Annotated in this window: 92 protein-coding genes, 2 riboswitches and 2 other annotated features (1 of these 96 cut by a window edge); of the genes, 18 read left to right on the top strand and 74 right to left on the bottom strand. The window is 30.0% G+C overall.

Annotated elements, in window-relative coordinates:
• The 21 genes from gap to BD821_RS03095 form a co-directional block, all read right to left on the bottom strand.
• Nucleotides 1–827, bottom strand: the 5' portion of a protein-coding gene (gene gap, locus BD821_RS03195) for a type I glyceraldehyde-3-phosphate dehydrogenase (RefSeq protein WP_104409272.1). 184 nt of this gene lie to the left of the window's left edge; only the first 827 of its 1,011 coding nucleotides appear in the window; it begins with the start codon at nucleotides 825–827; its stop codon lies beyond the left edge, outside the window.
• A 151-nt stretch (nucleotides 828–978) separates the two neighbouring features.
• Nucleotides 979–2,010, bottom strand: coding sequence for a sugar-binding transcriptional regulator (locus BD821_RS03190; protein ID WP_104409271.1), 1,032 nt, complete (start codon nucleotides 2,008–2,010; stop codon nucleotides 979–981).
• A 147-nt stretch (nucleotides 2,011–2,157) separates the two neighbouring features.
• Entirely contained in the window at nucleotides 2,158–3,525 is a 1,368-nt protein-coding gene (rpoN, locus tag BD821_RS03185) for an RNA polymerase factor sigma-54 (protein WP_185158377.1), read from the bottom strand.
• 173 nt (nucleotides 3,526–3,698) lie between these two features.
• Nucleotides 3,699–4,634, bottom strand: a complete 936-nt coding sequence (locus BD821_RS03180) for an ABC transporter permease (RefSeq protein WP_169993936.1) — start codon at nucleotides 4,632–4,634, stop codon at nucleotides 3,699–3,701.
• Nucleotides 4,627–5,712, bottom strand: a complete 1,086-nt coding sequence (locus tag BD821_RS03175; RefSeq protein WP_104409269.1) for an ABC transporter permease — start codon at nucleotides 5,710–5,712, stop codon at nucleotides 4,627–4,629. The genes BD821_RS03180 and BD821_RS03175 overlap by 8 nt, the downstream gene beginning before the upstream one ends.
• Complete coding sequence (locus tag BD821_RS03170; RefSeq protein WP_104409268.1) at nucleotides 5,705–7,246, bottom strand: ABC transporter ATP-binding protein; 1,542 nt, start codon at nucleotides 7,244–7,246, stop codon at nucleotides 5,705–5,707. Before BD821_RS03170 ends, BD821_RS03175 begins: the two co-directional genes overlap by 8 nt.
• 71 nt (nucleotides 7,247–7,317) lie before the next feature.
• A complete protein-coding gene (locus BD821_RS03165) occupies nucleotides 7,318–8,412 on the bottom strand; it encodes a BMP family lipoprotein (protein ID WP_104409267.1) in 1,095 nt (364 codons plus the stop codon).
• Nucleotides 8,413–8,737: 325 nt separating this feature from the next.
• Nucleotides 8,738–9,898: a glycine/sarcosine/betaine reductase complex component C subunit alpha gene (gene grdD, locus BD821_RS03160; RefSeq protein ID WP_104409266.1), complete on the bottom strand. Its 1,161-nt coding sequence runs from the start codon at nucleotides 9,896–9,898 to the stop codon at nucleotides 8,738–8,740.
• Between the two features lie 14 nt (nucleotides 9,899–9,912).
• On the bottom strand, nucleotides 9,913–11,448 hold the full coding sequence (grdC, locus tag BD821_RS03155; RefSeq protein WP_104409265.1) for a glycine/sarcosine/betaine reductase complex component C subunit beta: 1,536 nt from the start codon (nucleotides 11,446–11,448) through the stop codon (nucleotides 9,913–9,915).
• 160 nt (nucleotides 11,449–11,608) lie between these two features.
• Entirely contained in the window at nucleotides 11,609–12,913 is a 1,305-nt protein-coding gene (gene grdB / locus BD821_RS03150; RefSeq protein ID WP_104409264.1) for a glycine reductase complex selenoprotein B, read from the bottom strand.
• A 51-nt stretch (nucleotides 12,914–12,964) separates the two neighbouring features.
• Nucleotides 12,965–13,435, bottom strand: coding sequence for a glycine/sarcosine/betaine reductase complex selenoprotein A (gene grdA, locus BD821_RS03145; protein ID WP_104409263.1), 471 nt, complete (start codon nucleotides 13,433–13,435; stop codon nucleotides 12,965–12,967).
• 35 nt (nucleotides 13,436–13,470) lie between these two features.
• Complete coding sequence (locus BD821_RS03140) at nucleotides 13,471–14,757, bottom strand: glycine/sarcosine/betaine reductase component B subunit (protein WP_104409262.1); 1,287 nt, start codon at nucleotides 14,755–14,757, stop codon at nucleotides 13,471–13,473.
• Nucleotides 14,758–14,960: 203 nt separating this feature from the next.
• Nucleotides 14,961–15,293 (bottom strand): thioredoxin family protein, encoded by a 333-nt coding sequence (locus tag BD821_RS03135; protein WP_104409261.1) that lies wholly within the window; start codon nucleotides 15,291–15,293, stop codon nucleotides 14,961–14,963.
• Nucleotides 15,294–15,339: 46 nt separating this feature from the next.
• Entirely contained in the window at nucleotides 15,340–16,269 is a 930-nt protein-coding gene (trxB, locus tag BD821_RS03130; RefSeq protein ID WP_104409260.1) for a thioredoxin-disulfide reductase, read from the bottom strand.
• Between the two features lie 83 nt (nucleotides 16,270–16,352).
• On the bottom strand, nucleotides 16,353–16,733 hold the full coding sequence (locus tag BD821_RS03125) for a GrdX family protein (protein WP_207719869.1): 381 nt from the start codon (nucleotides 16,731–16,733) through the stop codon (nucleotides 16,353–16,355).
• A 190-nt stretch (nucleotides 16,734–16,923) separates the two neighbouring features.
• Nucleotides 16,924–17,026: riboswitch (glycine riboswitch) on the bottom strand.
• 234 nt (nucleotides 17,027–17,260) lie between these two features.
• The gene (locus BD821_RS03120) at nucleotides 17,261–17,728 is read right to left on the bottom strand and encodes a tRNA (cytidine(34)-2'-O)-methyltransferase (RefSeq protein ID WP_029452519.1); all 468 of its coding nucleotides are present in this window, start codon (nucleotides 17,726–17,728) and stop codon (nucleotides 17,261–17,263) included.
• A 128-nt stretch (nucleotides 17,729–17,856) separates the two neighbouring features.
• Nucleotides 17,857–18,690: a Cof-type HAD-IIB family hydrolase gene (locus BD821_RS03115; RefSeq protein ID WP_104409259.1), complete on the bottom strand. Its 834-nt coding sequence runs from the start codon at nucleotides 18,688–18,690 to the stop codon at nucleotides 17,857–17,859.
• A gap of 103 nt (nucleotides 18,691–18,793) precedes the next feature.
• Nucleotides 18,794–20,986: a transglutaminase-like domain-containing protein gene (locus BD821_RS03110; protein WP_104409258.1), complete on the bottom strand. Its 2,193-nt coding sequence runs from the start codon at nucleotides 20,984–20,986 to the stop codon at nucleotides 18,794–18,796.
• Between the two features lie 41 nt (nucleotides 20,987–21,027).
• Entirely contained in the window at nucleotides 21,028–22,095 is a 1,068-nt protein-coding gene (locus BD821_RS03105) for a DUF58 domain-containing protein (protein WP_169993933.1), read from the bottom strand.
• Nucleotides 22,096–22,214: 119 nt separating this feature from the next.
• Nucleotides 22,215–23,156: an AAA family ATPase gene (locus BD821_RS03100; protein ID WP_104409256.1), complete on the bottom strand. Its 942-nt coding sequence runs from the start codon at nucleotides 23,154–23,156 to the stop codon at nucleotides 22,215–22,217.
• A 264-nt stretch (nucleotides 23,157–23,420) separates the two neighbouring features.
• A complete protein-coding gene (locus tag BD821_RS03095) occupies nucleotides 23,421–24,806 on the bottom strand; it encodes a VanW family protein (protein WP_104409255.1) in 1,386 nt (461 codons plus the stop codon).
• Nucleotides 24,807–25,062: 256 nt separating this feature from the next.
• Here BD821_RS03095 and BD821_RS03090 point away from each other — a divergent pair, with 256 nt between their 5' ends.
• Nucleotides 25,063–26,103 carry a M42 family metallopeptidase gene (locus BD821_RS03090; RefSeq protein ID WP_104409307.1) on the top strand — a complete coding sequence of 347 codons (1,041 nt, stop codon included), beginning with the start codon at nucleotides 25,063–25,065 and terminating at the stop codon, nucleotides 26,101–26,103.
• A 96-nt stretch (nucleotides 26,104–26,199) separates the two neighbouring features.
• Here the strand turns inward: BD821_RS03090 and BD821_RS03085 are convergent, their stop codons facing one another.
• The 9 genes from BD821_RS03085 to sleB form a co-directional block, all read right to left on the bottom strand.
• Nucleotides 26,200–27,111 carry a D-alanine--D-alanine ligase gene (locus BD821_RS03085; protein ID WP_104409254.1) on the bottom strand — a complete coding sequence of 304 codons (912 nt, stop codon included), beginning with the start codon at nucleotides 27,109–27,111 and terminating at the stop codon, nucleotides 26,200–26,202.
• A gap of 347 nt (nucleotides 27,112–27,458) precedes the next feature.
• Entirely contained in the window at nucleotides 27,459–28,289 is an 831-nt protein-coding gene (locus tag BD821_RS03080; RefSeq protein ID WP_104409253.1) for a TPM domain-containing protein, read from the bottom strand.
• A gap of 20 nt (nucleotides 28,290–28,309) precedes the next feature.
• Entirely contained in the window at nucleotides 28,310–28,885 is a 576-nt protein-coding gene (locus BD821_RS03075; RefSeq protein WP_104409252.1) for a LemA family protein, read from the bottom strand.
• A gap of 49 nt (nucleotides 28,886–28,934) precedes the next feature.
• Nucleotides 28,935–29,573, bottom strand: a complete 639-nt coding sequence (nth, locus tag BD821_RS03070; RefSeq protein WP_029452490.1) for an endonuclease III — start codon at nucleotides 29,571–29,573, stop codon at nucleotides 28,935–28,937.
• Entirely contained in the window at nucleotides 29,566–30,273 is a 708-nt protein-coding gene (locus tag BD821_RS03065; RefSeq protein WP_104409251.1) for a lysophospholipid acyltransferase family protein, read from the bottom strand. The genes nth and BD821_RS03065 overlap by 8 nt, the downstream gene beginning before the upstream one ends.
• Nucleotides 30,274–30,479: 206 nt before the next feature.
• Complete coding sequence (gene queG, locus BD821_RS03060; RefSeq protein WP_104409250.1) at nucleotides 30,480–31,484, bottom strand: tRNA epoxyqueuosine(34) reductase QueG; 1,005 nt, start codon at nucleotides 31,482–31,484, stop codon at nucleotides 30,480–30,482.
• Nucleotides 31,485–31,495: 11 nt separating this feature from the next.
• Entirely contained in the window at nucleotides 31,496–32,083 is a 588-nt protein-coding gene (gene epsC / locus BD821_RS03055) for a serine O-acetyltransferase EpsC (RefSeq protein ID WP_104409249.1), read from the bottom strand.
• A 19-nt stretch (nucleotides 32,084–32,102) separates the two neighbouring features.
• Nucleotides 32,103–33,014: a cysteine synthase A gene (cysK, locus tag BD821_RS03050; protein ID WP_104409248.1), complete on the bottom strand. Its 912-nt coding sequence runs from the start codon at nucleotides 33,012–33,014 to the stop codon at nucleotides 32,103–32,105.
• Nucleotides 33,015–33,114: 100 nt separating this feature from the next.
• Nucleotides 33,115–33,341, bottom strand: a binding site (T-box leader).
• Between the two features lie 202 nt (nucleotides 33,342–33,543).
• Nucleotides 33,544–34,224: a spore cortex-lytic enzyme gene (sleB, locus tag BD821_RS03045; RefSeq protein ID WP_104409306.1), complete on the bottom strand. Its 681-nt coding sequence runs from the start codon at nucleotides 34,222–34,224 to the stop codon at nucleotides 33,544–33,546.
• A gap of 319 nt (nucleotides 34,225–34,543) precedes the next feature.
• On the opposite strand from sleB, the gene BD821_RS03040 reads away from it, so the two are divergent.
• The gene (locus BD821_RS03040) at nucleotides 34,544–36,373 is read left to right on the top strand and encodes a YgiQ family radical SAM protein (protein ID WP_104409247.1); all 1,830 of its coding nucleotides are present in this window, start codon (nucleotides 34,544–34,546) and stop codon (nucleotides 36,371–36,373) included.
• A 63-nt stretch (nucleotides 36,374–36,436) separates the two neighbouring features.
• Here the strand turns inward: BD821_RS03040 and BD821_RS03035 are convergent, their stop codons facing one another.
• Entirely contained in the window at nucleotides 36,437–37,318 is an 882-nt protein-coding gene (locus BD821_RS03035; protein ID WP_104409246.1) for a YegS/Rv2252/BmrU family lipid kinase, read from the bottom strand.
• A 246-nt stretch (nucleotides 37,319–37,564) separates the two neighbouring features.
• On the opposite strand from BD821_RS03035, the gene pssA reads away from it, so the two are divergent.
• Entirely contained in the window at nucleotides 37,565–38,077 is a 513-nt protein-coding gene (pssA, locus tag BD821_RS03030; RefSeq protein ID WP_029452479.1) for a CDP-diacylglycerol--serine O-phosphatidyltransferase, read from the top strand.
• A gap of 16 nt (nucleotides 38,078–38,093) precedes the next feature.
• Here pssA and BD821_RS03025 read toward each other — a convergent pair whose 3' ends face one another.
• From BD821_RS03025 to BD821_RS03010, 4 genes are all read right to left on the bottom strand, one after another.
• On the bottom strand, nucleotides 38,094–38,570 hold the full coding sequence (locus tag BD821_RS03025) for a hypothetical protein (RefSeq protein ID WP_185158320.1): 477 nt from the start codon (nucleotides 38,568–38,570) through the stop codon (nucleotides 38,094–38,096).
• 241 nt (nucleotides 38,571–38,811) lie between these two features.
• Nucleotides 38,812–39,687 carry an L-serine ammonia-lyase, iron-sulfur-dependent, subunit alpha gene (gene sdaAA / locus BD821_RS03020; protein ID WP_029452477.1) on the bottom strand — a complete coding sequence of 292 codons (876 nt, stop codon included), beginning with the start codon at nucleotides 39,685–39,687 and terminating at the stop codon, nucleotides 38,812–38,814.
• Between the two features lies 1 nt (nucleotide 39,688).
• Complete coding sequence (sdaAB, locus tag BD821_RS03015; RefSeq protein WP_104409245.1) at nucleotides 39,689–40,369, bottom strand: L-serine ammonia-lyase, iron-sulfur-dependent subunit beta; 681 nt, start codon at nucleotides 40,367–40,369, stop codon at nucleotides 39,689–39,691.
• Nucleotides 40,370–40,417: 48 nt separating this feature from the next.
• Entirely contained in the window at nucleotides 40,418–42,076 is a 1,659-nt protein-coding gene (locus BD821_RS03010) for a nucleoside kinase (RefSeq protein WP_104409244.1), read from the bottom strand.
• Between the two features lie 130 nt (nucleotides 42,077–42,206).
• On the opposite strand from BD821_RS03010, the gene BD821_RS03005 reads away from it, so the two are divergent.
• From BD821_RS03005 to fba, 3 genes are all read left to right on the top strand, one after another.
• Nucleotides 42,207–42,884, top strand: coding sequence for a DUF421 domain-containing protein (locus tag BD821_RS03005; protein WP_104409243.1), 678 nt, complete (start codon nucleotides 42,207–42,209; stop codon nucleotides 42,882–42,884).
• An 8-nt stretch (nucleotides 42,885–42,892) separates the two neighbouring features.
• Complete coding sequence (locus BD821_RS03000; protein ID WP_104409242.1) at nucleotides 42,893–43,273, top strand: DUF4363 family protein; 381 nt, start codon at nucleotides 42,893–42,895, stop codon at nucleotides 43,271–43,273.
• 171 nt (nucleotides 43,274–43,444) lie between these two features.
• The gene (fba, locus tag BD821_RS02995; protein ID WP_104409241.1) at nucleotides 43,445–44,374 is read left to right on the top strand and encodes a class II fructose-1,6-bisphosphate aldolase; all 930 of its coding nucleotides are present in this window, start codon (nucleotides 43,445–43,447) and stop codon (nucleotides 44,372–44,374) included.
• A 68-nt stretch (nucleotides 44,375–44,442) separates the two neighbouring features.
• On the opposite strand, the gene BD821_RS02990 is transcribed toward fba, so the two are convergent.
• Nucleotides 44,443–45,480: a nucleoid-associated protein gene (locus tag BD821_RS02990; RefSeq protein WP_104409240.1), complete on the bottom strand. Its 1,038-nt coding sequence runs from the start codon at nucleotides 45,478–45,480 to the stop codon at nucleotides 44,443–44,445.
• A gap of 94 nt (nucleotides 45,481–45,574) precedes the next feature.
• Complete coding sequence (locus BD821_RS02985) at nucleotides 45,575–46,072, bottom strand: DUF6106 family protein (protein ID WP_104409239.1); 498 nt, start codon at nucleotides 46,070–46,072, stop codon at nucleotides 45,575–45,577.
• Between the two features lie 129 nt (nucleotides 46,073–46,201).
• On the opposite strand from BD821_RS02985, the gene BD821_RS02980 reads away from it, so the two are divergent.
• The 5 genes from BD821_RS02980 to BD821_RS13900 all read left to right on the top strand — a co-directional run bounded on the left by BD821_RS02980 (nucleotide 46,202) and on the right by BD821_RS13900 (nucleotide 53,099).
• A complete protein-coding gene (locus BD821_RS02980) occupies nucleotides 46,202–46,762 on the top strand; it encodes a class IV adenylate cyclase (protein WP_029452469.1) in 561 nt (186 codons plus the stop codon).
• A gap of 146 nt (nucleotides 46,763–46,908) precedes the next feature.
• Nucleotides 46,909–48,279, top strand: coding sequence for an MATE family efflux transporter (locus tag BD821_RS02975; protein WP_207655261.1), 1,371 nt, complete (start codon nucleotides 46,909–46,911; stop codon nucleotides 48,277–48,279).
• A 103-nt stretch (nucleotides 48,280–48,382) separates the two neighbouring features.
• Nucleotides 48,383–49,933, top strand: a complete 1,551-nt coding sequence (locus tag BD821_RS02970) for a S41 family peptidase (RefSeq protein ID WP_104409238.1) — start codon at nucleotides 48,383–48,385, stop codon at nucleotides 49,931–49,933.
• 58 nt (nucleotides 49,934–49,991) lie between these two features.
• Nucleotides 49,992–50,196, top strand: a binding site (T-box leader).
• Nucleotides 50,197–50,266: 70 nt separating this feature from the next.
• On the top strand, nucleotides 50,267–52,723 hold the full coding sequence (gene leuS, locus BD821_RS02965; protein WP_104409237.1) for a leucine--tRNA ligase: 2,457 nt from the start codon (nucleotides 50,267–50,269) through the stop codon (nucleotides 52,721–52,723).
• A gap of 265 nt (nucleotides 52,724–52,988) precedes the next feature.
• The gene (locus BD821_RS13900; RefSeq protein WP_479723174.1) at nucleotides 52,989–53,099 is read left to right on the top strand and encodes an iron-sulfur cluster assembly accessory protein; all 111 of its coding nucleotides are present in this window, start codon (nucleotides 52,989–52,991) and stop codon (nucleotides 53,097–53,099) included.
• A 284-nt stretch (nucleotides 53,100–53,383) separates the two neighbouring features.
• Here BD821_RS13900 and BD821_RS02955 read toward each other — a convergent pair whose 3' ends face one another.
• The 4 genes from BD821_RS02955 to yjbM form a co-directional block, all read right to left on the bottom strand.
• Nucleotides 53,384–54,760: a vWA domain-containing protein gene (locus tag BD821_RS02955; protein ID WP_242971449.1), complete on the bottom strand. Its 1,377-nt coding sequence runs from the start codon at nucleotides 54,758–54,760 to the stop codon at nucleotides 53,384–53,386.
• Between the two features lie 5 nt (nucleotides 54,761–54,765).
• Entirely contained in the window at nucleotides 54,766–55,896 is a 1,131-nt protein-coding gene (locus BD821_RS02950) for an AAA family ATPase (protein ID WP_104409236.1), read from the bottom strand.
• Between the two features lie 25 nt (nucleotides 55,897–55,921).
• Nucleotides 55,922–56,704, bottom strand: coding sequence for a hypothetical protein (locus BD821_RS02945; RefSeq protein ID WP_104409235.1), 783 nt, complete (start codon nucleotides 56,702–56,704; stop codon nucleotides 55,922–55,924).
• Between the two features lie 141 nt (nucleotides 56,705–56,845).
• Nucleotides 56,846–57,637 carry a GTP diphosphokinase gene (gene yjbM / locus BD821_RS02940; RefSeq protein WP_029452462.1) on the bottom strand — a complete coding sequence of 264 codons (792 nt, stop codon included), beginning with the start codon at nucleotides 57,635–57,637 and terminating at the stop codon, nucleotides 56,846–56,848.
• Between the two features lie 152 nt (nucleotides 57,638–57,789).
• On the opposite strand from yjbM, the gene BD821_RS02935 reads away from it, so the two are divergent.
• Complete coding sequence (locus BD821_RS02935; RefSeq protein WP_104409234.1) at nucleotides 57,790–58,776, top strand: methyl-accepting chemotaxis protein; 987 nt, start codon at nucleotides 57,790–57,792, stop codon at nucleotides 58,774–58,776.
• Nucleotides 58,777–58,842: 66 nt separating this feature from the next.
• Here BD821_RS02935 and BD821_RS02930 read toward each other — a convergent pair whose 3' ends face one another.
• The 9 genes from BD821_RS02930 to BD821_RS02890 all read right to left on the bottom strand — a co-directional run bounded on the left by BD821_RS02930 (nucleotide 58,843) and on the right by BD821_RS02890 (nucleotide 68,462).
• The gene (locus tag BD821_RS02930; protein WP_104409233.1) at nucleotides 58,843–61,296 is read right to left on the bottom strand and encodes a CoA-disulfide reductase; all 2,454 of its coding nucleotides are present in this window, start codon (nucleotides 61,294–61,296) and stop codon (nucleotides 58,843–58,845) included.
• A 39-nt stretch (nucleotides 61,297–61,335) separates the two neighbouring features.
• Nucleotides 61,336–61,617, bottom strand: a complete 282-nt coding sequence (locus BD821_RS02925; protein ID WP_104409232.1) for an ArsR/SmtB family transcription factor — start codon at nucleotides 61,615–61,617, stop codon at nucleotides 61,336–61,338.
• A gap of 188 nt (nucleotides 61,618–61,805) precedes the next feature.
• Nucleotides 61,806–62,396 (bottom strand): GNAT family N-acetyltransferase, encoded by a 591-nt coding sequence (locus BD821_RS02920; RefSeq protein WP_104409231.1) that lies wholly within the window; start codon nucleotides 62,394–62,396, stop codon nucleotides 61,806–61,808.
• 415 nt (nucleotides 62,397–62,811) lie between these two features.
• Nucleotides 62,812–63,504, bottom strand: coding sequence for a metallophosphoesterase (locus BD821_RS02915; protein WP_104409230.1), 693 nt, complete (start codon nucleotides 63,502–63,504; stop codon nucleotides 62,812–62,814).
• A 7-nt stretch (nucleotides 63,505–63,511) separates the two neighbouring features.
• Complete coding sequence (locus BD821_RS02910) at nucleotides 63,512–63,778, bottom strand: EscU/YscU/HrcU family type III secretion system export apparatus switch protein (RefSeq protein ID WP_104409229.1); 267 nt, start codon at nucleotides 63,776–63,778, stop codon at nucleotides 63,512–63,514.
• Between the two features lie 111 nt (nucleotides 63,779–63,889).
• Entirely contained in the window at nucleotides 63,890–65,974 is a 2,085-nt protein-coding gene (locus BD821_RS02905) for a hypothetical protein (RefSeq protein ID WP_104409228.1), read from the bottom strand.
• 274 nt (nucleotides 65,975–66,248) lie between these two features.
• Nucleotides 66,249–66,659, bottom strand: a complete 411-nt coding sequence (locus BD821_RS02900) for a hypothetical protein (protein WP_104409227.1) — start codon at nucleotides 66,657–66,659, stop codon at nucleotides 66,249–66,251.
• Between the two features lie 175 nt (nucleotides 66,660–66,834).
• Nucleotides 66,835–67,905, bottom strand: a complete 1,071-nt coding sequence (locus BD821_RS02895) for a sensor domain-containing diguanylate cyclase (protein ID WP_104409226.1) — start codon at nucleotides 67,903–67,905, stop codon at nucleotides 66,835–66,837.
• A gap of 65 nt (nucleotides 67,906–67,970) precedes the next feature.
• On the bottom strand, nucleotides 67,971–68,462 hold the full coding sequence (locus BD821_RS02890; protein WP_029452452.1) for a YajQ family cyclic di-GMP-binding protein: 492 nt from the start codon (nucleotides 68,460–68,462) through the stop codon (nucleotides 67,971–67,973).
• A 327-nt stretch (nucleotides 68,463–68,789) separates the two neighbouring features.
• Here BD821_RS02890 and BD821_RS02885 point away from each other — a divergent pair, with 327 nt between their 5' ends.
• Nucleotides 68,790–68,945: a zinc-ribbon domain-containing protein gene (locus BD821_RS02885; protein ID WP_029452451.1), complete on the top strand. Its 156-nt coding sequence runs from the start codon at nucleotides 68,790–68,792 to the stop codon at nucleotides 68,943–68,945.
• Nucleotides 68,946–69,037: 92 nt separating this feature from the next.
• Here the strand turns inward: BD821_RS02885 and BD821_RS02880 are convergent, their stop codons facing one another.
• Nucleotides 69,038–69,595: an ECF transporter S component gene (locus BD821_RS02880; RefSeq protein WP_029452450.1), complete on the bottom strand. Its 558-nt coding sequence runs from the start codon at nucleotides 69,593–69,595 to the stop codon at nucleotides 69,038–69,040.
• Between the two features lie 573 nt (nucleotides 69,596–70,168).
• Here BD821_RS02880 and trpS point away from each other — a divergent pair.
• The gene (gene trpS, locus BD821_RS02875) at nucleotides 70,169–71,167 is read left to right on the top strand and encodes a tryptophan--tRNA ligase (RefSeq protein ID WP_104409225.1); all 999 of its coding nucleotides are present in this window, start codon (nucleotides 70,169–70,171) and stop codon (nucleotides 71,165–71,167) included.
• Nucleotides 71,168–71,341: 174 nt separating this feature from the next.
• On the opposite strand, the gene BD821_RS02870 is transcribed toward trpS, so the two are convergent.
• Nucleotides 71,342–72,493 carry a double-cubane-cluster-containing anaerobic reductase gene (locus tag BD821_RS02870; RefSeq protein ID WP_029452448.1) on the bottom strand — a complete coding sequence of 384 codons (1,152 nt, stop codon included), beginning with the start codon at nucleotides 72,491–72,493 and terminating at the stop codon, nucleotides 71,342–71,344.
• A gap of 280 nt (nucleotides 72,494–72,773) precedes the next feature.
• Here BD821_RS02870 and BD821_RS02865 point away from each other — a divergent pair, with 280 nt between their 5' ends.
• On the top strand, nucleotides 72,774–74,372 hold the full coding sequence (locus BD821_RS02865) for a peptide chain release factor 3 (protein ID WP_104409224.1): 1,599 nt from the start codon (nucleotides 72,774–72,776) through the stop codon (nucleotides 74,370–74,372).
• Nucleotides 74,373–74,440: 68 nt separating this feature from the next.
• Here the strand turns inward: BD821_RS02865 and BD821_RS02860 are convergent, their stop codons facing one another.
• Nucleotides 74,441–74,815 (bottom strand): desulfoferrodoxin, encoded by a 375-nt coding sequence (locus tag BD821_RS02860; protein WP_104409223.1) that lies wholly within the window; start codon nucleotides 74,813–74,815, stop codon nucleotides 74,441–74,443.
• Between the two features lie 202 nt (nucleotides 74,816–75,017).
• On the opposite strand from BD821_RS02860, the gene BD821_RS02855 reads away from it, so the two are divergent.
• Nucleotides 75,018–75,212 carry a hypothetical protein gene (locus tag BD821_RS02855; protein ID WP_029452445.1) on the top strand — a complete coding sequence of 65 codons (195 nt, stop codon included), beginning with the start codon at nucleotides 75,018–75,020 and terminating at the stop codon, nucleotides 75,210–75,212.
• A 125-nt stretch (nucleotides 75,213–75,337) separates the two neighbouring features.
• Here the strand turns inward: BD821_RS02855 and BD821_RS02850 are convergent, their stop codons facing one another.
• Together BD821_RS02850 and BD821_RS02845 are read right to left on the bottom strand one after the other, a co-directional pair.
• On the bottom strand, nucleotides 75,338–84,151 hold the full coding sequence (locus BD821_RS02850) for a glycoside hydrolase family 94 protein (protein ID WP_169993930.1): 8,814 nt from the start codon (nucleotides 84,149–84,151) through the stop codon (nucleotides 75,338–75,340).
• Between the two features lie 167 nt (nucleotides 84,152–84,318).
• Nucleotides 84,319–85,620, bottom strand: coding sequence for a M18 family aminopeptidase (locus BD821_RS02845; protein WP_104409221.1), 1,302 nt, complete (start codon nucleotides 85,618–85,620; stop codon nucleotides 84,319–84,321).
• A gap of 239 nt (nucleotides 85,621–85,859) precedes the next feature.
• Between BD821_RS02845 and BD821_RS02840 the strand changes: the two genes are divergently transcribed.
• Nucleotides 85,860–87,044: a cation diffusion facilitator family transporter gene (locus BD821_RS02840; RefSeq protein ID WP_104409220.1), complete on the top strand. Its 1,185-nt coding sequence runs from the start codon at nucleotides 85,860–85,862 to the stop codon at nucleotides 87,042–87,044.
• Nucleotides 87,045–87,139: 95 nt separating this feature from the next.
• Here the strand turns inward: BD821_RS02840 and BD821_RS02835 are convergent, their stop codons facing one another.
• Complete coding sequence (locus BD821_RS02835; protein WP_169993927.1) at nucleotides 87,140–88,975, bottom strand: LTA synthase family protein; 1,836 nt, start codon at nucleotides 88,973–88,975, stop codon at nucleotides 87,140–87,142.
• 351 nt (nucleotides 88,976–89,326) lie between these two features.
• Between BD821_RS02835 and BD821_RS02830 the strand changes: the two genes are divergently transcribed.
• Nucleotides 89,327–90,427, top strand: a complete 1,101-nt coding sequence (locus BD821_RS02830) for a P-loop domain-containing protein (protein ID WP_104409218.1) — start codon at nucleotides 89,327–89,329, stop codon at nucleotides 90,425–90,427.
• Between the two features lie 80 nt (nucleotides 90,428–90,507).
• On the opposite strand, the gene BD821_RS02825 is transcribed toward BD821_RS02830, so the two are convergent.
• From BD821_RS02825 to BD821_RS02740, 18 genes are all read right to left on the bottom strand, one after another.
• Nucleotides 90,508–90,882 carry a PqqD family peptide modification chaperone gene (locus tag BD821_RS02825; protein ID WP_104409217.1) on the bottom strand — a complete coding sequence of 125 codons (375 nt, stop codon included), beginning with the start codon at nucleotides 90,880–90,882 and terminating at the stop codon, nucleotides 90,508–90,510.
• Nucleotides 90,883–90,884: 2 nt separating this feature from the next.
• The gene (locus BD821_RS02820; protein WP_104409216.1) at nucleotides 90,885–92,822 is read right to left on the bottom strand and encodes an OPT family oligopeptide transporter; all 1,938 of its coding nucleotides are present in this window, start codon (nucleotides 92,820–92,822) and stop codon (nucleotides 90,885–90,887) included.
• A 217-nt stretch (nucleotides 92,823–93,039) separates the two neighbouring features.
• On the bottom strand, nucleotides 93,040–94,485 hold the full coding sequence (locus tag BD821_RS02815) for an aminoacyl-histidine dipeptidase (protein WP_104409215.1): 1,446 nt from the start codon (nucleotides 94,483–94,485) through the stop codon (nucleotides 93,040–93,042).
• Nucleotides 94,486–94,976: 491 nt separating this feature from the next.
• Nucleotides 94,977–97,118: a HelD family protein gene (locus tag BD821_RS02810; RefSeq protein ID WP_242971448.1), complete on the bottom strand. Its 2,142-nt coding sequence runs from the start codon at nucleotides 97,116–97,118 to the stop codon at nucleotides 94,977–94,979.
• 184 nt (nucleotides 97,119–97,302) lie between these two features.
• Entirely contained in the window at nucleotides 97,303–99,165 is a 1,863-nt protein-coding gene (gene ftsH / locus BD821_RS02805; RefSeq protein ID WP_104409302.1) for an ATP-dependent zinc metalloprotease FtsH, read from the bottom strand.
• 65 nt (nucleotides 99,166–99,230) lie between these two features.
• Nucleotides 99,231–100,622 carry a dipeptidase PepV gene (gene pepV, locus BD821_RS02800; protein ID WP_104409301.1) on the bottom strand — a complete coding sequence of 464 codons (1,392 nt, stop codon included), beginning with the start codon at nucleotides 100,620–100,622 and terminating at the stop codon, nucleotides 99,231–99,233.
• Between the two features lie 42 nt (nucleotides 100,623–100,664).
• Nucleotides 100,665–101,234 (bottom strand): signal peptidase I, encoded by a 570-nt coding sequence (gene lepB, locus BD821_RS02795; protein ID WP_104409214.1) that lies wholly within the window; start codon nucleotides 101,232–101,234, stop codon nucleotides 100,665–100,667.
• On the bottom strand, nucleotides 101,227–101,466 hold the full coding sequence (locus BD821_RS02790; protein ID WP_029452432.1) for a DUF3006 domain-containing protein: 240 nt from the start codon (nucleotides 101,464–101,466) through the stop codon (nucleotides 101,227–101,229). Before BD821_RS02790 ends, lepB begins: the two co-directional genes overlap by 8 nt.
• Before the next feature lie 114 nt (nucleotides 101,467–101,580).
• Nucleotides 101,581–102,537, bottom strand: a complete 957-nt coding sequence (locus BD821_RS02785) for a glycoside hydrolase family 73 protein (protein ID WP_104409213.1) — start codon at nucleotides 102,535–102,537, stop codon at nucleotides 101,581–101,583.
• 246 nt (nucleotides 102,538–102,783) lie between these two features.
• Nucleotides 102,784–104,232: an NAD(P)/FAD-dependent oxidoreductase gene (locus tag BD821_RS02780; protein WP_104409212.1), complete on the bottom strand. Its 1,449-nt coding sequence runs from the start codon at nucleotides 104,230–104,232 to the stop codon at nucleotides 102,784–102,786.
• Between the two features lie 125 nt (nucleotides 104,233–104,357).
• Complete coding sequence (namA, locus tag BD821_RS02775; RefSeq protein WP_104409211.1) at nucleotides 104,358–105,374, bottom strand: NADPH dehydrogenase NamA; 1,017 nt, start codon at nucleotides 105,372–105,374, stop codon at nucleotides 104,358–104,360.
• A gap of 200 nt (nucleotides 105,375–105,574) precedes the next feature.
• Nucleotides 105,575–106,069, bottom strand: a complete 495-nt coding sequence (gene thiW / locus BD821_RS02770) for an energy coupling factor transporter S component ThiW (protein ID WP_104409210.1) — start codon at nucleotides 106,067–106,069, stop codon at nucleotides 105,575–105,577.
• 73 nt (nucleotides 106,070–106,142) lie between these two features.
• Nucleotides 106,143–106,253, bottom strand: a riboswitch (TPP riboswitch).
• Nucleotides 106,254–106,284: 31 nt separating this feature from the next.
• Nucleotides 106,285–107,382: an iron-containing alcohol dehydrogenase family protein gene (locus BD821_RS02765; RefSeq protein ID WP_104409209.1), complete on the bottom strand. Its 1,098-nt coding sequence runs from the start codon at nucleotides 107,380–107,382 to the stop codon at nucleotides 106,285–106,287.
• 30 nt (nucleotides 107,383–107,412) lie between these two features.
• Nucleotides 107,413–108,747 (bottom strand): magnesium transporter, encoded by a 1,335-nt coding sequence (mgtE, locus tag BD821_RS02760; RefSeq protein ID WP_104409208.1) that lies wholly within the window; start codon nucleotides 108,745–108,747, stop codon nucleotides 107,413–107,415.
• A 514-nt stretch (nucleotides 108,748–109,261) separates the two neighbouring features.
• The gene (locus BD821_RS02755) at nucleotides 109,262–110,671 is read right to left on the bottom strand and encodes an amino acid permease (RefSeq protein WP_207719879.1); all 1,410 of its coding nucleotides are present in this window, start codon (nucleotides 110,669–110,671) and stop codon (nucleotides 109,262–109,264) included.
• Nucleotides 110,672–110,976: 305 nt separating this feature from the next.
• Nucleotides 110,977–112,344, bottom strand: a complete 1,368-nt coding sequence (locus BD821_RS02750; RefSeq protein WP_104409206.1) for a sodium-dependent transporter — start codon at nucleotides 112,342–112,344, stop codon at nucleotides 110,977–110,979.
• Between the two features lie 342 nt (nucleotides 112,345–112,686).
• A complete protein-coding gene (locus BD821_RS02745; protein WP_104409205.1) occupies nucleotides 112,687–113,400 on the bottom strand; it encodes a M48 family metallopeptidase in 714 nt (237 codons plus the stop codon).
• 94 nt (nucleotides 113,401–113,494) lie between these two features.
• Nucleotides 113,495–115,300: a thioredoxin domain-containing protein gene (locus BD821_RS02740; RefSeq protein WP_104409204.1), complete on the bottom strand. Its 1,806-nt coding sequence runs from the start codon at nucleotides 115,298–115,300 to the stop codon at nucleotides 113,495–113,497.
• Nucleotides 115,301–115,343 lie beyond the last annotated feature (43 nt).

Raw genomic sequence — 115,343 nt, 5'->3', positions numbered from 1 at the left:
CCAAGTATACCCTTCATGTAAGTTTCTGATGCTTCTTTAAATGCTGCATTTATTTCTTCAACTGTAGTATCTCTTTCTAATTCTACAACTAGGTCTGTGCAAGAAACAGTTGGTGTTGGAACTCTAAGTGAGAATCCATTTAATTTTCCTTTTAATTCTGGTAATACAAGTGCAACTGCCTTAGCAGCTCCTGTTGTAGTTGGTATCATTGATTCTGCTGCTGCTCTTGCTCTTCTTAAATCACTATGAGGAGCATCTAATATTTTTTGATCATTTGTATATGAGTGAATAGTTGTCATAAGACCCTTCTTTATGCCAAACTTTTCTTGTAAAACCTTAGCAAAAGGTGCTAAGCAGTTTGTTGTACAAGATGCATTTGATATAATGTTGTGCTTAGATGGATCGTATTTTTCATCATTAACACCCATAACTATTGTTATATCTTCATTTTTAGCTGGTGCAGATATAACAACTTTTTTAACTGATCCTTGTGCCATATGATCTTTAGCTTTTTGTCCATCTGTAAAGAATCCTGTAGATTCTATAACTATATCTACCCCCATTGAAGCCCAGCCTATGTTCTTAGGTTCTCTTTCAGCAAATATCTTTATTTCCCTTCCGTCTACCACTATTGAATTTTCTTTTGCTTCTACGGATTTATCGTATCTACCAAATAATGAGTCATATTTTAAAAGATGAGCTAATGTTTTAGCATCAGTTAAATCATTTATTGCAACCACTTCTAGCTCGTTACCGTAATTTGCTACTAATGCCTTAAAAACATTTCTTCCTATTCTTCCGAATCCATTTATTCCAATTTTAACCATTTGTAATCTCCTCCTAATTTATACTTAGATTATTTATTATAAATATTTATACACTTTAATTAGATATTTTAAGTTGTTTTAGTCACACTTTTAATTGATTTTTTAATTTCAAATTTATATTTAAAATTATTAATCAAGTGTATAAATAAGTTTATAGCTCTTTTATTATTGCCATAAGCCCTCTAGCAGCACCCTCATCTGTAATAAGTGTACTATTAGAATTTCCAAACTCTGTGGAAATGATAGCATCTGCTTTACTTGAACCTCCAGCTACAGCTATAACAATAGGTATTCTTTTTGTATCATTTAAGGTTACACCAACAGCTGATGTTGAACATACAAGTTTACCTTTTTTATCAAAATAACATCCAAAGGCTTCTCCTTCTGCACCACTATCTACTATAGATTTTACCTTACTAAGTTCCATACCTCTTTTTAATGCCATTTCTTCTGCTTTTCCAATGCCGTATATTAAAACATCTGAGGACTTTATACTATCTAAAACATTTTTCACATCTTTTTCTTTTAATATACTTTCTAATATTTTGTCACTTATGTTATCTGGCACGTGAAGCATTTTATAATGTCCATTTACCTTTTTAGATAAATTAGCCGCTAGTGTATTTGCTTGAGTTTCTACATTTATACCCATGCCACCTCTAGCCGGAACAACTAATACATCTTCTATATTATTTATCTTAGATAAACTATCTACTACTTCTTTTATTGTACTTCCTCCGGTTAAGGCTATTGTGTATCCTGATTTTAGAGTGGACTTTAAAAAGTTTGCTCCTGCTCTACCAATTTCCTTAATCACCGTCTTGTCTTCATCCATATCTCCTGGAACAATAATTACATCTTTAAGGCCTAGTGTTTCTTTTATTTTAATTTCGATTTCAGATAACCCTTTTATTTCATGAATAAAATTTTTGAGCTTATCTATTATTTCTTCTCCTTCTTTTGTAACCGTCATTCCTGGGGTATTTATCTCTATAAGGTTTTGAGATTTTAAAAAGTTTATTTCTGTTCTTACTATTCTCTCCCCTATTTCTAAATTATTGGCAAGTATTCTTCTTCCAATAGGTTGATTATAATATATAGTCCTTAAAATATTATATCGTTTTTCTAAAAGGTCAATTAATTCAGGAACTATCTTTTGTTGTAACTTTAGAATTTCTTCCAAAGAAAACACCCCCTTGGTCACCAAATGTCCCGGTTTATTTTTTACTGTCCCATACCTATTATTATATGTCATTTTTTTAAGATTTTAAAGCATGTTTCGAAAAAAGTTGTTAACAAATTGTTAACTCGCATAGATTTAAGATTTATGTTAAAACCTTTTTCTTTTACTTGAAGATTTTATTTGTAGCTCATCTCTATATTTTGCCACAGTACGACGTGAAATATTCATACCATTTTCACTCAATTTTTCACAAATAACTTGATCTGAAAGTGGTTTATTTTTATCTTCTTTTTCAATTAATCTTTTCATTTCTTTTTTAATATTGAAAACTGAAATATCTTCTCCTTCTTTTAAGCTATAAACTCCAGTAGTAAAAAGACTTTTAAGTTTAATAGTTCCTTTATTTGTATATATGTATTTATCCTTTATAGCTCTACTTATAGTTGATTCATGCATGTTTAAACTTTCAGCTATTTGTTTTAATGTCATAGGTTTTAAATACTCTTTGCCAAACTCAAAAAAATCATATTGAAGCTCTATGATTTTTTCTATTACTTTATATATAGTGCTCTTTCTTTGTTCAATACTCTTAATTAAAAACATAGCACTATTTATTTTTTCCTTTACAAATTCAGTAGCCACATCATCTTTTTCTTGATTTAATATATCTTTATATAATGAATTTATAGAAAGTCTTGGCATCAAACTTTCATTCATCTCAATATAATATTTATCATCAACTTTTCTAATATAGGCATCTGGAGATACATATTTAACTTCTTCTCCCGTGAAAAATCCTCTTGAAGGTTTAGGCTCTAATGTTTTTATCTTATCACCATAAGTTTGAGCCTCTTTTACAGTAATATTTAATGCTTTTGCAATGTTTTGATATTTATTTTCCGATAAGTCTTGTAAATGTTCATCCACAATCTTACATATGTTGTCATCCAAGAAATGTTTTTTTCTCATTTGAATTTTAAGACATTCTTTTAAGTTTCTAGCTCCTATACCATCCGGCTCAAAGTTTTGAACTATTTTTAAGGCATCATTAAAAGTATCTATGCTTATCTTAAGTTCTTTTGCTATATCTTCAATAGATAAACTTAAATAGCCTTTGCTATCTAAACTTTCAATTATATACTCACAAATAGCCTTTGTGTAATCATCTTCATTTAATTCAGATACTTGCTCATATAAATACTCCTTCAATGACTTTTCACTGGATATAAAATTAAAAGGTGAAATTTCATCATGTTCATTATAATTTTTGTAATTTTGAGAGCTATAATTATCGAACTCTAAATATTTCACTAGTTCTTTATATTCAATTATATCTTTTTGTTCTTCTTGTTTTTTGTTCTCATACTCTACCTCTAAAATAGGATTTTCTTGAAACTCATTTTCTATATATTCTTGAAGATCATAACTAGACATCTGCAAAAGCTTTACAGAAAGTTGCATTTGTTGAGTCATTATTAATTTTTGTTCTTGAGCTAAATTTAAACTAAAATCCATCTTCATATTCTTCAATCACCCTATTTATTATTTTAATTAATACAATTATACCATGCCAAACTGTTTTGTAAATTATAGCACTTCATTATAATTTAAATTTAGGCATTTCCAAAAACGCCACCCTACTGGTTAGTGTTTTTGAAAATGCCTTAAATCAGTATCTGTATAACTTTTTATCTCTCACCTTTTTTGTATGGAACTCCGTCTGCTAGTGGTGCTTGAGTTTTTCCAACAAATCCCGCAAGCATTATCATTGTTAATAAATATGGGAAGGCTGCATAAAATTCTCCTGGAATGCTCCAGCCAAAACTCTTTGCATATAATTGTAAGGTTTCAGCAAACCCAAATAGCATACATGCAAGCATAGCATTTTTAGGTTTCCAATTACCAAATATCATAGCTGCAAGAGCTATAAATCCTCTACCACTTACCATGTTCTCTCTATAAAGGTTCATGATTCCTATAGATAATGTAGCTCCACCAAGTCCACCTAATACACCTGATAGTAATACAGATAAATAACGTACCTTGTATACACTTATCCCTAATGTATCTGCTGCCTTTGGATGTTCTCCAACAGCTCTTATCCTTAAACCTAGTGGTGTTTTATATATTACATATTGTGATACAAAAACTAATATTAACGCAATCCAAACAAACCAGTTTAACTCTGCTAAAAGAGGTCCTATTAATGGCACTTTAGCAAAAGCTGCAGATGGATATGGAAGTGCTGTTACTGTACTTGTTTGTGAAGGTGTCCCAAAGAACTTATATACAAGGTATCCTACCAATGCTGGTGCGAATACGTTAATTCCAACACCTGATATAACTTGATCTGCCATAAGGTGAATACTTAAATAAGCATGTATTGCTGCAAAAAACATTCCACCTACTATGGCACATATTACTCCAATCCAAGGATTCCCTGTAAGATAAGATCCAAGTACTGCAAAGAAGGCTCCCGCTGTCATTATACCCTCTAATGCTATATTTACAACTCCAGATTTTTCAGAGAAAATTCCACCTAAACTTGCAAATATAAGAGGTGTTGCTAATCTTAATGTAGCAGATATTATACCAATAATCGTTAAAAACAACATATTACTCATTTACAATGGCCTCCTTTTTTCTCTTTTCAGAAATCCATTTAAAGATGTATTCAGCCGCTATAAATAATATTACTATTCCTTGAACTAATGCAGATATAGTTTTAGGTATTCCATAAAGCATTAATGTACCAGAACTTAAATTCAAAGCACCAAATAATAAGGCTGAAAAAATAACTCCTATTGGATTACTCTTAGCAACTAAAGCTACAGCTATACCATCCATTCCAAAGTTTGGAAAGGCAAATAATTGAACTGATTGATGTTGCACTCCTGCTATGTGAATTGCCCCACCAAGTCCTGCAACTGCTCCTGAAATTGCCATAGCAAGTATTATATTTTTCTTTATGCTTATTCCACCATACTCTGCTGCAAATGGATTAAGACCTACAGCACGTATTTCATATCCTATAGTTGTCTTCCAAAATAGAATATATATTAATACTGCTAGTAATATTGCTATAAATATCCCTGTATTTAATCTATAATTATCTCCCAAAAATCTTGTAAGATAAGCACTTTCCTTAATTGGAAAAGTAGATGCACTATCTGGTTTATGAAATACACCCATAGTAAAATAATTTGCTAAGTTCATAGCAATAAAGTTCATCATTATAGTGTTTACAACTTCATTAGTTCCAATCTTAGCTTTTAAATATCCAGGTATTGCTGCCCAGAATCCTCCTGAAACAATACCAACTATAAGTATTAATAAGATATGTATACCTTTTGGTATTCCAGGTATAAGGCCTACCATAGTAGCTGTCATCATTCCAATTATAAATTGACCTTCAACACCTATATTAAATAATCCTGTCTTAAATGCTATAGCGTGAGCAAGACCTGTAAATATAAGTGGTGTAGTAAATACTAAAGTTTCTATTAACTGTGACCTTGATCCAAAGCTTCCTGCCCAAATAGATGAAAAAAGTGTTTTAGTTGATTCAGCAAATCCTGTATTTAATGCTAGCATTACAAAGAAAATAGAAATAAATAAAGCAACAATAATTGAAAAAGCTGAAATGGAAAATTCTCTTACAAATCCTGGTAATTCTTTTTTCTCTTTTTTAGGATTATTCATGACTTTCTCCTCCCTTCACTTCTTTCTTTAATGTGCCACCAGCCATTAATATGCCTAGCTTTTGTTCCGTAGCATCTTTTACATCTAAGATATCAACTATTTGGCCATCATAGATAACAGCTATTCTATCTGCAAGAGAAAGTACTTCATCTAGCTCTAAGGATACTAAAAGTACTGCTCTATTATTATCCCTTTCTTCAACTAATCTTTTATGAATATACTCTATAGCTCCTACATCTAATCCTCTTGTAGGTTGAGCTGCTATAAGTAGTTCTGGGTTTTTTTCAATTTCCCTTGCTATAACTATTTTTTGTTGATTTCCACCCGATAGTGATGATGCAGTTACATCTTCATTAGGGGTTCTAATATCATAGTTTTTAATTAGTCTTTTTGTATAATCTTTAATTTCTTTATAATTCATCATAATGCCTTTTGCAAAAGGTGCTTTATAATGAACACCAAGTATAGAATTTTCATATAGAGAGTAATTTAATATAAGTCCTCTTTTATGCCTATCTTCTGCTATATGTCCTAATCCTGCTTCTATGGCATCTTTTGAAGTCTTACCTGTTATATCTTTACCGTTTAACACAATCTTGCCACTAAGTGGCTTTCTAAGCCCTGCTATAGCTTCTATAAGCTCAGTCTGTCCATTACCATCTACTCCCGCTATAGCTAGTATTTCTCCTCGTCTAACCTCTAAATTAACACCTTTAACTGCTGGTATTTTTCTATGATCCAAAACCTTAAGATCTTCTATCTTTAAAACTGATTCTCCAAATTTTATATCATTTTTTTCTACTTTTAAGTTTACTTTTCTACCTACCATCATTTCAGCAAGTTCATCTATGTTAGTTTGTTTTGTTTCTATAACGCCAATAAGCTTACCTCTTCGAATAATAGTTACTCTATCACTCATAATCATAACTTCTTTTAATTTATGAGTAATAAGTATTATGGATTTGCCCTCTTTTACAAGGTTTTTTAGGATTACTCCTAATTCTATGATTTCCTGTGGAGTAAGAACTGCTGTAGGTTCATCTAGTATAAGAATTTCTGCTCCTCTGTAAAGAGCCTTCAATATTTCCACCTTTTGCTGTTGTCCCACTGTCATGTCTTCTATTATAGCTTCAGGGTCTATATTAAAGCCATATTTTTGTGAAAGCGCTTTAGTATCGGATACAGCTTTATTTATGTCTAAATTTAATCCTTTTTTAGGTTCGTTACCTAATATCATGTTTTGAGCTACTGTAAAGTTATGAACTAGCATAAAATGTTGATGAACCATTCCTATACCTAAATCTATGGCTTCTTTTGGATTCTTTATGCTTACTTTATTTCCTTTTATAAATATATCTCCTGCTTCTTGCGCATACAGTCCATAAAGAACATTCATCAAAGTTGTCTTTCCAGCTCCATTTTCTCCTAGTAAAACGTGGATTTCTCCTTTGTTTAAGTCAAAATCAACATCTTCATTAGCAATTACACCTGGAAATACTTTAGTTATACCCTTCATTTCAACAACTTTTTCCACGAAATCCTCTCCTTCCTATTTTATTTGAAAAAGACTAGATGCGGGGCATCTAGTCTTATTATGTTTTAAAACTACTTAATTTCTACTGCTTTGAAATTTAAAAGTTCAGCACGTGTGCCTGGAACTACTATTTTACCATCTTTTATTTCTTGTTCAGCCTTTTTGGATAAATCCATAGCATCCTTTGAAACATCAGGATGTACAGTTGGAGCTATTCCAACAGCGCCTTCTTTAATTCCTAATACTTTAAGTTTTCCGCCTGCAAATTTATCAGCTTGAATATCTTTTATTGTATCTATAACAGCAACGTCAACTTTTTTCTCCATAGAGAATAAGATAACATCTTTGTAGTCTTTTGCTGTAACTGCTTGGTCTGAGTCAACACCTATTGCAAATTTATCCATGTCTTTTGCTGCTTTAAATACTCCAAGTCCTGCTCCACCAGCTGCATGGTAAACTATATCAACTCCACTACCATATAAAAGTTTTGCTGCTTCAAATCCTTTACCTTGGTCATCAAATGAATCAATGTATTTAACGTTTTGTCCTGGTGTTTTTTCGTCTTTAGACATTAGTAACTTACCTGCTTCTTCGTTAACGCTCATAACTCCAGCTACGAATCCAGCTTCAAATCTACCAATAACGTCTCCTTCTTTACCACCGACAAATCCAATTTTATTTGTTTTTGTCATTTTTCCAGCTATTACTCCTGCTAAGAATGAACCCTCATGTTCTTTAAATGTTATTGATGAAACATTAGGATTTTCAACTACAGCATCAACTAGCAAGAATTTTTTGTCTGTAACTTGTGATGATACGTTTTTCATTGCATCTTCCATCATAAATCCACAGCCTACTATTAAGTCAGCTTGGTTTGACATAGTCTTTAAGTTTGGCTCATAAGCATCTTGTTGTTTTGATTCTATTGGATTCAATTTTTGAATTCCTAAATCTTTAGCTGCTTGTTCTATACCTCTTACTGCAGACTCATTAAAGGAACCATCATTAACTCCTCCTTGGTCTGTAACTAATCCAACTTTGATCTTTTTAGTATCCCCCGCTGCTGGCGCTTTATCCCCTTCAGTAGTTTTGCTAGCACACCCTGCAAATAATGTAGCTACAACTGCAACTGATGCTAATGCAGCAACTAATTTTTTCTTATTCATACTAATTCCCTCCTATTTTTTATACTTCCCTTACAACATAAAATTCCATAAACTTTTTAAAAACTATCTTAATCTTTATATCAAGCAAATATTCTTTTAAATTTATCATATTTTATATGCAATTATACGTTTACACTAGGTAAAAGTACTAAACCGCTTACATACTCATTATAAAAATTAAGCTTTCTTTAAAAATATTTTATAGAAAGTTATCTATGTTGCTTTTATATTATATCATAATATATTTGTAAATGGAATATAGAATTTTAAAAAACATATTCTTTTAGCTGTAGTTTATTTTCAAACTACAGCTAAAAGTTTTATTTTATGACTTAAACCCTGTCTTAACTAATATTTCTTCTGCTTTAGTTCCTTCATCTTCACTTACTAGAACTATAGGTCCTGTACATCCCATACCACTTTCGGAGTATACATTTTCCTTCCAAAGAGCTCTGCACGCATCTTCAAGTTCTAATATGTCTATTCCAGCTATAGAATAAGTTACAACCTTTTTAGGTGGCACTTTAACTTCTTCCTCAGCAGGTTTAACCTTTTCTTTTGTATTCTTTGCTATTATATCTTTTAGACCAGCCTTATTAGCCTTACTAAATTCGTCTTTTGCTACGCCTATTAAGTTATTTGTTGCACAAGTAGCTGAATATCTTAAAGCTTCACAAATAAGTGGTGCTCCTGATGCTCTAGAAACTATATTAACTAATTTAGTATAGCCTTCTCCAACACCTGGTCCATAACCTGCGCCTACTGTTTCGTAGTTTCCACCTGTAGTAAAGGATGAAAATAGTTTTACTAATATATTACCTGTAAGAGAATCACAAATCATAACATCTGGTGTTGCAGTTAAAAGATCATTACCTCTCATTACTGATCCACCATCTGCTCTTAAAGATTCTGAAAATTGTAATTCATATCCATTATCTTTTAACTCTTTTAATATACGTTCAACTTGTCTTGCACCATCAATATTTAATATTCCTAGTGTAGGATTCTTAATTCCTAAGGATTTAGCTACAGCTATTCCTGAAATGGCATTTAACACCATTCCCTCTACTCTATTAGTTGATGTAGTACCTGTTGTAGTTGCTAATATAAGATCTCTTCCAGTAGCAGGTGTAGATACCTTACCTACTGTGGAAACTCCTATTGGAAAATCAAAGTGTTGAGTTACGCAGCCTTGTATTTCCCCTGATTCTAATAATTCAACCATTTTCTTATGGCCTTCTTCGGCATTTTCAACTTCAACTATATTAAAGTCTCCATCTACCTTAGGTCCAATAAGCACTATTTCAAAATCATTATATTTATTTTTTGCGAGTTCTGCAGCTTTTACCATTTCTTCTACGCCATGTTCACTACCAAAGGTAGTAAGGCCTATTTTAACTTTTTCTTTAAAATTTCCACTTTTTATTCCTTCTGCTATGTCATTAAACACATCAGCTATCATACCTTTTACTTTTAATTCTTCCATTACACTCACGCCCCTTAATTATTCATTAAGTAAGCTGCAAAATCTTTCATTGCATCAGCTACCATAGATTTAACTTCTTCTTTTGAAACTCCCTCTACTTCTGCCTTTGCTCCAGTATTTTTCTCAACTACTATAGATACTCCGTCAAATAGGTTAGTCATTCTTCCTAAGAATAAGCTTCCTTTTCCTATTACCATAAATTTATTCATTTCATTGTTAAGCATGTGTTCTCTAGCATGACCAATTATAGGTACTCCAGATGGTATATGTCCTTGTGTTGGAGCATATCCTGGATATCCACGATCAAGCACAAAGTTTCCAATTTCTTTTCTATCTAATTGACCCTTTTTAACAGCTAAAGCTCCTATCATTTTATAGTTTTGTGTAGGAACATCTCCAGCTCCTGCTGTTTCTGTTAAATCTGGTGTTTGCATTTCTGGTGCAAATTTATCTATATCTGTTATTTTTAGACCTGCTCTTTCAAGAGGTTCTGAAACAAGTGCTTCAAGAACTGCTTGTGGTGAAGATCCGTGTCCTATTGTATGTCTTCCAACTATATCAGTTCTTAGAACTGGGTTTATTCCATCATTTTCACCTATTAATAATGCAAATCCACCAATACAGTCTTCTAAAATATTAAGTCCTTTTTTTATGTGGTCTTTTCCATTCATTCCAAGTTTGGCTGAAGATCCGCCACCTACTACTGCTACTGTTTTATATATTCCTGCTTTAACTAAAGCTGATGCTGTTATTAAAGCATGGCTAGGGCCTGCGCAAAAACCTCTAAGGTCAATTCCAGTAGCTCCTGTAAATCCAGCTATTTCTCCTAGACCCTTAGCAATGTTTCCGCCACCTCTTTGATTCATGTCTCCAATAGCTTCTTCTGAACATTCAATTATATATTCAACTTCAGTATTTTTTATATCTGAATCCTTCATAAGGTGCATCAATGCTAAAACTCCTGAAGCTTTCACTACTAAGTTTTCTATAATTATGTGTGCAGTTAAGTTTTTATCGAATTCATGAGCTCTTTTTACACAACCAACAAGAGTTTCGCCTTCATATAATCCTTCTGCTATTCCATTATCTACAAGTTTATTTATATCTTCTATATCAGAACCTTCTTTTAATTCACTAGCTTTACTATTTAATACAGGACTATTTACAAACTTTTCTCTTATCTTTTCAGTAAAAGCTTTTTCTAATAGTACAAGATCAAATGAATCTGAAAGTTTTATCATTCCATAAAACTCATCTTGTGGCATTATTTCACCAAATTTACCATACCTTCTAGCATTCTCTATTGTCTCATTATACCATGGTCTTGGACGTTCTTTTAATTCTTCTGGTGTCATATTTCCTATATAAGTTTGGTTTGGAGCATACCCCACTACCTCTTCGTAACTTCTTAAATTATCTTTAATTTTTGTTAGGTATTCAGAATCTGGATGTGTTTCTCTTTCTAGTGATTGAGTTGTACCATTATGTATTACCATATCTGGTGCATTAACTAAGATATATGATGCTTTTTTTATTACCGGAAAATCCATATAGAAAACCCTCCCTATTATTTTAAATTATCAAAATGTTAAAATGTTAAAATTAACAATTAAGAATTAGGAAACATTATTATAATCCTAAATTCTTAACTCTTAATTATTAATTTTATAGGGGCAAGTCATATGACTTGCTCCTATAATTTTAAGTATTTTAAACTTCAAATACCTTTTGACCTTCTACTGGTGTTTCAAGAGCTTCTAAAGCTTTTTCCACCAATTTATATCTAAGCTCATACTCATCTTTAGGAGTTAATGCTGGGTTTCCTAATGGATGTGGTATAGCTATAGTAGGAACTATTCTGTTAGCTCCAACTGTTAGAGATATTGGAACTACCGTACACATATGAACTACTGGTAATCCAGCTCTTTCAATTTCTTTAACTAACGTTGCACCGCAACGTGTACAAGTTCCTCAAGTAGAAGTTAATATAACTGCATCTACTCCGTCAGCGATTAATTTCTTAGCTATTTCTTCTCCAAATTTCTTTGAAGATGCAACTGCTGTTCCATTACCAACTGTAGAATAGAATAAATTATGAAGTGATCCGATTTTTCCTTCCTTTTCCATGTTTCTTAAAACATCTACAGGAATTACTCTATCTGAGTCATCATTAGCATAAGTTGGATCATATCCACCATGAGCTGTCTCATAAGTGTCTTTTGTTAAATCCATTACTCCTTCTATGTTATACTCACCATATTTAGAAGCACTAGATGATTCTATATGATCTGGGTTTCCTTTTGGAACTGTTCCTCCAGATGTTACTATAGCAATTTTAGCTTTAGTTATATCAGCTACTGGTGGTAATGCTTCTACTCTATCGAATACTGGCATTTTGAATTCACTTTCGAATTCTTCACCTTTAAGCTTTTTAACTAATAGATCAACTGCTCTTTCAGAACCTCTTTTTGCATTGAAATAGTTCTTTCTTATACCTCTTTCAATGTAACCGTCTTCTGATGGTAATAATATTTCTTCACCTTTTGCAAGTTTTAAAGCTAATTTAGCTACTGCTGGAAGAGCTTGCCTCATACCAACTGCACTATTTCTTGTTTCAACAATATATACATGTTTTTTGTACATGTCTGCTCCAGGATTTTCTGGATACATTGCTGTAAGAACTGGTATATTTAATTTTTCTTCAACAGCCTTTGCTACAGCACCACAAGCAACACCGTATCTTCCTGCATTAAATGCTGGTCCTGCTATAAATAGATCTGGCTTGAATTCCTTCACCATCTCTATTATTTTTGCTTCAGCCTCTTCCATATTTTCATTAAAGTATGAGTCTCCACAGATTATAGTTCCAACTATGGTAGCCTCACCCTTAAGTAAGCCATTAAGACCCATACCAGGTCCTATGAATCCTTCTCTAGATTCTGGTGTTATATCGGCTTTTTCTTCTCCACCTATTCCAGCGTAAAATTGATTAATATAATGTACTACACGTATCAAAATTATTTCCCCCCTTCATGGAGTTTATTATTAGTATTTTATTTTTTAATCTTATTTATTGAATTTAGAAAATTCGTCTCTTACACCTTTAACTTCTGATATTATAGTGTCTACATCTAAAACCATTTCCATCATTCCGCATTGCTCATCATAAATTTCTGCATTGCACTCATCTTTGATTTCAGGTTCTACCATGTGGTAAACTCCAAGTCCTAGCTCAACTCCCGCTAAAGGACCTGCAAATGTTGGGTCTCCAGCAGCAACTGTTTCTGCTGAAAGTCCTGAAGCTTCTGCTTCTGCTCCACCTATTATAACTACTAAATTTTCTGGACCATGCTTTTCAGAAAGGTCTTTTACTCTTTGTTGGATCTCCAGATCCATAGCTCCTGCAGCTGTTCAAACAAAGCATTCTGTTGAAACAAAAACTACTTCTGCTCCTGCGGATTTTACACAAGCTTCTATAGCAGGGCCTGGTATACCGTCTCTATCTCCTATTGCAATAACTTTTTTTCCTTCTAACATATTATTCCATCCTTTCAAAACAAATAATTTTAATTTTAGTAACCCTTAGCAGTTAAGTAATTAAACCCAACTTCTGAAGTAGCTCCTGTAATAACTTGAATTTCTGCATTTATAGATCCATCTTCTCTTAAACTTCCTAAATATCCTCCAGCAATTACATTTGCAACTTCTGGATGACCTATTACTCTCTTCATTGGAGGCAATGTTATAACTTCATTAGCGTTTCCGCCTGTAACTATAGCATCTCCCTTTGGAGTTGAGTCTGCAAGTGATTGTGAACTTCCATCTTGGCCTGCATATTCATCAGTAACAAGTACTGTTTTTATGCCTTTTTCTGTTATCTTGTTACAATTCATAACTAAGTCAGCATCTGGATTACCAAATCCTTCTTCTGATATTATAACCGCTTCTGCTCCTAAGAATTCAACTAATTTTGAAGTCATATTAGATGATCTTTCTTTATCTGCAAGATATACGTTTTCATTAGTTATAACACAACCTAAGAAGTTATAGTCTTTACCATGTCTTGAATATAAATCTTCAATTATAGGTTGGTTTAAATGAACATAAGTTGGATTCTTGTCGCAAGCTGAAACACAGTTTCCACTTACTATAGCTCCATCAAATACTTCTGTTGGGTAAATAAATGTAGGTATTATCTTCTTAGCATCTACCCCATAAACATAGGTATCGTGAAGTAATCCTTGAGTTTGAAGCATGTAAACATATATAACCTTTGGTAGGTCTGGATATTGTTTAACTTGCTCTAACAATGGTAATGTTTCAAAAGTTTTTACTTCATCAGGCTCTACATTTTTTCCTGCTTTACCTAAGTATGTAGCTGCCTTAAATCCTACCATTCTTACTGCTTGCTCATGATCATGTTGAAGTACGCCTTCTTTTGGTTCAACTATTATAACTAGGTTATTAGTTTTTGAGAATGGAGTATATTTAGCTCCCTCTCCTGCCATGTCAATAATTCCTTCTTGGAACCCTACAATTTTACCTGTAGTAACTACAGCAGCGCCTTTTAATACATGTGTTCTTCCTGATCCTACAGTATCAACTTTACTCATGAAGCCTGGGAATATTCCACCCTTACCTTCAACTTTTACTCTAGGCTCAATTACGTCTTTTACAGGGATAATTCTTACTTCTTCACCTGGTCTTGCGATATCAAAGTCTATGCTTTGAATTCTCTCATCTCCAGACACTTCTTGTAACAATTCCTCTTTATTTACATAGAGTACACCATTTTGAACTTTAGTCTCTGGTCCAAATTGAACATCTTTTATGAATATATTTCCAATTTCTAGACGCAAAGCGTTCACCTCCTAAATATTCTTATATTATCCAAGCTGCTATGAAATATGCACAGTAACTCAGTTTGGAACTTAATAAATATTACTTTTATTTCAGATGAAGTTTTAAACTTCATCTGAAACTTAAAAATTGTTATTTAATGTCTTCAATCATTAATTTAATCCTAAATAATTAAGTTTTTGACTTGTAGACAAAAAATAAATTATAGTGTGTCGTATACTGATTTTATGAAATTTTCTACATCATCAATGGTGCTTATTTTATCTGGAGTTATAACTTCTGATCTTTCACCATTTTTGTATATTATCATTGTTGGTAATCCCAAAACTTTTTGTGATATAGCAAGTCTTCTAGAACCACCAATGTTTAAGCTAGCAAATTTTATTTTATCGCTATATTTTGATTCTAATGCATGTACTCCTGGCATAAGCTCTAAACATATTTCACACTTATCTCCCCAAAAGTCAACGAATACAGGCTTTTCTGTATAGTTAGTTACCTCTGCTTCAAAATTTTCTTTGTTTAATTCTAACATTGTAAATCCCTCCACTTTCTTTATTTTGGATCTATTTAAATTTTAATTAATCCGCAAAATTAGCTTCAACATATTTTTCTGCTGTAGTTGCTGCAATAGCTCCATCAGCAGTAGCTGTTACCACTTGTCTTAAAGTCTTTTCTCTTATGTCTCCAGCTGCAAATACGCCTTCAATGTCACATCTCATGTCTTCATCTGTTATTATATCGCCTCTATCATTTAGCTTGATTTTTCCTTTAAACAATTCTGATATTGGAAGATATCCTACAAATACAAAACATCCATCTACAGTAAGGTCAGTTACTTCATTTGTTTTTACATTTCTAAGAACTAATCCTTCAAGAATTTCATCGCCCTTAGCTTCTTCAACTACTGTATCTAATATGAATTTGATTTTTGGATTCTTTTGTGCTTTTTCTAAAGAAGTTTTAGCTGCTCTAAAACCTTCTCTTCTATGAATTATAGTTACACTATCTGCAAACTTAGTTAGGTATATAGCTTCATCTATAGCAGAATCTCCACCACCTATAACAGCTACATCTAATTCTGTAAAGAAATCAGCATCACAAGTTGCACAATAAGAAACTCCCTTACCTCTAAGTTCAGTTTCATTTTTAAATCCTGAAAGTCTTGGGTAAGCTCCTGTAGCTATTATTATAGTTTTAGCTTCATAAGTTCCTTTTTTACAAATTATCTTTTTTATCTTTCCTTCTAATTCAACTTCTAAAACCTCATCCTTTAAAAATTCAGTTCCAAATTCTTCTGCTTGCTTTCTCATTCTTTCTACTAATTGTGGTCCTGTAGAATTTGGAGCTGATCCAGGATAGTTTTCTAATTCATCTGTAGTAGCTGTTTGACCACCAAACTTACCTCTTTCTATTAAAAGAGTTTTCATCTTTGATCTTGAAGCATATAATCCTGCAGATAAACCTGCTGGGCCACCACCTATTATTATAGTATCATAAATTTGAGCCATTAAAATTCCTCCTTACATAATTTAAGTTAATATTTCTAACTATTTATACAATTTTTTTAATATAAATTTTATCCTAATTGGATTTAATCTATAGCATGATGTACTAAATCATAGTCTATTAATTGAAAGTCCTGTAAAATTTCTTCTGTCCAGTTTGGTGTATCAAAGTCATTAAGAAATCTTTTTGTAGTATTTATAGAATTTTCAATAATATTTAGGGAGTCCATATCTAACTGCTTTTCCTTGTCCTTTGATATTAATACTGTTCTAAATGGCGTTTCATTAGGCTTTATACTACTCATAAGGGGATGCGTTAATAATCTATGTCCAAGATGTATATAATCCCTAACCTCATACAATAAGTCTAAAGGTGTAATGTTTAAAAATTTTACGTTGTAATCATCTTCTAGTTTCTTTTTACTTAAAGTATTATTTGTAATTACAATAAACTTTTCAATAATCATATTAATTCCTTCCTAGGTTATGAATTTTAAAATTCTTTTTATATTTCCTTAGATTTGTTTAAGCCCTTTATTTTGAATTGTGTGGACTATCATTTTATAAAAAAAGACAAAGAAAAAAGGCTTACTCCCTTTTCCCCTGTCTTTTTACCTGAGAGAATTACTCCTTCGGTGCTATCGCTTTCCAGAGATGTGTCAGCATTCGGTCCTTTTGCCTGAGAGATTCATAATATATGGGCTATATTACTTACTCCTTCGGCTACCCTTTTTATAAGGTTATCTTCCGAAAACTTCATTCACTTATATATTAATTTTCATTTAGCTTGTTATTTTTTTCACCCTTATTGTAACCCATAAAAGATAAAAATTCTACTGTTATTTCAAATATCTTCTATAGCTTTTTTTTATAGCACCTATTATGAAACCGTATAGATTGATAATTTTCTATTTATTTCGACAAAGTTCTATTTTAAATAACATAGCTATACTTAAGATACGATTCTAATTAATCTACTATATTTAAGTCTTTCTTATTTCATAACAGGGAAATCCATCTGCCTTAAGGCTTCATAGGCTACTATAGATACTGTGTTTGAAAGATTTAAGGATCTCGTTGTAGTATTAATCATAGGAATCCTTATACATTTATTTGGGTCACTATCTCTTATGTAATCTGGAAGTCCCATAGATTCTCTACCAAATACTATGAAGTCCCCTTCTTTAAATTCTACTTCATGATAAAAGTTTTTTCCTTTCGTTGTAGAAAAATAAAATCTACCATGGCTGTATTTTTCTCTAAGTGCCTCATAACTTTCATGAATTTCAATATCTAAGAGAGGCCAATAATCAAGTCCTGCTCTTTTAAGGTGTTTTTCATCTAAACTAAAACCTAAAGGTTTTATAAGATGTAACTTAGAGTTTGTTAATACACAAGTTCTAGCTATATTGCCTGTGTTTTGAGGTATTTCTGGTTGATATAGTACTATATTTAAATTCAATTTTATTGCCTCCGCTATTTTAGGATTTTAAATAATACAAAGCTTTTCATTATTTATATAAAACAATGTTTCTATGTTATTTTATTCATTTAGAACACTATATATATTATAGTATAGTTCTATTACATTTATAGTGAATTTAGTATGAACTTTTCTATAACTTTTGCAACTCCATCATTATCATTAGTATCAGTTACATAATCTGCCTCTTCTTTTATATTACTAGGTGCATTTCCCATAGCAACGCCAAGTCCTGCAAATTTTATCATAGATAAATCATTTTCATTATCTCCAATGCAAATTATTTCTTCAGGTTTAATATTATAGTATGCTGCTAAAATCTCTACTCCTCTTCCTTTAGATACTCCTTTTGTCATTATTTCAAAGTTATTTTCATAAGAGCTTACAACTTCTATTCCTTTAACCTTTAGCATATCTATTTTAGCTCTTTTAACCTTTTCTACGTCCTCATCTATTCCTATACATTTTACTATAGATTCTTCATTTTTCTCAAAGACCTCATCCCAATTATCTTTTATTATATTAATTTCTATTTTATTATCCTCTGGTAAATCTTTATTCATATCATCATATATCTTTGCAGAAAAAACTAGTTTATCTGAAAATAATGCACTTGGTGTATGAAAGTGGCCATGAATCTTATGTCTTTTTAATATTTCAAGTAAAATCTTACAATTTTCTTTACCTAAAACATTTTTATATATAACATCTTCCTTGCTTCTATCTCTTATAAATGCTCCATTAGCTGAAATTATGGGTGTCTTTATATCTATCATTGATGCATAATAATTTGCGGAATTAAACATTCTTCCTGTACTTAAAACTACATGTACCCCCATTTCATCAGCTCTTTTTATAGCTTCTTTTGTTTTATCACTAATTTCTTTATTAGTGTTTAATAAAGTACCATCCATATCGGTACATATCATTTTATATTTCATATTAAATTCTCCTTCTAGTTATCCACCTTTATTTCTAAGGTTAGATATTCCTACTCACACACCATTATATCAAATTTTAAAAAAATTAAAACCACCTCTTAATCTAAGAAGTAGTTTTAACTCTAAAAAATATAATATATTTATATATATAATAAGATATTCCTTGTATTTCTTTTAAGTACTTTTCTAAATTAAAATAAAATTCTTTCCCTTTAAACTCCTTTGATTTGTATCTTCCATAATAGTCTTTGTATAAGCATTCTATTAACTCTAGACACGTATTTCTAAGCTTAACATTACTAATTTTATTTATATAATCCTTTTCCGTTTCATTGCTTTCTCTTTTTATACCTATAGTTTTAAGTCTTCTTTCTAAATAAAAATAAGAATATTTATAATCACCCTTTAATATTTTGTTTTTTCTTCTATTTTGAGTAACCAGGTTAATAAACATGTATATAAATATTACAATTATTACTTTAATAAAAACATAATTATATTTATGGCTATAATCCAAATTAGTATTTATATCATTTTCTTCGTCATTAGCATCTTTAATAATTTCATCTTTATTAGGGTCTTGCATTAAATCCTGATCAGGAGACTTATTTATATTAACTTCAGGCATGTTTTCGTTTAAAGAACTTTCATATTCTCTAGCAGTAGGCGATGAATCCTCTATAGTCCATATCATATTTTTAGAATCTACTAGCACCTCTGTCCAAGCATGGGCATCTTTATTTGTAACTAAATAAAAGTCCTCGTAACTTTTCTCCTTTGGCATATTAAACCCTTCCACATACCTTGATGGAACCCCTGCTATCCTATTCATAACAGTTGCTGCCGTTGCAAAATAGACGCAATACCCCTTCTTTTCTTCAAATAAAAAATAATCTACAAAATCTTTATCTAAGGGAACATCTTTAACATCTAAAGAATAGTTATAATTTGATTCTAAGTATTCTCTTATCCTTTTTGACTTTTCCAATGGATTATCGGTTCCCTTTACTATATCTTCTACTAAAGTTTTAGTTCTTTCAGTTATGGAATCTGGTAACTGAGTATAGTTATATAAATCTTCCCTAGCATAATCTGTACCTTTATTAATTAATATAGGTTTCATTCTATACTCATCTATAAAATCTAATTTATACCCTTCTTTTATTATATTAAAAGATTTATAAATATCTGCACGCTCATTTTTATAAATTTTATTACCTTCTGAATAATTTATATCCATAATGTATATAGGAGTAAATACTGTATTAGTTTTAATGTTAGTAGTTTCTATATACATTTCACTTTTTTTCGTTTCACCAAAATAACTTATATATCTACTATCTGTGTCCCTCATTTTAAATATATCTTGTAACTCTTCATATTGTGCAACCCAAGAGTTTCCTGTATAAATACTTTTTACACTGCCCTTTAAATGATAGCTTTGATCCGTTTTTACCCTAAAAACTTCTTTATTATCTAATTGTATTTTTCCACCTAGTTTAAGATTACTATCATTATACCCTGAAACCTTTAATCCATAACCTTTTTCATTTAAACTACCTTCTATATTTTCGTTAGTTATGGCACTATTTATCTTGGTTTTTAATATATTTCCATACCTACCTTCAATATCTACTGGATACAATTTAATTAACACTGCTATTAAAAGCCCATAAAATAAGGTTTGGGTAATTACGGAAGTGCTTTTTATATTTTCTCTTATATTATGTACTCTCATTTTTTTCATATTAATTCTATTAGATGATACAGAAAAATTAATAACTACAATTAAAGAGTAATAAAATAAACTTTCTTCCACTGAAGTATCATAACCTAAATACCATAAAAACAGCATGGTAAAGGTGGTTAAAATCAATAAGATATGGGTAATTCCCTTATAATACAATAAAAATATTACTAAACAAATTATAGGAAGCACCACAGTTATTATTCTTTTATAATCATTAAAATTCGTATCACTTCCACTTGATATAACTTTATTTAATAAATCTAAATCTTCTATAATAGACTTATTAAACATAACAATATTTTCTTTATTAAAATAAATGAATATTAAACTTGCTATGATTATTAAAATCCAAGCTACTGCCTTATGTTTTTTATATACTAAAGCCTCTTTATATACATAAAATAAAATAAAAGTTATTAATATCAGTATAGTTATATATGTGTAATTAAAGTTTATAATCTTATAACTATTTGTCAATAACTTAAAAAAGAAAATTATATTTACATAAAACATAAAGGCTACCCATCTTATATCTTTTAACTCCATAATATCACCACCTAACTTAGGTCTTTATGTTAATTTGTGCTTTAAAAATAAGTACCATGAGGATCTTTACTCATTAGATTAATATCTACGAAGCTTATTCCGTTAATGGATAAATTTTCGAAATCTTCTTTAGTATGCTCCTTGTCCAAATAAAAGACTGTTATGTTCTTCTTATCTTTATTAATTTTTGATAAAGATCTAATTAAACTTCCTGTCACCTTGCCTGTTATCATTATAATAGGATTATTCCTTAATTCATTGGATTTCGATGCTATAAATTTATTATATTCTCTAACTCCATCACTTTTTTTTCCCACAAAAAACTCCATAAGATTAGAAAAATCTTCTTTACTTTTTACAGATATAACTTCTTCATTTTTAGCATTTATATAAAGTTTAACTCTTATATTTTGATTTAAACTATACATTATCCATGAAATACATATATCTATAAGGGTTTCTTCTTTTAAACTCATGCTATCTTCTTCATATATAGATTCATTCATATCTAGTAAAACTATTACCTCTTTACAAGATAATGCATCATAGTTTTTTACAACAAGCTTATTTGCCTTGGCGCTTACCTTCCAGTTTACTCGCTTTAAATTATCCCCTTCTCTATATTCTCTCATTTCCCTTATTGAATATATATCCTCTAAAAGTCCCATCTTTAAAAATGCATTTTCATAAAACTTATTTTTAGAGGACATTAACTTTTCTAAGTCATAAATTTTAGGATAAACCTTTATTGTATCTTTATTTTTAATTTGTTTTTTAATATTTATTATATTAAATATATCTGAAATGAATATAGTAAAGCTTTTCAAATCATAATTTCCTCGAACTTTAAATTTTATACAATAGCTATATTCTGATACTCCAAAGTGCGGAATGGACATAGCTTCACCTTCATATTTGTCTTCATTTAAAGAAAATAATTTACCTTTAATTATTAAATAAGGTATCTTAAATATCCCCTTATTAGAAACTATTAGTTTAATATTTGTATTATCTTTAACGTAAAATGTATCTTCATTTAACTCTACATTTACTTTTATAGAAAAATAGTAGGATATAGAAGTTATTATAGCTATTATAAATATAGACAAAAATATATATAGTATAGTGTAAGATAATACACCACCTTGAATGTACGCATATATCGATGTTATAAGTAGCAAGAAAGCAAATTTAAGATTTATTTTGTTTACCCTATGATCTATTTTCATCACATAGTTACCTTTGGCACTTCTATATTTTTCACTATATCCGAAATCATATTTTCTTTATTATAACCACTAGACGTAGCTTTAGATGATAATATTATTCTATGAGATAATACTAAGCTTACATTTTCTCTTATATCCTCTGGTATTACATAATCTCTCCCTTTTATTAGGGCTGACGCTTGACCTATCCTTTGAAGTGACATTATAGCTCTTGTGCTTACTCCTAATGATAAATACTTAGAAGTCCTTGTTGCCTCTGATATATCTACCATATAATCTAAAATTTTATCATTAACCTTAACTTTTCTAACTTGCTTTTGAAGATATAACAATTCTTCTTTATTTATAGCTCCATCCATGTATTGAAAAGGCTCTTTTTCTTTATATAACTTTAATATTTCTTTTTCGCTTTCTTTTGATGGATATCCAAGTCTCACCATAATCATAAATCTATCTAATTGAGCTTCTGGAAGTGAAAATGTTCCTTCATATTCTATAGGATTTTGTGTTGCTAGTACAAAAAAAGGTGTTTCTACCTCATATGTATTATTTCCTTCTGACACTTGATATTCTTCCATAACTTCTAAAAGGGCAGATTGAGTTTTAGGAGAGGTTCTATTTATTTCATCTGCTAGGACTATATTTGAAAATATGGGTCCCTTCTTAAATTCAAATTCCATACTCTTTTGATCATAAATCGAAATACCTATTATGTCTGAAGGGGATAGGTCTGGTGTAAATTGAATACGACTATAACTTAAAGATAGAGATTTAGCTAAAGCTTTAACTAGAGTAGTTTTACCAACACCTGGTACATCTTCTATTAATACATGTCCTCCACCTATAACAGCCTTTAAAACATTTGTTATTTCATCTTCTTTTCCAATTATTACTTTTTGTATATTATTTAAGATTTTATTTATTAAATCTACTTCTATCATAATTAACGCAAAAACTGCTACCTCCTTACTAATAATTCTATTTTTCCTTATATAAGTATATCATAAGGTTGTAATTAAACTCAATTCTTCTTAATTCAAATAAGCTTTAACCTTTCTTCATTCTTAATGTTATTTAACAATTAATAGGTTACACACTATAACCAACATTATATCCAACTACTTGAAATTTTAACACATGATATGAAAAATAAGGAAGCCTTTATATTTTAAAGACTTCCTTATTTAAATACTCAAATTAATAATCTATGGTTTTTTGGTTCCTACTCTTACTATCCCATCTATAGACCTATAAGTGTCATTAGACAAAAATTCAGTATCTATTAATACTCCATTTTCATAAACCTTTCTGTAAACCTTAACCTTTGTTCCATTTATAGGGTTCTTTTCTACAACTGTTTGTCCCTCTGGAAGATTAGGGTCTTCTACATTTTTAACTCCTGCATTTATTGTTTCATAAGCTTCAGATACAATTTCGTAAGTTCTTCCAGTAGATGCACTATTACCATATATATTAAAGCTTAGTACTCTATCTTTACTAGTTACACCTTCTATATATATAGGTGAATCAAATGTGTTTTTAAACTTGTAGTCTAAAGAACTACCAAAGTCTACCGTAGCATCTAAACCAAGAGGCATATAACTTGTACCTAATGAGTGATTATATCTTTCTACAGACTTAAGCCCAGTTCTTAAAACAGCTTGATATAATGTACTAGATACTTGACATATACCTCCTCCTAAATCATCTTCCACCTTATTACCAACTATTACCGGAGCGTTTCTATATCCTTTTTCTACTGTTCTTTTTCCTACTACATCATTATAACTAAAGGTTTCTCCTGGCATAAGAACCTTACCATTTATTGCATTAGTTGCAAGTTCTACATTAACAGCTCTATCATTAGTAGAGTTATGTGAGTACTTAGTTGAAAAGGATGCTATTTTAGAATTAATCTTACTTAATTCTTCTGCAGATACAGTAGCTTTTATTTCATCTACCTTAGCTTCAATTTCCACTTTTTCATCTACCTTACCATTAATATTTGCTACTATATCATTCTTAAGGGCTTCTTTATCTATCTCATAACCAGACTTATCCTCTGATACATTAAAATTACCACTAGATGGCATGCTTAGCTTAGCATTTGTTGGAGCTACATTAACTTCTGTAGATACTTCTTCAATAAATTCATCTATATATGTTGGATCATAAGTAAAATCTAAATCTATTTCCTTACCAGAGTTGCTTTTAAGTATTTTATATTTACCTAGCATTGTGCTATCTTTTCCATAATCAAAAGCTTCTTCAACTACTTCTTCTATATTATATTTAGATTCAAGCTTACTATAGTCCATTTCATAGTTATTATCTAATGCCTTTACAGATAACTTTTTATTTAGAATTGCATCACCATAATTTTCTTTTAATAACTCTATAGCCTCTTCTTTAGTTTTTGCTGATAAATCTATTGATTCTACCTTTACATCTGAATAAATAATATTATTCCATCCTAATGTATATTTGTAAATATACCCTAGATAAGCGGATAATGATAATATAATAACTAAAGCCACAATTGATATAATTATAATTGTCTTTTTATTTTTAACTTCTTTAGAACCTGTCATTTTCTCTCCCCTTTCATATCCATAAACATTATACTATAAATTATACGTAGTTTAAAACATGTTAGACTTATATAGTTAATATTTTATTTAAAGTTTATTTTTATTTCCTTCATACATTATACACATATTTTTTCCAAATTGTTTAATATTTCATAAAATTTATGTTAGAATTTATATTAGGTACTTTTAAAATAAATAAAGACTTTATTTCAATGTACCTTATATTAAATATACACTAAGGAGTGATATTATGTCCATTAATTACAACAAAGACAGATTAAGCTATTACTTAGAAAATATCTTAAAAGTTTCAAGTCCTACAGGGTATACAAATAATATAAATGACTATCTTAAAAAAGAACTTAAAGAGTTAAAAGCAGATTTTATAGAAACTACTAAAGGTGCTTTAATTGTTACTATAAAAGGTTTAGATGACTCTTATCAAAGGACCTTTTCTGCTCACGTTGATACATTAGGTGCTATGGTTAAAGAAATTAAATCCAACGGTACTTTAGCTTTAACTCCAGTTGGAGGTTACATGATGACTGCTATAGATGGTGAAAACTGCACCATTGAAACATTAGATGGTAGAAGCTACACAGGTACTGTACAAACTATAAAGCCTTCTGTACACATAAGTGGAGATGAAGCTCGTGAACTTAAAAGAACCCCAGAAAATATGGAGGTTATCTTAGATGAAAGAGTAAGCTCTAAATCCGACACAGAAAACCTTGGAATAAATGTAGGGGATTTCATCTGCCTTGATACTAGAACTACCTTCACTGAAAAAGGATATATAAAAAGTAGATATTTAGATGATAAGGCTAGTGTTGCAGTATTACTTTATACTATAGAATTAATGATAAATAATGATATAAAACCAGCTCACACCACAAACTTTTTCATAAGTAATTACGAAGAAGTGGGACATGGTGCAAAAGCTTCTATTCCTGAAAATACAAGAGAATTTATAGCTGTAGACATGGGTGCACCAGGACCTGGTCAAAACTCTACTGAATATGCTGTTTGCATCTGTGCAAAAGACTCTTCAGGCCCTTACGATTATAATTTAAGAAAAACCTTAATAGATGTATGCGTAAAAAATAATATAAACTATAAAATCGACATATATCCATATTACGGTTCAGACGCTTCAGCAGTATTAGGAGCTGGTTGGGACGTTAAAGCAGCCCTTATAGGCCCTGGAGTATTTGCTTCACATGCCTATGAAAGAACTCACATGGATGCTTTAATAGCAACTTTAGACTTAGTTATTAAATATAGCTTATGTAAATAAAAAAAATCAAGCCTTAGGTGGAGTTTTAAGCTACACCTAAGACTTTTATTCTAAATATAGTAGTATAATTATCCTCTATTTTATAGCTTTATATACCTAGCCTTTATTTTTTCTTTCTTCTATGGAATACTGAATTATATTTTCTAAAAGCATTTTAAAGTCCATATTAACTCCTGCTGCACTTTTAGGGAATAGGCTGTTTTTAGTCATGCCGGGCAGTGTATTTATTTCTAGTATATAGGGAATACCTTCCTTTACTATCATGTCTACTCTAGCATAAACGCTACATTTTAATTCTTTCCAACAAGCAATTGCCATCTCTTCTACTTCTTTATGAAGTTTATCATTTAAATTAACTATAATCTCTTCTGCTCCACCATCTTCATACTTTGAAGTATAGTCAAAAAAATGTGACTTTGGTTTTATAGCAAGTACTGGTAACATCTTACCTTTTAATATACAACAGGTGATCTCATCTCCCTTTATATATTCCTCTATCATAACTTCTGTATCATATTTAAAAGCTTCTTCTATAGCATTTTTAACATCTTTTTCTTCACTTATTAAATTTGTGGCAACGCTAGATCCACCGCTATTAGGCTTTATGACTACTGGATATGATAATTTGTTTATTTGCTCATAATTTAGCTCTTCTAAAGAGTTTAAACTAATCCACTTTCCAGTTCTTATGTCTGCATATTTTAATATCTTTTTAGTCATATCTTTGTCCATACATATAGCGCTACTTAATGAATCACACCCTGAGTAAGGTATATTCAATGTTTTTAATACCGATTGGATTGTTCCATCTTCGCCAAACTTGCCGTGAAGTGCTATAAATGCAAAATCTATATTTTTTACCTTTTCTATTAATTCTTCTGTACTATTTATTATAATTTCGCTTACTTTATATTTCTCTGAATTTAAATTCATAGCTATTTCTTTACCTGTTTTAAGGGATATTTCTCTTTCTGATGATATGCCCCCCATTATTACGCCTATATTCATAACCTACCTCCAGATTTTTGTATTTTTAAACTTACTTTATATTACACATTTATTATATTTTTATTTATTCTTCTTAGTTTAATTATATGTGAAAAGTCTCTTTTATAAAAGAACCACGTCACTTGAAATATTTCTTAATAAATCAACCACTTAAGTTAATAAAGGTTCCCGCAATAAAAAAGACTTGTATAAATACAAGTCTTTATAGAGGCTTAATTTTAGATTAATACGGTTGACTAAAGTATAAATCCTCTATCATTATATCACTTAACTACACAAGTAAACAATAAAAAACAAAAAATTTATTTATTATTTACAATTATGCTTATAATATTTAAGTTTTACTATTACCAGCCTCCAGAGCTACCTCCGCCTCCAGAACTGCCGCCGCCAAAGCCACCTAGATTAATGCCTCCGCCGCCACTGCCCTTGCTGCTTCCATATCCTCCTGATCCCATATAAGGTGGAATGAAAATTCCTCTTTTGTACCTTCCGCCACCTCTGCCTCCAGGACCTCCTTTATTATTTCTGCCTCCACGGCTTCCAAATATTATCATAATTATAAAGAAGATTATTATGCTTCCTACAGAAGATGCTCCTTTGCCAGATGAGCTTTTGTCTTGAGCCTGCTTTATTTTATCTAAAGGTACTTTAACGTTGTTTTCTAATGTAACATCATATTCTGTGGCTGCTGCCCCAGCAAATATTGCATATGAATCTTTTATTCCTTTAGCAAAGTCACCTTCTTTAAAGCTAGGTCTTGCTACTTCATCCATTATCCTAGCAGAACCAACATCTGTTATTGCTCCCTCAAGGCCTTTTCCTACCTCTACAGCATACTTTCTATCCTTAACTGCAACGATCATAAGAAGACCATTATCCTTAGACTTTTCTCCTACTCCCCATTTAGAAAATAATCCATAGCCATATTCTCTTATATCTTTTCCATTTAAACTGTCTATGGTTACAACTACGAGTTGTGCTCCTGTTTTATCTTCTAACTCTTTCCCTAAAGATATTATAAACTCTTTAGTGTCATTATCTATAGAGTTTGAGTAATCATTTATATATTTAAAGGTTGTAGGCTCTGGATAATCTTCTGCTGCACTTACCTGTATACCAAGACATAATAAAAGAATAAAAGAAAGAACTATATTTTTTTTAAATAATTTTTTCATCTTTCTTCTCCTTTAAAGCCTTATTTTTTATTGTTGAATTCTACCTTAGGTGCTTCTTTTGCTGCTTCATCTGCTTTAAAGTAAGGTTTTTCTTTAAATCCAAACATTCCTGCTACTATATTTCTTGGAAATCTTTTAATTGATGTATTATATTCACTAGCTGCATCATTAAAATTTTGTCTTGAAACTGATATTCTATTTTCTGTACCTTCAAGCTGAACTGTAAGGTCTCTAAAAACTTGATCAGACTTAAGGTCTGGATATCTTTCTGATATTGCAAGAAGTCTTCCAACAGCACCTGTTAATTCTTGATCCGCTGCGGCCTTTTCTTCTGTTGTGGTTGCACCTGCAAGTTTAGATCTAGCTTCTGCTACTTGTGTGAATATTTCACTTTCTTGAGCTGCATAACCTTTTACGGTTTCTACAACATTTGGTATAAGATCTGACCTCCTTTGAAGTTGAGCATCTATATTAGATTCTGCTGTATTTACTTTTTGCTGTGATGTAACCATTGAATTATAAGATCCTACAAAAGGAATCGTTATAACTAATATAACCAATAAAACTGTTAATAACACTTTCAATGATTTTTTCATCTAATTCACCTCCGAAATTATTTAAATATCCTGTTGTATTATAATAATACTATTTTTCTTCTTCAATGTCACCATAATAATCACAATACACATTAATAATGCATCTTTCACAGTCAGGTTTTCTAGCATAACAACATCTTCTTCCGTGAAATATGATTAAATGATGAGCTAAGGACCAGCTTTCTTTTGGTATGCATTCTTGAAGTTGTTTTTCTGTATTTAAAACATCTTTTGCTTTTGCAAGACCAATTCTATTAGATACTCTGTATACATGTGTATCTACTGCAATGGCTGGGACTCCAAAGGCATTTGACAATACAACATTGGCAGTTTTTCTTCCTGCACCTGCAAGAGATGTTATCTCTTCCATTGTCCCTGGAACTTCTCCATTAAAGTTTTCTTTAAGCTGCCTACACATAGTTAATATATTTTTTGATTTATTTCTATAAAGTCCTATAGTTTTAATTTTTTCTTCTAAATCTTCTTGAGTTAATTTCAAAAAGTCATCTACTGTAGGATATTCTATAAATAAATCTTTTGTAACTTCATTAACCTTTTTATCTGTAGTTTGGGCAGATAATATTGTAGCTACTAGAAGTTGAAAAGTTGTCTTATGATCAAGTTCACATCTTGCATCAGGATATTCCTTTTTTAATAGTTCAATTACCTTTAAGCTTTTATTATTCATTTTTATAAACTCCTCGATATTCTTCTGGTAACAAAGAAGCTATAGATGTCATTATATAATTTAAAATTCTATCCTCATATTCATGTTTACCCTCTTCACTATTTTTAGAAGGTAAATTAAAGCCTTCACCTATATTTACATTTACTTTAGCATAATTAAAAGTTTCATGGGACATATCTCCACCTTTATTTATAGGCAAAAGCTTTTCAGTTCCTGTAGTGCCTATTGGAATTATAGTGGCCTTTGTAAGTCTTGCTATTAAAACCACTCCTCTTTTCGCTTCTATCATGCTAGCTTTCCTACTTCTAGTACCTTCTGGAAATATAAAAACATTATTACCCTCTTTTAAGGTATTAACCACCTTTGTTAAAGCTTGCTTATCTGCAGTATTTGGCTTTATAGTTATATTTTTAACTATATTAACACCCATATTGGTAATAGGATCGTTAGATAGTTTGGCTCCCGCAACAAAGGTAACATCATAATCCTTTAAAACCTTGTTTAACACAAGCCCATCAGAATTACTTAAGTGGTTTCCAACAAATATTATTGGTTTTTTACATTTTTCGATATTTTCAAATCCATTAACTTTTATATCTGCATATTTATTTACGTAATGATTCATTACCCTTCTAGAAAAAAATATAAACATCCCCTGAGGCATTTTTGAAATAAGTTTAACCATAGCTTTTGATATCATAAAATCTCTACCCTTCTATATTAACCTTTAATTTTTTGTGTAAGTAATTATCCGATGGCTACCATCCGTAAAACCCCTATCCTCTTCAAGGTGGGGGATGACGGCTGCTACGCCCCTGGATAAGTTCTTCTAAGCCTTTGATGGAGAGATGTATTCCTTATAAGCAAACTCCACCTAAGTCTAAGAATCACTTAATATATAGTATATTATAATTTTCTTATTTTTAAAAGCCTTATAGCATAGTCTTTAACATAGGGTGAAGCCATACTGTCTATATCTATATCTTTATTGTTTTCAAAATTTATGAATCTTATGAGTGCATTTCTTTGAATTAAATTTTTTCCTCTCCAAGAGGCTGATGTATTTTTCAAAGTTTCTTTAAATTCTTTATTATTTATGTATATAAGTTCTTTTGTTTGTATATTACTACTAAATTTTAAAGGCCTAAATCCTTCTATATTGGAGAGCTTTACTTTAGTATTATAAGGGCAAGATTTTTGGCAAGAATCACATCCAAATATTCTTCCACCTAAAACTTTAAACCATTTATCTTCTATTTGTTTTTTTTGAGTAATGTAAGATAGACATATGTTAGAATTCCGTCTCTTATGATTTATAGCCTTAGTTGGGCATTCCTTTAAACAAATGTTACAACTTCCACAGCTTTCATATTTTTCTATATCTGAAAATTTCTTATCTTTATATTTTATTTCAATATCCATATCTGTTATTATTTCTCCAAGAAAAACAAAAGATCCATACTTTTCAGTTATTATCATGTTATTTTTCCCTACAAATCCAAGCCCCGCCTTATATGCTATGTATCGCTCTGGTAACACATTGCTGTCTACAAAGGCCTTTGCCTCATAACCTTTTTCATTTAAGAAATCAACTATTTTATCTAAGTAAGATCTAACTACAATATGATAATCTAGTCCTTCAGTGTATTTTGAAAACCCTGTATCATTATTAAAGTTATTGTTATAAAGATAAGGAAAAGCTATAGATATTATAACTTTTCCTTTTTCCATTAACATATGAGGATTTATCCTTTTTTCTATATCTGTCTCTTCAAATTCATTTTCTAGTCCATTTATCTTTCTATATTGTAAAAATGATCTTAGTTCTTCAAAACTTTTTAATGGTATAAAACCAAAAGTATCTAGTCCTAAGGATCTTATATAATTTTCAAGTTCATTTATATTTTTCATAATATAACCTCTTAAATAACCATTTCATTATATATAGATTTTTTTCTTCCTTTATAATCTTTAATTTCTATTATAGTGGCTGCACTTTTAAATTTCAATATCTTAGCTGGAATTCCTACTGCTGTACTTTGAGCTGGTACATCTTTTAAAACTACTGCATTAGCACCTATCTTTGCCCCACTTCCTACATAAAGAGGTCCTAATACTTTGGCTCCCGTTCCTATTATAGCACCATCCCCTATAGTTGGATGCCTTTTACCCTTTTCTTTACCTGTTCCACCAAGGGTTACTCCATGGTATAAAGTTACGTTATCGCCAATCTCTGCGGTTTCTCCTATAACTACCCCCATACCATGATCTATAAAAAGTCCTCTTCCTATTTTAGCTCCTGGGTGTATCTCTATTCCAGTAAAGAATCTTCCTGTTTGCGATAATAACCTTGCAATAAAAAACAGGTGTCTTTTGTAAAATAATCTAGCTATTCTATAAAAAATCAATGAGTGTATTGATGGATATAAAAGTAGCACCTCTATAAAACTTTTGGCTGCTGGATCATTTTTCATTATATTCTTTATATCATATCTTAAATTTTTAAACACGGCCCCACCTCAATTTTAATTATTCGTAAATTCCCATGGAAATATATTTTTCTCCACCATCTGGAGCTACAGTTACTATTTTAATATCTTTTCCATATCTTTTTGCAAGTTCTAATGATGCATGAACATTAGCTCCAGATGATATTCCTACGAGCATCCCTTCTTTTAATGCTACTAATTTTGCTGCTTCAAAAGCATCTTCATCTTTTACCCTTATTATCTCATCTACAACAGATCCATCATATATTTCAGGTACAAATCCTGCTCCTATACCTTGAATTTTGTGTGGTCCTGGGTTACCCCCTGATAATACATGTGAATTTTCTGGTTCTACTGCCATTACTTTTATATCTTTTTTTAGTTCTTTAAGTCTTCTTCCAACTCCGGATATAGTTCCACCAGTGCCCACTCCTGCAACAAATATATCCATATCAGGTACATCTTTTAATAATTCTTCTGCTGTAGTTTCATAATGTTTTTCAGGGTTTGCTAGATTTAAGAATTGTTGTGGTATGAAATATTCATCTTTTCCTTTTGCTATTTCTTCAGCTTTCCCTATAGCACCCTTCATTCCTTTAGTTCCATCTGTTAGTATTAGCTCTGCACCATATGCCTTTATCATATTTCTTCTTTCTACACTCATAGTATCTGGCATAACAATTATTACCTTATAACCTTTTAATCTTCCTATCATAGCTAATGCTATTCCAGTATTTCCACTTGTAGGTTCCACAATGGTGTATCCTGGTTTTAGAAGTCCTAATTTTTCTGCTTTTTCTACCATACCTAGTGCTGCTCTATCTTTTGTGCTACCTGCTGGATTAAATTTTTCTAGTTTTAAATAAACTTTCCCCATGTCTTTTCCACCTAAGTTTCCAAGTGTTAATAAAGGTGTGTTACCTATCATTTCTAAAGCATTGTTAAATATCATATATTATTCCTCCTATTTTTTTTTATTTATTTTAATTATAAATTTTATCACATTTAATTGTTTCAAATATTATTATCCATATAAAAAAACTCCGCCCCTTTTTAGAGACGAAGAATACTTCGTAGCCCACTCTAATTAAACCTAGAATTAACTCTGTTCGAGCACTAATATGCTCTATCGCTATAACGGGCGCTACCGAAAAACCGTACTTAAATTTCAGGTCTCTACTCCAAAGGGCACTTCACATAAACTCCAGTAGGAATATCTCACCACAATTCCCTCTCTACAACCTTTATATATGCTACTTTCCTTCTTCAACGTATTTCCGAGTATCTTGATATGAATTATACTACTATTATATTACCAATTAAGAAATTGTCAACCCTATTTAATAAATATATTTTATTATTTCTTATTGATTTATGTTAATATCCTAATATACCACATATGATTAAATACATTTAAGGTAAACCTGTTATTTAATTTAAATATAGGTTTACCTTGTTATTGGCCAAAAAATAATTTCTATCTAACTACAGAATCTATGTTTCCCTATAACTTTTATTAAAGGCCTAGACCATATCCATTCATTAGTGGCTGTATTAGGATTAAAATAATAAACAGCTCCTCCAGATGGATCCCATCCATTTAAGGCATCTCTTGCTGCGTTAATAGAGTTTTGCTCCATGTTAGCATTAACCTGACCATCTACTATAGCTGTAAAAGCTCCAGGTTGATACACCACACCTGCAATAGTAGATGGAAATCTAGAGTCCCTAGTCCTATTCATTATAACAGCCCCTACTGCCACCTGCCCTTCATAGGGTTCACCTCTAGCCTCTCCATTTATGAGTCTTGCCAAAAGCATTACGTCTTGATTATTATAATTTTTTGAAGAATTATCCTGGTTAGATGCGGGTGCGCTCACTATTCCTAAAGCTGCTAAAGTAGCGTCACCTACAACCCCGTCTACATTAAGACCATTTTTCCCTTGAAACTTTTTTACTGCGTTATAGGTTTGGTATCCATAAATTCCATCTGCAGCTCCACTATAATATCCCCACCTTTTTAAACGGCTTTGTATATCCGTAACTACATTCCCTTTAGAACCATAGCTATAACTAATTGCACCTGCCTCTTTATAACTTATAGGTAACACTAAAGATGAAATATAATATGTACTTAAAATCATTATTATATATAGCACCATATATTTACCTTTGAATACTCTTTTAAACAAAATAACCTCCTCCTTTCTCTTAAGGTTATTTTGTTTCATAATAGAGAAATTAATACATCTTTAATGATAAAAAAATAATTTCATTGATATTGTTTTATTTTCTAATAATTATAACTTAGATTTCCCACAAAATAATTTTATTAAATCCACCTATATATAATTATAAACTAGCCAGTTCTTTATCTTTGTTTGCTATTATGATAATATAATTCTATATTTCAAACTATAATCAAACTTAAATTTATAGTTTAAACTAATATTTCAAATTAAGATTGGAGTTATGTTTTATATGGAACTTGCAAAAGATTTTTTGCCTATATGTAAAGATGATATGAAAAATAGAGGAATAGATCAGTTAGATTTTATAATAGTTTCTGGAGATGCCTATGTGGATCACCCATCCTTTGGTACCGCAATAATAGCTAGGACTTTAGAATCCGATGGCTTTAGCGTTGGTATAATAGCTCAACCTGATTGGCACAATTCAGATGATTTCAAAAAACTAGGTAAACCAAAGTATGCCTTTCTTGTAAACTCAGGAAATATAGATTCTATGGTTAACCATTATACTGTAGGAAAAAAGAAAAGAAGAGATGATCTTTATTCTCCTGGAGGAATCGGTGAAAAAAGGCCAGATAGAGCTGTAATAGTTTATACAAATAGGGTAAAAGAAGCCTTTAAAGACGTACCTGTAATTATAGGTGGCATTGAAGCTAGTCTTAGAAGATTTGCCCATTATGATTATTGGGATGACAAAATAAGAAAAAGCATTATATCAGATTCTAAAGCTGACCTTTTAATTTATGGTATGGGAGAAAAAACAGTACTTGAAGTAGCCAACCTTTTAAGATATGGCATGGATATTAAAAACATAGTAAATGTACGGGGTACAGTGTATCAAACTAAGGACATATCAACGCTAAAGGACTTTATAAAAGTTTCTTCTTTTGAAGAAGTTTCTACTTCTAAAAAGGCTTATGGCGAAAACTTTAAATTAGAATCCTATGAACAAGATCCTATAAGAGGTAAGACTATAGTAGAGCCTAGCGGTGACAAATACATAGTCCAAAATCCTCCACAATATCCTTTAACTGAAGTAGAAATGGATGATTCTTATAACTTACCTTACAAAAGAACCTATCACCCTATTTATGAAGATAAAGGCGGTATACCTGCTATAAAGGAAGTTGAATTTTCTATAACTAGTCATAGGGGTTGCTTTGGCTCTTGCTCTTTTTGTGCTCTTACCTTCCACCAAGGAAGAATGATACAAAATAGAAGTTCAGAGTCTATTGTAAATGAGGCTAAACTTCTTACATCTTTAAATGGATTTAAGGGATATATTCATGATATAGGTGGCCCAACAGCAAACTTCAGACATAAATCTTGTAAATTACAAGAAGAACACGGTACTTGCAAGACTAAGCAATGTATGTTTCCAAAGCCATGTAAGAACTTAATTATAGATCATAAAGAATATTTAAGTGTTTTAAGAAACGTTAGAGAATTACCTGGGATAAAGAAAGTATTTATTCGCTCTGGCATAAGATACGACTATCTGATTTATGATAAAGATAAAGAGTTTTTTGAAGAGTTATGTAAATATCATATAAGCGGTCAGTTAAAAGTAGCACCAGAACATGTAAGTAATAAGGTATTAAAGCACATGGGAAAGCCTACAAAAGAAGTTTATAATAAATTTGCTAGTACCTACTTTGCAATTAATAAAAAGATAGGTAAAGACCAGTATCTAGTTCCTTACCTTATGTCTAGTCACCCTGGAAGTGATCTTAATGCAGCCATTGAGCTTGCCTTATATATAAAAGAAATGGGATATACACCAGAGCAGGTTCAAGATTTTTATCCAACTCCTGGAAGTCTATCCACTGTTATTTATTATACAGGTATAAACCCTCTTACAAATGAGGATGTATATGTTCCAAGAGATATGAAAGAAAAGAATATGCAAAGAGCCCTTTTACAATTTACCAAGCCTGAAAACTATAAATTAGTCAAAGAGGCTTTGATAAAAAGCAACAGAGAAGACCTTATAGGTAAAGATAAAAGTTGCCTAATAGGATGGAATGAGCCCCGAAGGATTAAATATAAAAAAAGATAAAAAAAGAGTGTAGACTTAGAATTATATAATTCTTTTTGCCTACGCTTTTTTATTTTTTCTTAATTATTTAATTCCTAGAACTTTAATGCCATTATGAATACATTCTATAGCTAATGGGAAATTCGGTCCCCTTTCACCATCTATATCTGTAACTATATTTTCATCACATTCTATTTTTATTTTATCACTCTTAAAATAAACAATAGAATTTTGACCTTCTAAATGCTCTCCTCTCATAATTTTTATGAAAAGAGGAATTAAATCTTTTAATGGAACTGCTTTTATAATTATAACATCTAGAAACCCATCGTCTATTTCAGCTTTATAAGCTAAATTAAAACCACCTGCAGTTTGACCATTAAATACTAACATAAGGTACATATCTCCATGAAACTTTTCTTCTTTTGATTCTACTTTTATGTTAATCTTTCTAAAGTTAGGTAATTGCTCTATTCCTTTAATGTAATAAGCAAGCTTACCTATAGTATTTTTAACATTTACATCTGTCTTTTGTGAAACATCAGTAAATAGACCAGTACTTGCAACATTTATGAAGTACTTGTCATTAATTTTCCCTATATCCATAGATTTAGGTGTACTAGATAATATATCTTTACAGGCTTTCTCAACATCTTCAGACATACCTATAAACTTTGCAAAATCATTTGCTGTTCCAACAGGTAATATTGCAATAGGTAAATCTATGTTCTTTTGTTTCATACAATTGACAACTGTATCTACAGTGCCATCTCCACCAGCTATAATTATATACTGATAACTTTCATCCAAATCTTCAAAAGCTTTTTCTATATCTGTATCATAGCTTATCCTATATGGAATCACTGTGTATCCTTTTTTTTGGTGAGTTTTTATAACAGTATCTAGATCTTTTAATATAGCATTCTCACCAGAAAAAGGATTGTATATAAACTTCACATTTTTCATTTTTATACCTCCTAGTTTTTTTAGAAAACTATATTTTGATTATAGCATTTAATATATACACTGTCGACAATATAAGATTTTAAAGTTCATATATCTTAAAAGTTGTATTTTATATTATCAATAATCAGTTAATGATTTAAGTAATAGCTTATATAATAACTAGTATATTACAAAAATTATAGCCAAAAAGAAAGATTTAAGCTATAATTATGAGGTATTCATATATGTTTTGGGGGAGGATTAATAGTGAAAAAAAGTTTTTTGCCTAATTTGTTTACTTTTGCAAATTTAGGTTTTGGTATCATGTCCTTATTAATGAATTTTAGAGGTGACTATAAATTAGCCTGTATATTCATAATCATTGCAGGTTTAATAGATAGGTATGATGGTACAATAGCTAGAATGCTTGATGTATCTAGTGATCTTGGTAAACAACTAGATTCTTTATCAGATCTTGTATCTTTTGGAGTAGCGCCTTCTATGTTAGCATATAATATGTATAATTTTATTGATTTAGGTATCTTAGGATATGCTATATTAATAATATTTCCAATTTGCGGTGCATATAGACTGGCTAAATTTAATTCTGTAGAGTTTAAAGGATTCTTTTCAGGTATACCTATTACAGCCGCAGGTTGTATTATGGCCCTATTTGGTCTTTTAACTTTAAAAGGTGAAATAAATTTTATTTTACCAACACTTTTAATGTCTATATTATCTTATTTAATGATAAGTAATATAAAAATAAAGAAAATATAATCTAAAAAAGATATTACTACTCTTCTTTAGTGTTAGTAATATCTTTTTTTTGATTTGCCTTTTCTGTTCCCTTTTCATTTCTTTTTTCATCTTTTTCTGTAGCCTTGCCACCACTACCTTTTAAACGAAGTTCCGGAAATCTTACTTTTCCCATCCCCTCATTATTATATTTATACTCATAATTATCATCTATCTCATCTAAAATATACTGTGTATTAATTTTACTTTTCAATACTTGAGATTTAATCCTACAATAATCAAGGTAGCAGTCCTCACAACATTCTAATGTATCAATTATATTTCTAATTAAATCATTTAATTCATCAGCAGTTTTCAAAGCCTCTTTTATTTGCTTCTTTTCTACTAATGCAACTCCATTTAGTTCATGAGCTCCACCCACCATTGCTCTATAGGATGTTACAAGCTTACAAAGTATATCTACCAAGTTATTCATATCTGCATAATGGCTTTCTATTAAAGATCTATTACCCAATATACCACCTGCTTTTTAAATACTCTTATATAAATATATTGCTTAATATTTGCGTTAATTACTTAATCCTTTTTTAATATTAAAATCCCTCTAGAAATCCTAGAGGAATTTAAAATTTATATGCTACTTCATCTGTAAACACTTCTTTTTTATTATTTCTTTTTAATTGATTTGAATTCCAAAAAAGGTACTCTCTTGATAAATTATTCAAGAGAGTACTTTTTGTTACCTTTAACCTATATTATTCTCCAAGGATTTGTTTCTTAAGTTCTATACCTGTAGGAGTAACTGCAAGACCACCTAAAGCTGTTTCGCGAAGTTCACAAGGCATACTCTTACCAATCTTATACATGGCTATTACTGTATCATCAAAAGGAATCTTACTTTCTACCCCTGACATTACTAGATCTGCTGCTGCTAAAGCACTTACAGCCCCTGATGCATTTCTTTTTGCACAAGGGACTTCTACAAGTCCCGCAATTGGATCACATACAAGGCCTAATATGTTTTTTATTACAATGGCTCCTGCATGAAGACTCATAGCTGGGCTTCCACCCATCATTTCAACTGTAGCTGCTGCTGCCATAGCTGCTGCTGATCCACATTCTGCTTGGCATCCACCTTCTGCTCCTGAAAGAGTAGCATTTTGAGCAATTATAAGACCTACTGCTGATGCAGCAAATAGACCCATTACCATTTCTTCTTCACTTTTATTTAAAGCTTCTCCAGCAGTTATTATAACGGAGGGAATTATACCACAAGAGCCCGCTGTAGGCGAAGCTACTATCCTACCCATGGATGCATTAACCTCAGAACAGGATAATGCTCTTGCCATAGCTTTACCCATAATGTTCCCTGTTAAGGAATTTCCTCTTTTTAGATATTCATTAACCTTAAAAGCATCTCCACCTATAAGTCCACTTACAGACTTTGTTACATGTGTTAATCCGTAAGATGCTGATTCTTCCATTACTTTAAGATTTTTCAACATTTTATTCATCACAGTTTCTCTATCCATTTCTGACTTTTCCATTTCGAATCTTACAGCATATTCACTTAAACTTATGTTTTCTGTGTCACATATTTCTATTAATTCTTTTCCTGTATTTGCAAACATGTTATACACCTTCCTTTATGGGGTTAATAGCTCTAACGCCTATAACATTTTCTAATGCCTTTATTTTTTCTATTCCACTTTTAGGTATTATATTATCTGTTTCAAATATCATAGTAGCCTCAGATCCTTTTTTACTTCTAAACACACTCATAGATGCTATATTAGTTCCCTCTTCATAAATTAAAGAAGTAACCTTTGAGATTAGACCTAAAACATCAATATGTTTAACTATAAGAGTTGGATATTCACCTGTAAATTCAAGTTTTTCTTCATCTACTTCTAGTATAATTATATTACCCCCACCTATAGATGATCCCATAACTGTAACTAAATTATCATCTTTAAGTTTAATTAAAAATTTAACTGTATTAGGGTGAACATCTCCTAAATCCGCTTCTCTAAAACTTACCTTGATATCCTTTTCTTTTGCTATGTCCAAAGAATATCTAAGTTTTTCATCATCAGGGTCCATACCTAATATTCCAGCAACTAAAGCTCTATCTGTACCATGGCCTTTATAGGTTTTAGCAAAAGAGCCATGTAACAAAAATATAACTTCTTTTATTTCAGGTCCTGCTATTATTGAAGCTATTTTTGCAAGTCTTGCGGCTCCTGCTGTATGTGAACTGGACGGGCCTATCATTATTGGCCCTAGTATATCAAAAACTCCAAATCTACTCATGTAATCACCTTATCCTCTTCATCTTTAGTTAATCATAAATATATTTCTCTAGTATTTATAAAACCAGCTTCCTCCAATAAATTCTCTTAATATTGAATTCTCTGGCACCATATTTGTATCTACTTCTTTAAAGAAATTTAAAAAGCTTATAAGTCTTAATGCTTCATAATATACAGGACTATCATCATTTATCTTTGAAAGTTCTTCTATTGCATACTTTTTAAGCACACATAATTCATATACTAATGTAGAATTAAACATAACATCTGCCTCTTCTTGAAAGGTAAATATATTCTTTTCTTCTCCCCTTCTTATAGAAGCCCACATGGAAAGGGTATTTTCTCCACTGTAACCCCTTGATAAAAGGTCTCTTACTATCCTTCTTATCATCCTAACATCTGTTGTTGATATTCTATTATGATTATCAATATTTAACTGTGTAAGAGCGCTTATATATATCTTAAATTTATTGTTAGGATTTATTGATTCAGTGAGTTTATCATTAAGACCATGTATTCCTTCTATTATTATGATTCCATTTTTAGGCATGCTCACTTTATTTCCTGCCCACCTTCTTTTTCCTTCCTTAAAATCAAAGGTTGGTACACTTATTTCTTCCCCTCTTAGTAATTTATTTAGATCTTTATTAAAAAGTTCCAAATCTAAGGCCTCTATAGATTCAAAATCATAATCTCCATTTTCATCTTTAGGGGTAAGTTCCCTATCAATAAAATAATCATCTAATGAAATTGGAACAGGTATATAACCATTTACTCTAAGCTGTATGGCAAGTCTGTTTGCAAAGGTAGTTTTACCTGATGATGTAGGACCCGCTATAAGTACTATTTTGGCTTCTTCTTTTTCACTTATCATATCAGCTATATATGCTATCTTTTTTTCATGAAGTGCTTCTGCCACCCGTATAAGCTCTAAAATTTCTCCACTTTTAACCTTATCATTTAAAGCTCCCACATCTCCAATTTCCAAAATGCTATTCCACTGTTCAGTTTCTGCAAATATTTTTGCTAATTTCTTATGTTCTACAAACTTAGGTATCACTTTAGGATTATTTGATTCTGGAAATCTTAATATAAACCCTGGCTTATAATAAATTAGTTCAAAAATTTGTAAAGCACCTGTAGAATATACCATTGGTCCATAAAAGTAATCATATCTACCATCTAGCTCATATAGCTTTACCTCTTCATTATCTATGCTTCTAAGAAGTCTAAGCTTATCTTCCATACCATACGATTCAAATATCTTAGCTGCCTTTTCTTTAGTAACGGAAACCTTATTTATAACCATATCCTTATCTATTATTTCTTTCATCCTTTTTCTTATGGCTATTAAATCCTTTTCATTTAAGGGATCTTTTTTATCAATCTCTCCATATATTCCTTTACTAAGAGAGTGTTTTATATTTACCTTTGATTCTTCAAATAGATCATATACTGCTTTTATCATAACAAATTGAAGACTTCTGGCATAGGTTTTAGCTCCTATATCACTATCTAGCTTTACTATTTCAAACCTTCCACCTTTTTCTAATTTCGTATTAAGTTCATAATAATCCTTATCTATTTTAGCTAATAAAGCTTCTTTTGTATAGTCTAATTTATAAGTATCAATTACTTTTTTTATAGTTGTACCGCTTTCAACTAAAGCTTCTTTTCCATCAATAAAACACAAGTTAATATCTCCCATATATTGATTCCCCTTTAGCTTATATTTAATCTTAAATTCAAATACCATTATACTTCATAAAATTTGTTTTTGCATATAGCTTATAATTTATATTTTTTTTGACAACATATATATATAAGGAGGCGCTTAAATGTTTATAGTATTTTTTAGAACAATTATATTATATGTCTTTGTTGTAATAACTATGAGGCTTATGGGAAAAAGACAGATAGGTGAACTGCAACCCTTTGAACTTGTTATAACAATTATGGTATCAGAACTTGCTGCTTTGCCTATGCAAAATGCTGGAATACCCATAATTCACGGAATAATACCTATCATAACACTTTTAACATTGCAGGTAATACTTTCAGAAATACAACTTAAAAGTGATAAATTTAGAAGCTTAATAGATGGAAGGCCAAGTATACTTATAAAAAATGGCAAAGTAAACATAGATGAATTAAAAAATCAAAGATTAAGCATAAATGATCTTTTAGAAGAACTGAGAATAAAAGGTGAATTAGATATAAGTGACATAGCCTATGCCTTAATTGAAACTGATGGTCAAATGTCCATTATAAATAAACATCAACATGATAACGTAAAAAGAGAAGACTTAAATATAAAGGAGGAACAGATAAGTCTACCAGTACTCTTAATTTGTAATGGCGAAATAAAAGAAGATGGTCTTGATTATTATAAAAAAGATGAAAAGTGGATAAAGGATATTCTAACTAAAAATAATATTAATTCTGAAAAGGAAGTCTTTATTGCATTAATGGATTCAAAAGGAGAATTTTTTTATCAACTAATGAAAGAAAGGTGATAAATTTTATGAGGAACATGATTATATCCTTCTCACTTTTTGTGGTAATGATTTTAACTATGATCTTTTCTATAGGATATTTAAATAAAACCTGTAAGTCACTTCTTGAAGATTGTGATAAACTTGAAGAAGATATCGCTGCTGAAAATTGGAATAATATCTATGAAGATAGCATAGATTTTCTTCATAAGGTTCAAAAAGACTCTAAACCATTATCAATTTTCATAGATCATCAAGAATTAGATAATATGTCAAATGAACTTTATAAGTTTACCCAATACACTAAATGGGAAAACAAGGAGGAGGCTTTAGCAAGTCTTCACGTGGTAAAATTTTATATTAATCATATACAAGAACTTCAAAAAATTAATGCACAAAACATATTTTAGCTAAATCCCTTTAAAAATTATACAAATAGTTTATAATTTAAGTATAGAACTTTTATATACATTGTTTTATAATGAATATATGATAAAGTGTCCCAGTGGGACAGTTTATATCCCTTAAGTAATATATCAATATTAATTGATATATTTAATTAATGAAAGGTGGTTTTTTTTATGGCATTAGTTACAACTAAAGAAATGTTTAAAAAAGCTTATGAAGGCAAATACGCAATAGGAGCTTTCAATATTAACAATATGGAGATAGTTCAAGGAGTAATGAGAGGTGCTAAAGCTAAAAACTCTGCTGTAATACTTCAATGTTCAACTGGAGCTATTAAATATGCAGGTCCTGAATATTTAAAGGCAATGGTAGAAGCTTCTGTAAAAGAAACTGGAATAGATGTTGCACTTCACTTAGATCATGGTCCAGATTTAGATTCAGTTAAACTTGCAATAGCTAGTGGATTTACATCCGTTATGTTTGATGGTTCTCATTATGATTATGAGGAGAACGTTGCAAAAACTATAGAAGTTGTTGAATATGCACATAGCCGTGGAGTTGTTGTAGAAGCTGAACTAGGTGTTCTTGCAGGCGTTGAAGATGATGTTAAGAGCGACGTTCATGTATATACTGACCCAGATCAAGCTGTAGATTTTGTTAAAAGAACTGGTGTAGATTCTTTAGCTATAGCAATAGGCACAAGTCACGGAGCATTTAAATTTGCAGGAGAAGCTAAATTAAGATTTGATATACTAGAAGATATCCAAAAGAAATTACCAGGTTTCCCAATAGTTCTTCATGGTGCTTCAGCTGTAGATGCAAAAGTTGTTGCAACTTGCAATGAATTTGGTGGAAACATAGCAGGATCAAAGGGTGTCCCTGAAGATATGTTAAGAAAAGCAACATCAATGGCTGTTTGCAAAATTAACATGGATACAGATTTAAGACTTGCAATGACTGCTGCTGTAAGAAAAACTTTTGGAGAAGATCCAAAAGAGTTTGACCCAAGAAAATATTTAGGTGCTGGAAGAAACGCAGTACAAAAAACAGTAGAAGATAAAATAGAATTTGTTTTAGGATCTACTGACAGTATGAATAAATAATAATAAAATACAAAAATGGTGGTACTACCCTTAAGGGAAAGTACCACCATTTTTATATAACTTTGCTGCTACTTTTCTATATAATTAATTACATGTTTAATAACTATATTTATACTTCCGTCACCATTTTTCTTAATCTCAAACCTGTCTTTATCATGATAAGCCTCTTCACTTAAATATAGATCAATATCTTTATCTATTTTAAGCCTTGTTCGTTTAAGTTTTTTATCTACCCACTGTTTATCTATAGTTACTGTATCTTCTATGCCTTGAGCTTCTACAAATTGAACAAAGCTTTCTTTTGCTAAAGGCTCTTCTTTAAATAGTTCAGTAGATAGATCTTCAACATTAATGGTTTCTTCTTCTCTTAATTTCTTTTTTACAGTAGTTCTTATTGTTTCTGCCTTACCTGCATTTTCACTTACATTGTTTCTAGTCCAGTTTTCTGTGGCATTTAATAAGTTTTTAGTCATATCTCTTTCATTATCTACAAGGCTACAGCCTAGATAATTAGAAATAAAATAGTTAGAACCATACTGCTCTTTTTCCTTAGATTTACTTTGCTTATCTAAAACCATAAGATGGAACTTTTCATCTTCTCTTATAGGCTTAATAAAAGCACATTTTTGAATCTTTTGACCGCTAGATGGAAGTCCTGATGTTTGAGATACTATATTTATATCTATATCATTTTCTTTAAAGTCTATTTTATGCACATAGTTTTTTATATAATCCATCTTCAATATGGCAAGCATTGGACTATATTCTGTAGATATTGATACCACTATAAGGTCACAAGATGGAACATTTCCATTAGATTTCATTAATGTGAAGAGTTGATTTGCAATGTCATGAGACACAGTTACTATATCATTTTCTCCATTTAAATATTCTTGTGCTGACTCTTTAACTATGTTTCTTCCAGAATTAAATACAGCATACTTAAGCTCTTCATCTTTTAAAAGCTTTTCCATATGTTTTAATAAAAACTTATATATTTCTTCATTTAAATCTAAAATAAAAGAATTAAGAAGCGGCTCCCCAGCATTATTGTCTAGAATGTGTATTATAGCTTCATTTATGTGTATATCATTAATATATTCCATGTATTCACCAACCTAGTATATTTTAATTATGCTTTTCAAATCCATTTTAATATAGTAATTAGTAACAATAACAAGCTTTCTATTTTACCATGTACTATGACTTTTTAATAGCTCTAGGATTATACTTAAATGCTAAATTCAAAATCTTTTCATCTGGAGCAAATTTTATCATTATAGTCTCTGCTCCCTTATTTAATATTGCTACAAAAATTTCTCCATTATAGTTTGGAGGATATAAGTTTATTACCTTATTTGGTTTATTAATAAAATCCTTTATGTACTGACTATTATACTTAGCTATAATTTGTGCGTCCTTTACATTAAAATTTATTATTCTTTTTCTCTTTTTCATTTCAAATATCTTATCTATATCTATCTCCCCATTTGTAAATATGTATTCATACTCAATAAAAAGGTTTTTCTTAAAGAAAAATATTCCTACAGCAATTAATTCAAAAATTATAAATAAAGAAAACTTACCTAGTATAAGACCTGCTACTCCTAATATTACAATTAAGTACATTAATACATTTGCTACTTTATAAGCAAAGTGCTTTTTAGTAGTTAATAATTGTTCATAAAAATTATCCATACCCTATCCCCTTTTTCATCTTATGTAAAGACTCATTAACTCTTTTATTTCCCATAAAAATATAGATATTTACAATAAAGTATTATATCATAATATGTAATACTTTTAAACAAAGGAAGGTTGATAAGAATGAAGGAACTAGAAACCAAAATATTAGATATTGATTTAGATGAGGTACGAAATAAAATAAAATATTTAAATCTTGAAAATGTGAAATGTGAAAATCAGGTAAATAACTTGTTTGACTTCCCAAATAAAACTCTCTTAGCTAAAAAAGGTTACGCTAGAGTGAGGTTTGTAGAGGATTTATTAAATAATAAAGTTGTATATTATATGACCACAAAAAAGATGATAAGCCAAGACAAATTTAAGGTAATGGAAGAGGTTGAAATAGAAGTTAGTGATGGAGAGGAGGCTATTAAATTATTTGAATCTTTAGGCCTTGAACTTGTAGGCTCCGTAAAAAAGTACAGAGAAAGTTATAGATATAAAAATTCTTTAATCGAAATAGATATAAACGATAAATCTTTTTGCCCTTTTCCATATATAGAAGTTGAAACTTCTACTGAAGAAGAGTTAAAAGAGGTCGTAGAACTTTTAGGTTATACCATGGAAGATACCTGTTCAAAAACTATATACGACATATTAAATGATAAGGGTATAACACCTAAATCTCCTTTGGGAATCTAATTTTTATTCCATAACTCATCACTTAGGCTTCCTAAATAAAATAATTTAACCACCTTTATGTACCGATACACAACTTTACATTTCAATATATAATTGACTCTTATTACATAGTACAATGTATATATTAAGTTTTTTAGGAGGGCACTATGAACAAGAATAATGATGACTTACTAACTGGGGATTTAAAGTCCAATTTGTTACGAATGTCTATACCCACCATGCTAGGTTTTATGCTCCAATCCGTCTATGATATAGTTGATATCATATGGATTGGTAGAATTTCTTCTTCTGCCGTAGCAGGAGTTACTCTATTTTCTACTATATTTTGGATGGTAGATATTTTAAATGAAATTATAGGTACTAGTTCCATATCACTTATATCTCAAGGTTATGGAGCTAAGGATCAAAAGAAAACTAGTCTTGCAATTGAGCAAACTCTGGTTTTCAAGGCTCTAGTTGCAGTAATTGCCGCAATTATAATGTTATTAACAATAAAGCCTTTATTAAACATATTTTCTAAGGATACCGTTGTAATTCAGTCTGCTTTAAGCTATGGGCATATACGAATATTTTTCTTACCTATAATGTTTTCATCTTACACTGTAAACACAGCTTTGAGATGCCTTGGGGATGCTAAAACCCCTATGAAGATAATGTTTGTATCTTCAATATTAAACGTTATATTAGATCCTATACTTATGTTTGAAACTATACCAGGCACCTCTATACCAGGATTTAATCTTGGCGTACTTGGTGCGGGAATTGCTACTGTAATATCCACTGTAGTGGCTTTTATTATTGGATTTTATATTCTAACCTCTGGTAGAGGAAAAATAAAAATCAAGATAAAAAATTTATTCAAGTTAGATTTTGCAGTAGATAAAAAGCTTTTAACCATTGGACTTCCTTCTGGAATGGAAATGTTATTTAGACAATTTTCAGGAATGATAACAATATACTTTGTATCTGATTATGGTACTAATGCTCTAGCAGCTGTTGGTATCGGAAATAAGTTATTTAACTTTGCCTTTATGCCCCTACTTGGATTTGCCATAGGCAGTAGTTCTATAGTTGGACAGTGCCTTGGTGCTGAAAATATAAGTAGAGCTAAAGAAACTGTTAAATATAGCACCATAATAAATGTATCACTGATGTGTTTAATAACTTTAGTAGCATTTTTATTTCCTTCTTTTATTATGAAAGCCTTTATTAAAGACCCTGACGTCGTAGCTATCGGTATACCAATGATTAAAATTATGACCCCTGCTTTAATAGCTTCTGGAGTTTCTATGGGACTTGGATCGGTATTTTCAGGTTCAGGACACAATACTCCTTTTATGGTATCTAGCCTTATTTCAAGGTGGGGAGTACAAATCCCACTTATTGCTATAATGGTTCGAGTCCTTAATCTACCTATAAATTATATATGGTCAACTTTTTTAATCGCTAATATAGTTGAAGTTATTGTAGTGTATATCTTTTATAAAAAAGGAACCTGGGAACATAAAAGGGTATAAACTTCTTAGTAACATATCTTCATCAATAAGTAATGATATCTTACTTTTTAATTACACATCTATAATTATTTATAGAATAAAAATTGAAAGATAGGTGATTATTTTGAAACTAAAAAAAAGGCTACTAATATTCACAATTGTATCTATTATTATATCAATATTTATCATATCAACATTTTATATTTTCAAAAGTAGAAAAAGAGAAGTAGCCTTTTATGATTTTATAAACAATATTAATGAAGAAAGAAAGTTTAACGTATCTAACTCTACTCCTTTAGATATCTCAAAATATATGGAAAATAAAAATATAAATGAAGAGATATTTACAAATGAAGATTTAGAAGAACTTACAAACTATAAATACGTAAATGAGAACATTTCAAACAAAATCTTAACTCTAAATGAGGCTAATAAAGATATTGAATATACCTTTAAACTACTTAAATATGTATATGGCCCTTATGAATATTTCGGCGGAGATGGAGTCTTTCTAAAAAAAGAAAATGAAATTCTAAATGAATTGGCTAATATAGAAAATATAAAATATGATGATATTAAAAAACTACTATTAGAGGAATTGAGTTTTATAAATGATGGTCATTTCAGTATTTCTAATTCATCTATTAATATAAACAAAAACTCCATCTATGTATATAATGAAGATTATATATTTAAAAAAGATACTAAGGGGTATTATACCACTATTAACAATACTAAGTGGTATGCAACATCTATTGATGAAAAGCCTTCGGATAAATATATGAAATCTACAATAACTAAAGATGGAGAATTGGCCTATTCAATTGGCATGTTATTAAATAATAGTGGAGATATTTATCCCCTAAACATAAATCTCACAAATAATAAAACAAATGAGACTATCGATAAAATTGTTAATTTAAAAAGAAACCTAAAAGCTAATAAAACACCTGAAGCCTCTGTAACTGAGAAAACTTTAGATAATATTCCTATCTTAAAAATTATGAGTATGAGACCAACAAACCCTAATGACAATAGTTTATATGATTTTGTAGAGAGTGCTGAAAGATTGAATAAAAATAAAGTATTAATTATTGATTTAAGAGGAAATATTGGTGGCGCTGAATCCTTATGGAAAAAGTGGTTAAATGCTTACATGGGCCAGGATATAGAAATAACCCAAAGTGTAGGAAAAAAGAATAGTAAGGCAAAGCTTTGGGCCTATAAAAAATATATTGAGAAGTTTAGTGCTGATAAAGAATTATTAGTTAAGATAAATAGTAGCATTAATAATGAAGATTATGGATATTGGGATTCATATTTATTTAACGGGAAATGGTATGAAAACGAAAATCTAGTTTTTGTTTTAGTAGATGATGATGTAGCTTCAGCCTCGGAAGGATTCTTAAGCTATCTTAGAAACATAGAAAATATAGTTTTTGTAGGATCTAATTCAAGAGGATGCCTCCTAGTACCAGATACCTCTGAGTTTAGCCTTCCTAATTCTAATATTATTTTAAGATTTGGAACTGGTATCGCATTTAAGAATACCGATACTAATATGGATGGAGTAGGATTTGAACCAGATATATGGGTAAATAGTAGTGATGCACTTGATAGAGTCCTTAAGTTATGCGAAAGATACAATATCTCTTCAATGAAGCATATGAAATAACATTTAATAGTCTTGACCTATTCCTCTAAGTGTTTTATAATAGCATGTATAATTAAACAAAGATGCAATGATTAGGAGTAGTAATAATTAGTTTAGTCTAAAGAGAGCTGTTGTTTGGTGAAAAACAGTGATAAACTTTATGAACTCGCCTAGGAGTAAGCTTGAGGAAATGCAAGCAGGGTAAATCCCTTATCTTTTCAAGAGAGGTTATTTTATTATGGCCTAATCAGAGTGGTACCGCGGAATATGCTTTCGTCTCTTTATAAGAGATGAGGGCTTTTTTTAGTTCCCAAATATATCAATCTAAAATCATATATTAGAGGAGGAAATTTAATGGCTAAATATAATATTTCAGTAGATAAAAAATGGCAAAAAAAATGGGAAGATACTAATTTATATAAGTTTGATGAGGATAGTTCAAAAGAGAAACTATATGTATTAGAGATGTTTTCTTACCCTTCAGGTAGTAAGTTACATGCTGGTCACTGGTTTAACTATGGCCCTGTAGACTCTTGGGCAAGACTTAAGAGAATGCAAGGATATAACGTATTTCAGCCCATGGGCTTTGATGCCTTTGGACTTCCAGCAGAAAACTTTGCAATAAAAACAGGTATACATCCTAAAGATTCTACAGTTAAAAACATAAAAACCATGGAAGAACAATTAAAATCCATGGGTGCTATGTTTAACTGGGATCATGAGGTTATAACTTCTGATCCTGAATACTACAAATGGACTCAGTGGCTTTTCTTAAAACTTTTTGAAAAAGATTTAGCTTACAGAAAAAAGGCTCCTGTAAATTGGTGCCCTAGCTGTAATACAGTGCTGGCAAATGAGCAGGTAGTTGATGGTGTTTGTGAAAGATGTGAAACAGAAGTTACAAAAAAGGAATTAACTCAATGGTTTTTGAAAATAACTGATTATGCAGATGAGTTATTAGAAAATATAGATACCCTAGATTGGCCTGAAAAAACAAAGTCCATGCAAAAACATTGGATAGGCAAATCTACTGGGGCTGAAGTAACCTTTAAGGTTAAAGACTCAGATTTAAGCTTTGGAGTATTCACAACTAGAGCTGATACACTTTTTGGAGTATCCTATGTAGTTTTAGCCCCTGAAAACCCATTAGTGGATGTCTTAACATTAGATAAATATAAAGATGAGGTTGAATCTTATAAGCTTCAAGCTAAAAAACAGTCTGAAATTGAAAGACAATCTATAACTAGAGATAAAACAGGAGTATTTAGTGGTTCTTATGCAATAAATCCTATAAACGGTAGAGAAGTTCCTATTTGGATTGGTGACTACGTACTTGCAACCTATGGTACTGGTGCTGTTATGGCTGTTCCAGCCCATGATGAAAGAGACTTTTCTTTTGCTACTAAGTATAATCTTCCTATTGAAAGAGTTATCGATGGTGGAAAAGATTTACCTTATACTGACCATGGAACTATGATAAATAGTGGAGAGTTTAATGGTTTAACTACAAAAGAAGGTAAAGACGCTATAGTATCTAAATTGGAATCTTTAAATCTTGGATCTTTAAAAACAAATTATAGATTAAGAGATTGGCTTATATCAAGACAAAGATATTGGGGCGCTCCAATTCCTATAGTACACTGTGAACATTGTGGAACTGTTGCTGTTCCAGAAGAGCAGCTTCCAGTGATATTACCTTATGATGTAGAGTTTACTCCAGATGGAAAGTCACCACTAGCTAAATCAGAAGATTTTATAAATACAACTTGCCCAAAATGTGGTGGTGCTGCTAAAAGAGAAGCTGATACCTTAGATACCTTTGTATGTTCATCTTGGTATTATTTAAGATATGCAGATTCTAATAACAGTGAAAAGGCCTTTGACATAGATAAGATAAATAAAATCTTACCTGTAGATAAATATGTGGGTGGACCAGAACATGCTTGCATGCACCTTCTTTACGCTAGATTTATAACTAAGGCTTTAAGAGATATGGGTTACTTAAACTTTGATGAGCCGTTTAAATCACTAACTCATCAAGGCTTAATACTAGGACCTGATGGCCATAAAATGAGTAAGTCTAAAGGCAATACCATATCCCCTGATGATTATATTAGTGAATATGGCTCTGATGTATTTAGGATGTATTTAATGTTTGGATTCTCATATGTTGAAGGTGGCGCTTGGAGTGATGATGGTCTTAAATCTATAGCTAGATTTGTTGAAAGAATGGAAAGAGTTATTGATTCTGCAAGAGAAGCTATAGAAGATAACACAGAAGATAAAACTACTATGGATAAAGCCGAAAAGGAATTAAACTACTGGAGACATTTTGCTATAAAAAATGTTACCACTGACTCAGAAATACTTCAGTTTAATACAGCTATAGCAAGAATTATGGAACTTACCACTGCTTTATCTAAATATATGAATGAATCACGAAAAAATCTAAGTCTACTTAAGGATACATTAACAGATTTTATAAAACTTATAGCTCCATTTACCCCTCATTTTGCCGAAGAGCAATGGAACCTTTTATACAAGATAAAAGATTCAGACATAGACTATTCCGTGTTTAATCAAAAATGGCCTAAGTTAGATGAAAAGGCCTTAATAAAAGACGAAATAGAAATAGCTATACAAGTTAACGGAAAAATAAAAACTAGAATAAATATAGCTTCTGGCTTATCCGAAGATTTAATTAAAGAAGCAGCCTTAAATGACAGTGATATAACCTCTTCTATAGAAGGAAAATCTATAGTAAAGGTTATAGTTATAAAAGGACGACTTGTTAACATAGTTGTTAAATAATACTTTCCATAAAAAAAGGCACATAGTGTGTCTTTTTTTATGGAATTATCCTATCCATTAATCCTAAACTTATAAATCATTCATCATTAATTTATTAAATTAGCTAATTAACTTTTCACCTTGACAGACAATAACTACTATTATAAAATATTTTATATAATATTTATTTTATCTATGGTTATACTATTATGTATTACTATAAGTAATAGTAACTCTATATTATAATTACCTTAGACTAAAATAATTTAAGAAAAGAGGGATACACATGGGTGTTATTAAAATAAGTGATGTGGCTTATGATGAATTCAAAGGCCTACTAGATCAAAACGAACTTCCAAATTATATTATAAGGATTAACTTAGCTGGTATGGGCTGAAGTGGCCCTTCATTTAATATTGTTCTGGATGAACAAAAAGATACAGATATAGTTGAAACAGTTAAGGACATTACTTTCCTTATAGATAAAAACCTTGTAGAAGATTTTGAAGGATTTAGAATAACTTCATCTGCTGAAAATGGCAGTGGATTAATGCTAGAACCTACAAAAGATCTAGGTGAATCTGGTGGTTGTTCAAGTTGCAGTAGTTGCGGCTAATATCACTTTAATAAAAAAGGTAGAAGATTTTAAAACCTTCTACCTTTTTTTGTAATCTCTATCTATTATCTTGCCCAATCATGTAAAAGTTCTCTCATAACATTTAAACCATAGCTAGTATCTGATTCATAGTATCCCTTTGATTTTAAGTTTTTCACTTCTCCATAAGACTTTTTTAAAGATAATTTTTGATTTTTACCTGTCAAAACCCAAAGTGTTCTATAGTTAATAGGCTTTATAGTTAGTTCCCCTTCACCAAGTCCGTCTGTAAAATATATAACAAAAGATCTTCTAAGAGCCTTTTTGTTTATATATTCAAAAACTGGAGAAAAAGCAGTACCACCTTTCTTTTCTAACCTAGGTTTTAGGTCTTTTCGAGAGTTTAATTTATATACCCTTCTAATTTTATCATCACATTCAATTACAGTAATTTTTATATTTCTATTTTTAACTATTCCAAACACTTCTATAAATATTTGTTCTATCTCTTTATCAGTAATACTGCCACTTATATCTATAGCAATTATTATCTCAGCTACATGACTTTTTAATGTTCCTCTAAGGTCTAACCTATTTGGTTGCCTTCTATCTTTTCTAGTAATAGTCTTTCTACTTCCAGAGGGCATAGATTTAATTATACTTTTAAGGTAATCTACCCATGCAATTTCAGGAACACTATTTAATCTTGATAGTATTTCTTCAAGTCCCCTAGGTGACTTCCCCTTGTTAGCATTTATTGCAACTCCTTTAATAAGTTCCTTTGAGTCTTCCATATTTAACCCTTGTGAAGAGTTTATAAAAGAATCATGAATACTTTCTAAATCTAAATCTTTTAAATTAAGATTTTTCTTTCCTGAATTATTCGAAATATCCTCTATAGCTTTATATATTTCTTTTGCATAGGCCTCTATAGTAGAGTCTTTATTTAGCTCTACATTTAATGCTAAGGATATATTATCAATTTTTGTTGCATAGGAAGGTAGGCCCTTTATAAATTGATTAACGGATATGTCCATAGCTATATTCACAGGTACTTTTCCATACTTACTATACAAATCTTGAGCTCTAACATGATGGCCATACATAATATGATAAATTTCATGCTTTATAAGTGCTTTCATCTCCTCAAGACTACAATTTAAAAACTTCCAAGGATTAAAGTACATTATAAATCCTAATAGATCTATCTCTGTGCTTATAGGCCACTCTATGTCAAAACTAATATCTCTTTTAGTCTTCATCATAAAAAATCCAAAAAAGCTATCTTCCCCTTGCATTAATGAAAACACAACACCCTCTATTAACTCCTTAAATTCTCTTTTAGTTTTATCCCCAAAAATTTTACTCATAACTATTTTATCTTCTTCTTTGTTTCCTGTATAAACCTTAGAAAGTTCTTTAAGAAGACTTATTCTTAATGTTTCCACTGATTTACTTTCCATTTATATCATCTCCAAAGAAAACAAGAGAAAAATAGTTCAATAAAGTCATCATTGTCTAAAAACCTTATATAAAGGCTTTCTTCGTATTCCTCTCGTATTTCTTTCATTATTCCCATTCTTAAATCCATAGGATATAGCTGTAGATATTTTGAAAATAGAGATAATTCTCTTTCACCATGACTATTTTCATTTAAATATACTAAGGAATTTTTAGCTATAATATAAAGCCTTGAGTGACTTTCGAGGCTTACTCTTTCCTTAATATTTTCTGAAATTACCTCGCTATCAAATATATCCTTAGGCTTTATGGATATGGATTTATAATTTTTTATAAAAGACATAAAATCCTGGGCTATAGCTGATCCTACATTTCCCTTAACAACATTATAAAATATGTTATCAGAGTATATATTCCTAGACTGTAGGTATACCTTATATGCTCTAGATATCCTCTCCCAGCTCCTTGGAGTTGCTTTTATACTATCCATAGCATCTGGTCTATGTAGGTACTCCTTGAAGGTAGAAATAAACTCTAGTACATGTTCATGTATTAGACTCTCTTTGCCCATGCCCCACTTTATCCATTCATTCACATCTGAATCCATTTCTACCCACACAAATCTGTTTTCCTGTGCAGGATCCATGTCTACAACTTGATATTCACTATTTTCAAAGGAATCATATTTATTAGATGGATTCATAGCTGCAATAACTTGAACATTTTCTGGGAGTACATACCCATTTATCTCTTTATTTAATATTAAGTTCATAAGTTCTTGCTGAACACTATGTTCACATCTATTTATTTCGTCTATAAACAATATGATTTTTCTATTCTCATCTTCTTTTGCAGCCCTTTCTATATCTACTAACTTAGTATGAACTGCATATACTGTCCTTTTTCTTTTTTCTATGCCCTCTTCTTTATATACATCGTAATATTCTACTGTTGGAAGCCCTCCTATTTCACCTTCTTTTAAAAGGTTTGCATCTATAGTTACTAAATAATATCCCTTTTCTTTACTTAGTTTTTTAACCAAAGAGGTCTTCCCTATACCACTTTCTCCTATTATTAAAGGAACTGCTTCACTTTTTAATATTAAGTCTACTGTTAATAAAGCTTCTGAAAACTTCAAATAAATACTTCCCTTCCTTATATTTCTATATCGCTAGCTTATAATCAATTAAGATCTTTTTTGCTTTTTTACTACCATAATTATATATAAACTTAATCTTATCTATATCCAATATCTCTAGATTCAAAAAATCTTTAACATACTTTTCTTCTATATCCTCATCTTTTAATTTTTCCATTAAGACTTCATCTATAAGTTCTTCAGTAACATCTTCATATATATATTTCAAAATATTTATGTTTACTTTTAAAAATTCTTTAATTCTTTCTTCATTATAAATATCTATATACGTAATTGCCTCTTCACTTTGTGATATAGCAATCTTTTGTGATTCAACTGTTGGTTTTTCTATATATTTAATAGCTGACCAATGATTTTTAACTGCCTCTATTTGAACCTTTTCATTAGGATCTTTTATATATCTTATTGAATCATAATCCTTTTTTACTGCCTCAACTTGCATCTTTAAAGAAGGCTCTTTTATAAATTGTATGGCCCACCCTTTAGAATTAATGGCTTCATGTTTAGTTTTTTCTGTGGGACTTTTTATATATTTTAGAGAATTCCAAGAACCCTTTACTGATAAGATTTGTATTTCTTCTAAAGGATCTTTTATATACTCTATTAAATAAGGATTAGATTTTACCGCCTCTTTTTGAACCTCTATAGCTGGATATTTTATATATTGTATAATTGAACTATTCTTTTTTACAGCTGTAAGTTGCATTTCTATATCTGGATCTTCTATATTTTTAATATGAAATGGATTGTCATAAATTAACTTTAGATCTTTCTCTTTTTTTGACATTATTATTCTCCTTAAAACATAGTTTCTTATTCGTTAATAATAATTATTTATTAAAAATTATATCATATGTATTTTAATGACGCATTATTAAAAAGGCGAATTATTAAAATAATTCCCCTTTTCTTTATATTGTATTTTTATTTAGTCTTTAAACTTTTCTACATCTCTTTTTATTGAAAAGAGTAAGTTATTAAGTTCCCAGACCTCGCCTTCTTCTACCAGCTTATTTAATTGGATTTGATATCTACTAGATTCAGCTATTTTACCTATAGAAACTAGGCTAAGTATATTATTCATTATATTAGATATTATATCTGATTTAACTTCAAATAGTTTTTGTGCATCTTTTATTTCATCTTTTATTTCTAACATTTGTTCATCAAGCTTAAATGCTGAATCAGCAGCATTTTTAAGTTTACCTTTTATTTCATAAGGTATTTCTTGTTTATATTTATAATTTAAAGAGTGTTCTACTGTAGCCCAAAAGTTCATAGCTAAAGTCCTTATTTGAAATTCAGCTAATATATCCTTTTGTCCTTCAGCCATGTTAACAGGGTATTTTATTATAATGTGATAACTTCTATATCCACTTTCTTTAACATTTGTCACATAGTCCTTTTCATACATTATTTGCATATCTTTTCTTTCTCTTATAAGCTCTACAACCTTCTCTATATCATCTACAAACTGACACATAACTCTTATTCCTGCTATATCCTCTATCTCATATTGAAGCCTATCTAAAGGGATATCAAATTTACTTGCCTTTTCTAATATACTGGATATTTCTTTAACTCTTCCTGTTACAAACTCTACTGGGGAGTACTCATTTTTTCTCCTATATTCTTTTCTTATACTTCGAAATTTAACTTTTAATTCCTCCACTGCTTGTTCATACGGAGTCAGAAAGGATTTCCATTCTTTTATTGCCATAAAATCACCCTCTATTTATATCTATTATATCCATAGACATTATAACAGATAAGTAAGGTAAATATAAACAATATTTATATTGTTTAATGAATATTTCTAACTCATATGATATAATTTAAAATGTTATTATAAGAAAATAAGGGGGAATATTTGTGGCTTTTTTTAGAAAAAAGGATAATAAAACTATAAATAAAATTAATTTAGAGTCTAATGAACCATCTAACATTAAGGGGGATTCAATAACTCAAAATCATGAATCCGAAAATAAAGTACATATAGCAAAAGAGATTTCCATATTAAAAGACAATATTGAATATGTTGCTGCTACTTCATCAGATATAAATTCCTCTATTAATCAAATGTCTGCTGGTAACATATCTCAAAGTAATGATTTAGCTAAAGCTTCGGACATACTTAGCGATTTTAATAAAGACATGGAAGAACTTGCTGTAAACGTAGTTAATGTTCAAATTAAAGTTATGGATAGTGATAAAAATGCTGATGATGGCTTAGAAACTATAAAAACACTGGACTCTTCTTTAGGAGACCTTGAAGATGCTCTTAGCATTTCAAACTCCACAGTTAATGACTTAGTTGGAAAATTAGAGTCTGTTAACACTATTACAGATTCCATAAGCCAAATAGCAAGTCAGACTAATCTATTGGCTCTTAATGCAGCAATAGAAGCAGCTAGAGCTGGAGATGCTGGTAAAGGCTTCTCTGTAGTAGCTGGTGAGGTAAGAAAGCTTGCAGAGAACTCAAAGATTGCTGTTCAAAATATAACTAAAATACTTGAAGAAATAAAGGTAGATATATTAAATACTTCTTCTGCTATGTCTAGCGGTAATAACGCACTTTTTAGTCAAAAATCCACAATAAAACAAACTAAAGATACATTTTTAACTATAAAAAGTGAATTAAATGAATCTGTAAATGAAATAGAAAAATGTATAGTTAACCTTACAAATTCCTCTGAAAAAAAAGATATAATAATATCCTCTATAGATGATATATCTTCTTTATCCGAAGAAAACTCTTCTTTATCTGAAGAAATTGTAGCAACTATGCAATCTCAAGATTCAACAATACAATCAATTAATGAAGGAATAATTAATATAGAAAATTCATTTAAAGAATAATCCATACTTTGATAATATCTTCTAAAACGCAAAAAAATAGTCAGTTAAAACTGACTATTTTTTTGTTTATATAAATAAATTTACATTAGATTCTTCAGCCTCACCTAAATAGTATCCAACTCCTGCTATTTTTACCCCATCTATTAGTTCTTCCTTTTTTAGTCCTAAAAGATCCATTGACATTTGGCAGGCAACTATCTCTATTCCACTATCTATAGCTGCTGTTATAAGTTCTTCTAACGATGAAACATTTTTATCCTGCATTAATTTTCGTATAACCTTAGGTCCCATACCAGCCATATTCATATTTGAAAGCTTAAGCTTCTTTGATCCTCTTGGCATCATAAACCCAAAGGCCTTTTCCATAAACTTCTTTTTTGTAGGAACTTTTTCATCTTTTCTTAATATATTTATTCCCCAAAAGGTGAAGAACATAGTTACCTTTTTACCCATAGATGCAGCTCCATTTGCTATTATGAATGATGCTATAGCCTTATCTAACTCTCCACTAAATACAACCATGGTTTTACCATCTTTTTGTGTAGATACTAATTCTTTATTATCCTCATCTTTTGTTACTTCCTTAGGCTTTTTTTTTATATAAGCTTTTATCATGCCTCCTTCTCTTTTTAAATCTAAAAGCTGATTCCCTGTATTTTTACACCAAGACTGTACATCTTCATAAAAACCTGGGTCCGAGGCCTTAATACTTAATATTTTACCTTCTTCTAATTTATCCATACTATTCTTTAAACTCATTAAAGGACCTGGACAACATAGGCCTGAGGCATCTATTTCTTTATCAAATTCTTTATCCTTTAATTTTATTAAAGTTTTATCATCATCTTTTATATTACTTTTATTTATTTCTAAAGGTTTAAAATTAGCTTTTTTTATACTTTCATATCCCCCAGTTAAATTTTTCACCTTAAATCCATTTTGGGTTAATATTCTCGATGCTATATATCCTCTAAGTCCTACCCTACAATATACCCATATTTCTTTTTCTTTATCTAATTCGTTCATTCTGTTTCTTAAATCATTAACTGGTATATTTATTGCCTTGTCTATAGATCCATTTTCTACTTCTACCTGATCTCTTACATCTAATAATATTTCTTTATTTTGATTAAAATCATTAATATCTTCTATATTTAATATATCCATTCTATCTTCTAATACATTTTCAGCTATAAATCCCATCATATTAGCTGGAGACTTTGCAGAGGAATAAGGTGGTGCATATGCAAGTTCTAGTTCTGTTAAATCTTTAACTGTACCATTTAACTTTATTACAGTTGCTATTACATCTATAGTTTTATCTACTCCATCATATCCCAATATTTGAGATCCTAATATCTTGCCTTCCTCATTAAATATAAGCTTAATGGACATCATAACTGCTCCTGGATAATATCCTGCATGAGAATTTGGATGAGCATATATTACCTTATAAGGTATTTGAAGCTTTTTTAAGTTTCTTTCGTTATTTCCAGTACTAGCAGCTGCCATATCAAAAACCTTAATAATTGATGTGCCTAAAGTGCCTTTGTATTCTGACTTAATTCCATATATATTGTCTGCTACAATTCTTCCTTGCCTATTAGCAGGACCTGCTAATGGTATTGCTGTTGAATTTCCATTTATAAAATCTTTAACAAGTATAGCATCTCCTACAGCATAAACATCTTCTACATTTGTGTTCATATATTTATCTACTACTATATGACCTTTATCTCCAAATTCAATACCTGTATCCCTCAAAAATCCTGTATCAGGGATTACACCTATGGCAAGTATCACCATATCTGCATCTAACTTTTTACCACTACTTAAATTAATAGATACCTTACCTTCATTATTATTAAAACTTTTAACACCATCTTCAAGAATTAAGGAGACTCCATGATCTTCTAACTCCTTTTCAGCTATAGTTACCATATCAGAATCAAAGGGTGCCAATATATGAGGTGCAGCTTCTACTAAGGTAACTTCAAGGCCTCTTTTTGAAAGGTTTTCTGCCATTTCTACTCCGATATATCCACCACCAATTACTACCGCACTTTCAGTTTCATTTTTATCTACGTAAGCTTTTATACTATCAGTATCTGGTATGTTTCTAAGTGTAAATATTTTTTCATTATTTATTCCCTCAATGTTTGGTCTTATAGGCTTAGCTCCTGGGGATAGTACTAAATAATCATAAGATTCTTCATATATACCTTTTTCTTTGCTATTAATACTTAATGTTTTTTCTTTAACATTAACCTTTATTACTTCACTGTTAATTCGTACATCTATATTAAACCTATCTTTCATAGACTTTGGTGTCTGTACTAATAACTTATCTCTCTCATCAATAGTTTCACCTATATAATAAGGTAACCCACAATTAGCAAAAGAAATATATTCATCTCTTTCAAAAATTATAATTTCAATATTTTCGTCTAGTCTACGAAGTCTCGCTGCAGTGGATGCACCACCTGCAACTCCTCCTACAATTAAAGCTTTTTTTGTCATTTTTACCCCTCCTTATATCTTAGTTCGCTGATTTTGTTTTTATTCTTTTATCAAAATTTTCATTAATAGTTTAACTCTTGGATCTTTAATGCTATATATAACCTCAAGGCCTCTTCTTTCACTTTGAACTAATCCTGCAGCCTTGAGTTTTTGCAAATGCTGAGATATTGTTGATTGTGGCACTTCAAGGCAGCCTTGCATAAAAGTTACATTGCACTCACCTTTTTTAATAAGACCATTTAAAATACAAATCCTTACGGGGTGTGCCATAACCTTTAATAATTCTGCTACCTCATCAAACCTTTTATAGTTGTTATCCATAATTACTCTCCTATCAATCTATATATTCATATATTACAATATAGTGATTTAGTTGTCAATAAAAAAAGATAATACGCCTCCAATTTTAAAAGAAGTTGTATTACCCTTTTTTATTTAACCCTATTCATAAAATTCTTTAAGCGTATTTATTAAATTCATCTCTCAACCTTCTGTTTTGTTAATATGTCTTATATTAATTTAGCCATCTTTATTATTTCATTTCCAAAAACCTTTTTATTATAAATTAAGCTATAATCAATCTTTTTATAAAACTCAGCTACATATGCATCTTTTGCTAGTAATGTACATCTAGAGTATTTACTTCTTTTAGCTAAGGTTTCTGCGTGCTCCATTAAAAGCTTTCCTATATGAAGGCCCTTTGCTTTTTCTGTTACAGCTATATTTGCTATATAAAGGTCTCCTTTGTCGCATTCTTTAACAGTTATAAATTTTAACTCACTTATTATAAACTTAAACTTTTGCTTTATTCCTTTAAGCCTTTTTAGTATGGCTACGCTGGTTTTTATATTAGATGTCCCTAATTTATTATATGGTATTAAAACAAGAACCCCTGCAACCTCACCTTTATATTCAGCAACTTTAGCAAATCTACAGCTATATCTAGAATCATGGTTTTTAATAAGGTATTTTATTAACTCTAAGTTTTCTTCTTTGTTACTACCTCCCCATACATCTTCTGGATTACTTTCTGTACTATAAATTAACTCTGCTATAATATCACTGTCACTATCTTGAGCATCTCTAATGCTCTTATCCATGATTTTAACCCCCCTAGTTACTATATCAAGTGATTCTTAGACTCAAGTGGAGTTTGCTTATAAGGACTACATCTCTCCATCAAAGGCTAGAAGAACTTATCCACGGGCTTAGCAACCGTAATCCCCCACCTTGAAGAGGATAGGGGTGTTACGGATGGTAGCCATCGGATAAATCTTTTTTTTAGAATTATACATATCTTTATATATAGTATATGACTTTAAGTTCATATTTTTAATCCATACTATTGCGGATTTTATATACACAAAATCTACTTATTTTATATAAACTTTTAATGCTAAAATCACAAATTAGTACCTGAAATAACCCTAAGTAGTCCTTATATCTTGTAAAATATATAAAGTACATTTAAAAGCAAACAAAGTAAGGGGAAGTTAAAACGCTTTAATATGGTTTTTAATCAGATAAAATCTTCACTGGATCAAAATCTATATAATCACAAGAGGTCATTATATATTCCACTCCATCTTTATATCCATTTAATACCTTAGCTAGTGCTGGTCCATGCAAATGACCATATATAACCTTAGATACATTATATTCTTTAAATATTTTAGTAACTTCTGACTCCTCAAACCTTTCGTTAGTTGGAGGATAGTGAATCATCACTATTATCTTATCATAACCTTTTTTCACTGCCATATCTAGTGAAAGTTTTAGTCTTATAAGCTCTCTTTCATATATCTTTTCATCATGTTTCGTGTAGTTCTCTCCACCAGGACAAGTCCATCCTCTAGTACCACAAATGGCCCAGTCTTCATAATTAAAAAAGTTATTTTGGATAAAATCCATATTATCGAACATAGCATTAAGTTTTGTAATACTATTCCACCAATAATCGTGATTCCCCTTAATAAATATCTTCCTTCCTGGAAGATTATCTATCCACTCTAATTCTTTTTTGCTATCTTCCATGGTCATAGACCAAGATATATCTCCAGCAATAAGTACAGTATCATCACTTGAAACCTTCTTTAACCAATTTTCTTTTATCTTTTCATCGTGCTTAAACCACTGCTGCCCAAACACATCCATGGGCTTATCTCCACTTAAAGCTAAGTGTAAATCTGATATTGCATATAATGCCATTATTCACTCACCTTTCTCCTAATATAGCATCTATATCTGTAATGTAAGCTATTATCTCCGCTATAGCTTCATAAAGTTCAGAGGGTATGAATTCTCCTATGTCTACATTATTTAACAAATCTGCAAGTTCCTTATTATATACTATTGGAACATCACTTTCTTTAGCTTTTTCTAGTATTTTATCTGCTATATCTCCCATTCCTCTAGCTGTAACCATTGGTGCATCATAGGAATGTTCATATTTAACAGCTGCTGCCTTCCTTGCTTTTTTCATACGTTACTCTTCACCACCTTAATAGCTATAATTAATACTTATCACATCTTTTAACCCTATTAGTAATTTTAGCACTTATAATATGATTTTTAAAAGATCTCTCATATGATTTTACACCATAACATTTAAAGATGTAAAATCATTATCATTAAAAAACTCTCTACAACTCACTATATCAGATGCTATTTCTTTTTTAGAAAATTTAATATCACAATTATATCCTAAACTTTCTAATGATTCTTTTAATGATTCTCTTTTCATATTTAATATCTTTATAGACTTTTCATAACACTTTATTTCTAAATTCATAAAATCATTTTTAACTTTTATAAATCCATCAACCTCGCCTAAAAACTGTGTCTTTACTGTAACTACCATTTTAACATCTTTAGAATCAATTTTCTTTCCTTCTTCTCTCTTATCTTTTATTATTACCCTACAAGGATACTCTTTATAGTTCATTTCTATAGGTAAATCCATATAATAATATTCATTAGAAATTGTATTGAATAATTTAAAGTCACTTAAATTATTCTTTATGAAGGATAATATGTTATTTATATTATCCTTCCCATCTAAAGACTTATTTAACACATCATTTACTATGTTTTTCATGTTATTTAACTTTATATCCATCTGATTTTTAATAATGGTGGCACTGTCCTTTAACAACTCTTTAGATGTACTTTCAGCTAAGCTTTCGTAAATGATACCTTTTGTTTCTACGGACTCTTGATTTATATTTTCTTCTATATTCTTACCCATGATTAAAGATAAGGTCTGCTCACTATCTATATTAAAATTGCTTAAACCATCTTTTCCCTTGCTTTGTGAAAAATTCATTAAAAACTTTACGGTTTCGTTTGATTGAAGGTTTTCTTTATTAACCAGATTTAAAATCTTTTCAAGGTTATCTCCAGTTAGATTATTTAAACTTAACATGGTTTCTGTAACATTTTGTGAGATGTTTGCTATATTTTGCTTAAACTCAACAAAAGATTTTGGCTCAGTTTCTTTTTGTATAAAATTTGATAAGTTATTAACTTCATTTTCTGTTAAAATGAGTTCTTTTGGAAATATTTCTTTAAGTTCAATTTTTATTTGATCCTTACTATTTAAAATTTGATCTTCCACTGCATTTATCAAAGTAGAAAGATTTCTAATTCCCTCTTCATCAAAGTCTCCTTTAGATATATCTATTAACATATCATCTACATTTATGTTGTCAATCTTTAATACTTCTTGTATGCTTTTTAAAATGTTCTCTTTAGTGAACTTATTTAGTGATGACATTAAATCACTTATAGAATCTTTATTGAAATTTACATCCATATTTAAAGTATCTTTTATTCCTTTAGAAAGTATTGCTTCTACCTCTTTTTCATTAAGGCTTCCCCTTTCTACCACTTGTGTTTTAATTATAGATGATTCTTCCACCTCTATATTGGCTGAATCTTTAGCAATACCATTTTCTTGTTTTACATCTTCAATTGCGAGTAACTTTTCCATATCTTTTAACAAATCATAAAGCTTACTATCTTCCTTAAATATATTTTTAAAACCTTCTATAGTTTCTTTATCTAAAGTCAGATCATTTTCCATCATAAACATTAAATCCTCTATAGATAACTCTTTAAATTTAGAAAAGGATTCTTTTAAAACCTTTTCTATGTTTTTTCCTTGTTCACTGTTTATATCTATGGATTTACTATTTAAATATTTTAATATAAATTCTCTTTCTTTTGAAGGATCAGACAATACATTTTCTTTAAAATCTATTAATGTTTTAACTTTTGAAATATTTTCTTTATTCAGCTCTATATTATGTTTTAACATCTTAACTAATATTTCTCCATCTGCTTTTGTAAGACCATTTTCTTCTAATATTAAGTCGATGGATCCTTTAAAATTATCTTCTAATGCTACCTCTGACTTTAAGATTTTTATCTTAAGCTTGTTATCTTCAAATCCTTCTACTACAAACTTTCTTATTCCTTTATAATCCAAGTCTATATTTCCATCTATTTGTGCTTCAAATTGCCATCCATCTATCATCCTTAAAGTAACTTCATCTTTAGAATCTCCATATGCTACAACTCTTGCTGAAAAACTTTCTCCATTTTGAAATGTAAGTTTTGAGGTAAGTTTTTTATTATTAGTTCCATAAGGATTATTTACATTAATCATATTTCCCATAGTTCATCCTCCAGATTAAATTCTATATGTTTTAAATTAAGAATCATTTCATTGAAACCTTAATTTAAAGGTATTATGATACTTAATAGCTATTTTTAAGCTTCTATTTATTATCGTTTAAATTAAGTTTTTCTGAAGATTATACTATATGACTACACAAAACAAACTAATTCTATAACTAAAATAAACTACTTTCTTAAAAGAAAGTAGTTTAAAATTAATTTTTCTAAGTATTATCAGAGCGCGTTAACATTTTTTAATACTATCTGTAAATTTAAGCCGCATACTTTTGTAAAAATAGAGGTATTTCACTATAATCTGCATTTATATTTATATAAAACTCCAACTTATAATTGTGAGCCAACTTTTCCATCTTCAAAAATAAATGTGCGGCATCTTCTAAGTTTCCAGAAATAATGTTACACAGACTATCTATAAAGATAGTTTCTATATCATAGTCTTCTGAAAGTATGCCGCACAAAAAACCGTACATTTCATTATAATCTTTTAATTTAAAGTCATCTGTAATTATCATTCTAATCCTAGAATCTAGATTAAACATGGGTCCCTTATCATCATCTATATATATAACAGTACCTTTTGCTTTTTCAGCTTTAGCGTTTGCAAGTTTTATTAATGATTTGGTTTTTCCTGTACCTCTTTGGCTGCAAAATACATGTATCATCTTAACCACCCCTTTATTATATTTGAGAGAAAGTCACTTTGTTAATATAATTATATAATATTCAGAATATTATATCAATAAAGCTTCAAAACTTAATAAATTATTTACATCTTCCTCTACTTTAGTTAATTATACAAAAAAAAGATTACTTCCTTAATTAGAAATAACCTTTGTTTTAAATGTTATACATAACTTTATTTTTACCTGCTCTTTTGCCCTTATATAATAATCTATCTGCAGTTTGGATCAAATTTATTATGTTCTGACCATCTATAGGATAAAAAGATATACCAAAAGTTGCAGTTACAGCCTTATAATCTTCTACTAATGAATATTCATTATCTTCTATAGACTTTCTAATATTATCAACAATTTTATAAACACTTTTGAAATCTTCGCCTTGGTCTATATATAAAACAATCTCTTCTCCACCATACCTAGCTACAATATCTTTTGGACCTAAGCCTTTTTTTATTTCCTTTACTGTCTTTAGTAAAACTTCATCACCAAATTGATGCCCAAAAGAGTCATTAATCTTTTTAAAATCATCTAAATCAATCATAACTATGGCAAATCTACTACACCCATTTTCACTAATCTTATCATTTACAAAATTCATAAAATATTTTCGTGTGTAAATTCCAAGTAGGGGATCCATGTTTATCTGTCTTTGTATTTCCTTATACAAAATGTTGTTTTCAATAGCAATAGCAATTTGATTAGCTATAGAAGATATGAACTTCACATGATCTGGGTTAAAAAAATTACAAAGGCTATGCTCTAGAATCATATATCCCATAAACTTTTCTCTAAGATTTATAGGTACACCTATTGCGGAATGCATGTTGCCTCTATTTCTAGTATTAAAAATTGTTTCTTTAGAATTTAAAATAAAAGGTTTCCCACTTTTTATCTTTTCAATATAAAAATTTTCTTCAAAGATTAAGTATGCTTCTTCCATATTACTGGCCTTTATTATGATTTCACCGTTTTCTTCTAAATAAATAGAAGAATAAGTTGCACCTAATATACCTATTATCATATCATTTATCATAGGTATTAGATTTTCATTACTTAAATATGAATTTATATATTTACTTATTTCTACTATATTAACGAGGGCATCAAGACTTTTTTCTAAGCTTATATTTTTTTCACTCAGCATTTGAATTTGTGTTTCTGCAAAGCTTTGGTATATTTCAAATTCTTCTAGTGACTTTTCATACTTTTCTTTATAACCTTCCATTTTTTCTTCTCCAAAATTAGTCTTATTATTAACCTTATCCATGGTTTAATAATAAAATAATTTATTTATCTATAGTTAATAAATTGAAGTTCTATCCCAAAATCTTTTCCTTTTAATAAAGCCATAACAGCTTGCAAGTCATCTTTGTTTTTTCCTGTAATTCTTAACTCATCATCTAATATTTGTGTTTGTACCTTTATTTTACTTGATTTTATTTCAGATACTATAAGCTTTGATTTTTCTTTGTCTATGCCATTTACAATTTTGCCCACTTGCCTTACGGTTCCCATAGTAGCATCTTCCACTTTTTCAAAATCTAAAGCTTTTGCTGAAATACCCCTTTTTATAAGCTTTGCCTTCAATATTTCTATTACAGCTTTTAATCTAAAGTCATCTTCAGAAGCTATTTTAATTTCATTCTTTACAAGTTCAACTGTAGACTTACTGCCTTTAAAATCATATCGTTGACTTATTTCTTTTAAAGTTTGATTTATAGCATTATCCACTTCTTGCATATCAACTTTTGATACTACATCAAAAGAATAATTACTTGCCAATACTTTCTCCCCCTTTGTGTATAATCTTATGATTTTACCTAATACTTATAGTTTAAAATACTTCCAATATATAATCAACCATTTATTTGTTTAATTATAGCAATATTATATCATATATACCTTTATTATTGAAATTTTATATCATTAAAGTAGATTGAATAATTAATTAATTTCATATTGAAATATTATAACTATATGTTATAATATCATTATGAGCTTGGCTCTATATATTATATGGGTCCAATTTAATGAGGTAATTTCCCTTCCTTTGATCAAGGGAAGAAGTTATCTATAAATTAACCCTTTGATCACAAGGAGGTTTGTAAAATGGAAGATAAAAATATTGTATGTAAAGATTGTGGAAAAGAATTTGTTTTTACAGCTGGAGAGCAAGAATTCTTTAAAGAAAAAGGATTTGAAAATGATCCTGTAAGATGCCCTGATTGTAGACGAGCAAGAAAAGCTGAAAGAAACAATAGATAAGAGAATATAAACTTTATTTTCTTATGAGTTCTAGGACTAATTTATTTATAAATTAGTCCATTTTTTTATATTTAACTTGTCCTTTTTCCCTTTTATACTATTCTATGAGTTTCTACTACCTTTATTAAAGGTAATGCAATTATTATACCTACAAATACCTGTAGTATATTCCCTGGTATATCATAAGAAGATACTATAAGCGCCTTCATAAATGTTATGCCCTCGCCTAAAAACAGCATCTTTATTAAGGCTCCTGATATAAAATATGCACCTATCATAAATATCCCAGATACTAAAAATGCAAAGGCATATTTTAATGTAGATTTATTCTCCCCCCTTTCAATTATCCATCCGGCTATAAGTACCATTGAACCTTTAATAATAAATGTAAAAGGTGCCCAATAAGTATACCCATGAAGTATATCAAACAAAAACATTCCTAATGCTGAGGATACAGCACCTTTCTTCTTACCTAATAAGATAACTGATATAAATATAATACTATCTCCTATATGAATAACTCCATTATAAGACGGTATTGTTATAAGAGAGGTTCCTAAAAGTACAATTGATGACATAAGCGCCATATAAATTAAATCCCTTATTTTACTTTGTGTCTTTGCTATTTTGTTATCTCTTTTCTTTTCCATCACCATTCCCCCTAAAATAATATTGTAAATATAATTATCTTTCCTATATATATACTATTCCCTAATTACCACTAATTCAAATATATGTAACACATTTATTGTTTCAAGTTCTATTAATATAAATATGTTTATTGTATATTGACATAATTATTAAATAGTACTATTATAGACTCAATACAATTAATAATGTTTATTAAAATCCCAATAATTTAAAACTTTAAAGAGAAGTAAGTAAGTTTAAAAACAGATTTTAAGAGAGTTATGGATGGTGGAATCATAATAGTCATGTTTAAACCCAATGGGTCTCTTTTGTGCTTAGATGAATTTTAGTACTTTAAGCCGTGCATCTTACGTTAAAAGGATAGAGATATGATAGTATCTTTAAGAGATGAGGATTATTCCTAAAGTTAGGTGGTACCGCGGTTATACAAGCGCCCTATGATTTTTTCATAGGGTGCTTTTTATATACAAATATATGTTATAAAAACTAGCCATTCTATATTTAGATACATTATAAGTTTTTCTAAGGTACCTAAATATAATAATCTATAAAACTTAAAGGAAGTGTAACTTATGGAAGATACAAAAAAAATTATATTCAGCGGAATAAAACCCTCTGGAGATTTAACACTTGGTAATTACTTGGGAGCTATAAAAAACTGGGTAAAACTTCAAGATCAGTATGACTGCTATTTTTGCGTTGCAGATTTACATGCAATAACTGTAAGGCAAGAACCTAAGGATCTTAGACGAAGAACTTTAGAAATCTTATCTATATATATATCTTCTGGAATAGATCCAGAAAAGAACACTCTTTTTATCCAATCTCATGTGCCTGCTCACTCTGAAGCTTCATGGCTACTAACTTGTTCTAGTTACATGGGTGAACTTGGACGTATGACTCAATTTAAAGATAAATCTCAAAAGTATGGTGAGTCTATAAGTGCTGGTCTTTTTAATTATCCAGTCCTTATGGCAGCAGATATACTTTTATATAATGCAGACTTAGTTCCAGTAGGTATAGATCAAAAACAACACTTAGAGCTTGCAAGAGATATAGGAGAAAGATTTAATAATTTATATAGTCCTACTTTTACTATTCCTGATGGATATATAGCTACCTCTGCAGCCAAAATAATGGACCTTCAAGATCCGTCTAAAAAGATGTCTAAATCTGAAGATAACCCTAATGGATATATTTTAATAATGGATCCACCTGAGGTTATTAGAAAAAAGGTAAGTAGAACTGTAACAGATAGTATTGGAATAGTTAACTACTCTGATGATCAACCTGGCGTTAAAAACTTAATAAATATATTAAGTTCTATAAAAGGTATTTTACCTAAAGATGTAGCTAAAAATTATGAAGGCCTTGGCTATTCCGACTTAAAAAAAGATGTTGCCGAAGCTATAATTGAGGAGCTTTTACCTATTCAAACTAAAATAAATGAATTAATGAGCAATAAAACTTACCTAGAAGATATATATAAAAAAGGTGCAGAAAAGGCTAACTATGTAGCTAATAAAACTTTAAGAAAGATGCAGAAGAAAATAGGTTTAATTCCTAGATAATATTGTTAACTGAAATAAAATAGGAAAACTAAATATAAGAAAGCTTAAGGTCTAATAATTTCATATTAGACCTTAAGCTTTCTATGCTTTTTATCTCAAGTAACTTTTGATTTAAGATTAAATTCACCTTTATACTTAAAAAGTTTAATCTATCTATCTTTGCAAAAGAAATATTTACAACATTTCTATAAATGCTGAAATTCTAGTTTTTACTTGTCCTATATCCGAAGATGAGTAGCTTGTTTCTAATGCCATATAAGGAATTTCTTTATCTTTTGTTACAAACTCTCTTATCTTTTTAGTCTCTACAGCGTAGGTATGACAGGCTTGGAGTACAACCTCTATAACCCCTTCTACTTTATACTCATCTATTAGTTCATTTAATAAGCTTATTCTATTATTATTAGGTGACATAACTGAGCAACCTATATTTATATATTTTTCTGTAAGTGCATCTATAGGATCAATACTTTCATCTACCAATCTACTTTTTTCCTTAACCCCAGAACAATTTTCATAGCATACTACAACTGCATTATTATTCTCTTCTATAGATTTTATAATCTTGTCTGCTACCCCTCCAATAGGACATCCTGTTATAAGTATTCTTTTAGCATTTTTACTTATTTTTCTTTGTCCATTTTCATAACTATGTTTTATATCTTCTATCATCTCTTTGAGACTTATATTTTGTTTATGCTTGTCCAAATTAAAGGATGATCCTTCTAATACTTTATGAATTTCATACCCACTGATTGGAGGCGGACATAGCTTTTGAAGATCATAAAACTCTTGTAATAATAGTCTTTCTTTATTCCTTGCTTTTATAGATTCTTTTATGTCTTCTTTTGTGATAATAACATCAAAGTCATTTTCAAGTTTCTCTTTTAAATATAATATTTCATTTTTCCAAAGATTAAAAGAGTCTTTTCTCTCTAGATTTTGTGGTAACTGCATTACATGAACATTTTTTATTTCTCCTAAATATTCATACATCTTTTTCTTGCCATCACAGGTAGTTTCACCTACTATTAGATCTGCAAAATATGTGTAAGGGCAAGTTTTTGTAATTGCAAATCCATAGCTAGATTTAATAAGAGGGCATAAATTTTGTGGTAAATCTATCTCAGCATCTGATATAGGCTCATCACTCATTCCACATAGTGATACTGGAATTGCTCCTGCTGCAAATATAATTTCTACAGGAGTAAAGGTACAAAAGGTACCAACTATTTTTTTGCCTTCATCCTTTAATTCCTTAACTTTTATGAATCCATTTCTTCTAGCTTCACTAAACTCCTCGAATCCCTTAGGATAATCTTCCATTTTATTTATCTCCTTTTAATTTATATTTAACTTTTAATTTATATTAACATATAAAATAATCAAATCCTTATAGTACTTTTCTATACTATTTAACCACTCTATAGTATATATTTATAATGCTATTTAAAACCTACAAATACTTTTCTATATATTTTCTCGTATCTATCATTCACTATTATTGAAAATTTCTTTTTTAACTGTTATAATTACTGTGTTTAGAATTAAAACCCTAACCTTAAATGGTCTAGGGCATAATCCTTAAAAACATAAGGAGGATTTTATAGTGAATCTTAAAGAAGAAATAGAAAAAAGACGAACCTTTGCCATAATCTCTCACCCAGATGCTGGTAAGACTACACTTACAGAAAAATTACTATTATATGGTGGAGCCATAAGACTTGCTGGTTCCGTTAAGGCTAGAAAGGCATCAAAACATGCAACTTCAGATTGGATGGAGATAGAAAAACAAAGGGGTATTTCAGTAACTTCATCTGTAATGCAATTTAATTATGATGGATACTGTATAAATATATTAGATACACCTGGTCACCAAGACTTTAGTGAAGATACTTATAGAACTTTGATGGCCGCTGATAGTGCAGTAATGGTAATTGATGGTGCAAAAGGTGTTGAAGAACAAACAAGAAAGCTCTTCAATGTTTGTTCCTTAAGGAATATTCCAATATTTACGTTCATAAACAAAATGGATAGAGAAACTAGAGATCCTTTTGAACTTTTAGAGGAACTTGAAAACGAACTTGGGATAAAATCTTATCCTATGAATTGGCCTATAGGTTCCGGTCATGATTTTAAAGGCGTTTATGAAAGAGGCACTAATACTATACAAGTCTTTAATGGCAACAAAAGCCATGGTCAAACTAGAGTGGAATCAGTAAAAGAAAGTATAGATGATGATGTATTTAATGACCTTTTAGGTAAAAACCTTCACGATAAATTAATAGAAGACATCGAGCTTTTGGATATTGCCGGAGATGAATTCGATATAGAGAAGGTAAAAAAAGGAGAGTTATCCCCTGTTTTCTTTGGTAGTGCTATTACAAACTTTGGTATTGAACCATTTATTAAAAACTTTTTAGAGTTAACTTCTCCACCTTTATCAAGAAATTCAAATATAGGCGAAATAGATTCCTTTTCAGAGGACTTTTCAGCTTTTATATTTAAGATTCAAGCAAATATGAATCCTGCTCACAGAGATAGAGTTGCCTTTATGAGAATATGCTCTGGCCAGTTTAAAAAGGGCATGGAAATATTTCATATGCAAGGTAACAATAAAATAAAATTATCTCAGCCTCAACAATTTTTAGCTCAAGATAGAGAAGTTGTTGAAGAGGCCTTTTCTGGAGACATAATAGGTGTATTTGACCCAGGTATATTTAGTATAGGCGATACTCTTTGTAAAGCAGATAAAAAATTTAAATTTGAGGGAATACCTACCTTTGCGCCTGAATTCTTTGCAAGAATAAGACCTGTAGATTCAATGAAGAGAAAGCAATTTGTAAAAGGTATAACTCAAATAGCTCAAGAAGGTGCTATTCAAGTATTTAAAGAACTTTTTATAGGAATGGAAGAAATAATTGTAGGTGTAGTTGGTGTTCTACAATTTGAAGTTCTAGAATATAGACTTAACCATGAATATAATGTTGAAATAAAAATGGATAGACTAGCTTATAGATTTGTTAGATGGATAGAAAATAAAGATTTAGATATGGATAGCCTTAACTTAACAAGTGATACCAAAAGGGTAGTGGATTTAAAAGATAGACAAATTCTTATATTCCAAAATGATTGGGGTATAAATTGGGCTTTAGATCATAATAAAGGCCTTATATTATCAGATGTAGGTAAGGCTGACGATTAATCTTTTTCTAAAGTAAATAAAACCCCCTCAAAATATAATTTTGAGGGGGTTTTTATTTATTATTTAATTTAAGCTCTCCATAGTCCATGAAGATTACAATATTCTCTTACAGATACTATTTCTCCACATATAGTGAAAGTTGCTTCTGGCTTTTCACCTGGTTTTAAGTGTTTTCTATATACCTTGTTTTCTGTTATGATCTCTATCCACTCTATGTAGTGTTTATCCTCCATTGGGTGCTCTACAGATCCAACTTTAACAGTTACAACATCTCCATCTTTTTCAACTACAGGTACATGCTTTTCTTTTGCTGCATCTACAGTGTTTTCTTCCATAAGTTTCATAGGTTCTCCACAACATACTAATTCACCTGCTGATGCATGAACCATTTCCACAATATTTCCACATACATTACATTTATAAATTTGATGTAATTTTGTCATTTAAATTACCTCCTTAATTATTTAATAACTGCTTGTACACTTAATTATACATCATATTTAATATTAATAAAGTATCCAGACGATATTTTTTAAAATATTCATATAATTTTTACATCAGATACCTTCTTTATTTAAAATTTCCATTTTCTTTGTATTATTATTTTAGAAATATTCCACATACTAAGTATAGAGGTGATAGATTATGAGTAAAAAATCTAAAGTTCCCTATCTTCCATTAGAAAGGGGTTATTTAGAACAATCTTCTAAAGATTTAAAATCCTGTTCTAAAGAAAATAAAGAAAGTTGTTCTAAACTTCCAGATCCCGTTGAAGATCCTATTGTTTGTAACAATATAGCTTGGATGGAATTCGACTATACCTCGAGAGATCAGCCATAAATATAGCACCATAAGAGTATTAGATCAGATAGTCATTTCACAAAAAAAGGTTATCGTAGTTACGATAACCTTTTTTTAGATCTTTATAATTTTTTGTATTATTTTTATTGTTTTTATTGGATACCTTATATATATACCACTATATTTTGCTCTCCTTCTTTAAAGTTTATAAATCCATCTTCTGATATAACATCATTTATTAACACACATTTCTTTTCATCTCTTTTCACCACAATATTGTAAATCCCTTTGTCTTTTTTATATGTGATTTTATATTCATTCCACTCTATAGGCACACAGGGTTTAATAATAAACCCTCTTCCTTTTATTATCTTTAATCCTAGTATATCTTCTACTGCTGTTTTATACATCCATCCAGAAGCTCCTGTATACCAGCTCCATCCACCTCTGCCTTCATAAGGTTCTAATGAATATATATCTGCTGTCATGACATAGGGTTCTGCCTTATACCTTTCAATCTCAGTTATAGATAATGTGTGATTTATAGGATTTATCATATTAAATAACTGTAAAGCTTCACTATTATAATTTAATTTACACATAGCTAGTATAACCCAAACTGCTGCATGGGTATATTGGCCTCCATTTTCTCTAACTCCTGGTATGTAACCTTTAATGTATCCTGGTTCTAAGCTTGATTTGTTAAAAGGTGGAGATAGCAATACTATCATACCTTTATCTTTTTTTATAAGGTTTTTTTCTACGGAATTCATAGCTTTCTTTGCTCTTTTTATATCTGCTGCACCTGAAATAACAGACCAACTTTGTGATATAGAGTCTATGGTACACTCACTATTTTCTATGGATCCAAGAGGAGTACCGTCATCAAAATAAGCCCTTCTATACCAGGCACCATCCCAGGCATTCTTTTCTAAATTTTCTCTAATAAACTTTTTAGTTTCAGAATATTTCCTCTTAGTATCTTCATCTTTTTTTATATTACATATTTCAATAAATTCTTCTAATATATAATATAAAAACCAACCAAGCCAAACACTTTCTCCTGTACCCTTGTTGCCTACAGTGCTAAATCCATCATTCCAATCGCCGCTACCTATTAAGGGTATATTGTGTGGTCCAAAGTTTAGTCCCTTATCTATAGCCTTTAAACAGTGCTCATATATGCTTCCCTGCTTATCACAGTTCATAACTACATTATATCTTTCATCTTCTCCTTCTTTTAAAGGCTCATCTTTTAAGTAAGGTACATTTTCATCTAAAATGGATAGATCCCCAGTATGATTAATATAATCTGCTGTTACAAAGGGTAGCCAAAGTAAGTCATCACTAAACCTTGTACGTATCCCACTATTAATGACTGGATGCCACCAATGTTGTACATCCCCTTCAATATATTGCCTTCCAGCACTTCGAAGGATCTGATCTCTTGTAATATTTTCATCTACAAGTCCTATAGCCATAGAATCTTGGAGCTGATCTCTAAATCCATAAGCTCCTCCTGATTGATAAAATGCAGTTCTTGCCCAATATCTACAACATAAAGTTTGATACATAAGCCAACCATTTAACATTATATCCATACTCTTATCTGGGGTTTCCACCTTAATCTTTCCTAAAATTTCTTCCCAGTATAATTTAGTTTCATCTAGTTTTTTTTCAACTTCTTTTGTATCTGACATATCTAATAATATATTCTTTATAGAATCTATATCTTCTAGCTGACCTAATGCTATAACTATAGTCTTTTCTTCTAGCGGATTTAACTTAATCTTACTGCACTGACTTAAACAAGGATCAAATCCTGCACCTGCAGTATTTGAAAGATTCTCCTTTTTCATAGCTAAAGGGTACTCTATGGCTCCGCCTTTACCAATAAACTCTCTTCTATTTCCAGTAAAACTTATATCTTCTCCACCTACAATCTTTAAAAAGGTCTTTAACCCTCCAAAATGCTCACTATAAGGATTCCTTGCCCAAATAAAATCTTCTTCTATCTTGGTATATACATACTGGCTACTTTTTTCTATGGATTCCCCTAACACCATTCTAGAGTAATAAAAACTAGATATATTCTTTATTTTGTTGCTAGTGTTTTTTAATGTTACAACAATATATTTTATTGGATTATCTTTGTCAACAAAAACTGTATAACTACCATCTACATCATATGCACTATGTGTAAACTTGCTATATCCAAAACCATGTTGGATTATATATTCACCTGAATCTCTTACAGGTCCTGGAGTTATGCTCCAAAAATTTCCCTCATCATCGTCTCTTAAGAAAAAAGCCTCTCCTGCTGGATCTATTATACTATCATTACTCCAAGGTGTAATTTTATTTTCTCTACTGTTTTTATTCCAAGTATGTGCAGATCCGCTTTCTGAAATAAAGCATCCGAATTCCCTATTAGATAATATATTTATCCAAGGCGCTGGGGTATTATTATAGGATTTTAGACATATTATATAACTATTTCTTTTAGGGTGAAATCCTCCAATACCATTAAAAAATAATAACTCAGATGTATCAAAAAAATCTTTTCTTCGTGTATGCTCTTTTGACCCTACGTCATAAGATTTACTTATTTCTAAGCTAAACTCTGTAGCAAAACTATCCTTTATCCACTTTAAGTTTTTAATTCCTTCAATTTCTCTATTCCAAGACTTATTATAATCATCCTTAGAATCGCTATTATCATTTGCTATTACTTTATTATTATTATTATTATTATAGTTTCTAATAAAACTTACTGCATTACTTTTTGGTTTAAACTCAATATTATCAATTAATTGAGGAGATTTATCTTCTATTTTATTTTCTATCCGCTCTTTAATATTATTATTGAAGTTACCCCGTTCTCCATAAAAGACAAATCTTGCAATACCTAATATAAGATTTATATCTTCTTTTTCCATACTGTGCTTACCTTTAACAAATATTCCAGCTCTCTTTTCTTCTTTATTACTAAGTCCAAGCTTTCCTATAATCTGTTTTATTTCCTTTTGCAATGGTTCATCATAGGATGAATCTTCTTCATTAAGTATTATGCAGTCAAACTTTATAGACTTTTTATTTAAGTATTTGTAAGCCATAAGAACCTGTGCTATTAACTCTAAATCCTGGTTTTTAGAAGCCTTCACTAAGACTATAGGATAGTCCCCAGATATACCATAACTCCAGAGATTCTTTTGACTTCTTTTTATACCTTTTAGATATTCTTCTCTTTCCTTTTTTGAATCATTTAGAAATATTATCTTAGATGCAAGGATTTGATATAAGTTTGCTTGATTTGATGTTATTCCAAGCTGCTGAAGTTCACTTTTGACCTCATTATTAGCTATATTAAAAGCTCTATCAATATCTTTTATAGTTTCATATCTATTTACTATATCCAAAATATCCTCTTTATCATCACTTACAGAAGTTATAAAGGCTATTTGTGCACTCTGACCCTTTTTAATTTTAAATACTCTTCTTAAACTTATTATGGGATCTAGCACATATCCTACTGTGTTTTTTAAAGGTACTTCGCTTTCCATTGTATAAGGATTAGAAAGATTTCTATTCCTTCCTATAAAATTTAATCTATTTGTTTCATATTGTAATGCTCCTACTGTATCACCTTTTGAAATAATCTTATTTGCCAAGTATTTTCTTTTTTCACCCTTACTTCGAGGCCTTCTACTTGCTAAAATGCATTGATCTTCTTCTATATATTCAGTATTTATAAATAAATTACTAAAGGATGGATGGGCTACATCTGCTTCATAGGTTGAAAGTGTTACTTCCATATAACTTGTTACTTCTATATATCTAGTACTATCACTATTATTTGTTATAATTAATTTCCTTATTTCAGTATTATCATAACTTGCAATACTAACATCTAGTTTAGTTAAGATATTTCCATCTTTTCTTCTATACTGAGCCTTATCTAGTGAAAATATAGCTTCATATTCTTCACCTTCATGTTTGCAGGGTTCATAGGTAGCACTCCAAAATTCATTAGAATTTAGATTTTTTATATAAAGATACTGACCCCCTATAGAAGTTGTAGGATCTTCCCGCCATCTATATAACATCATATCCTTCTCTTTACCATACCCACTACCATCATTAGTTATCATTAAAGAATAATCTCCATTAGACAATACTTGAACTTCAGGGAACTTTGTATTTGCATCACTATGTCTTCGTATTAACATATTCTTTTCATAAACTTCTTTCTTTGAATATGAAGGATCTCTTTTTCTACTAAATACTATTCTATTTATAGGTTTTTCTTGAAGTAATAACTCTATAGACTTTACTTCAGGAATATTATGAAACCTGTTTTGTAGTATATCTTTATTGATTATATTATTTAAAGCCATAAAACTCATTCCTTGATGATGAACCATATAGGATTTTACTAAAGCTTTATCCTTTCCTTTTGGAATTCTTTCTTTTGTATAATCTAAAGCTTCATATAATCCATATCTCCCTAACATACCCATACTTATTAAAGATTTAATATTGTCAATAGACGCCCTAAAGTCTACCATAAGAGCCATTACAGTTGAGTATGGTGATATCACAGTATCATCTTCGAGACCTCTTTTAAGTCCTACACTTGGTACACCGAAGGCCTTATACTGAAAATTTTCCTCTAAGTCAAATTTAAAGTAAGCAGATTCTGATATACCAAAAGGAATGTTAAGGTCTTTTGCATAATTTTTTTGAGCTTCCACTACTCCCTTATAAGTTTCTTCTAATAAGGTATCAGAATATGACCTCATTAAAAGTAGTGGCATTAAATATTCAAACATAGTACCGCTCCAAGACATTAATACCTTGTTTTTTTCCACCTTTCTTAAAGATCTTCCAAGCTTAAACCAATGTTTATATTCTATATCTCCCTTTGCAATAGCTATATAACTAGCTATTCTAGACTCAGAGGCTAAAAGATCATAATAAGAATCACTATACCTTTCTTCTTCTAGGTTATACCCAATATAAAATAATCCAGCACTTTCATCATATAACATCTTAAAATCTGTTTCTTTTATTATCTTTTCACAATTTAGAATTAAAGTTTTAATCTTATTTATAAGTCTACATATTTCTTTTATACTATTTTCAATAAGAACTTCTAACTCAAAAGAGCATTCACCTATACTTTTAAAATTATTTAATCTATCTGGCAAATCCTTTAGGTTAGTATTTATAACTATATCCATTAACCTATTACTAAAATCTTCATCTTCCTCCACTGCAGTATCAAAAAAGGGTAATAAATCTTGCAATTCTTTAAGTCTTTTATTTACCATAGATTTTAGTTTCTTATTCCAATAATAGTTCTCTCTCTCTTCCTTTTCTATATGAAAACAGCCATCTCTTATGGCCCTAAGCTTATCCTTATAATCTTTTAATGATTTATATGAAGTAAAATCTAAGTTTTTATCAAAGTATATGGTTTCTTTTTCTACCTCTTCTAGTAATAATTTTATGGTATCTTCTAGCCCCTTCATATAATTTTTATTTATAAGTGGTGTTTCAAGGTATTCTTTAAGTGTTCCTGGTACTATCCAAAGACAAGCTACTAAATTACCACTATCTACTGTAGACACATATCTAGGATGCAAAGCTTTTGATGTTTCAGTATCATACCAATTATAAAGATGTCCCTGGCACTTTTCTAAATCCATTAATGAGTGTATAGATTTATCCATCCTACTTACTACCTCTTCTATTCCAATATAACCTAAGTCATAAGCTGATATATTAGAGGTAAATATCATTCCTATATTAGTAGGCGATGTTCTACAAGCTAAGCCTTTTAATGGTTCTTGTTGGAAGTTATCTGGAGCAAGCCAGTTACTTTCTTCATTAATAAAATCTTCAAAATATGCCCAGGTTCTTCTTGATATATTTTTTAATAAATCTATTTCTTCCTTCTTAAAATCTTTAGTATCAATGTTGATTTCTTTGCTTATATAGTAGGCTATAATTGGGCTCAATATCCATAAAAGACTTGGTACTAAATAGACATAAAATGCTTCTTTGCTATTTATATAGGATAAATAAAGTATTGTTATACCAACTATACTTCCTATAGCCATGGATTCCACATAATCTATAATTTTATTTGAAACCTTTGATTCAACATCTTCAGCTGTTTTCCACTGAAGTAAATTCTTTTTACTAATAAATAATCTATATAACGTTCTAACCATTGCATCTATCATGATGTATCCCTGATATGGTATAAATGCGAACGTTAAAATTACTTGCTTTATTATTCTTTTAAAGGAGTTAGTATATGTAAAAATGCTTATACTTTTTAAAGGGGCTGTTACAATATCCGTTATATTAAATAATATAGGACATATCATGGAAATAATCCCAATAGCAGTGCCTATACCATAGCCTCCAGGTTCTAATGTCAGCGCATACAAAAATAATATAATAATAGATGGTGTGATTAAACTTCGCCTTAAGTTGTCTATAATCTTCCACCTTGATAAAGAGTTGATTGGAGATTCTTTGTATATCCAAGGTAGCAGCTGAAAGTCACCCCTTGCCCATCTATGAAGTCTTAATATACTAGAGTTGTAATATGCAGGGTAACCATCTACTAGCTGTAGATCTGTTACTAAAGCGCATCTCACATAGCTTCCTTCTAAAAGGTCATGACTTAGTACAGTATTTTCAGGAATAGCACTGACTAACATTTCATTAAATACATCCACATCATATATACCCTTGCCTGTAAATATGCCTTCGTAAAATAAATCTTGATATACATCAGACACCGCCGTTGTATAAGTATCTATACCATTTTCCCCAGAAAATATCTTAGAGAAAAGGGTCTTATTTGAATCCTCTATACCAACTGTAATCCTTGGCTGCATTAAACCATATCCACGTACCACCTTTTTTAAACTTGCATCTACATAAGGTTTGTTTAATACGTGGGCCATGGCACCAATTAGTCCTTTAGCTGTTCCCATTGGTAATTTAGTGTCTGCATCTAAGGTTATTACATATTTTATCTCTTGAAGTGTAGATATATCGCCACTTATTACATCATAACTAGTATTTTCATCTCCTCTTAATAAAGAATTAAACTCCATAAGTTTTCCTCTTTTTCTCTCCCATCCTATAAATGCATCCTCTTTTTCATTATACTGTCTATATCTATTTAAAAAATAAAATATATCTTCCCCTTTTGAATATTTTTTATTTAACCTTTTTATCTCTTTTAGCATAGTTTCTACTATTATATTGTCCTCTGGTGATTCTTTTGTTTTGGAATCTTTAAAGTCTCCTAAAACCCCAAAATAAATTCCTTCCACTCTACTTGCAAGGTAGTATACTTCTAAGTCTTTTATGAGATTAGTACCTCTATTTTCGTTGTTTATCAATGTAGGTATTACTACCATAGTTTTATATTCTTTTGGAATAGACTCTTTGAATTCTATCTTTGGTACAAACTTTGGAGAAGTATATTTAATTATAATCCAATGAAAAATAGATATAACAATTTCACTTAAAGGTATTATAAGAACTATAAATCCTAGTACATACTTGTATATTTTAATATCTAAATCCTTAAGCCTAAAGTTATATAAAACTAAATACTGAGAAATTGCTATCATAGATATTATAAAAGAAATATAAAGAGTGAATTTGTTCATTTCTAAAAATGATGATAATTTATTAATTGTACTATTTTTATTTGTAAAATATTCTTTAAGTTCTCTTGACCCCTTATCTATTATGTAATATCCCACATGACATTTATAAAGTTCTTTATCTTTTACTTCTTTTAATTGTAGGTTCTCTTTTTCGCTTAACTCTAATACCTTATCCACTACCTTACTTTCCTCTACCTTAACCTTTCTTGCAATCTTTTCTAATTCATGTCTATAGTAATCTCGTGAGCTAAAGTCCATAGATGTATATACATGTAGAGGATCTTTTGAAAGTGTCTTTTCTACATAACTTATCTTTTCAAATATTTCTCTCCAATCTTTAGATTCTATATTTTTTAAAGATGTTATTGCATTTTCCATAAAAGAGTTTAAGTTAGCTTCTTCTATACTTTCTCTTCTACTTATTAAACCTATGTTTTCCTTTGAAACACCGTACTTATCTTCAATCCACAAATATATTTCTTCTTGGTCTAAGCCATTATCTTTAATAGATTTTACAATCTTATTTATGAAGGTATCACTATATGGTATATCTTTATTATTTAGTATCTCAAGATAATCCTTTAGTCTATCCTCTGTATAAGCTAAAACTAATTTATCTATTATAATATCTGCTCTTTTTCTTTCATTATAAATTTTATTAATTATAGATGAGTCTTTACTTATAGACTCTATAAGCACCATCCTAAGCATTAAAGGAAAAGACCATAACTCTCCCATAGCAAGGTGGTTATAACTTTCATAACTTATTAAAAAGTCTTCTATATTATCCTTATTTACACTATTATCAAAATAATCAACAAAGGTTTTAGTCATATAGTAAACTCTAAGATTTCTATCACAAATCTTATTTTCAACTATTGGCATATACTTACAATAATCTTTAGGAATATTATATCTTATAGTCTCATATTCTTTTTCTATCACATATATATTATCCAAAAGCCACTCTGCAGCTCCCGTTAAATTCTTTTGTGTTTTCTCGTTTTCCTTTAGCATTTCATAATTCTTTATTATATTTTTATAATCTTTATTTAATTTATCCATTAACCTTTTTTCTTTAATTCTTTTGTTTGGAATTATCTTATTATTAGCTATGATGGATGCCAACTGATCTATGTCCTTACAATTTAGATCTTCTTTTTTGTCTTCGCCCTGAATTATGTTTTCCTGATTTTCATTACCTTTTTTAAACTTTATTAGATATGTGAATAGTAAAGCTAATAATAAACCTACAGCTATAAATATATACGTCATAATATCCGACTCCTTTTGCTCGCTTATTTTCATATTTGTAACATGCCTTTTTAGTATTCACATATTCACATAAAATTATAGATACAAAAACAAAAATAAGGATACCAGTAAATTTCTTTTCTGGTATCCTTTAAATTTCATTCTTAATAAAGATTGTAATAAGTTATTTAAATTTTATAAAACTCTTCAAATGATTTAGTTATAGATTCTTGATCTTCTATTCCACCAAGCTCTCTTATAGAGTGCATTGCAAGTATTGGTGTTCCAATATCTACAGATCTTATATGAAGATGTGTAGATGATATAGGTCCTATAGTAGATCCACCTCTTAAGTCTGATCTATTTACAAACTTTTGTACAGGTACTCCTGCATTGTTACAAATTTGCTCATATACTGCTATAGAGTTACTGTCTGAGGTATAGCTTTGATTTGCACTTATCTTTATAACTGGTCCTTTATTTATAACAGGTCTATTTACAGGATCATGTTTTTCACCTGCATTTGGATGAACCGCATGAGCTAAGTCTGCTGATATCATAAAGGATTTTGAAAGTGCTCTAAAGAAATCTTCTCTGCCTTTATTAAAACTTAAAGCTATTCTTTCTAATATGTTGCTTAATAGATTAGAATCTGCTCCTTGTTTTGTAGAACTTCCTACCTCTTCATTGTCGAAACACACCATAACATTTGTAGCCATATTAACCTTTGTATTTATAAGTGCCTTTATCCCTGCATGAACCATAGCAAGGTCATCTAGCCTTGGTGAGGATATAAACTCTTCATTTAAGCCTATAACGCTTCCTTTTTCATATTCATAAAGGAATAAATCAAAATCTAATATATCACTTACATTTACAGAAAGCTCTGCCGCTATAGTATTTATTAAATACTTATCTTTTTCAAGGCTTTCATTTACAAGTGACAAAAGTGGAAGGGTATCTTTTTGTTTGTTTAGTTCCACTCCTTGATTTACTTCTCTATTCATGTGTATTGCTATATTAGGAATTATAAGTATTGGTTTATTTATATTCAACAGTCTTGTTTCTGGGGAAAGTGGATTATTCCCTCTTAAAGTAACTCTACCTGCTATAGAAAGTGGTCTGTCAAGCCAAGTATTAAGTATTGGACCACCATAAACCTCTGTATTTAATCTTACATAAGTATTTTCAGAAGTCATTTCTGGAAATGGCTTTATTCTAAATGAAGGTGAATCTGTATGTGCACCTATTAGTTTAAATCCATTGCTTTCTAGCTCTCCGTCTCCTACTACAAAAGCAATAAGAGCTGAATCATTTTGAGTTGTGAAATACTTTCCACCCTTTTTAAGATCCCATTTTTCAGAATCCAAAACTTCTGTAAAACCTTCTTGTTTTAACATTGATTTTGTAGTGCTAACTGCATGAAAGGCTGTAGGACTCTCATAGATAAAATCTATTAATTCATTTGCTAATTTAATATTTTTTTCCATAATATTACCCCCTCTTAACTTCCATTATTATTTTAACATAAATATTATTAGCATGCCTTACATTTATATAATATTTTAACCTAATGTATTCCTTCATTTAATCATTTTAACTTCTAAAGACTTATGATAACTATATACGCCCAAACTTCATTATCATTTGATAATCAAAATCTATAGATTGTTAATAAATCCTGTGGTATAATTTAAAGCTAATGACAAAGAAATAAGGAAGTGTATTTATGATATCAGATTTTCTTGTAAAAAAGTTTGTTAAGAATTATAAAAATACTGAAGAAGAAAAGGTAAGAAACTCCTATGGTTTCCTTGGTGGGATTATTGGAATTATAATTAATTCTTTGCTATTTGCAATTAAATTATCTATAGGGCTTATAGTTGGAAGTATAGCTGTAACAGCAGATGCCTTTAATAACTTATCTGATGCAGCTTCTTCATTAATTACCATCCTTGGATTTAAATTATCTAGTTTACCTGCAGACGAAGAACATCCTTTTGGTCATGGTAGGCTAGAATATATATCCGGACTTATAGTAGCCTTTATGGTGATGATGGTTGGTATTCAATTTATTAAATCCTCCTTCCAAAGAATCATAAATCCTGAGGTGGTAAGCTTTGAAACTATACCCTTTATACTACTACTTGTGTCCATACTTTTCAAAATATGGCTAAGCAGATTTAATAAGCTTATTGGAAAGAGAATTAATTCTTCTGCTTTAAAAGCTGCCTCTATAGATGCTTTAGGAGATGTAGTTACTTCTAGTACAGTTGCTTTATCACTACTACTTTCTAATTGGATCAGATTTCCAATAGATGGTTATATAGGCATAATAGTATCTTTAATCATTTTATATTCAGGCTACTCACTAATAAAAGATACACTAAGTCCTCTTCTTGGTGAATCACCTGATGAAAAGTTAGCAAATAATATAAAAGAAAGTGTTTTATCTTATAATGAGATATCTGGAGTCCATGACCTTATTATTCATAATTATGGTCCAGGTAAAGCTATGGCTTCTATTCATGCTGAAGTTCCTAGTACATCTTCTATAGTAAAGATACATGAAATTATAGATAAAGCTGAAAAGGAAGTTTCAGAAAAATTTAATATTCATTTAGTTATACATACAGATCCTATTTGTGTAGATGATAAAGAAATATTAAAAACTCAAGAGGAACTCCAAAGTATTTTAAATAAAATAGGATTAATAAAATCTATGCATGATTTTAGGGTTGTTGGAGAAGGTGACCATAAAAATCTTATTTTTGATATAGTTGTAGACTCTAGTAAAAGAGGAAAAGAAATTACTGATACAGAACTTATAGACATGATATCCATGAATGTAAAAAAACTTTCACCTTATTATAATTGTGTAATAACTATTGATAATGATTTTACTGTTATTTAAACATTAAATTTAAACTTAAGTTTAGAGAGACTTCTTTAAATATATAAGAGCTATATTACTTTTAAAATTCACATCTAAAGTAATATAGCTTTTTTTTATTTTTTAAAATAATTTCCTTTTATTATCTTATTAGAAATATAAGGACCCTTTAGCATCAAATCTTTTTCCTTATCTGAAGGTGGAGTCCCTACAACTTCCCCAGAAAATAAAACAGTAAAGTTCCACTTGTCTTGAAACATAATCCTTCCCATAGCTGAATTATTAAATTCTTCTTCCGGAACCCCCATAAGATAGGCTACTGTTGGCATAATATCTATCTGTCCACCTATATTATTAAAAGTTTCACCCTTAATATTCTCATTATATATAATAAAGGGTACTTTCATTTCTTTCTCTAACCATTTTTCATTTTCTACATCTATACCCTTTAACTTATCTTCATAAAATTTATGTACACCTGTATGGTCACCATATATAACAACAACGGTATCATCTAACATGTCCTTATCTTTAAGTGTATTCATAAAGTTTCCTATTTCCCTATCTACATAATTAATACTTTGAAAAAATTTACCTAATACATTTTTATCTAACTCACTAGGTAAATCTAAAGATTTCTTATCCCCTGGTAAATCGAAGGGTCCATGGCTTGTAAGTGTTGCCATATGTAAAAAGAAAGGCATATCTTCTTTTGAAATTTTATCTGATATCTGATTAAAGAAAGATCCATCGGAAAGTCCAGCTCCTATTACTTCCTCTAATTTATAATCATTAATATCAAATATTTTGTCATATCCTAAAGCTTTATGATTATGAATCCAATTCCAGTTTCCACCCTTTTCTGGATGAGTAGATATAGTACTATATCCTAAACCCTTCATAAGATATGGCATAGAATTATATTTATTAGCAGCATGATCCATATAAGCTACCCCAGATTTTAATGGCAATATAGATGTATTACTAATAAAATCTCCATCAGCACTGGTTCCGGAGCCTGTCTGCTCATATATATTATTGAAATAAAAAGAGTTTTTAACCATTTCATTTAAATTAGGAGTTATCTCCTGACCTTGAACGCTTTCTCCTATAACAAAATTTTCAAGGGACTCTACTTGAATAAATATTAAGTTTTTTCCTTTAAGTTGACCCTTATAACTATTGTTTTCATATTTATAATTTAGTAACTTTTCTTTTTCTATATACCAATCATTTATCTCCCTTTTTTCCTCTTTAGAAAGTTCAATAGATTTTGAATCATTAAACTGCCTAACACCATCAAAGAAGTGGTATCCTATAGGCGATAAGTTCGACATGGTTTGGAAGGGATACCAAGAGTTTCTAAAGAACATAATGTTACCTTTGCTTACATCTTTTACATCTATAATGTAGTGGTCACAACCTATTTTTGTAACAGACATTGACAACATAATTAAGAATACTACTATATTTCTTCGCTTATATAGGTTATCTCCTTTTTTTTCATTATACTTTTTTATAATAAAGGGTATGTCCATTACTAATAAAATATCAATAGGTCTTATCTGAATCAAGTTTCGATTTAGCGGATTAAATATCTCCTTGTTTTTAATAAAATAAAAAGATAAAAATGTTCCATAGTTTCTGTAATAAAAAAGATCTAGAAGCAATAATATTGTTATAAGCATGTGAAATATTATGTAATAAATTCCTCTGTTTTTCTTTAATAAAAATCCTATGCTTATGAATATTAAAAAAAACATAGCATGAGAAATTATAGGTCCAACAGTAAAATAGACTCCAATTAAGTTAAACCTAGAAGAATTTTTACTATTTACAATACCTTGAAATAAAATATATTTTATAATTAAACAAAAAAACGTAAATGATGCAATTTTATCTCTTTTATTCCATATAACCTTAATATTTTCTTTATTAAAAGTTTTTTTCATTTTAACAATCATGTTCATAGTAATTCACCCTCATTCTTTATTAAACTATATTGATTCATCAAGTGATTCTTAGACTCATATGGAGTTTACTTATAAGGAATACATCTCTCCATCAAAGGCTAGAAGAACTTATCCAGGGGCGTAGCAGCCGTCATCCCCCACCTTGAAGAGGATAGGGGTGTTACGGATGGTAGCCATGGGATAAAACTCCCCCTCATATAATTAATTTTATACTTAATAATTTTTATTTTTAAGAATCTACTAACTAACTATTGATTATACTATAAGTACTGACATAATAAAATAAATCTTCATAACATGTATTAATTTTTAATTTAGGAGCGTGATTTAATGGTAAATAATTTAGAAAGACATATGTTTTTAGGTAGCAATAGTTCTGAAGGATTCTTTTCTTACTTTCAATATATATTATCTCAAAAAGAAGCTAATAAGATCATCTGTATAAAAGGCGGTCCTGGTACAGGGAAATCTTTTATGTTAAAAAAGGTAGGTAACCATTTTAAAGAAAAAGGCTATACTGTAGAATTTCATCATTGTTCTTCAGATGTTGATTCTTTAGATGGAATTCTTATAAAAGAACTTAAAGTTGCTATGATAGATGGTACTGCACCTCATTCAATTGATCCTAAGACCCCTAGGGCTGTTGATGAAATATTAGATTTAGCTAAATACTTAGATGAAGATAAAATAAGGGGCGAAAAAGAAAGAATAATGGATATAAGTAAAGAAGTGTCCCTATATTTTAATCGTGCCTATAAATATCTTAGAGCTTCAAGAGTAGTGTTTGAGGACTTGGAATCTTTAAATAAGCTTGCTTTGAATGTTTCAAAACTTAATTTAATTAAGGAAGATTTGAAACATAAGTTATTACCTATGAACGTATCTGGTGTTGGTACATCAAGGCATCTTTTTGCCACTGCATTTACACCTACTGGTATAGAAACCTTTGTTGATACTCTTTACAAGGGTTATAACACTGTTTATTTGTTAAAGGGTGATGCTGGTACAGGGAGTAGAGAGGTTTTAAAATATATTTATGAAGAGGCAATTAAAAGAGATCTTTATGTAGAAGCCTTTCACGACCCTTTTATACCTGAAAGATTAGAGCATATATTACTTCCTCACCTATCCATTGCACTATTAACTTGTAATGAGATAAATAAAGAATATTTTAAAGAAAACTTAACCGATGTAGAATTACAAATAGACATGAATACAATTTTAAATAAAGATATCTTAAATAAATACGAATCTGAAATAAAATATAGTGAAGATATTTTTTATGAACTTTTATCAAAAGCTTTAAATATATTATCTGAAGTTAAAGTCATTCGAAATACCTTAGAAGATATTTATATAAATAGCATGAACTTTAAAGAAATTGACACCATTTATGAAAATATCATAACTGAAATTATGTCTTTCCAATAAAAAATATAGTCTTAGTTTATGGATATCATAAACTAAGACTATACTGAATTAATTTAGTTATTAAATTAATTTTTAATGATTTATTCTGATTCTAGATCTGATGAAGGGTTTGACTTTTTAAAAGTAATCCACCCTCTTTTAGCTAAATACTTTAGGTAAATAATTAATCTACGTAAAGATTCATCTATATCGTCTCCAGCCTTTGATGAAACTATCTTTGCAATATCATATATGCTTCTTTCGCCATCTATAAGTAACCATGCGGAAGAACAAAGTTCATCAAATTCAATATCGCAGACCTTTGGTTTTTTTACAAGCCATGCTGCAAACTTTTTAACAGGATCTGTTACTTCATAGTATAGAGTAACCTTTCCGTCTTTCTCTTCCCATCTATCATGCTTTATTTCTGGCACATATAGTACAAAGTTGTATTTTTCATCTTGGGTGTTACTCATAATTAGATAACTCCTTTGTCTTCTCTAGTTGAAAACATGTATATCCATACTGCTAATCCAAGGAACATAATAAATGATAATAAGTTTCCTTGAGTTATGCTAGGTGCTATTTTAGCTCCAAAGCCTAGTTTTTCGTCTAAGCTTAAAGTTGCAAATATAGCTATTATAATACCTACTAGAGCATCTCCTGCTACAAGTCCTGAAGCAAGTAATGTTCCTTTTTCTAAAGAACCTGACTTTCTTTCTTCATTATTCTTGAATTTCTTCTCAACTAGAACTCTGATTAATCCACCAGATAATATAGCTGTGTTTAATGTTATAGGTAAATATAATCCTAAAGCAACTGGTAATATAGGAATCTTTGCAAGTTCGCAGAATATAGCGATTGCAGCTCCTACTATAACCAATGTCCATGGAAGTTGAGCTGTCATAATTCCTTCGACAATCATCTTCATTAATACTGCTTGTGGTGCTGCTACAGCTGCACTACCTATTCCATAAGCTTTATCTAGCATTTTTATTACTAGCCCTGAGAATACAGAAGCAAATGCTACTGCAATAAACATCCCAACTTGAACCTTCTTAGGAGTACCTCCTATAATAAATGTTGTCTTTAAACTTTGTGCTGTTCCACCTGCAACTGCAATAGCAACACACACAACTCCACCTATTAATAGTGCCTTTTTAATACCTTCGTCTCCTACTGATCCTGTAAGTTTTAATACTGTTGTAACAAATAATAATGTTGCTATAGTCATTCCTGAAACTGGATTGTTTGAAGCTCCGATTATACCTACCATTCTAGCAGATACAACTGAGAAGAAGAAACTAAATACTACAACTAGTAATCCTCCAATGAATCCGCCTCCTATAGCTGGTAATAACCAAGTTAAAAGGAATCCAAGTATTGCTGCAGCGATAACCCATATTAAAGGTGCTTCAACATCTATTCTGTCTACTTCGCCATTTATTTTTGAACCAATACCTGACATTGCTTGTTTAAAGCTCTTTATGATTGTAGGTAAAGATTTAATAAGTGAAATAAATCCACCCATTGCAACCGCACCTGCACCAATATATCTTATATAGCTTTTCCATATTTCCATTGCTGACATTTCTGAAATTAATTTTGCTGAAGGAAATAACGGTGCTGCAAGTCCGCTTCCTAAATATTTTATTAATGGTATGAACGCAAACCAAGCAACGAAAGATCCTCCAAACATAAGTAAAGATGCATTCGTACCTACTATAAATCCAACACCAAGTAATGATGCTAATGTATCTACTCCTATCATTGTTCCTTGGTAACTTTTTATTGTATATGTAGCTTGCTCAGCCCATAATCTAGTTCCACCTGATAAGAATTTATATGCTCCACCCATTCCAAGTCCTGTTAAAACTGTTTTAAAAGCACTTCCACCTTCACTACCAGTAACTAAGACTTCAGCTGCTGCCATAGCCTCAGGGTAAACTAAATTACCATGCTCTTCAACTATTAAGAATCTTCTTAATGGTGTTACAAAGAATACTCCCATAAGTCCACCTACTACAGTTACAGCTACTACAGTTGTAATGCTTAGACCAAAATTTGAAAGTATTAATGCAGGTAATACGAATATAATTCCACCTGCTATTGATTCTCCCATTGCTGCTAATGATGATACCATATTAGCTTCTAAAATACTGTTTCTTTTGAATAATCCCTTCAAGATTCCTGTAGCTAAAATAGCACCAGGTATTCCTGCAGAAATTGTAAGACCTACTTTTAATCCAAGATATGTGTTTGCTGCTGCAAATAAAGCTGCAAACAAAATTCCAAGTATAATTGAATAACCTGTAGTTTCAGGCATTGCTACTGTTGTAGATATAAATGGTACATAATCCTCGCCTTTGCATCCGGAATATGCGGTGCTAGAAAGTTTCTTTTTATCACTTGCCATTGGTAAACCCAACCTTTCTTAATATATATTAATATAATTGCTAAAATACATATCTCATGTTCCTTTTATAAAAGATTAATATTCTTTAATTTTTTATAAAAGAATACATGAGATATAATTTTATATTGATAACAAATTTAAAATTAATAATTCAAGTAAATACAACGTAGCAATTTTAGTAAATATTAACCTCATTAAACTAATAAAAACTTATTTATTATTTTATGTTTTTAAGTAGTTCTTGTAAGAAGTTCCATACTCTTTCTACAGAAGATACACTTAAATGTTCATTTGGTGTATGGACATCATATAAGTTAGGTCCAAAACTTATCATATCTGTATCTTGCATCTTTTCTTTTAGAAGTCCACACTCAAGTCCAGCGTGTATTGCATCAATCTTTGGTTCTTCGTTAAATAACTTTTTGTGAGTTTCTATACATAACTCTCTTATTTTTGAGTCTTCTTCATATTGCCATTCTGGATATTCGTTAGAAGTTGTAAAATTACCTCCAGTTATTTTTGCTAGAGATTCTATTCTTTCTGAAATTTCATATTTCAAACTCTTAACGGAACTTCTAACTGATATAGTAAATTTAACTTCATCATTACAGGTTTCTAAAATTCCTATGTTTAAACTACTTTCAACTAAGTTTTCAATGTCTTTACTTACAGTTTGAACACCATTTGGAACTGTCATTAAAAATGTGATTAACTTTTCTGTATCTTCACAGCTCATTTGTCTTTTAGATTTCCCTGATTTTGAAACATTTATACTTATATTTGGATCTTCTACTCTAAATTCATTTTTAAATGTTTCTTCTAACTTTTTGCATAAGTCTTGTACCTTTGTAAATTCATCTGAATTAACTGTGATAATTGAGTTACATTCACGAGCAATAGCATTATGTTTTGATCCACCATTCATTGATACTAAGTTAAAAGATAGTTCCTTCTTTAATGAGTTAAGAACTCTTCCCATTAACTTAACAGCATTAGCTCTTTGTTTTATTATCTCCATACCTGAATGTCCACCATTTAAACCAGAAATCTCAATTTCTACAGTTTCCTTTGAAGTTTCTTCAAAGGTTGGTTTAAATATAACTGTTGAATTTACTCCACCAGCACAACTTACTAGGTATATGCCTTCTTCTTCAGCATCTATGTTTAAAAGTATTTTACCCTTTAAGCTAGAAGGGTCTAAAGCATCAGCTCCGAACATTCCTGTTTCTTCTTCAGTAGTAATTAAAAGTTCAATTGGAGGATGTGCTATACTATCGGAATCTAACAATGCTAAGCCGTAAGCTACAGCTATTCCATCATCTCCACCTAAAGTTGTATTTGTTGCATATAAATGATCTCCATCTAGTCTTAATTCTAAAGCATCTTTTGAAAAGTCATGTGAACTATCCTTTGATTTTTCACAAACCATGTCCATATGTCCTTGAATTATTACTGTAGGAGCATTTTCATATCCTTTGGTTCCTTGTTTCTTTATAATTACATTTAGGTTCTTATCTTGTACTACCTCTAAACCTCTTATCTTTGCAAAATTCACTAAATAATCGCTTATTTGTTTTTCTTCTGCTGAGCAGTGTGGTATCTTAGTTAATTCTTCAAAAAAGTTAAAAACGTTTTGGGGTTTTAAATTACTTGTAAAACTCATTATTATTCCTCCTTTTTATTTAGATATTTATTATAACCTTATTAACAATTAAGTCCCCTCTCTAGTCTAACAGAAAAGGTTTTCTTTCATGCTATTAGTTTTGATATTTTTAAATATAACACTAAAAAAACACAAATTCAAGGATATGTATTTCAAAAATCCGTTGTATATACATTGCTTTTTTATACATATCACGTTTTAGTGAGGGTTTTATTATTTAATTATTAATTTAGCCATACAAATAATATTATACTACTATTTTTCTTGTTTTTGTTTAATATTATTTAATATTATTATGAATTTTTTGATAATTTATTTATTTTTCAACATATTATTTCATTTAATAATATTTAATGAAATATATCTTTTTAAAATTGCAAAATTATTATTTATCTATACTATAAACTTTTAATATATTCAAAAAAATAAACTAAAGTGTTAAATCTTTTATAACACTTTAGTTTTAAATGTTAAGTTATTATATTGAATTATTAAATTAAATTAAATTCCTTTAGTTCATGTAACGCCCTAGTACACATAACATATTTTACTAGATCTTCTCTTTTTTCTTGCTTATTATCTACTAAAATTACTGCATCAAATTCTAATCCTTTTGCAAAATAAGATGGTATTAGCACTGCTCCACCACTATATATGTCATCTTCTGATGCAATGACTTTTATTAGCACCTCATCCTTCAAAGGTTTCTTTATTGAATTTACCATACCTTCGTCCCTGCATATTACAGCTATAGTGTCATACCCCTTATTTTTAAAATTTTCTAAAGCATCTTTTAAACTTTTAATAAGCTGAGATTTTTCTTTGAATATTTTATATTCTACCTCTTCACCATCTCTTACAAAAGGTACTATTTTATCTTCTGTTAAGTATCCATTAGCATAGTCTATTATTTGCTTTGTTGATCTATAGCTTTTATTTAGATTGAAATATTTTAAATCTTCCGTAAACACTTCATTTAAATCATCTAAAGCTGGCTTATTTTTGTTATTTATAAGTCTTTGATTGATGTCCCCTACTATAGTAAAAGAATTGCATTTTGTAATCTCTTTTATTACTTGCATTTGAATCAAACTGTAATCTTGTGCTTCATCTATAACTACATGTTTTATATCACCTTCATATTTCACTCCATATAGCTTTAACTTAAGATATAGCATGGGTGCTAAATCATCTATAATCAACTTATTATTTTCATTTAACCTTAGGTATATCTCTTCTAGCGATTCATTATCTAGCCAATGTAATTGTTCTTTGCAACTCATGACATCCCTTATGAGTTCTCTTATTTGTAGTTTTCTATTGTATTCTATGGTATTCATTTCATCATTTTTTTCTTCCTCTGAAAGATTATCTATTAGTTCTTTGTATTTCTTTTCTATTTTTCTAAAATAATCATCTCTTTTATCTTTTATTTTACTAATTAAAACTCTTCTTATTCTCTTGCTTCTTTTAAAAAGAGGCATATATGCATAATGGATATTAAACATTTCTTCAATTTCACTTTTTTCTACAATAATTTCATCCCTAAAATAAAGGTCCTCTATGTGAAAGTAATCCTTATTTAATATCCCTATATGTTGATCTAAAAATTTAATATACTCCCTTGAATTCTTATATTCTATATCTTTTGTTAATTCTTTATCTTCTCTTACTATAGACTCAACATAATCTTTAAAGTTCATTACTTCTGATTTAATTTCTAATATGTCTTTTGCAAAATCTTGAAAAGTCTCTTGCTTTACAGCTACTTCACCTAAACTTGGTAGCACACTTGATATATACTCCATAAATATATTGTTAGGTCCTAGTATTAAAACCTTATTTTCTAATGCCTTTCTGTTATTATATATAAGATACGCAACTCTGTGTAAGGCTATAGTAGTTTTTCCACTACCTGCCACACCATTAACTGCAACCACTCCACCTTTTGGATACCTTATTATTATATCTTGTTCTTTTTGAATTGTAGTTATTATATCTTTTAACTTTTCAGAGCTGTTACTACTTAATACTATTTGCAATATCTCATCTTTTATATCTAGTTCAGAATCAAACATACCTTGAAGTTCAGCCTTTTTTATTATAAACTGTCTTCTTTCTACTATATCAGTATTAACTAAGCCTTCTGGAGAATTATAAGTTGCCTTACCAAGTGTCCCTGCATAAAAAAGAGAAGATACTGGCGCTCTCCAGTCAACTACAACAGGCTCAATACTAGAATCAGGTATAACACCAAATTTACCAATATAAATTTGTTCATTAGTATCATCACCCTCTTCTATAAAGGTTACCTTCCCAAAATAAGGCGATAACTTTAATTGCGTAAGTTCTTTTAACCTTCTATCTATAGTTTTGAATGCTTCTTCTTTTATATATCTTTCATGATCAAAATAATCTATTATCTTATCCTCATCATCTCTAAACTCTTCTATAACATTTTTCCTATAGTCTAATATATACTGAGATATTTCCTTTCTCTTTTCTAAATACTCAATTACCTCATTATTTATAATATCTTTAGTGTATTCTAACCTTAACTTTTCTGCAGCAATCTCCAAATCTTTGTTTTTATCTTTCGTATCTTTCATATCTCTCACATCTTCCTTACTCATAATCATAATATAAGAAGCATTAATCTTCCTATATACCTCCTTTCTTGTTAAGTTTTAAAAGGTTACAAAATAGACAGAGCACTTAGCTTTAGGATATCCTAAAGAAGTGCTCCTTATAACCATTTTAAAATCTACTAGCAATTTATATCTTCTATAGTGCCAAGGATTTTAATTTATATTTATATTAATCTTCCTTAGTTTCAATATTAATTTTGCTTTCAATCCTTGGAAGATTATTTCTATCTCTATATGCATTTATTATACTCATAAATTCATCACCGGAAAGTGTTTCTTTTTCAATAAGAGTTTCTGATATTTCTATTAGAAGATCTTTACTTTCCTTTAATAAGTCAATAGCACCTTTGTGACATTCCTTTATTATATTTAAAGTTTCTGCATCTATAAGTGCTGCAGTTTCCGCACTACAATTTTGGACTGGTCTTCCATCTAAATATCTGTTGCTCATAGATTCAAGTGCCATCATATCAAACTTGTCTGTCATACCATACATTGTTACCATACTTCTAGCCGTTTGAGTTGCTCTTTCAATATCATTAGATGCTCCAGTTGATATACTATTAAATTCAACTTCTTCCGCTGCTCTTCCACCTGACATAACTTTTATTTGATCCATCATCTCTTCTTTAGATACTAAATATTTTTCTTCTGCTGGTAATTGCATAGTATATCCAAGAGCTCCCATGGTTCTTGGAACTATGGTTATCTTATGAACTGGATCAGCATTTTCCAATGTAGCAGCTACAAGAGCATGACCTACTTCATGGAAGGCTACTATTCTCTTTTCTTTAGAAGACATAATTCTGTCCTTTTTCTCTTTACCAGCTATTACAACTTCAACAGCTTCTTCTAAATCTTCTTGAGTTACAACTTTTCTATTATTTTTTACAGCTCCTAAAGCGGCTTCATTTACCATATTAGCAAGATCCGCACCAACAGCTCCTGGAGTAGATTTTGCCAAAGATAAAAGATCTACATCGTCTCCAAGCTTAACATCTTTTGAATGTACCTTTAAGATAGCTTCTCTACCTTTAAGATCTGGTCTATCCACAATTACTCTTCTATCAAATCTACCTGGTCTTAAAAGTGCTTTATCTAATACTTCCGGTCTATTAGTTGCAGCTAATATTACGACTCCTTTAGATGAGTCAAAACCATCCATTTCTGAAAGTAATTGATTCAAAGTTTGTTCTCTTTCATCATTACCACCTTGCATCGATGTATCTCTACTTTTTCCTATGGCATCTATTTCATCAATAAATACTATGCATGGAGCCTTTTCTTCTGCTTGCTTAAATAAATCTCTTACTCTTGAAGCTCCCATTCCCACGAACATTTCAACAAAATCAGAACCTGATAATGAGAAAAATGGAACTTTAGCTTCTCCTGCTACAGCCTTTGCTAGTAATGTTTTACCTGTACCTGGAGGTCCCACAAGTAGAGCGCCCTTAGGTAGTCTAGCTCCAATTTCTGCATATCTTTCAGGTTTATGAAGGAAATCTACAATTTCAACTAAAGATTCCTTTGCTTCTTCTTGACCTGCAACATCCTTAAAAGTCTTTCCTGTTTCATTTTCAGCATAAAGTTTAGCAGTGTTCTTTCCAAAGGACATAACCCCGCCGCCCATTTTTTTATCTATTTTACCAAAAAGAAGTCTTCCTATCATAAAAAATATAATTAAAGGAAGAATCATAGATAATATAGAATTTAGGATAGGACTATTATTTGGAACATCAGCATTAAATTCTACGTTAGCATTAGTTAATACCTCTATAAGACTCGGATCTCTAAGATTTCCTGTATATAAAGCTTTTTCAGCAAATTCAGTACCTTCTTTAGCTTTTATAACAATTTTATCTCTTTGAATAACTACTTTTTCTACGTTTCCTTCTTGGACTAAAGTTAAAAATTGATTGTAAGGTATTTCTTTTGTACCCATGTTTGTAGCAAAATAGTTTGCTGCAAATATGGCTAGTATTACGCCTACAAAATAAACCATCCTGTATTTAAATTTTTTATCATTAAACATCATATTGCCCTACCTTAAAATTAACTAAATTTTAAAATAAAGTTGTTACACATCCTTTCTAATGTCTATTTCGCTAATTCATATATGGCATTACCATATATCTTTGCATTTAGTATTAAATCATCAATTTCTATATATTCATTAGGTTGATGATCTAAATCAGGTTTCCCTGGGAAAATTGGTCCGAATGCAACTATATTAGGTATTTCTTTTGCATAAGTTCCTCCACCTATAGCTAATAATTTTGGTTCATCACCTGTTTGCTCTTTATAGACCTTTTGTAATGTTTTTATTAATTCATGTTCTGGTGGAAAATATAATGGCTTATCTTCCTCAAAGTTTTCAATTTCAATACCAGTTCCCATTAAAGTCTTTTTAAAAGGTTCCATCATATCTTCTAGCTTAAAGGTTACAGGATATCTTAGATTTAAGGTCATGATAATCTTTCCTTCGTTATAATTTATAACCCCTACATTAAAAGATAATTTTCCTGAGGCTTTGTCTTCTAAGTATACTCCAAAATTTCTTCCATAAACATCATAACTTATATTTTTATTAACAAAACTTATAAATTTCTTTAAAGAATTATTTGAAATATCAATATTGCTTAAGATATCCATCATAAACATTATTGCATTTTTGCCTCGTTCTGGTGTACTTCCATGAGCTGAAACCCCATAAGTCTTAATTATTATATTTTCATTTTCTTGTTCTAATAATACCTTAAGTCCTTCTTTTTGGTTAAACTTTTCTATATGAGATGTTAACCATTCATAAGAAAGTCCTGATATAGATGCTTCACAATAATCTGGCACCATATTAGCTCTGTTTCCACCTTTTATATAGTTTATCTTAATACTTTCATCTTCTAATACATCTATTTCTTTTACAATATCAAATATTGTGGCACCTTTTTCCGCATAAATAATAGGATATTCTGCATCTGGAGTAAATCCAGCTATAGGTGGCTTTTCATACTTCATATAATAATCCATATCTTTAGATCCTGTTTCTTCATTAGTTCCAAATATAATACGCACCTTTTTAGTTAAGGATAAGTTACTCTCCTTAACCGCCTTTAGACCATACAAAGCTGCCATTATCGGACCTTTATCATCTAGAGCTCCTCTTGCATATATTTTTCCATCATGAATCTCTGCCGCATAAGGTGGATACTTCCATCCATCGCCCTCTGGAACCACATCTAAATGTCCTAAAATGCCTATATATTCTTCACCTTCACCATACTCTGCATAACCTACATATCCATCCATATTTACAGTTTTAAATCCTAATTTATCACATATATCTAGTGCCTTGTCTAAGGCCTCAGATACACCTTTACCTAGTGGAGCATTTTTAGTTGGCTCTCCTTCAACGCTTTTTATCATCAAGATATCTCTTGTGGATTGTATAAGTTCCTCTTTTAATTCATCTATTTTTTTGGATATCATAATAATCAAATCCCCCTTAAATTAGTTTTAAATCAACAGTTACATCTATCTAACCATTCCAACTCGATCAAAAGGGTATACCCTAACTTGTGCCTTTCCCTTTATCTCGGATTTATCTATATAAGGATCCTTCCAAAGTCTACTATCTTTTGAATTGGCCCTATTATCCCCTAAAAAGAGGAATTTATCATTTGGAACATTAAAATTACCACTATGGCCATCTGGGTGTTTAACATAAGTTTCTTCAATTTTACTACCATTAACTAAAACGCTTCCTGTATCATCTATATTTATTTCATCCCCTGGTAATCCAATTACTCTTTTGATTAAAAGATCTCCAAGCTCATTAGAATAAAATACAACTATATCTCCTCTTTCTATTTTTTCTGTATTATATATCTTGGTGACAAATAGCTGATCTCCTACTTTAAGAGTAGGAAGCATAGATTCAGATGGTATAAGTACTTTAAACACTAAAAATTTATTTATAAGTCCTGCTATTACTAATGCTAATAATATAGGTAATATCCATTCTGTAAAAATCTTCATAAATTTATTGTTGTCAGACTTTGGATTCTTAATTTCTTCATATCCTTCTGTGAAATCATTATTCATCTATCCACATGCCTTTCATTAAATTATTAATATAATCTTTTCTCTTTTTAGTAAGCGTAGAGTCTTTAAAATAGGTTTCTCCTTTTAGGGTTATAATATCCCCTTCATTAATATGTCCTTTAAACAACTTTAAAGATACATTTAATATATCCCCATTATAATCCTCTAATACAACTAAATTACTTTCTATTCGATCTACTATAAAATTGTTTGAACCTAATTTGAATTCCATTACTATACCTCCAAATAAAGAGTATCACGATATAATTATATCATGATACTTGTAGTTTCACTAATTAAAATAGCAATTAACATAAATTTAATACTTATAAGTAAAATTAATAAACTATTTTATTTTTCCTGTTAAATAATTCATCTCTACTTCATAATCTACTAATTGTAAATTATAATCTCTTATAACAGTTGTTAAAAGTTCTGAATATATTTTTTCACCCTTGTGGTTTTCAGCAGTACTGTAACCACCCTTTTCTATAGCTTGTACTTGTTCTATATAATGTGTGCAATTAAAAACTCCTGAACCTTTATATCTTGGATTTTTATATAAAAATTCTCTGTGATCATTTATCGAGTCATTTTTATTATCATATACTCTAAAATTATCCGTTATCATTTCATTATTATATTCTGAGGTCTTCATTGAAATCTTTTCACCTTTCCAACTTGAATCCGCCTTAATTCCAAAAAGATTATTAGCCTTTACAGTAAGTTCTGATTCTCCCCACCCTGATTCTAATATAGCTTGGGCAATTGTTACTGATGGAAATATACCATATTTAACATATCCATTCATAGCCTCATCTTTAATGCTATTAATGAATTCTGTTTGAATACTATCCTTTGAAAGTTCTTCTTTTAAGGTTCCTTTATAAGCCAAATCCTCTAAATATTTATTAGCTCTTTCTCTTTCTTTAGATTTAAACCCAAGTTCTGTCATAACTTCATCCATGCTAAGTAGTCTATAAGCACTCTCTTTAACTTTAAACTGTCCTTGGTTTTGTTCTAAAAATTTGTTTGATAGTTCAAGTTTGGTCATATCGCTTGATAAAGTAAAATCATTTTTATATATTACCCCTTCAATTGCTGCTACTTGTTTCCAGTTCACTTGTAATTTCCCTTTGCTTGCTTCATCTGCCACCTTTATGTATTCTATAGCCTTAAAATCTTTTAGGTTTATATCCTTATATTTCATATTATAATTTCTTACATATAAGATATAAGCCAAAGCAAGGGCAAGTATTATTAATATAAGTGATGTAATAAATCTTTTAATCTTTTTTGGCATTATTATTCTCCCTAAAATTATATTTTATATATTGTGACAAAACTACTTATATTATCTTATAAAAATCTTAATTTTACAATAGCGCCTTTTTTAATATTAATTAAATTCAAATTGAGGCAACTATTTTATATAATCTTTAAATATATAATAGTCTTACATTCTATTATGCAAAAAAAGAGCTATAAAAGCAATTCTTTATATAGCTCTTTCTATCTTTAATCTTACTTTAATCTTACTTTAATCTTATTATTTTAGTTTTCTTACTAAATTTATATTTACCCTTTGCAACTTTTCTGTAGATGTATCACCTCTAACAGTTATATCTTCTACAGATAATCCTAGTTCTCTTGCAATTATTGCCTTAACTCGTTTTTGGCAAAAGTTCCCTTGACATGTTCCCATACCTGCTCTTGTTCTTCTTTTTACAGCATCTGTAGATTTTATAGGTATTCCTCTGTGAAGAGCGTCCACAATCTCTGACTCTGTAACAGTCTCACATCTACATATTATATTTTTATCTGGATTCTTATCATCTATCTTTAATCCTAAATTGTTATTCATATCTTTTGCTTTAAAAATAGGTTTTCTATAAGGATCAAATTTCTCATTTTCATTTAAAACAAGCCCTGATTCCTTTAATATATCACTTACCTTCTTTGCAATAGCTGGAGAAGATGTAAGGCCTGGCGAGTCTATCCCCGCTACATTTATAAAACCTTTAACCTTACTTTCTTCTATTATAAAATCTCCAGTGCTACTTATAGCTCTTATACCTGAAAAGGTTGTAAGAGCCTTTTTTACATCAAAATCTGGAATAGACATTCTTGCAGTATCTAAAACTTTGTTTAAAGTTTCTATATCTGTTGCTACATCCAACTTATCGTCTACTTCTTCTGCATTAGGTCCTATCATCAAATTACCATGATAAGTGGTAGTTACAAGTATACCTTTTCCTTTTTCTGTAGGAACTTGAAATATTACTGTACTTATAAGCTTTCCTTGATCTTTACCTAATAGTATATACTGTCCTCTTCTTGGTAATATTTTAAAATCATAAAGCCCTACCATGTTAGCAATTTTGTCGCTGTAAACCCCTGCAGCATTTATTACATATCTGCTTTCTATATCCTCTTTGTTTGTTTTTATTATAAACCTTTCCTCTTTTTTCTCTATAGATTTTACTAAGGTTTCAAGTTTTAATTCTACGCCATTTTTTATAGCATTTTCTGCAAGGGCAATGGTAAATTCATAAGGGGATGTAACTCCTACGCTTTTTGCATACAAAGCTACATAAACTTCTTCATTAATATGTGGTTCTATTTCTTTTATTCTATCCTTATAAATAATTTCTAAATCATCACAGCCTATTTTGATTCCATTATCATAAAGACCTCTGATTCTTTTCTCATCCTCTTTATCAAACCCTATAACTAAGGCTCCTGTTTTCTTATATCCAAAGTGTAGCTGCTCCTCTAATTCCTTATACATACTATTTCCCTTAGCACAAAGTTCTCCCTTTAATGTTCCATATTTTGCTGAATATCCTCCATGGACTATCCCACTATTTGCCTTAGATGCTCCTGTTGTAACATCGTCCTCTTTTTCTATAAGACAAGTTTTTAGATTATATTTTGAAAGTTCCCTTGCTATAGCAGATCCTACAACTCCTGCTCCAATAATGGTTACATCATACATTGCGTTCACTCCTTTGTAAAATATAAAAAGACGAGAAGGTGCCTTGATTTATATTTCAAGTACACCTTCTCAAATTCTCAGGCTAAATATTTGTTTTATTTAATTTTACTATTATATATTATATGTTATTTAAAAGATCTTTCATATTGTTTTGGGAATTCTAATTCTATGCCATTCTTTTTTGCCTCTTGAAGGGTCCAGTAAGGATTTCTAAGTAGTTCTCTTCCTAGTGCTACCATGTCAGCTCTTTCATTTTGGAGTATTTCTTCAACCATATCAAACTTATCTATAAGTCCAACTGCAATTGTTGGTATTTTGCAGTTATTCTTTATCTCTTCTGCAAATTTCACTTGGTATCCAGGGTAAGTCTTTATTCTTGTGTTTACTACAGCCCCTGAACTTACATGAATTATATCTACCTTATCTTTTATAAGGTTAACTATTTTTATCATTTCATCTATATCTATTCCACCCTCTGCATAATCAGATGCTGAAACTCTAAGACCTATAGGTTTACTTGAAGGCCATACCTTTTTTATTTCATCTAATATTTCATTTAAAAATCTAACTCTATTTTCAGTACTCCCTCCATACTCATCTTCTCTTTTATTAGCTAATGGTGATAAAAATTCATTTATTAAGTATCCATGTGCTCCGTGAATTTCTATCATATCAAATTCAGCTTTATCTGCTCTAGAAGCAGCATCTTTAAATCCTTTAATTATTTCTTTTATTTCTTCTTTTGATAAGGCTTTTGGTTGTCTATATTTTTCACTAAAGGAAATATCACTAGGTGCTACTATAAAGTCAGCTTTTGCTTCACATTTTCTTCCTGCATGAGCTAGCTGTATAGCCACCTTTGAACCATTATCTTTTACTGACATTGCGATGGTTTTAAGTCCCTCTATATGACTATCATCCCATATGCCAAGGTCATTATCTGATATTCTTCCATTAGGTGCAATTGCTGTGGCTTCTAAAATTATAAGTCCAGCTCCTCCGATAGCTCTTTCTGTGTAGTGTACAAAATGAAACATCTTAGCCATACCGTTTTCATCTGCACTATACATACACATAGGTGGTAAGACTATCCTATTTTTAAATTCTATATCCTTTAATTTGTAACTCTCAAAGGTCTTCACTTATATCACCTCTATCTATCTATTTTTGAAAACTAATTGTTATTGTAATTTTACTCTAAAATAGTTATAAGGTAAAGTATATATCTATCTTTCTTAGTACATATTTTAACCTTTTTTAATATTTTTCGATGCTTTATCTTATTTTTAAGTATATTTATCACATAACCACCGCTTTTATTTATTAAAATTAACCCTGTATTTCACTTTTGTGAAATCTTTTTGCTTATCTTACCTAAATCTAAAACCTTTAGCATTGCATAAGCTATACCACTACCTCCTATGGTGCTTATTAAAAATGGAACTACGTAAAATAATGCTGCCACATCCTTACCTAATATAAATTTTGCTATAGGAAAAGCCATAATCCCCCCTAGTATGCCTGTACCAAATACCTCACCTAAAATAGCCATTTCTTTTTTTGAAGTAATTCTAAATAACAATCCAGCAATCAATGCCCCTATCATACTACCTGGAAATGCCAACAAAGATCCTGTGCCTAGAACATTTCTAAGTAGTGATATTGAGAAGGCTATTCCAACAGAATACACAGGACCTAAACTAATAGCTGAAATTATATTTATGGTATGTTGAACTGGAAAACATTTTGAAGCGCCTATTGGAATGTATATAATTTGGCTTCCTAGCACTCCAATTGCTACAAACATAGCTGAAATTGTCATATTTTTAATTTTCATTTATATCCCCCTCTTCCCTTTATTAAAATATAATAAAGCACAGACCAGTACGGCCTGTGCTATATATCTTGTAATATTACTATAGTACACTTCCTACGCTGGCATTATCCAGTTCAGGTTTTGGGTCTAAGAATAGTCATTCTTACTCTCAGCCAGTGGTTATCTAGCTCCCCTGTGTTATATTATTCTATTAAAAAACTTACCCTTTTATCTAATCACTTGATTAGACTATTCATATATATGTTATATATTTCATCATAGCCTACCTTTTCTGGATGATTTTTTAACTTAGCTTCATTACTACACATTATTTTTGCATATACCTGTATCTCTTTTTCAGTTATATCTAAGGTAGTATCCATTAATTTAGATATTATGCTACTAAGCTCTTCTATGTCTTTTAAATTTAAAAAACTTAAAACCTTATTTACTCTAGTTTTATCTTTAAAAACATTTAAGTATTCTCCATACAATAAAGCATTTGCTTTTCCATGAGGTACATTTTTAAAATATGTCAGTGGATAGCCCATGCCATGTGGTAATGAAGTACCTGTTTGAGCTATTACCATGCCTCCAAGTGTAGATGCTAGCATAAGATTTTCCCTAGTAGAGTAATCTATGTTATTTTCTAATATATCTTTTAAACACCTACCAAAAAAACGCAATCCTGATTCTGCCATGGTATCTGTAAGTTCACTTGCATTATTATTTAAATAACCTTCTGCTAGATGCGTAAATGCATCTATGGCAGTGCTTACTGTTACATCATACCCCATATTCATGGTATAAGAAGGATCTAAAAATGCTACATCTGGAAAAACACTTTGACCTAAATTCTTTTTTGTTTGATTATTATGATCAGTAACTATAGCATACTGTGTGACTTCAGATCCAGTGCCTGAGGTTGTAGCAATAGCAATTATAGGTAAACTTTTTAAATCTTTTGTTTCATTTATATTATCCTTATTTATGTTAGGGTTGTTTATAAAAATTCCAATAGCTTTAGCAGCATCTAGTGGGGATCCCCCTCCAATACCTATTATAAAATCTACTTTTTCATTTTTACCTATTGCTGAAGCCTTTTCAACAGTTTCTAATGAAGGATTCTCTTCTACTTCATCGAATATTATATGTTCTATGTTGTTATATTCTAAAGCTTCTATTATATGATCTAAAGATCCATTAATTTTTGATGATCTTTTACCTGTAATGATGTACGCTTTATTTCCGAAATCTTTAAGTATATCTTTATTTTTAAGTACTACATCTTTCCCAAAATATATTTTTGTAGGCATAAAATAATTAAATAACATGATTATTCCACCTTTCAAAATTTGATCTTTCTAAATTCCAAGAAGCATTGTTGCTGTAGCAAAGTATAATATTAAAACTAAAGCATCCACAATAGTTGTTATAAGCGGACTTGCCATTATAGCTGGATCCACTTTAAGCTTCTTTGCTATTATAGGTAGTAACCCTCCCACAGCTTTTGCAATAATTACAGTAAAAAACAAAGTAGAACATACAGTTAAAGCCACATAAAAGTCTACCTTTTCTAAGAAATAAATTCTTAGAAAGTTTACAACCGCTAAGGTAAATCCTACAATAAGACTTACTCTAAATTCTTTAAATAAAACCTTAGGCCAATCCTTAAGTTTTATATCTCCAAGTGCAAGACCTCTTATTACCAAAGTGGAAGATTGTGAGCCTGCATTTCCACCAGTATCCATAAGCATGGGAATAAATGCCGTTAAAATAACCACAGCTTGAAGTATGTCTTCGTATTTTCTAATTATACTTCCAGTAAATGTAGCAGATATCATAAGTACTAATAACCAAACGATTCTATGCTTTGCTAAAGAAAAAACGCTTGTATCTAAATAATCTTCTTCTGAAGGCTCCATAGCAGCCATTTTATAGAAGTCTTCTGTAGTCTCTTCTTCTATAATATCTAAAATATCATCTATTGTTATTATTCCAACTAACCTATCTTCATTATCTGTTACTGGCATGGCTAAAAGATCATATTTTTTAAATAATAAGGCAACCGTCTCTTGATCATCGTGAGTATTTACATACTTCACATCTTTATCCATAATGTTTTCTATTATTTCATTTTCATCACTTAATATAATTTGCCTTAACAACACCACACCCTCAAGTTTTCTTCCCTTTGATGTGACATAGCAAGTATCGATAGTTTCCCTATCAATTCCAATCTTTTTAATTCTAGATATAGCTTCTTTTACTGTCATATTTTTTTTAAGGTCTACGTATTCTATAGTCATTATGCTTCCAGCAGAATTTTCAGGATAATTCAAAAAGAAGTTAATTCTCTTTCTTGTTTCCTCATCTGTATTTCTTAGTACTTTTTTAACAACATTCGCTGGTAGCTCCTCAACAAAATCCACAGTATCATCAAGGTATAAGTCCTCTACTAAAGATTGAACTTCCTTATCTGTTATAGACTCAATTATAAATTGTTGCTCTTTTTGGCTCATATAAGAAAATACTTCTGCTGCAATATCCTTTGGTAATATCCTAAATATTATTAGTTTCTTTTCCTCTGGAATCTCCTCAAATATTTGAGCTATATCTACCACATTCATTTCAGTGAACTTTTCTCTTAATATTTCTATTCTTTCCTTATCTAAGTAGCCAAACAATAAATTTTTCATAGCCAAACCTCCTTAGTAAGTTCGACCCTATTTTCATACTACATAAAAAATAATGATTACTTAATTATAATCGAGGCACACTAATACATTGTTTTAAGTGAACTTATTATAATTCATATTATTAGTAAGAAAATGGTCTAACATTACATTGCTTATATTTAATTTTGTCCTATACCCGCTAGGGTAATCATCCACGACCACCATCTCACTTTCTCTTTTTTATAAATTTAATCCTTAAAACAATTAAGACTTACATATTGTATGTAAGAATTATTTTTTAAATCATCATATTATTAATTATATCAGAAAATCAGTTAAACATACATGGAAATATTCCATCTTAGCAACCTTATATCCTTTACATTCATAACTAATTTATTTTGCTTTGGTTAAATATTAAAAAGTGTCTTTAAGATGAAACATCTTAAAGACACTAATTTTTATTTTATTAATTTTTTTACAATGAGGTGCTTTAAATCTAATTACTATTTTAAGCTTTTACTTACTTCTAATACTAAGCTATTTTTTTATCTTCCGGTACATCAAAAGGTGATTTTCCATTCTTTCCTTTTGCAATTATAGGAAGTATAAGTCCAAGCCCTATAAGCACAAAAGGTGTAAGTAGATTTAAGGTTATTTGGAACTTCCATTCCTTTGAAAATGGTGTAACGCCCTTAGGGAACATGCCCATTATACATGCAAATGCTGTAAATGCAAAGCACCATAACCCTACTATGAATCCTCCATTTTTGCTTTTTATAAACTTATAACCTGAATCAAACTTACCATCTAAAGATTTCTTTAAGGCCATATATGCAAGGAATACCCATAGATATCTAAGTGGCATTACTACTGAATTAAGATCCAGTAACCAATTAAATAAGGTATTCATATCACCTATTCCTATAGCTGGTAGTATTATAAGTATACTTACCAATACCGCCGTTAGCTTATATCCATTAATTGGTGTTCCACGATCATTCATTTTAGCTAATTTTTCTGGAACATATCTTTTATCAGAATCTGCAAGTAAAACTTTAAGTGGTGCATCTATAGAAAATACCAATGCTGATATTTGAGCTGCCATATTAGCTAAAGCGTATATTATAAGCAGCAGATTTCCAAGTCCATAATATTCTCCAAGCATCTTAAATGCATAATACTGTCCATTCATTTTTAAATCTTTTGGAATATTATTAGCATCAAACATCATTCCCATAGCTAAAGAACCAAGTATTGCTGATACAGCAACCATGGCTGCTAATATTATCATTCCTTTTGGAAATTCTTTTGATGGATTTTTGGTATTGTTTACATAAGGGGATATTTTTTCACATCCACCCACTGCAAATACCAACATAGATATAGTAGTAAAATATGCAAAATTAAATTCCGGCATAAATGTTTTAAATGTTAAATTTGTAGTGGCAGGTCTCACACCTCTAAGTGCTGGAGCTGCTATTACAAGTAATATGTAAAGTATAGACATTACAAATGTTGCTGTACCAGCTATAGTACCTATCTTTTTTAGTGAATTAATCCCTCTTGAGGCAATCCACAAAAATATAAAGAATAATATAAGTGTAATAGATTGTAGAATCATAGGATTAACTGATTTAATTCTACTTCCATCTTGAAATATTGCCCAGCTTAAAGCTATTAGTATAGATTGGGGCTTTTGTGCCAAATATGGTATGTGAACTACCCAGTAAGTCCACCCTGCAAAATATGCTAGAGTAGGTCCCATAGTAGACCTTATCCAAGATGAAACTCCCGCTTTTCCATCTTTAAATGTAGATCCAAGCTCTCCTACCATTAATACATATGGTACAAAATAAACTGCAATCATAATTATCCATGAAAATACAACTTTTAAACCTTGATTTGCAAAGTTGTTTACAACGTTACCAAATCCCCAAACCATAACAAAACCTATTAAAGAAAGATTATACCACCTAAGTTTTTTTGATTCATCGTCCACAATGTAGCCTCCTATTAAATTATAGATTTTTTATACTTTTTAATTTTATCACCAATTAGAGCCTACCTCAACTGTATTTTTCGTTTTTTTTAAATGGTTTATATCTTTTTTAAAAATCAATGAAATAAATGTATATCTTTTATTACAATATGACATTTTCACACCTTTTTTTGTACATATGTTTAAAATCTAATTTAATAATATTTTTTAATTATTATTTTCTTTACACAATCTTTAGCATATTAAAACTAATTTATTATTCCTATGGAATAAAAAAATATTAATAACAAGAATATAGGCGATATATATCTTATAACAAAATAATATAATTTTATTAGTTTTATATTGTTTAACTCACCCTTATTTGAAAGTTCATCTATTATACTCTGCTTTTTGCTATAGTACCCTACAAGTATTATTATTAAAAACCCACCTATAGGCATAAGTATATTAGATGATAAATAATCAAAAATATCAAAAATTCCTTTTCCAAAGATAGTTATCCCGCCCAAAAGCCCTTCACTATCTGCAGATAATGTAGCAAAAATTCCTATACAAATTATAATTAAAGCATTTATTATAACAGCTTTTTTTCTACTCATAGACTTTTCTTCTGTATAGTAGGCAATTAATACTTCTAGCATAGACATCATAGCCGTAGTCGCAGCTATAGAACTTAATACAAAAAATGCCACTAACATAATCTGACCAAAAGGTATCTTTGAAAAAACTAAGGGTATTGTTAAAAATAGTAACCCTGGTCCTGCTTCTGGTTTCAATCCAAAAGAAAATACTGCTGGAAAAATAGCAACTCCTGCTAATATAGAAACTAATGTATCAGATAAAGCTACTTTTAATGAAGTACCTATCATATTATTGTCTTCTCTAAAATAACTACTGTATGTAACCATAGTTCCTACACCAAGAGATAACTTGAAAAAGGAAAGGCCTAATGCCACTAAAAATGCATCTTTAGTAAGCAATGAAAAATCAGGTTTAAACAAAAATTCTAATCCTTTTGATGCACCAGGAAGAGTTAATGCCCTTATATCGCAGATAATTATTAATACAAATAATAAAGGCATAAGGGTTTTAGTGAACTTTTCTATTCCTTCACCTACACCTAGATATATTATTGTAGACACAACTATAACCACAAGAATTTGCCATAAGATGGGTTCTATAGGTCCTACAATAGTATTTTTAAATGCAACATTTACAATATCCCCATTTATATTCTTAAAATCCCCTTTTAAGGACTTAAAAACATAAGAGTATACCCATCCACCTACAGCGCTATAAAAAAACAAAATCAAATAAGCGGTTACTATACCTATAGTGCCCATATGCTGCCATTTAGATTCTCCCTTAATGGTTTTTATAGCCCCCACTATATTTTTCTTTGTTTTCCTTCCAATGTAAAACTCACTTATCATAATAGGTAGTCCAACTAAAAGGATGCAACAAATATAAACTACTAAAAAAGCACCCCCACCATTGCTACCTACTAAATAAGGAAACTTCCATATGTTTCCGAGACCTACTGCCGAACTCAAAGTGGCAAAAAATATTGCCATACCAGATGAAAATGACTCTCTATTATTTAAATCTTTCATTTTTTATCTCCTTTCAGTGCTTTCACCTTATAATTTCATACAAAAAAAGCACCACGTACAAAATGCAGGAATTTTATCCGTGGCACAACCCATCTGACAGTTTTTAAACCTGTATCTTTTAAATATAAGGTTAAATAATTATACTTATTATTTATATATTCTATTAGTAAATTGATAATTATACAAATGAGTTTAATCTTATTTATTTAAATATAAATGTTTACACCATCAATTGTTTGTTTTTTTCTTTAATTATTGATAAAATTCATATTTTAAATTAATAGAGATTTTTTAGCTAATGATTTTCATTTGATGAGTACCAATTTTGAATCAAAAACCTTTTTATAGAGTTAATTTATGACCGTTTATTTTAAGCCACTGCTTCTCTTCTTTGTAACTTGGCATTATAGACTCTACTAAATTCCAAAAATTTTTAGAATGATCTTTATGAACTATATGGCACATTTCATGCAAAATGACATAATCTATAGCCTGTGGCCTTGCCATTACACATCTCCAGTTAAATAGTAATCTATTATCATAGGTACAACTACCCCATCTCTTCTTTTGTTCCTTAACTACTATATCCTTTGGCTTTCTATTAAGGATCTTTTCATATTTTTCTATACTATCTAAGATATAATTTAAGGCTTCCTTTCTATACCAAAGCTCTAAAGCTCTTTCTATATTATCCTTATCTTTTTCCTTAAGTCTTACCACAATATTTTCTGCCTCTATATAGACCACAGACTTTTTCCTTAAATAGTCTCCATATACTATAAGGTTATATTCTCTTCCAAGATATAATAAAGTCTCACCATTAATGAACTCTCTATTTATAGGTTTATAATCTATAATTTTGAAGTTATTTAGATGTTTTAATATCCAATCTCCCTTTTCAGTGAGTCTTTCTACAATATTATATTTAGGTAACCTTATAGGAGCTCTTACTGTTATTTTATCTGGAGGTTCTATACTTATCTCCATAGTCTTTCTCTTGCTGTATATTATTTTATATTCTATCTTTTCATCTTTATATATAAAACTTTCCTTCATGTTCCCCTACCCCTATATAATTTTCTATTTTGGAGCTACCCTATAATAACTGGATACCTAGCTGTTAACTTACAAGACATTAGGCTTTGTGAATTTATCTTAAATTAAAATCACTATATAATAACGCCTCCAAAGTCTTTGCATGGGCTCTAGGTATTTTATTTATTGAATTACCAAATACTTTAAATATGCTTTCTGCTTCTTCTTTTAAATTTATATCTCCTGTAATTTTAAAAAGTCTTAGCATATTCATAGCAGCTACACTATTCCCTGAGGGTATCGCTCCGTCATAAATATCTTTAGGTCTTAATATAAGTTCCTCACTATCCTTACCGTATAGAAATAATCCGCCTTTTTCTTTATCTAAAAATAATTCTATCATCTGTTTGTTTAACTCTAAAGCTTTTTCTACATAAGAATACTCTTTAGTTCCTTCATAAACCTCAATAAGTGCCCAGATAATAAAAGCATAATCATCTAAGTAAGCAAGGTATCGTGATTCACCATCCCTAAATCTTGCAAGGAGTCTTCCATCCTCTCTTTGAAGTTTAGTAAATACAAATTCTAATGCTTTGATAGATGCATCTTTGTACTTTTCTTCATTAAGTATCTTACCAGCCTTTGCAAAAGCTGCAATCATAAGTCCATTCCAAGAAGTCAATATCTTATCATCCTTATGTGGATGAATTCTTTTTTGTCTATAGGCAAAGAGTTTTTCTCTTATATTCTCTAATTTATCCTTTAAATCTGGCTTATCTAAATCCTCTAATTCTTCGCCAATTAAGTTTGGTATATTGCGCCCTTCAAAGTTTCCTTCCCTTTGTATACCGTAATAATTTATAAATAAATTACCTTCTTCCATATCTAAAACTTTGTATATTTCTGTAAAGTCCCATAGATAAAACTTACCTTCAACCCCTTCTGAATCTGCATCTTCTCCACAATAAAATCCACCTTCAGGTGAGGTCATATCTCTTAATATATAGGTAAATATCTTTTCTGCCACTTCTTTATATATATTATCTTTAGTTATTTCATAAGTTTCTATATAAGCCATAGCTAAAAGAGCGTTATCATAAAGCATCTTTTCAAAATGAGGTACTAGCCACTTTTCATCCACAGAATATCTAGAAAATCCAAATCCTATGTGATCAAATATGCCACCTTTATACATGCTCTTTAATGTAATTTCAACCATTTCTAAAGCTCTTTTTTCTCTTGTATCCTTATAATAACTTAAAAGATAAGATAAGTTATGAGGGCTAGGAAACTTAGGTGCCTTACTAAATCCACCAAATACAGCATCAAAAGAATTTAAGAAACTTTGAAATCCTTCATTAAGGATATCTTTTGAAATATTAGAACTCTCATCATAAGTATCCCCATTTAAAGTTTTAACTACCTGATCTGCTGTAGTTAATACATGGTCTTTGTTACTTACCCAAACATTATTTATACTCTCTAAGATTTCTATAAACCCTGTTTGATTATATTTAGAAGTCTTAGGAAAATAAGTACCTGCATAAAAAGGCTTTTTATCTTTAGTTAAAAATAAGTTAAGAGGCCATCCTCCCCCTCCTGTCATAGCCTGACATACTGACATATATACACTATCTATATCCGGTCTTTCTTCTCTGTCAACTTTTATAGACACAAAATAATTGTTCAATATGTTTGCTACTTCTTCATCTTCAAAGGATTCATGAGCCATAACGTGACACCAATGACAAGTGCTATATCCTATACTTAAAAATATAGGTTTATCCTCTGTTCTAGCCTTTTCAAAAGCTTCTTCACTCCATCCGTACCAATCTACAGGATTATAAGCGTGTTGAAGTAAATATGGTGATTTTTCGTTTATTAATCTATTAGCCTTTTTATTTATTCCATCACTTAACATTGTGTAACCCTTCTTTCTATTTTTATTATATATATTAATAAAA

Origin of the sequence: Clostridium algidicarnis DSM 15099 (genome assembly GCF_002934235.1) — a bacterium.
In the GTDB taxonomy this organism is placed as follows: domain Bacteria; phylum Bacillota; class Clostridia; order Clostridiales; family Clostridiaceae; genus Clostridium_L; species Clostridium_L algidicarnis.
This window is presented reverse-complemented; position numbering and strand designations above follow the sequence as displayed.

Coding starts and splice junctions, on each gene's coding strand:
- rpoN (WP_185158377.1), bottom strand. CDS start 3,525: ATGGATTTTAGTTTAAATTTAGCTCAAGAACAAAAATTAATAATGACT.
- BD821_RS03180 (WP_169993936.1), bottom strand. CDS start 4,634: ATGAGTAATATGTTGTTTTTAACGATTATTGGTATAATATCTGCTACA.
- BD821_RS03175 (WP_104409269.1), bottom strand. CDS start 5,712: ATGAATAATCCTAAAAAAGAGAAAAAAGAATTACCAGGATTTGTAAGA.
- BD821_RS03165 (WP_104409267.1), bottom strand. CDS start 8,412: ATGAATAAGAAAAAATTAGTTGCTGCATTAGCATCAGTTGCAGTTGTA.
- grdD (WP_104409266.1), bottom strand. CDS start 9,898: ATGGAAGAATTAAAAGTAAAAGGTATGATAGCTGATGTGTTTAATGAC.
- grdC (WP_104409265.1), bottom strand. CDS start 11,448: ATGGATTTTCCGGTAATAAAAAAAGCATCATATATCTTAGTTAATGCA.
- BD821_RS03135 (WP_104409261.1), bottom strand. CDS start 15,293: ATGTTAGAATTAAACAAAGAAAATTTTGAAGCAGAGGTAACTAACTAT.
- trxB (WP_104409260.1), bottom strand. CDS start 16,269: ATGGCTCAAATTTATGATACTATAATAATAGGTGGTGGCCCAGCAGGT.
- BD821_RS03125 (WP_207719869.1), bottom strand. CDS start 16,733: ATGATTATTGAAAAGTTTATTGTAATTACAAATAATACTTTAAGTAAA.
- BD821_RS03115 (WP_104409259.1), bottom strand. CDS start 18,690: ATGAAATATAAAATGATATGTACCGATATGGATGGTACTTTATTAAAC.
- BD821_RS03110 (WP_104409258.1), bottom strand. CDS start 20,986: ATGGAGTTAAAAGATATAAGATGGGTAGCCTTTATGTTTTATGTAAAT.
- BD821_RS03100 (WP_104409256.1), bottom strand. CDS start 23,156: ATGATAGAAGTAGATTTAATAAATAAAATCTTAAATAATATACAAAAA.
- BD821_RS03095 (WP_104409255.1), bottom strand. CDS start 24,806: ATGACAGGTTCTAAAGAAGTTAAAAATAAAAAGACAATTATAATTATA.
- BD821_RS03085 (WP_104409254.1), bottom strand. CDS start 27,111: ATGAATATAGGCGTAATAATGGGGGGCATATCATCAGAAAGAGAAATA.
- BD821_RS03080 (WP_104409253.1), bottom strand. CDS start 28,289: ATGAAAAAATTATTTAAAAAAAATATAGTTCTTTCTTTTATTCTTTTA.
- BD821_RS03075 (WP_104409252.1), bottom strand. CDS start 28,885: ATGAAAAAATCATTGAAAGTGTTATTAACAGTTTTATTGGTTATATTA.
- nth (WP_029452490.1), bottom strand. CDS start 29,573: ATGAATAATAAAAGCTTAAAGGTAATTGAACTATTAAAAAAGGAATAT.
- BD821_RS03065 (WP_104409251.1), bottom strand. CDS start 30,273: ATGATATCAAAAGCTATGGTTAAACTTATTTCAAAAATGCCTCAGGGG.
- queG (WP_104409250.1), bottom strand. CDS start 31,484: ATGAAAAATATAAATGAACTTGAAAATTATATAAGATCCTTAGGACTA.
- cysK (WP_104409248.1), bottom strand. CDS start 33,014: ATGATATTTAACAATGCTTTAGAAATGATAGGTAACACACCTTTATTA.
- sleB (WP_104409306.1), bottom strand. CDS start 34,224: ATGGTGCTATATATAATAATGATTTTAAGTACATATTATATTTCATCT.
- BD821_RS03040 (WP_104409247.1), top strand. CDS start 34,544: ATGGAACTTGCAAAAGATTTTTTGCCTATATGTAAAGATGATATGAAA.
- BD821_RS03035 (WP_104409246.1), bottom strand. CDS start 37,318: ATGAAAAATGTGAAGTTTATATACAATCCTTTTTCTGGTGAGAATGCT.
- sdaAA (WP_029452477.1), bottom strand. CDS start 39,687: ATGTTTGCAAATACAGGAAAAGAATTAATAGAAATATGTGACACAGAA.
- sdaAB (WP_104409245.1), bottom strand. CDS start 40,369: ATGAGTAGATTTGGAGTTTTTGATATACTAGGGCCAATAATGATAGGC.
- BD821_RS03010 (WP_104409244.1), bottom strand. CDS start 42,076: ATGGGAGATATTAACTTGTGTTTTATTGATGGAAAAGAAGCTTTAGTT.
- BD821_RS03005 (WP_104409243.1), top strand. CDS start 42,207: ATGTTTATAGTATTTTTTAGAACAATTATATTATATGTCTTTGTTGTA.
- BD821_RS03000 (WP_104409242.1), top strand. CDS start 42,893: ATGAGGAACATGATTATATCCTTCTCACTTTTTGTGGTAATGATTTTA.
- fba (WP_104409241.1), top strand. CDS start 43,445: ATGGCATTAGTTACAACTAAAGAAATGTTTAAAAAAGCTTATGAAGGC.
- BD821_RS02990 (WP_104409240.1), bottom strand. CDS start 45,480: ATGGAATATATTAATGATATACACATAAATGAAGCTATAATACACATT.
- BD821_RS02985 (WP_104409239.1), bottom strand. CDS start 46,072: ATGGATAATTTTTATGAACAATTATTAACTACTAAAAAGCACTTTGCT.
- BD821_RS02980 (WP_029452469.1), top strand. CDS start 46,202: ATGAAGGAACTAGAAACCAAAATATTAGATATTGATTTAGATGAGGTA.
- BD821_RS02975 (WP_207655261.1), top strand. CDS start 46,909: ATGAACAAGAATAATGATGACTTACTAACTGGGGATTTAAAGTCCAAT.
- leuS (WP_104409237.1), top strand. CDS start 50,267: ATGGCTAAATATAATATTTCAGTAGATAAAAAATGGCAAAAAAAATGG.
- BD821_RS13900 (WP_479723174.1), top strand. CDS start 52,989: ATGGGTGTTATTAAAATAAGTGATGTGGCTTATGATGAATTCAAAGGC.
- BD821_RS02955 (WP_242971449.1), bottom strand. CDS start 54,760: ATGGAAAGTAAATCAGTGGAAACATTAAGAATAAGTCTTCTTAAAGAA.
- BD821_RS02945 (WP_104409235.1), bottom strand. CDS start 56,704: ATGTCAAAAAAAGAGAAAGATCTAAAGTTAATTTATGACAATCCATTT.
- yjbM (WP_029452462.1), bottom strand. CDS start 57,637: ATGGCAATAAAAGAATGGAAATCCTTTCTGACTCCGTATGAACAAGCA.
- BD821_RS02930 (WP_104409233.1), bottom strand. CDS start 61,296: ATGACAAAAAAAGCTTTAATTGTAGGAGGAGTTGCAGGTGGTGCATCC.
- BD821_RS02925 (WP_104409232.1), bottom strand. CDS start 61,617: ATGGATAACAACTATAAAAGGTTTGATGAGGTAGCAGAATTATTAAAG.
- BD821_RS02920 (WP_104409231.1), bottom strand. CDS start 62,396: ATGGATAAGAGCATTAGAGATGCTCAAGATAGTGACAGTGATATTATA.
- BD821_RS02915 (WP_104409230.1), bottom strand. CDS start 63,504: ATGGCATTATATGCAATATCAGATTTACACTTAGCTTTAAGTGGAGAT.
- BD821_RS02910 (WP_104409229.1), bottom strand. CDS start 63,778: ATGAAAAAAGCAAGGAAGGCAGCAGCTGTTAAATATGAACATTCCTAT.
- BD821_RS02905 (WP_104409228.1), bottom strand. CDS start 65,974: ATGGGAAATATGATTAATGTAAATAATCCTTATGGAACTAATAATAAA.
- BD821_RS02900 (WP_104409227.1), bottom strand. CDS start 66,659: ATGATACATGTATTTTGCAGCCAAAGAGGTACAGGAAAAACCAAATCA.
- BD821_RS02895 (WP_104409226.1), bottom strand. CDS start 67,905: ATGGAAGGTTATAAAGAAAAGTATGAAAAGTCACTAGAAGAATTTGAA.
- BD821_RS02885 (WP_029452451.1), top strand. CDS start 68,790: ATGGAAGATAAAAATATTGTATGTAAAGATTGTGGAAAAGAATTTGTT.
- BD821_RS02880 (WP_029452450.1), bottom strand. CDS start 69,595: ATGGAAAAGAAAAGAGATAACAAAATAGCAAAGACACAAAGTAAAATA.
- trpS (WP_104409225.1), top strand. CDS start 70,169: ATGGAAGATACAAAAAAAATTATATTCAGCGGAATAAAACCCTCTGGA.
- BD821_RS02870 (WP_029452448.1), bottom strand. CDS start 72,493: ATGGAAGATTATCCTAAGGGATTCGAGGAGTTTAGTGAAGCTAGAAGA.
- BD821_RS02860 (WP_104409223.1), bottom strand. CDS start 74,815: ATGACAAAATTACATCAAATTTATAAATGTAATGTATGTGGAAATATT.
- BD821_RS02855 (WP_029452445.1), top strand. CDS start 75,018: ATGAGTAAAAAATCTAAAGTTCCCTATCTTCCATTAGAAAGGGGTTAT.
- BD821_RS02850 (WP_169993930.1), bottom strand. CDS start 84,151: ATGACGTATATATTTATAGCTGTAGGTTTATTATTAGCTTTACTATTC.
- BD821_RS02845 (WP_104409221.1), bottom strand. CDS start 85,620: ATGGAAAAAAATATTAAATTAGCAAATGAATTAATAGATTTTATCTAT.
- BD821_RS02840 (WP_104409220.1), top strand. CDS start 85,860: ATGATATCAGATTTTCTTGTAAAAAAGTTTGTTAAGAATTATAAAAAT.
- BD821_RS02835 (WP_169993927.1), bottom strand. CDS start 88,975: ATGAAAAAAACTTTTAATAAAGAAAATATTAAGGTTATATGGAATAAA.
- BD821_RS02830 (WP_104409218.1), top strand. CDS start 89,327: ATGGTAAATAATTTAGAAAGACATATGTTTTTAGGTAGCAATAGTTCT.
- BD821_RS02825 (WP_104409217.1), bottom strand. CDS start 90,882: ATGAGTAACACCCAAGATGAAAAATACAACTTTGTACTATATGTGCCA.
- BD821_RS02820 (WP_104409216.1), bottom strand. CDS start 92,822: ATGGCAAGTGATAAAAAGAAACTTTCTAGCACCGCATATTCCGGATGC.
- BD821_RS02815 (WP_104409215.1), bottom strand. CDS start 94,485: ATGAGTTTTACAAGTAATTTAAAACCCCAAAACGTTTTTAACTTTTTT.
- BD821_RS02810 (WP_242971448.1), bottom strand. CDS start 97,118: ATGAGTAAGGAAGATGTGAGAGATATGAAAGATACGAAAGATAAAAAC.
- ftsH (WP_104409302.1), bottom strand. CDS start 99,165: ATGTTTAATGATAAAAAATTTAAATACAGGATGGTTTATTTTGTAGGC.
- lepB (WP_104409214.1), bottom strand. CDS start 101,234: ATGAATAATGATTTCACAGAAGGATATGAAGAAATTAAGAATCCAAAG.
- BD821_RS02790 (WP_029452432.1), bottom strand. CDS start 101,466: ATGGAATTCAAATTAGGTTCAAACAATTTTATAGTAGATCGAATAGAA.
- BD821_RS02785 (WP_104409213.1), bottom strand. CDS start 102,537: ATGCCAAAAAAGATTAAAAGATTTATTACATCACTTATATTAATAATA.
- BD821_RS02780 (WP_104409212.1), bottom strand. CDS start 104,232: ATGTATGATGTAACCATTATTGGAGCAGGAGTTGTAGGATCTGCTATA.
- thiW (WP_104409210.1), bottom strand. CDS start 106,069: ATGAAAATTAAAAATATGACAATTTCAGCTATGTTTGTAGCAATTGGA.
- BD821_RS02765 (WP_104409209.1), bottom strand. CDS start 107,382: ATGTTATTTAATTATTTTATGCCTACAAAAATATATTTTGGGAAAGAT.
- mgtE (WP_104409208.1), bottom strand. CDS start 108,747: ATGAAAAATTTATTGTTTGGCTACTTAGATAAGGAAAGAATAGAAATA.
- BD821_RS02755 (WP_207719879.1), bottom strand. CDS start 110,671: ATGGTTTGGGGATTTGGTAACGTTGTAAACAACTTTGCAAATCAAGGT.
- BD821_RS02750 (WP_104409206.1), bottom strand. CDS start 112,344: ATGAAAGATTTAAATAATAGAGAGTCATTTTCATCTGGTATGGCAATA.
- BD821_RS02745 (WP_104409205.1), bottom strand. CDS start 113,400: ATGAAGGAAAGTTTTATATATAAAGATGAAAAGATAGAATATAAAATA.
- BD821_RS02740 (WP_104409204.1), bottom strand. CDS start 115,300: ATGTTAAGTGATGGAATAAATAAAAAGGCTAATAGATTAATAAACGAA.